This window comes from Arthrobacter sp. StoSoilB19 (assembly GCF_019977275.1).
Lineage (GTDB): Bacteria > Actinomycetota > Actinomycetes > Actinomycetales > Micrococcaceae > Arthrobacter.
On sequence record NZ_AP024650.1, the window covers coordinates 3935017 to 4048813 of the forward strand.

The 113797-nt window shown below is 66.9% G+C and carries 103 protein-coding genes, 1 tRNA gene and 2 riboswitches (1 of these 106 cut by a window edge); of the genes, 51 read left to right on the plus strand and 53 right to left on the minus strand.

Going from position 1 to position 113797, the window contains the following annotated elements:
- Positions 1-32: 32 nt before the first annotated feature.
- Positions 33-614 carry a hypothetical protein gene (locus tag LDO86_RS18225; protein ID WP_224084138.1) on the minus strand — a complete coding sequence of 194 codons (582 nt, stop codon included), beginning with the start codon at positions 612-614 and terminating at the stop codon, positions 33-35.
- A 213-nt stretch (positions 615-827) separates the two neighbouring features.
- Here LDO86_RS18225 and LDO86_RS18230 point away from each other — a divergent pair, with 213 nt between their 5' ends.
- Together LDO86_RS18230 and LDO86_RS18235 are read left to right on the plus strand one after the other, a co-directional pair.
- Positions 828-4328 carry a DEAD/DEAH box helicase gene (locus LDO86_RS18230; RefSeq protein WP_134165055.1) on the plus strand — a complete coding sequence of 1167 codons (3501 nt, stop codon included), beginning with the start codon at positions 828-830 and terminating at the stop codon, positions 4326-4328.
- Positions 4329-4452: 124 nt separating this feature from the next.
- On the plus strand, positions 4453-5499 hold the full coding sequence (locus LDO86_RS18235; protein ID WP_224084139.1) for a family 43 glycosylhydrolase: 1047 nt from the start codon (positions 4453-4455) through the stop codon (positions 5497-5499).
- A gap of 150 nt (positions 5500-5649) precedes the next feature.
- Here the strand turns inward: LDO86_RS18235 and LDO86_RS18240 are convergent, their stop codons facing one another.
- From LDO86_RS18240 to glnT, 8 genes are all read right to left on the minus strand, one after another.
- Entirely contained in the window at positions 5650-6942 is a 1293-nt protein-coding gene (locus tag LDO86_RS18240) for an ammonium transporter (RefSeq protein ID WP_018770060.1), read from the minus strand.
- 246 nt (positions 6943-7188) lie between these two features.
- The gene (locus LDO86_RS18245; protein ID WP_224084140.1) at positions 7189-7812 is read right to left on the minus strand and encodes an XRE family transcriptional regulator; all 624 of its coding nucleotides are present in this window, start codon (positions 7810-7812) and stop codon (positions 7189-7191) included.
- A 38-nt stretch (positions 7813-7850) separates the two neighbouring features.
- The gene (locus tag LDO86_RS18250; RefSeq protein ID WP_224084141.1) at positions 7851-9137 is read right to left on the minus strand and encodes an allantoate amidohydrolase; all 1287 of its coding nucleotides are present in this window, start codon (positions 9135-9137) and stop codon (positions 7851-7853) included.
- 10 nt (positions 9138-9147) lie between these two features.
- Entirely contained in the window at positions 9148-10308 is a 1161-nt protein-coding gene (locus tag LDO86_RS18255; RefSeq protein ID WP_018770057.1) for an FAD-dependent oxidoreductase, read from the minus strand.
- The gene (locus tag LDO86_RS18260; protein ID WP_018770056.1) at positions 10308-11678 is read right to left on the minus strand and encodes an FMN-binding glutamate synthase family protein; all 1371 of its coding nucleotides are present in this window, start codon (positions 11676-11678) and stop codon (positions 10308-10310) included. The genes LDO86_RS18255 and LDO86_RS18260 overlap by 1 nt, the downstream gene beginning before the upstream one ends.
- Positions 11679-11687: 9 nt before the next feature.
- Positions 11688-12419, minus strand: coding sequence for a protein glxC (locus tag LDO86_RS18265; RefSeq protein ID WP_018770055.1), 732 nt, complete (start codon positions 12417-12419; stop codon positions 11688-11690).
- Positions 12407-13315, minus strand: coding sequence for a glutamine amidotransferase (locus LDO86_RS18270; protein WP_223992856.1), 909 nt, complete (start codon positions 13313-13315; stop codon positions 12407-12409). The genes LDO86_RS18265 and LDO86_RS18270 overlap by 13 nt, the downstream gene beginning before the upstream one ends.
- 30 nt (positions 13316-13345) lie before the next feature.
- Positions 13346-14746, minus strand: a complete 1401-nt coding sequence (gene glnT / locus LDO86_RS18275; RefSeq protein ID WP_224084142.1) for a type III glutamate--ammonia ligase — start codon at positions 14744-14746, stop codon at positions 13346-13348.
- Positions 14747-14987: 241 nt separating this feature from the next.
- Here glnT and LDO86_RS18280 point away from each other — a divergent pair, with 241 nt between their 5' ends.
- The 5 genes from LDO86_RS18280 to LDO86_RS18300 all read left to right on the plus strand — a co-directional run bounded on the left by LDO86_RS18280 (position 14988) and on the right by LDO86_RS18300 (position 19619).
- Entirely contained in the window at positions 14988-15983 is a 996-nt protein-coding gene (locus tag LDO86_RS18280; protein ID WP_224084143.1) for a LacI family DNA-binding transcriptional regulator, read from the plus strand.
- Positions 15984-16079: 96 nt separating this feature from the next.
- Positions 16080-17249, plus strand: a complete 1170-nt coding sequence (locus LDO86_RS18285; RefSeq protein ID WP_224084144.1) for a Gfo/Idh/MocA family oxidoreductase — start codon at positions 16080-16082, stop codon at positions 17247-17249.
- Positions 17249-17995: a ThuA domain-containing protein gene (locus tag LDO86_RS18290; protein ID WP_223992865.1), complete on the plus strand. Its 747-nt coding sequence runs from the start codon at positions 17249-17251 to the stop codon at positions 17993-17995. Before LDO86_RS18285 ends, LDO86_RS18290 begins: the two co-directional genes overlap by 1 nt.
- A 158-nt stretch (positions 17996-18153) precedes the next feature.
- Complete coding sequence (locus LDO86_RS18295; protein WP_018770049.1) at positions 18154-18528, plus strand: cupin domain-containing protein; 375 nt, start codon at positions 18154-18156, stop codon at positions 18526-18528.
- 104 nt (positions 18529-18632) lie between these two features.
- A complete protein-coding gene (locus LDO86_RS18300) occupies positions 18633-19619 on the plus strand; it encodes an NAD(P)-dependent oxidoreductase (protein ID WP_018770048.1) in 987 nt (328 codons plus the stop codon).
- Positions 19620-19639: 20 nt separating this feature from the next.
- Here the strand turns inward: LDO86_RS18300 and LDO86_RS18305 are convergent, their stop codons facing one another.
- Both LDO86_RS18305 and LDO86_RS18310 read right to left on the minus strand, forming a co-directional pair.
- Positions 19640-20104: a hypothetical protein gene (locus LDO86_RS18305; RefSeq protein WP_144600135.1), complete on the minus strand. Its 465-nt coding sequence runs from the start codon at positions 20102-20104 to the stop codon at positions 19640-19642.
- On the minus strand, positions 20088-22031 hold the full coding sequence (locus tag LDO86_RS18310) for a primary-amine oxidase (protein ID WP_018770046.1): 1944 nt from the start codon (positions 22029-22031) through the stop codon (positions 20088-20090). The genes LDO86_RS18305 and LDO86_RS18310 overlap by 17 nt, the downstream gene beginning before the upstream one ends.
- Before the next feature lie 124 nt (positions 22032-22155).
- On the opposite strand from LDO86_RS18310, the gene LDO86_RS18315 reads away from it, so the two are divergent.
- Both LDO86_RS18315 and LDO86_RS18320 read left to right on the plus strand, forming a co-directional pair.
- On the plus strand, positions 22156-22761 hold the full coding sequence (locus LDO86_RS18315) for a TetR/AcrR family transcriptional regulator (protein WP_224084145.1): 606 nt from the start codon (positions 22156-22158) through the stop codon (positions 22759-22761).
- A gap of 85 nt (positions 22762-22846) precedes the next feature.
- Complete coding sequence (locus tag LDO86_RS18320; RefSeq protein WP_018770044.1) at positions 22847-23023, plus strand: CsbD family protein; 177 nt, start codon at positions 22847-22849, stop codon at positions 23021-23023.
- 54 nt (positions 23024-23077) lie between these two features.
- Here LDO86_RS18320 and LDO86_RS18325 read toward each other — a convergent pair whose 3' ends face one another.
- Positions 23078-23515: a DUF1003 domain-containing protein gene (locus LDO86_RS18325; RefSeq protein ID WP_018770043.1), complete on the minus strand. Its 438-nt coding sequence runs from the start codon at positions 23513-23515 to the stop codon at positions 23078-23080.
- A gap of 36 nt (positions 23516-23551) precedes the next feature.
- Positions 23552-24226, minus strand: a complete 675-nt coding sequence (locus LDO86_RS18330; protein WP_018770042.1) for a DUF1345 domain-containing protein — start codon at positions 24224-24226, stop codon at positions 23552-23554.
- A gap of 185 nt (positions 24227-24411) precedes the next feature.
- Here LDO86_RS18330 and LDO86_RS18335 point away from each other — a divergent pair, with 185 nt between their 5' ends.
- The gene (locus LDO86_RS18335) at positions 24412-25383 is read left to right on the plus strand and encodes a helix-turn-helix domain-containing protein (RefSeq protein WP_026265895.1); all 972 of its coding nucleotides are present in this window, start codon (positions 24412-24414) and stop codon (positions 25381-25383) included.
- Between the two features lie 41 nt (positions 25384-25424).
- Here the strand turns inward: LDO86_RS18335 and gdhA are convergent, their stop codons facing one another.
- A complete protein-coding gene (gene gdhA, locus LDO86_RS18340) occupies positions 25425-26762 on the minus strand; it encodes an NADP-specific glutamate dehydrogenase (protein ID WP_018770040.1) in 1338 nt (445 codons plus the stop codon).
- Positions 26763-26965: 203 nt separating this feature from the next.
- Between gdhA and LDO86_RS18345 the strand changes: the two genes are divergently transcribed.
- The gene (locus LDO86_RS18345) at positions 26966-27595 is read left to right on the plus strand and encodes an AmiS/UreI family transporter (RefSeq protein WP_224084146.1); all 630 of its coding nucleotides are present in this window, start codon (positions 26966-26968) and stop codon (positions 27593-27595) included.
- Here the strand turns inward: LDO86_RS18345 and LDO86_RS18350 are convergent.
- From LDO86_RS18350 to LDO86_RS18360, 3 genes are read right to left on the minus strand one after another with little or no spacing between them, the layout of a single operon-like run.
- Positions 27588-29063 (minus strand): APC family permease, encoded by a 1476-nt coding sequence (locus tag LDO86_RS18350; protein ID WP_018770038.1) that lies wholly within the window; start codon positions 29061-29063, stop codon positions 27588-27590. The genes LDO86_RS18345 and LDO86_RS18350 overlap by 8 nt on opposite strands.
- Before the next feature lie 17 nt (positions 29064-29080).
- The gene (locus LDO86_RS18355) at positions 29081-30502 is read right to left on the minus strand and encodes an NAD(P)/FAD-dependent oxidoreductase (protein ID WP_018770037.1); all 1422 of its coding nucleotides are present in this window, start codon (positions 30500-30502) and stop codon (positions 29081-29083) included.
- A gap of 8 nt (positions 30503-30510) precedes the next feature.
- Entirely contained in the window at positions 30511-30855 is a 345-nt protein-coding gene (locus tag LDO86_RS18360; RefSeq protein ID WP_018770036.1) for a cupin domain-containing protein, read from the minus strand.
- Between the two features lie 168 nt (positions 30856-31023).
- Between LDO86_RS18360 and LDO86_RS18365 the strand changes: the two genes are divergently transcribed.
- Complete coding sequence (locus LDO86_RS18365; protein WP_051081385.1) at positions 31024-31605, plus strand: TetR/AcrR family transcriptional regulator; 582 nt, start codon at positions 31024-31026, stop codon at positions 31603-31605.
- A gap of 87 nt (positions 31606-31692) precedes the next feature.
- Here the strand turns inward: LDO86_RS18365 and purU are convergent, their stop codons facing one another.
- From purU to glyA, 7 genes are read right to left on the minus strand one after another with little or no spacing between them, the layout of a single operon-like run.
- On the minus strand, positions 31693-32589 hold the full coding sequence (gene purU, locus LDO86_RS18370; protein ID WP_018770034.1) for a formyltetrahydrofolate deformylase: 897 nt from the start codon (positions 32587-32589) through the stop codon (positions 31693-31695).
- 3 nt (positions 32590-32592) lie between these two features.
- Positions 32593-34020 (minus strand): L-serine ammonia-lyase, encoded by a 1428-nt coding sequence (locus tag LDO86_RS18375; RefSeq protein WP_224084147.1) that lies wholly within the window; start codon positions 34018-34020, stop codon positions 32593-32595.
- Positions 34020-34658: a sarcosine oxidase subunit gamma family protein gene (soxG, locus tag LDO86_RS18380; RefSeq protein WP_018770032.1), complete on the minus strand. Its 639-nt coding sequence runs from the start codon at positions 34656-34658 to the stop codon at positions 34020-34022. Before soxG ends, LDO86_RS18375 begins: the two co-directional genes overlap by 1 nt.
- Positions 34651-37593 carry a sarcosine oxidase subunit alpha family protein gene (locus LDO86_RS18385; protein ID WP_018770031.1) on the minus strand — a complete coding sequence of 981 codons (2943 nt, stop codon included), beginning with the start codon at positions 37591-37593 and terminating at the stop codon, positions 34651-34653. Before LDO86_RS18385 ends, soxG begins: the two co-directional genes overlap by 8 nt.
- Positions 37590-37961: a sarcosine oxidase subunit delta gene (locus LDO86_RS18390; protein WP_018770030.1), complete on the minus strand. Its 372-nt coding sequence runs from the start codon at positions 37959-37961 to the stop codon at positions 37590-37592. Before LDO86_RS18390 ends, LDO86_RS18385 begins: the two co-directional genes overlap by 4 nt.
- 29 nt (positions 37962-37990) lie before the next feature.
- Positions 37991-39211 (minus strand): sarcosine oxidase subunit beta family protein, encoded by a 1221-nt coding sequence (locus LDO86_RS18395; RefSeq protein WP_018770029.1) that lies wholly within the window; start codon positions 39209-39211, stop codon positions 37991-37993.
- Complete coding sequence (gene glyA / locus LDO86_RS18400) at positions 39208-40548, minus strand: serine hydroxymethyltransferase (RefSeq protein WP_018770028.1); 1341 nt, start codon at positions 40546-40548, stop codon at positions 39208-39210. Before glyA ends, LDO86_RS18395 begins: the two co-directional genes overlap by 4 nt.
- A 135-nt stretch (positions 40549-40683) precedes the next feature.
- On the opposite strand from glyA, the gene LDO86_RS18405 reads away from it, so the two are divergent.
- On the plus strand, positions 40684-41343 hold the full coding sequence (locus tag LDO86_RS18405) for a GntR family transcriptional regulator (protein WP_018770027.1): 660 nt from the start codon (positions 40684-40686) through the stop codon (positions 41341-41343).
- Positions 41344-41363: 20 nt separating this feature from the next.
- Here LDO86_RS18405 and LDO86_RS18410 read toward each other — a convergent pair whose 3' ends face one another.
- Complete coding sequence (locus LDO86_RS18410) at positions 41364-42569, minus strand: ROK family protein (protein ID WP_026265893.1); 1206 nt, start codon at positions 42567-42569, stop codon at positions 41364-41366.
- Positions 42570-42658: 89 nt separating this feature from the next.
- Between LDO86_RS18410 and LDO86_RS18415 the strand changes: the two genes are divergently transcribed.
- The 7 genes from LDO86_RS18415 to LDO86_RS18445 all read left to right on the plus strand — a co-directional run bounded on the left by LDO86_RS18415 (position 42659) and on the right by LDO86_RS18445 (position 51254).
- Positions 42659-43936, plus strand: a complete 1278-nt coding sequence (locus tag LDO86_RS18415) for an extracellular solute-binding protein (RefSeq protein ID WP_196804766.1) — start codon at positions 42659-42661, stop codon at positions 43934-43936.
- Positions 43937-43988: 52 nt separating this feature from the next.
- Positions 43989-44918: a sugar ABC transporter permease gene (locus LDO86_RS18420; protein ID WP_144600126.1), complete on the plus strand. Its 930-nt coding sequence runs from the start codon at positions 43989-43991 to the stop codon at positions 44916-44918.
- Positions 44915-45805 carry a carbohydrate ABC transporter permease gene (locus tag LDO86_RS18425; RefSeq protein WP_018770023.1) on the plus strand — a complete coding sequence of 297 codons (891 nt, stop codon included), beginning with the start codon at positions 44915-44917 and terminating at the stop codon, positions 45803-45805. Before LDO86_RS18420 ends, LDO86_RS18425 begins: the two co-directional genes overlap by 4 nt.
- Before the next feature lie 46 nt (positions 45806-45851).
- On the plus strand, positions 45852-47567 hold the full coding sequence (locus tag LDO86_RS18430; RefSeq protein WP_018770022.1) for a glycoside hydrolase family 13 protein: 1716 nt from the start codon (positions 45852-45854) through the stop codon (positions 47565-47567).
- Complete coding sequence (locus LDO86_RS18435; RefSeq protein ID WP_026265891.1) at positions 47564-48370, plus strand: polyphosphate--glucose phosphotransferase; 807 nt, start codon at positions 47564-47566, stop codon at positions 48368-48370. Before LDO86_RS18430 ends, LDO86_RS18435 begins: the two co-directional genes overlap by 4 nt.
- Before the next feature lie 62 nt (positions 48371-48432).
- Complete coding sequence (locus LDO86_RS18440) at positions 48433-50346, plus strand: amylosucrase (RefSeq protein ID WP_018770020.1); 1914 nt, start codon at positions 48433-48435, stop codon at positions 50344-50346.
- Between the two features lie 53 nt (positions 50347-50399).
- The gene (locus tag LDO86_RS18445; protein WP_018770019.1) at positions 50400-51254 is read left to right on the plus strand and encodes a prephenate dehydratase; all 855 of its coding nucleotides are present in this window, start codon (positions 50400-50402) and stop codon (positions 51252-51254) included.
- Here LDO86_RS18445 and LDO86_RS18450 read toward each other — a convergent pair.
- The gene (locus tag LDO86_RS18450) at positions 51227-53149 is read right to left on the minus strand and encodes an FAD-binding monooxygenase (RefSeq protein ID WP_018770018.1); all 1923 of its coding nucleotides are present in this window, start codon (positions 53147-53149) and stop codon (positions 51227-51229) included. The genes LDO86_RS18445 and LDO86_RS18450 overlap by 28 nt on opposite strands.
- Positions 53150-53380: 231 nt before the next feature.
- Here LDO86_RS18450 and LDO86_RS18455 point away from each other — a divergent pair, with 231 nt between their 5' ends.
- From LDO86_RS18455 to LDO86_RS18485, 7 genes are all read left to right on the plus strand, one after another.
- Complete coding sequence (locus tag LDO86_RS18455; RefSeq protein ID WP_224084148.1) at positions 53381-54844, plus strand: fumarylacetoacetate hydrolase family protein; 1464 nt, start codon at positions 53381-53383, stop codon at positions 54842-54844.
- Entirely contained in the window at positions 54837-55511 is a 675-nt protein-coding gene (locus LDO86_RS18460; protein WP_018770016.1) for a GntR family transcriptional regulator, read from the plus strand. Before LDO86_RS18455 ends, LDO86_RS18460 begins: the two co-directional genes overlap by 8 nt.
- A gap of 64 nt (positions 55512-55575) precedes the next feature.
- Complete coding sequence (gene hpaE / locus LDO86_RS18465) at positions 55576-57087, plus strand: 5-carboxymethyl-2-hydroxymuconate semialdehyde dehydrogenase (RefSeq protein WP_018770015.1); 1512 nt, start codon at positions 55576-55578, stop codon at positions 57085-57087.
- A gap of 100 nt (positions 57088-57187) precedes the next feature.
- Positions 57188-58273, plus strand: a complete 1086-nt coding sequence (hpaD, locus tag LDO86_RS18470) for a 3,4-dihydroxyphenylacetate 2,3-dioxygenase (RefSeq protein ID WP_018770014.1) — start codon at positions 57188-57190, stop codon at positions 58271-58273.
- A gap of 2 nt (positions 58274-58275) precedes the next feature.
- Positions 58276-59061, plus strand: coding sequence for a 2-oxo-hept-4-ene-1,7-dioate hydratase (gene hpaH, locus LDO86_RS18475; protein ID WP_018770013.1), 786 nt, complete (start codon positions 58276-58278; stop codon positions 59059-59061).
- Entirely contained in the window at positions 59046-59867 is an 822-nt protein-coding gene (locus tag LDO86_RS18480; protein WP_026265890.1) for an HpcH/HpaI aldolase/citrate lyase family protein, read from the plus strand. The genes hpaH and LDO86_RS18480 overlap by 16 nt, the downstream gene beginning before the upstream one ends.
- Before the next feature lie 23 nt (positions 59868-59890).
- A complete protein-coding gene (locus tag LDO86_RS18485; protein ID WP_018770011.1) occupies positions 59891-61393 on the plus strand; it encodes an NAD-dependent succinate-semialdehyde dehydrogenase in 1503 nt (500 codons plus the stop codon).
- 61 nt (positions 61394-61454) lie between these two features.
- Here LDO86_RS18485 and LDO86_RS18490 read toward each other — a convergent pair whose 3' ends face one another.
- Complete coding sequence (locus LDO86_RS18490) at positions 61455-61691, minus strand: hypothetical protein (protein ID WP_018770010.1); 237 nt, start codon at positions 61689-61691, stop codon at positions 61455-61457.
- 344 nt (positions 61692-62035) lie between these two features.
- Between LDO86_RS18490 and LDO86_RS18495 the strand changes: the two genes are divergently transcribed.
- Positions 62036-63445: an aldehyde dehydrogenase family protein gene (locus tag LDO86_RS18495; protein WP_018770009.1), complete on the plus strand. Its 1410-nt coding sequence runs from the start codon at positions 62036-62038 to the stop codon at positions 63443-63445.
- Positions 63446-63506: 61 nt separating this feature from the next.
- On the opposite strand, the gene LDO86_RS18500 is transcribed toward LDO86_RS18495, so the two are convergent.
- The 7 genes from LDO86_RS18500 to LDO86_RS18530 form a co-directional block, all read right to left on the minus strand.
- The gene (locus tag LDO86_RS18500) at positions 63507-63905 is read right to left on the minus strand and encodes a hypothetical protein (RefSeq protein WP_223992900.1); all 399 of its coding nucleotides are present in this window, start codon (positions 63903-63905) and stop codon (positions 63507-63509) included.
- Between the two features lie 187 nt (positions 63906-64092).
- Positions 64093-64518, minus strand: coding sequence for a helix-turn-helix transcriptional regulator (locus tag LDO86_RS18505; RefSeq protein WP_018770007.1), 426 nt, complete (start codon positions 64516-64518; stop codon positions 64093-64095).
- A 15-nt stretch (positions 64519-64533) separates the two neighbouring features.
- Positions 64534-65505 carry a DnaJ C-terminal domain-containing protein gene (locus LDO86_RS18510; RefSeq protein ID WP_026265889.1) on the minus strand — a complete coding sequence of 324 codons (972 nt, stop codon included), beginning with the start codon at positions 65503-65505 and terminating at the stop codon, positions 64534-64536.
- A 109-nt stretch (positions 65506-65614) separates the two neighbouring features.
- Positions 65615-66313: a nucleotide exchange factor GrpE gene (locus tag LDO86_RS18515; RefSeq protein WP_018770005.1), complete on the minus strand. Its 699-nt coding sequence runs from the start codon at positions 66311-66313 to the stop codon at positions 65615-65617.
- A 3-nt stretch (positions 66314-66316) separates the two neighbouring features.
- Positions 66317-68194, minus strand: coding sequence for a molecular chaperone DnaK (gene dnaK, locus LDO86_RS18520; protein ID WP_018770004.1), 1878 nt, complete (start codon positions 68192-68194; stop codon positions 66317-66319).
- 233 nt (positions 68195-68427) lie between these two features.
- Complete coding sequence (locus tag LDO86_RS18525) at positions 68428-68862, minus strand: hypothetical protein (protein ID WP_026265888.1); 435 nt, start codon at positions 68860-68862, stop codon at positions 68428-68430.
- Between the two features lie 90 nt (positions 68863-68952).
- Positions 68953-69705: a TetR/AcrR family transcriptional regulator gene (locus LDO86_RS18530; protein WP_018770003.1), complete on the minus strand. Its 753-nt coding sequence runs from the start codon at positions 69703-69705 to the stop codon at positions 68953-68955.
- 126 nt (positions 69706-69831) lie between these two features.
- On the opposite strand from LDO86_RS18530, the gene LDO86_RS18535 reads away from it, so the two are divergent.
- Positions 69832-70761 carry an NAD-dependent epimerase/dehydratase family protein gene (locus tag LDO86_RS18535; protein ID WP_018770002.1) on the plus strand — a complete coding sequence of 310 codons (930 nt, stop codon included), beginning with the start codon at positions 69832-69834 and terminating at the stop codon, positions 70759-70761.
- A 30-nt stretch (positions 70762-70791) separates the two neighbouring features.
- Here LDO86_RS18535 and LDO86_RS18540 read toward each other — a convergent pair whose 3' ends face one another.
- Positions 70792-72993 carry an MMPL family transporter gene (locus LDO86_RS18540; protein ID WP_018770001.1) on the minus strand — a complete coding sequence of 734 codons (2202 nt, stop codon included), beginning with the start codon at positions 72991-72993 and terminating at the stop codon, positions 70792-70794.
- 185 nt (positions 72994-73178) lie between these two features.
- On the opposite strand from LDO86_RS18540, the gene LDO86_RS18545 reads away from it, so the two are divergent.
- Positions 73179-73691, plus strand: a complete 513-nt coding sequence (locus LDO86_RS18545) for a MarR family transcriptional regulator (RefSeq protein WP_051081386.1) — start codon at positions 73179-73181, stop codon at positions 73689-73691.
- A gap of 90 nt (positions 73692-73781) precedes the next feature.
- Here LDO86_RS18545 and LDO86_RS18550 read toward each other — a convergent pair whose 3' ends face one another.
- Positions 73782-75815 (minus strand): phytase, encoded by a 2034-nt coding sequence (locus tag LDO86_RS18550; protein WP_196804765.1) that lies wholly within the window; start codon positions 75813-75815, stop codon positions 73782-73784.
- 228 nt (positions 75816-76043) lie between these two features.
- On the opposite strand from LDO86_RS18550, the gene LDO86_RS18555 reads away from it, so the two are divergent.
- The 4 genes from LDO86_RS18555 to pabB all read left to right on the plus strand — a co-directional run bounded on the left by LDO86_RS18555 (position 76044) and on the right by pabB (position 80635).
- Positions 76044-76862, plus strand: a complete 819-nt coding sequence (locus LDO86_RS18555) for a methyltransferase domain-containing protein (RefSeq protein WP_018769998.1) — start codon at positions 76044-76046, stop codon at positions 76860-76862.
- 70 nt (positions 76863-76932) lie between these two features.
- Positions 76933-77556 carry a LysE family transporter gene (locus LDO86_RS18560; protein ID WP_018769997.1) on the plus strand — a complete coding sequence of 208 codons (624 nt, stop codon included), beginning with the start codon at positions 76933-76935 and terminating at the stop codon, positions 77554-77556.
- A gap of 134 nt (positions 77557-77690) precedes the next feature.
- Positions 77691-78224, plus strand: coding sequence for a low molecular weight protein-tyrosine-phosphatase (locus tag LDO86_RS18565; RefSeq protein WP_134165020.1), 534 nt, complete (start codon positions 77691-77693; stop codon positions 78222-78224).
- Between the two features lie 341 nt (positions 78225-78565).
- Positions 78566-80635, plus strand: a complete 2070-nt coding sequence (pabB, locus tag LDO86_RS18570) for an aminodeoxychorismate synthase component I (protein WP_018769995.1) — start codon at positions 78566-78568, stop codon at positions 80633-80635.
- Between the two features lie 26 nt (positions 80636-80661).
- On the opposite strand, the gene cls is transcribed toward pabB, so the two are convergent.
- A complete protein-coding gene (gene cls / locus LDO86_RS18575; RefSeq protein ID WP_018769994.1) occupies positions 80662-82134 on the minus strand; it encodes a cardiolipin synthase in 1473 nt (490 codons plus the stop codon).
- A gap of 97 nt (positions 82135-82231) precedes the next feature.
- Here cls and LDO86_RS18580 point away from each other — a divergent pair, with 97 nt between their 5' ends.
- The gene (locus LDO86_RS18580) at positions 82232-83161 is read left to right on the plus strand and encodes an aminodeoxychorismate lyase (RefSeq protein WP_026265884.1); all 930 of its coding nucleotides are present in this window, start codon (positions 82232-82234) and stop codon (positions 83159-83161) included.
- A gap of 59 nt (positions 83162-83220) precedes the next feature.
- Positions 83221-83685: a pyridoxamine 5'-phosphate oxidase family protein gene (locus LDO86_RS18585; RefSeq protein ID WP_018769992.1), complete on the plus strand. Its 465-nt coding sequence runs from the start codon at positions 83221-83223 to the stop codon at positions 83683-83685.
- Between the two features lie 38 nt (positions 83686-83723).
- Here the strand turns inward: LDO86_RS18585 and LDO86_RS18590 are convergent, their stop codons facing one another.
- Positions 83724-84428: a TetR/AcrR family transcriptional regulator C-terminal domain-containing protein gene (locus LDO86_RS18590; RefSeq protein WP_018769991.1), complete on the minus strand. Its 705-nt coding sequence runs from the start codon at positions 84426-84428 to the stop codon at positions 83724-83726.
- Positions 84429-84652: 224 nt separating this feature from the next.
- Here LDO86_RS18590 and LDO86_RS18595 point away from each other — a divergent pair, with 224 nt between their 5' ends.
- On the plus strand, positions 84653-84907 hold the full coding sequence (locus LDO86_RS18595) for a hypothetical protein (protein ID WP_018769990.1): 255 nt from the start codon (positions 84653-84655) through the stop codon (positions 84905-84907).
- A 94-nt stretch (positions 84908-85001) separates the two neighbouring features.
- Here LDO86_RS18595 and opgC read toward each other — a convergent pair whose 3' ends face one another.
- Positions 85002-87467: an OpgC domain-containing protein gene (gene opgC, locus LDO86_RS18600; protein WP_018769989.1), complete on the minus strand. Its 2466-nt coding sequence runs from the start codon at positions 87465-87467 to the stop codon at positions 85002-85004.
- A gap of 225 nt (positions 87468-87692) precedes the next feature.
- Positions 87693-87808: riboswitch (SAM riboswitch) on the plus strand.
- A 13-nt stretch (positions 87809-87821) separates the two neighbouring features.
- Between opgC and LDO86_RS18605 the strand changes: the two genes are divergently transcribed.
- Genes LDO86_RS18605 through LDO86_RS18615 form a run of 3 tightly spaced genes read left to right on the plus strand, consistent with a single transcriptional unit; the run spans position 87822 to position 89713 of the window.
- Positions 87822-88097, plus strand: a complete 276-nt coding sequence (locus tag LDO86_RS18605) for a DUF1737 domain-containing protein (protein ID WP_018769988.1) — start codon at positions 87822-87824, stop codon at positions 88095-88097.
- Positions 88094-88504: a rhodanese-like domain-containing protein gene (locus LDO86_RS18610; RefSeq protein WP_018769987.1), complete on the plus strand. Its 411-nt coding sequence runs from the start codon at positions 88094-88096 to the stop codon at positions 88502-88504. The genes LDO86_RS18605 and LDO86_RS18610 overlap by 4 nt, the downstream gene beginning before the upstream one ends.
- Positions 88505-89713 (plus strand): O-succinylhomoserine sulfhydrylase, encoded by a 1209-nt coding sequence (locus tag LDO86_RS18615; protein WP_056391915.1) that lies wholly within the window; start codon positions 88505-88507, stop codon positions 89711-89713.
- 135 nt (positions 89714-89848) lie between these two features.
- On the opposite strand, the gene LDO86_RS18620 is transcribed toward LDO86_RS18615, so the two are convergent.
- From LDO86_RS18620 to LDO86_RS18640, 5 genes are all read right to left on the minus strand, one after another.
- Positions 89849-91075 (minus strand): glutamate--cysteine ligase, encoded by a 1227-nt coding sequence (locus LDO86_RS18620; RefSeq protein WP_018769985.1) that lies wholly within the window; start codon positions 91073-91075, stop codon positions 89849-89851.
- Positions 91076-91141: 66 nt separating this feature from the next.
- Complete coding sequence (locus tag LDO86_RS18625) at positions 91142-92665, minus strand: UDP-N-acetylglucosamine 1-carboxyvinyltransferase (protein ID WP_018769984.1); 1524 nt, start codon at positions 92663-92665, stop codon at positions 91142-91144.
- A 117-nt stretch (positions 92666-92782) separates the two neighbouring features.
- Positions 92783-93583: an energy-coupling factor transporter transmembrane component T gene (locus tag LDO86_RS18630; protein ID WP_018769983.1), complete on the minus strand. Its 801-nt coding sequence runs from the start codon at positions 93581-93583 to the stop codon at positions 92783-92785.
- On the minus strand, positions 93580-95130 hold the full coding sequence (locus LDO86_RS18635; RefSeq protein ID WP_018769982.1) for an ATP-binding cassette domain-containing protein: 1551 nt from the start codon (positions 95128-95130) through the stop codon (positions 93580-93582). Before LDO86_RS18635 ends, LDO86_RS18630 begins: the two co-directional genes overlap by 4 nt.
- A complete protein-coding gene (locus LDO86_RS18640) occupies positions 95130-95753 on the minus strand; it encodes an ECF transporter S component (protein ID WP_018769981.1) in 624 nt (207 codons plus the stop codon). The genes LDO86_RS18635 and LDO86_RS18640 overlap by 1 nt, the downstream gene beginning before the upstream one ends.
- A 66-nt stretch (positions 95754-95819) precedes the next feature.
- Positions 95820-95960, minus strand: a riboswitch (TPP riboswitch).
- Positions 95961-96045: 85 nt separating this feature from the next.
- Here LDO86_RS18640 and LDO86_RS18645 point away from each other — a divergent pair.
- The 4 genes from LDO86_RS18645 (at position 96046) to LDO86_RS18660 (ending at position 98455) form a co-directional block, all read left to right on the plus strand.
- Positions 96046-96588 (plus strand): heme-degrading domain-containing protein, encoded by a 543-nt coding sequence (locus tag LDO86_RS18645; protein ID WP_018769980.1) that lies wholly within the window; start codon positions 96046-96048, stop codon positions 96586-96588.
- A 160-nt stretch (positions 96589-96748) separates the two neighbouring features.
- Positions 96749-97801, plus strand: coding sequence for an iron-containing redox enzyme family protein (locus LDO86_RS18650; RefSeq protein WP_018769979.1), 1053 nt, complete (start codon positions 96749-96751; stop codon positions 97799-97801).
- Positions 97802-97856: 55 nt separating this feature from the next.
- On the plus strand, positions 97857-98072 hold the full coding sequence (locus LDO86_RS18655; RefSeq protein ID WP_018769978.1) for a CDGSH iron-sulfur domain-containing protein: 216 nt from the start codon (positions 97857-97859) through the stop codon (positions 98070-98072).
- 119 nt (positions 98073-98191) lie between these two features.
- Positions 98192-98455, plus strand: a complete 264-nt coding sequence (locus LDO86_RS18660) for a DUF4235 domain-containing protein (RefSeq protein WP_018769977.1) — start codon at positions 98192-98194, stop codon at positions 98453-98455.
- Positions 98456-98464: 9 nt separating this feature from the next.
- On the opposite strand, the gene mnhG is transcribed toward LDO86_RS18660, so the two are convergent.
- From mnhG to LDO86_RS18690, 6 genes are read right to left on the minus strand one after another with little or no spacing between them, the layout of a single operon-like run.
- The gene (gene mnhG / locus LDO86_RS18665; protein ID WP_018769976.1) at positions 98465-98869 is read right to left on the minus strand and encodes a monovalent cation/H(+) antiporter subunit G; all 405 of its coding nucleotides are present in this window, start codon (positions 98867-98869) and stop codon (positions 98465-98467) included.
- Positions 98859-99137, minus strand: coding sequence for a monovalent cation/H+ antiporter complex subunit F (locus LDO86_RS18670; RefSeq protein WP_026265883.1), 279 nt, complete (start codon positions 99135-99137; stop codon positions 98859-98861). Before LDO86_RS18670 ends, mnhG begins: the two co-directional genes overlap by 11 nt.
- A complete protein-coding gene (locus LDO86_RS18675) occupies positions 99134-99679 on the minus strand; it encodes a Na+/H+ antiporter subunit E (protein WP_018769974.1) in 546 nt (181 codons plus the stop codon). The genes LDO86_RS18670 and LDO86_RS18675 overlap by 4 nt, the downstream gene beginning before the upstream one ends.
- Positions 99676-101277 carry a Na+/H+ antiporter subunit D gene (locus LDO86_RS18680; protein ID WP_018769973.1) on the minus strand — a complete coding sequence of 534 codons (1602 nt, stop codon included), beginning with the start codon at positions 101275-101277 and terminating at the stop codon, positions 99676-99678. Before LDO86_RS18680 ends, LDO86_RS18675 begins: the two co-directional genes overlap by 4 nt.
- Positions 101274-101879, minus strand: a complete 606-nt coding sequence (locus tag LDO86_RS18685) for a Na(+)/H(+) antiporter subunit C (protein WP_018769972.1) — start codon at positions 101877-101879, stop codon at positions 101274-101276. The genes LDO86_RS18680 and LDO86_RS18685 overlap by 4 nt, the downstream gene beginning before the upstream one ends.
- Complete coding sequence (locus LDO86_RS18690) at positions 101876-104962, minus strand: Na+/H+ antiporter subunit A (protein ID WP_018769971.1); 3087 nt, start codon at positions 104960-104962, stop codon at positions 101876-101878. Before LDO86_RS18690 ends, LDO86_RS18685 begins: the two co-directional genes overlap by 4 nt.
- Before the next feature lie 194 nt (positions 104963-105156).
- Here LDO86_RS18690 and LDO86_RS18695 point away from each other — a divergent pair, with 194 nt between their 5' ends.
- The 3 genes from LDO86_RS18695 to LDO86_RS18705 all read left to right on the plus strand — a co-directional run bounded on the left by LDO86_RS18695 (position 105157) and on the right by LDO86_RS18705 (position 108294).
- The gene (locus LDO86_RS18695; protein ID WP_026265882.1) at positions 105157-106560 is read left to right on the plus strand and encodes an MFS transporter; all 1404 of its coding nucleotides are present in this window, start codon (positions 105157-105159) and stop codon (positions 106558-106560) included.
- Positions 106561-106624: 64 nt separating this feature from the next.
- On the plus strand, positions 106625-107107 hold the full coding sequence (locus tag LDO86_RS18700; RefSeq protein ID WP_018769969.1) for a TrkA C-terminal domain-containing protein: 483 nt from the start codon (positions 106625-106627) through the stop codon (positions 107105-107107).
- Between the two features lie 5 nt (positions 107108-107112).
- Entirely contained in the window at positions 107113-108294 is a 1182-nt protein-coding gene (locus tag LDO86_RS18705; protein ID WP_026265881.1) for a cation:proton antiporter, read from the plus strand.
- 67 nt (positions 108295-108361) lie between these two features.
- On the opposite strand, the gene dcd is transcribed toward LDO86_RS18705, so the two are convergent.
- Positions 108362-108937 carry a dCTP deaminase gene (dcd, locus tag LDO86_RS18710; protein ID WP_018769967.1) on the minus strand — a complete coding sequence of 192 codons (576 nt, stop codon included), beginning with the start codon at positions 108935-108937 and terminating at the stop codon, positions 108362-108364.
- 143 nt (positions 108938-109080) lie between these two features.
- On the opposite strand from dcd, the gene LDO86_RS18715 reads away from it, so the two are divergent.
- Entirely contained in the window at positions 109081-110793 is a 1713-nt protein-coding gene (locus LDO86_RS18715; RefSeq protein WP_224084149.1) for a CAP domain-containing protein, read from the plus strand.
- 21 nt (positions 110794-110814) lie between these two features.
- Here the strand turns inward: LDO86_RS18715 and LDO86_RS18720 are convergent, their stop codons facing one another.
- Positions 110815-111276, minus strand: coding sequence for an SRPBCC family protein (locus LDO86_RS18720; protein WP_018769965.1), 462 nt, complete (start codon positions 111274-111276; stop codon positions 110815-110817).
- A 239-nt stretch (positions 111277-111515) separates the two neighbouring features.
- On the opposite strand from LDO86_RS18720, the gene LDO86_RS18725 reads away from it, so the two are divergent.
- The 3 genes from LDO86_RS18725 (at position 111516) to LDO86_RS18735 (ending at position 113009) form a co-directional block, all read left to right on the plus strand.
- A tRNA-Gly gene (locus LDO86_RS18725) sits at positions 111516-111586 on the plus strand.
- Between the two features lie 104 nt (positions 111587-111690).
- The gene (locus LDO86_RS18730; protein ID WP_018769964.1) at positions 111691-111831 is read left to right on the plus strand and encodes a hypothetical protein; all 141 of its coding nucleotides are present in this window, start codon (positions 111691-111693) and stop codon (positions 111829-111831) included.
- Positions 111828-113009 (plus strand): N(5)-(carboxyethyl)ornithine synthase, encoded by a 1182-nt coding sequence (locus LDO86_RS18735; protein WP_018769963.1) that lies wholly within the window; start codon positions 111828-111830, stop codon positions 113007-113009. Before LDO86_RS18730 ends, LDO86_RS18735 begins: the two co-directional genes overlap by 4 nt.
- On the opposite strand, the gene LDO86_RS18740 is transcribed toward LDO86_RS18735, so the two are convergent.
- Positions 113006-113797 carry the 3' portion of an MFS transporter gene (locus LDO86_RS18740; RefSeq protein WP_018769962.1) on the minus strand. 588 nt of this gene lie beyond the right edge of the window, so the window shows 792 of its 1380 coding nt (coding positions 589-1380); its start codon lies off the right edge, out of view; the stop codon is at positions 113006-113008. The two genes, LDO86_RS18735 and LDO86_RS18740, sit on opposite strands and share 4 nt — an antisense overlap.

Sequence of the window (113797 nt, forward strand, 5' to 3'; positions counted from 1 at the left end):
CACGGACTACATCGCCTCCGGTTGCGGAAAGGTTACGGGCGCCTCGAATTTTCTTTCTCCCTGGGAACCAGGGTTGCCGCGAGGCGCTGGATATACGGGCCCACTTCCTCATCGTCCAGCACCAGAAGGTCCGCCTGGCCGCGCAGCCAGCGGGCATTGAGGGCAGTGATGTTTTCGCGTTCCAGCAGCTCTTCAAACTCGCCGTCGAGCTCCTCCATCCGGAAGACGCCGTCGGGCACGGCACCGATGCCATCAATGCCGTCCAGGTAGGCGGCAGCTGTTTCGGCGGTCAGTGCGTCGTAGGCGTCCACGGCGCGGTTGAACAGGTCCAGGTGCGCGCCGGCGCCCATTCCGGCCATCCCCTCCCGGACCAGCGTGTCCATGGCGGACCGTGCGGCCGCCATGACGGCGTATTGCGCGAACCCGCCCTCCAGGGCCTGGCAAAGGTAGAAGTCCACAAAATAGCTGCGGACGGCCACGGGAGACATGTCCTCCGTGGCCAGCAGGGCGTTGTGCATTGCATCGATGATGGCCACGTTGGCCTCCACCACCTCCTCGTCCCTGCCTTCGATGCTGCTGCTGGTCAGGACGACGGGCTGCTGGCTGGTGGTCATGGCACTCCTTGCTGGGGTGGTGGTACGCCGGACGCCTTCACGCTACGGCGGCCAGGCCACGGCAGGATCGGCGGACAAATGAACGTCAAGCGAAGTTTTCGGGGCCGGCCGGGAAGGCGCCCGGCATGGGCGTGCCGCCGGGCGAACTAAGATGGATCAGATAACCACCCACCGGACCCGGCCCCGCCGTGACCTGCCGAAAGTAGCGCGTACATGCCATCCCAACCGGACGAAAGTGCGGAACTGGCAATACAGACACCCGCCATCAACGACCGCTCGCTGGCGGCCGGGCTGGCCTATGCCATGGCGAGCAGGGTCTCGGGAATATCGTTCGACGGCGGCACCGGCCTCATGCTGGGAAAGGTCCGGGGCGGTGCGGAGGTCCCTTATTCCACCACGGCCAAGCTGGTCCGGAAGGCGGGCGGCTGGAGCTGCACCGTGGGAGTGTGCAGCTGCCCGGTCCGCAAGGACTGCAAGCACGTGGCGGCCTTGCTGTTCGCGGCTGAGGACAACCCGTCCATCCGGGTGCAGCTGCTGGCGCCGTCCACCTCCACGCAGGTATCCCGCGCACCCTCGGCGGTCCTGTCCGACTGGGAACAGGCCCTCAGCCCGCTGATTTCCCAGCCCGGTTCAGCCCCTTCCACCAGCGGCGTTCCCCTGGCCCTGCAGTTCGAGATCGAGGAACCGCCGCCGCACTTCTCCTACACGGGGCGCCGGGACCCGGTGCGCGGGGTGCGGCAGCTCAAGGCGCGGCCCGTCATCATGGGGGCCAAGGGCAAGTGGATCCGCGGCGACGTTTCCTGGAACACCCTGAACTACCTGAACTTCCGGCGCGAATCCAACCAGGCGCACGTGGAATGGCTGCAGGAGTTCCTCGCCGGCCACTCCTCTACCGCCAGCCGGATGCACAACTCCGCGGGACTGTGGCTGAGCCTGAACTCCTACTCGGGGAAGAACCTGTGGAGCCTGCTGTCCGAGGCCGGGAAGATCGGGCTCGCCCTCGTCCACTCGCGCGGCACCGGGCCGGTCCGGCTGGCCGAGGCCCCTGCCGCCGTCGGGCTTTCCCTGAGCCGGTACGGCACTCCGGTGGCGGACGCCGCTGAGGCCGGCACCACCGCCGGGACCTCCGACGGCGGGCTGGAGCTGTCACCCACCATCACCGTGGAGGGCGCTGAGGTTGATCCGGCGTCGGTGGGCACCATCGGACGGCCGGCGCACGGGCTGTTCTTCACATCCGGCGAGGCCGCGCTGCCCGGCGTCCCCGACCCCGACGGAACCATCACCCTGGCGCCGCTGGAGAACGGGCTCAGCGAGGAACTGCTGGCGTTCGTCACGACCGCAAGCACCCTGCACATACCTGCCAGGGACGAGTCACGCTTCCTCACGGGCTTTTATCCAAAGCTCAAGCAGGCGGCCCGGGTGACGGCCCGCGACGAGTCGGTGGAACTGCCCGAACTGGCCGTCCCCACCCTGTCGCTGCTGGCCAATTACGGGGCGGACCACCGGGTGCGGCTGCACTGGGAGTGGCACTACAAGACCGGCAAGCTGGTCACCGCGCAACCTCTGTGGCGGCACCCCGGCGATGCGGGCTACCGCGATGACACGGCGGAGTCCCGCATCCTTGAGGGCATTGGCCGTCCGTGGGACGTGGTGCCCGCGCTGGGCGAGTCCGCCACGGGCGGCTGGGGCACTCCCCGGCTGGCCGCGTCGGCCGAACTGACGGGCCTGGACACGCTGGCCTTCACCGAGGAAGTGCTGCCGCGGCTGCGGGAGGCGCCGGACGTTGACGTGGAGACGGTGGGCGACATCGCCGACTACCGCGAGGCTGAAGAAGCCCCGGTGGTGTCCATCTCCACCAAGGCAACTGAGCAGCGCGACTGGTTCGACCTGGGCATCCAGATTTCCCTGGAAGGCCAGCCTGTTTCCTTCGCCGCCGTGTTCTCCGCCCTGGCCGCGGGACAGACCAAGATGCTGCTGCCCAGCGGCGCCTACTTCTCCCTTGACCTCCCGGAACTGCACCAGCTGCGGGCCCTGATCGAGGAAGCCAGGGCGCTGCAGGACAACAAGGATGCGCCGCTGCAGATCAGCCGGTTCCAGGCGGGGCTCTGGGATGAACTGGCACAGTTGGGAATCGTGGACGAACAGGCCGCGGCCTGGCGGTCCGCCGTGGGCGGTCTCTTGGAGGGCGGCACGGACGGGCTGCCGCTGCCCCCCACCTTGAACGCGGAGCTGCGGCCGTACCAGCTGGAGGGCTACAACTGGCTCAGCTTCCTGTACAAGCACGGGTTGGGCGGCATCCTGGCTGACGACATGGGCCTGGGCAAGACCGTGCAGGCCCTGGCCTTGATGTGCGCCGCCAAGGAGCTGGCCGCCGCGGCTGCTTCGTCCCTTGGGAATACCGACGGCGGGAACACCGACGACGGGAATACCAACGCCGGTGCTGCCGCTGCCGCTGAAAGCCGGCCCGCCGCCGTCGCGCCTTTCCTGGTGGTGGCGCCCACCAGCGTGGTGGGCAACTGGGCCCTCGAAGCGGCCCGGTTTGCGCCGGGGCTGACCGTTCGGACGGTCGGCGAGACCTTTGCCAAGAGCGGCCAGGAGGTGGCGGAGGCCCTTGACGGTGCCGACATCGTCATCACCTCCTATGCCTTGTTCCGCATCGATTACGAGGCCTACGCCTCCCGCACCTGGAACGGGCTGGTGCTGGATGAGGCGCAGTTCGTCAAGAACCACCAGTCCAAGGCGTACCAGTGTGCACGGAAGCTGCCGGCCGCGTTCAAGCTCGCCATCACGGGCACTCCGCTGGAGAACAACCTCATGGAATTCTGGGCGCTGACCTCCATCGTGGCCCCCGGCCTGTTCTCCAGCCCCAAGCGCTTCGCGGAGTACTACCAGAAGCCGGTGGAAAAGAACGGCGACAAGGGGCAGCTGGAAAAACTCCGCCGCCGGGTCCGCCCGCTGATGATGCGCCGAACCAAGGACCAGGTGATCAAGGACCTGCCGCCCAAGCAGGAACAGATCCTTGAAGTGGTGCTGAACCCGCGGCACCAGAAGGTGTACCAGACGCACCTGCAGCGCGAGCGGCAGAAGATCCTGGGACTGATCGAGGACGTCAACAAGAACCGGTTCACCATCTTCCAGTCGCTGACCCTGCTGCGGCAGTTGAGCCTGGACGTGTCGCTGGTGGACCCGGCGTTGTCAGCGGTGCGGTCCAGCAAGCTGGATGTGTTGTTCGAACAGCTCGAGGACCTCGTGGCCGAGGGGCACCGCGCGCTGATCTTCAGCCAGTTCACCGGGTTCCTGGGCAAGGTCCGGGAGCGCCTGGACGAGGAGGACATCGAGTACTGCTACCTCGACGGCAGCACGCGGAACCGCGCCGACGTGGTCAGTGAGTTCAAGAACGGCAGCGCGCCGGTGTTCCTGATTTCGCTGAAGGCCGGCGGTTTTGGGCTCAACCTCACGGAGGCCGACTACGTGTTCCTGCTCGATCCGTGGTGGAACCCGGCGTCCGAGGCGCAGGCTGTTGACCGGACGCACCGGATCGGCCAGGCCCGGAACGTGATGGTGTACCGGCTGGTGGCCAAGGACACTATCGAGGAGAAGGTCATGGCGCTGAAGACCCGGAAGTCGCAGCTGTTTGCCGACGTCATGGAGGGCGATGCCCTGGCCGGCGGGGCCATCACGGCCGAGGACCTGGCGGGCCTGTTCAAGGACTAGGGCCCGTCGTTATCGACGCGCATTCTGGTTTTCGACGCGCATCTTCACTGTCGCGGCCCACATCTTGGTAGCGCCAGCGAATCCGCGCAGCGCAAGTGCGTTTCCGCGTCGACAATCGCAGCCTATGCTGGTGCCCAACGCAAACTACAACGTTGGAGAAATTGTGTCCCAGCACATGACTGCACCGCCGACCCTCCCCCACCTGCGTCCTGACGCCTTTGCCAACCCGTACCGGGACCCGGTGTGGGACGGCCCCACAGATCCCGTCCTGGTGGCGGACCACCTGCGGGACGAGTGGGTCCTCTTCTACACGCAGCGCCGCGCCACCGCTCCGGGGCTGACGGGGGTTGAATGGGTGCACGGCACCGGGATCGGCGTCGCAAGGTCGTCCGACGGCGGCGCCACCTGGCGCTACGAAGGCACCGCCGGGGGACTTATCCCGCCCGGAACGGACCTTCCGGCAACCCTCTGGGCGCCCGACGTCGTACGCATCGGCGACCGGTGGATCATGTACCTCTCGGTCCTCGGCGGCAGGCGCACCGACTGGACCGGGACGGCCGGAATCGTCCAGCTCGCCAGCCGCGACTTGGAGCACTGGGAGTACCTGGGCGCCGTGGACCTGGCCTCACCGCGGGTCATCGACGCCGCCGTGGCACGGTGCGGGGACGGCCGGTACCGGCTCTGGTACAAGGACGAAACCCGAGGCTCAAATACTTACAGCGCCGTGACGGAGACCCCGGCGGATCCAGCATCCTGGGTCCGCGAGGGCGTCGCGATCCCTGGCCGGCCGCACGAAGGGCCCAAGGTCTTCCGGCTGGGCGGCTGGTACTGGATGATCGTGGACGAATGGCGAGGCCAGGGCGTCTACCGCTCCCGCGACGCTACCGGAAACTGGACCCGGCAGGAGCACCTGGACGGGCTGATCCTCACGGCGCCGGAATCGGTGGACGGGCGGGCCGTCGTCGGACGCCACGCGGACGTGGTCTCGCTTGAGGGTGGGGACTCTGGCGACGGCGGCGCGGAGCGGGCACTGCTGGTCTACTTCACGCACCCGCACTGGAACGGCGAGGACATCGGCACCATGACGCCGGACCCGCGCACCCGGCTGAGCCACATACGGGCCGCGGTGCTTGAGGTGCGCGACGGCATCCTGGTCTGCACGGAACACTGAACACAGAAGGGCCAAACCCCGGAACTATAAGCCGGCGGCTGCCGGCACCGGTCCAAGGTTTGGCCCTGACTCGTGCGCTGGGGCGCGTGGGACACTCCGCGTGAACACTGCACCGGGCGCCGCCCCCAGCAGGCGGGCGCCCGGCAGCTTTTACGAGACGCGCTGCGGCGAGCCCAGTTCCACCGGGTCCTCGTCCGTCAGGTACGCCAGCTCGGAGTGGGCTGCGAGGTCGATGCCGCGCAGTTCGTCCTCGGGCTTGATGCGCAGGCCGATGGTCTTGTCCAGGATCTTTGCCAGGACCCAGGTGATGCCGAAGGAGTAGACCAGGACCGTGACGGTGGCAAGGGCCTGGACGCCCAGCAGTTCAACCCCGCCGCCGTAGAACAGGCCGCTGACGGCGTTGGGTGCTGCGTCGGTGGCGAAGAGGCCGATGAGCAGGGTGCCCAGGATGCCGCCCACCAGGTGGACGCCGACGACGTCGAGGGAATCGTCGAAGCCGAGCCGGAACTTCAGCTCGATGGCCAGGGAGCAGACAGCCCCGGCGATGGCGCCGATGGCCACGGCGCCCAACGGGCTGACGGCACCACAGGCGGGGGTGATGGCCACGAGAGCGGAGATCAGGCCGGAGGCGGCGCCCATGCTGGTGGCGGCACCGTGGCGGACGCGCTCCACCAGGGCCCAGGCGAGCAGGCCGGCGGATGCGGCCACAGCGGTGTTGAGGAAGACCACCGACGCCGACTGGCCGGCGGAGAGGGCGGAACCGGCGTTGAAGCCGAACCAGCCCACCCACAGCAAGCCTGCGCCCACCAGGACCAGCGGCCGGCTGTGCGGCTTGGCGTGTTCCACCTTGGGCCAGCCGGAGCTCTTGCCGAGGACCAGGGCCAGGGCCAGGGCGGCCGCACCGGCGTTCATGTGGACCGCGGTGCCGCCTGCGAAGTCGATGGCCTTGATGCCGTTGGCGATCCAGCCGCCAGCCGTGCTGCCGTCCGCCGAGTCGAATGCGAACACCCAGTGCGCGATGGGGAAGTAGACCACGGTGGCCCAGATGCCTGCGAACAGCATCCAGGCGCCGAACTTCATGCGCCCGGCCGCCGCGCCGGCAACCAGTGCCGTGGTGACGCAGGCGAAGAACAGCTGGAATGCGGCGAACAGGATGACCGGGATGGACGCTGCGTCATCCTTTGCCAGCATCTGCCCCATGCCGGGGAACTCGGTGACGTCACCGATCAGCCCCAGCCCCCCAACCGAGTTGCCGAACGCCATCGAGTACCCGAACAATGCCCAGAGCACGGCCACCAGGCTGGCGCCGCCAAAGCACATCATCATCATGTTGAGGATGCGCCGCGACCCCACCATGCCCCCGTAAAACAGGGCCAGGGCGGGGATCATCATGCAAACCAGCGCCGAGCTGGCCAAAATCCAAGCGACATTTCCCGAATCCATGGGAAACCCCTTTCAAGATGCGAAGAGAGAACGGTAAGTTGCCGTCAGAGCCGCTCCGTGGAGGGACGCGGATGGAGAGACCACGTTCAGCGGAGGGGCGGCTGTTGCCGTCTGGTTCCAACTGTATGGCGGCTGTTTCTGGGTGGGTTTCCGGCGTGTTAAATGATCGTTTCGGTCATCCGCCACCGAGTTTCAGGCGTCCCGCCGCACGCAGGAGTTGCTGCAGAAACAGCCGGCAACAGGAAGCTATTTGGCGGAAATCGCCAGGAACTGGATGGGCAGGTCCAGCAGCTCCAGCGGTCCGTGGGGGCCTTCGCCGTCCAGCAGCAGCGAGTCGCCCGCTTCCATGGCGTATCCGTAGGAGCCGTGGCCGTACACCATCCTGCCGGAGAGCATGTAGATGAACTCGGTGCCCGGGTGCTGGAAGAGGGGAAACACGTCGGAGGCGTCGGTGAGGGTGACCAGCGTGGGTTCGATGGCGTCGGTGCGCCCTTTCAGCGTGCCCAGGACACGGTATTCGTGGCCATGCTGGGTTCCGCTGCGGACGGTGAGGCTCCCCTGGCCGCTCTTGGTAAAGGTGGCGGCCCGGTCCGTGTCCGCGCCGCGGAACAGCGCGGTCACGGGAACCTTCAGCCCGTCCGCCAGCCGCTGCAAAGTGGTGAGCGAGCAGGATGTGGTGGCTGTTTCCACCCGCGAGATCATGGCTTTGGACAGGCCGGTGCGGGCGGCAAGCTCAGCGGACGACAGGCCTGCGGCCGTGCGGTAGTGCCGCACCTGCGCCGCGATGACCTGTTCCAGGCGCCCGGCTACCTCGGCAGATCCGTCGCCGGCGTGCTGGTCTTCTGCGCGGTCCCCGGCCTGTTCGGTCATGTCAGCCATCTTAGGCGGGTGGACGGACGACGGCGGCGCTAGCCGATCGCCCGTGCCTCACCCAGCAGGCCGGAGAGTGAGTCCGCCAGGGCGAGCGCGCCGGCTTCGGCGTCCCAGTCCTCCACCAGTTCGTCCGGTGAATGCGAGACGCCCGTGGGATTCCGGACGAACAGCATGGCGGTGGGCAGGTGCGCGGCCAGCACGCCGGCGTCGTGGCCGGCGCCGGTGTCCAGCACCGGCGCGGACGGCAGCAGTTCCCGCAGCCGGTCCCGCAGCCCGCCGTCGAAATGCACTGTGGGGCTCAGGGACTCCGTGCCCAGGCTCGCCGTGCAGTTTTCCTCGGCGGCAAGGACCTGGGCGTTGAGCCCGATGGCCTCCACCAGGGCCGCGGTGACCGAGTCCTCCGGGTGCCGGACGTCGATCCACAGGTCCACGCGGGAGGCGATGGCGTTGGTGCCGCCGGGAACAGGCTGCAGCCGGCCCACGGTGGCACGGGCGTCACGGTATTTGCGGGCAGTGTCCCGGATGGAAACCATCACCTTGGCCGCGGCGATCATCGGGTCCCGGCGGTCCTTCATCAGCGTGGTGCCGGCGTGGTTCCCCTCCCCCGTGATGCTCAGCTTCCAGCGGCCGTGGCCCAGGATCGACGAGCCGATGGCCACCGGCTGGTTGAGGTCGATCAGCCCCCGCCCCTGCTCGACGTGCAGCTCCACGAACATCCCCAGCTGCTGCAGGGTCTTGTAGTCGGCTCCGATCAGCCGCGGGTCCTGGCCGTTTGCCGCGGCGACATCCGCATACGTGTTGCCGTCCGGGTCTTTGAGGTTGCGCGCCTTGTTGGCGTCCAGTTCCCCGGTGAGGAGCCGTGAGCCCAGGCAGGCCACGCCGAACCGTGACCCCTCCTCTTCCGGGAAGACGGCGATCGCCAGCGGCCGCCGGGGCCGCAAGTTCCGGGCCTTGAGGAGGTCGACGGCGACCAGCGCCGAGGCGACCCCCAGCGGGCCGTCGTACGCCCCGCCGCCGGGGACGGAATCGAGGTGGCTTCCGGTGGCGACGGCGTCTTTCCGCACTCCCGTTGCTGTGTCCCACCAGGCCCAGATAATCCCGTTGGCATCCGTGTGCACGTCCAGCCCGCGCCGGGCCGCCTGCTCAATGAACCAACTGCGGAGGTCCGTCTCGGCGGTGGAGAATACCGGGCGGGAGTAGCCGCCGCGGGAGGCATCCCTGCCGACGGTGGAGATGTCCTGCAGGAGGCCGGTAACAGTGGATGCGCTGGCTGCGGCGGAGGGCAGGGCCTCCGACGCCGGTGCTGTCTGGGAAATGCTCACGGTGTCCGTTCTAGGTGGTGAATGCTGTGGAAGAGGCGCTCCGGAACCGGTCCGGAACATTCCCGCTGCCGGTGGCCAGGTCCGCTGCCCACCGGCCGATCAGGGGTGCGAACTTTGCCCCGTGCCCGGAGCACGGCGAGACGACGGTGAGGTTGTCCACGCGGTCGATGAGGAAGTCCTCGTTTGGAGTGTTGGTGAACAGGCAGGTGGTTTCGGCGTACGGTTCCGGGTCCAGGCCGGGCAGGCAGCGGCGCACGTAGTCCACCACCCGTGCGCGGTTGGCCGGGTCCACCCGGCCCGTCTGGCCTGCCGCGGAAGGAATGAGCCTGCCGCCGTTGTATTCGGCGACTTTCTGGCCCGCGAACCCGGCGTCCCGGCCCCCGGGCAGACCGTAGGCCTGGATGTCCGCCGCCTTGTGGATGAACGTCGGCCAGGGGCCCGCACCCGGGGCTGCGCCGCCGTCGTGGTCCCTGTACCGGAAGTGGAACGCCTGCTCCTGCCGGACGGTGATCGCCGGGAGCGCGGCCAGGAAGCCCGCCGGAAGTGACAGGGAGCCCAGCAGCTCCGGCAGCCAGCCGCCCGCGCTGACCACCACGTGGCCCGCGTCGAACGTTTCCCCGGTGGAGGAGAAGAGGCGGTAGCCGGTGCCGTCCCGCTCAATGCTCTCCAGGTGCCAGCCCGTCAGTAGCCGCGCCCCCTTCCTGACGGCGAGGGACACCATGGCGTTGACCGCGGTTTCGGCGTCGATCACGCCGGCAGCGGGGTGCCAGAGGACCTCCGTGTCGAAGGCGATCTGCGGCCACCGCTTCCGGGCGTCCGCGGCGGAGAGGAGTTCGTGGTCAATTCCGACGTCGGCGAGCACCTTGGCGAGCAGGTCCGGTTGCCGCCTGGACCCGTGGTCCACCGCCCCGAAAGGTGTGATCAGCTCCGTGCCGGCATCCAGGGCGAGCCTGTCCCACAGGACTTTCGAGTCCAGCACCGCCTGCGTGTAGAACGGGTCCGGGTAGGCGTAGCGGAAGATCCGGGCGGATCCGTGGGAACTGCCGTCGTGCGCGGCGGGGATGTCGCGTTCCAGCAGGGTGACCTGGTGGCCGCGGGATGCCAGTTGCCAGGCGGTGGCGGCGCCGGCCAGGCCGGCACCCACAACCACATAGTCGGAAGCCTCGGTCATCAGAAGCCCCCTTGGCCTGCCCCCGGGATCCAGCTGGTCCCGGCCAGCGGCACCCGGGCCATGGCGGCCGCCTCGATGGTCAGTGCCACCAGGTCCTCCGGTTCCAGGTTGTGCAGGTGCGACTTTCCGCAGGCCCGGGCGATGGTCTGGGCCTCCATGGTCAGGACGCGCAGGTAGTTGGCCAGGCGCTTGCCGGCAACCACTGGGTCGAGCCGGGAGGACAATTCGGGGTCCTGGGTGGTGATGCCGGCGGGGTCGCGGCCGTCCTGGAAGTCGTCGTAGAAGCCGGCGGCGGAACCCAGCGCGGAGTATTCGGCAGCGTAGCGGGGATCGTTGTCGCCCAGCGCGATCAGCGCCGCGGTGCCGATGGCCACGGCGTCGGCACCCAGGGCCATGGCCTTGGCGACGTCGGCCCCCGTCCGGATTCCGCCGGAGACGATGAGCTGGACCTTGCGGTGGACGCCGAGTTCCTGGAGGGCCTGGACGGCCTGCGGGATGGCGGCCAGGGTGGGGATGCCCACGTTCTCGATGAACACCTGCTGCGTGGCGGCGGTCCCGCCCTGCATCCCGTCCACCACCACCACATCCGCGCCGGACTTCACTGCCAGGGCGGTGTCGTAGTACGGCCGGGAGGCGCCGATCTTGACGTAGATGGGGGTTTTCCAGTCGGTGATTTCACGCAGCTCGCCGATCTTGATTTCCAGGTCGTCCGGGCCGGTCCAGTCCGGGTGGCGGCTGGCGGAGCGCTGGTCGATGCCCACCGGCAGGGTGCGCATCCCGGCGACGCGTTCGGTGATTTTCTGGCCCAGGAGCATGCCCCCGCCGCCGGGCTTGGCGCCCTGGCCGAGCACGATCTCGATGGCGTCCGCCTTGCGGAGGTCGTCAGGGTTCATGCCGTACCGGGACGGCAGGTACTGGTACACCAGGTGCCTGGACTGGCCGCGCTCCTCGGGCGTCATGCCGCCGTCGCCCGTGGTTGTGGAGGTTCCCACCTCGGATGCGCCGCGCCCCAGCGCTTCCTTGGCGTTGGCGGAGAGGGCGCCAAAGCTCATGCCGGCGATGGTCACCGGGGTCTGCAGGTGCAGCGGGCGGCTGGCGTACCGGTCACCGAGGACGACGTCGGTATCGCACTTTTCGCGGTAGCCCTCCAGCGGGTAGCGGGACATGGAGGCGCCGAGGAACAGCAGGTCGTCAAAGTGCGGGACCTTGCGCTTGGCGCCCCAGCCGCGGATGTCGTACACGCCGGTGGCGGCCGCGCGCTGGATGTCGGCGATGGTGGCGCGGTCAAAGGTGGCGGACTCGCGGAGGCCCAGTTCAGAAATGTCCTGGATAGGTGCTGCGCCCGCGGCAGGAACGGAGGTGATGGTCATGGGGGCCTCCTAGTAGGCAGTCGAGTTGTCGACGTGGAAGTGGTAGAGGTTCCGGGCTGAGCCGTAGCGCTTGAAGTCGGCCGGGTTGTCGGTACGCCCGGCGGCGGCGAGCAGTTCTGCCAGTTCGGCAAGGTGCTCTTCGCGCAGCGGCTTTTCGACGCAGTCCGCGCCGAGGGAGGCCACCGTGCCTTTGACGTAGATCCGTGCCTCGTAGATGGAGTCGCCCAGGGCGTCACCGGCGTCGCCGCAGACCACCAGCCGGCCGGCCTGGGCCATGAAGGCGGACATGTGGCCGATGTTGCCGCCCACCACGATGTCCACGCCTTTCATGGAGATCCCGCAGCGGGCTCCGGCGTTGCCGTCGATGACCACCAGTCCGCCGTGCCCGGTGGCCGCGGCGGACTGGGACGCATCCCCCGTCACATGGACATTCCCGGACATGATGTTTTCCGCCAGCCCGACGCCGGCATTGCCGTTGATGGCCACGCTCCCCTTTTGGTGCATCCCGGCTGCGTAGTAGCCGGCATGGCCGTCGATGGCCACCGCGATGTCCGCGTCGATGCCAACGGCCAGGCTGTGCTTCCCGCCGGGGTTGGTGACGGTCCAGGACTGGCCGTCTTCGGCGTCGTGGATGGCCTGGTTCAGTTCCCGGACAGAGCTGATGGCCAGGTCAACCACTGCCTGCCCGGCATCGGGGGCGGCCGTCGGGGCGAAAGTTTCGGGGGCCGTCAGAGTGACCATGTGTAGACCTTTCCGGGTTCCGGTTCAAAGATGCGGGCGTTGTCGATGCCGGGCAGCCCGGCCAGGGCACGGTATTCGGAGGCCATGGCCACGTAGTCGTCCGTTTCGGCGATGATGGCCGGCTTGCAGGCGATGGGGTCGCGGACCACGGCCATGCTGTCCGCCGTGGTGACCACCAGCGTGTAGAAGCCGTCCAGGACCTTACCCAGGTTCACCAGGGCTTCCTCGAGGGTGTCGCCCTGCTGCAGGCGGGAGGCTACGTATCGGGCGCCCACCTCGGTGTCATTCTCGGAATCGAACACCACGCCTTCGCGCTTGAGTTCCCGGCGGACGGTGGCGTGGTTGGAGAAGGAGCCGTTGTGCACCAGGCAGAGGTCGTCGGCCACGGAAAAGGGGTGCGAGCCCCCGGCGGTGACGGCTGACTCGGTGGCCATCCGGGTGTGGGACAGGCCCTGGCTGCCGGCCATCGCCTCAAGTCCGTGCTCGGCGGCGATCTCCATGGGATGGCCCACGCTCTTCATCACGGCCACGTGTTCGCCACGGCCAATGATGGTGGCGGCGGGCAGGGTTTCGCCGACGGCCTTCACCAGGAGGTCCGTCCCGACGCCGGCACTCACCAGGGTGGTGTCACCCACCACGCGGACGGCTGCTGCCGCGTCCAGCGGGAGGAGGCCGGCCACGCCGGCGGTGATGGCCGCCGGCGTCATTCCCTGGTCCTTGCCCAGGAGGCTGAGGGTGGAGGTTCCGGGGGAAACCAGGCCCGGGGTGTTGTAGACGGCCAGGCCGGCCGAGTCCGGTCCGCGGTCCACGATCTGGCAGAGCATGGAGGACAGCAGGGCGCCCATTTGGGGGTGCAGCGAGGGATTGCGCAGCTGCAGCGCGGCGATTCCGCACATGGAAAGTCCTTTTCTTGGATGTGTGGGTTGCTAAATCGAGGTCAGGTACATGCGGATTTCCCAGTCGCTGACCTGGTTGTGCCAGCTGAGGAATTCCTCTTCCTTGGCGTCCGCGTAGTAGCCGCCGACGGCAGGATCCCCGCTGAGGCTGGCCAGGATCACGGGGTCCTTCCGCAGTGCTTCCACGGCGTGGAGCAGCGTGGCCGGAAGGAGATGCGCGTCGGGTTTGGACTCTCCCGGCCCGGACGGCGGGCCCGGATCCAGGGACTTCTCCACGCCGTCCAGCCCGGCGGCAAGGGCGGTGGCGATGGCCAGGTACGGGTTGGCGGAGCCGTCGCCGGAGCGGAGTTCGATCCGTTTGTTGTCCGGCACCCGGATCATGTGGGTGCGGTCGTTCCCGCCGAAGGATGCCTTCCGCGGCGACCAGGTGGCACCCGAGGAGCTGGTGGTGGCGCCGGTCCGCTTGTAGGAGTTCACGGTGGGGGCGAGGAAGGCCTGCAGCGCAGGAGCATGTTCCAGGATCCCGGCGATGAACGAACAAGCCAGGCCGGAAAGCCCGAGGCCGCGGCCGCCGTCGTCCGTTCCCTCACTGGGGAACAGCGGATCGGAACCTGCCCACAGCGAAAAGTGGAAGTGCAGGCCGGTGCCGGTGCGGTCGGTGAACGGCTTGGGCATGAAGGTGGCGGTCATGCCGCGCTGCCCGGCCAGGATATTCAGGATGTAGCGGAGGGACACCACGCGGTCCGCCGTGGTCAGCGCGTCCGTGAAGTTGAAGTTCTGCTCGAACTGGCCGGCGGCGTCCTCGTGATCGTTCGCATAGTTGCCCCAGCCCAGGGAGTTCATCGCCTCCGAAATGGAGGTGAGGTGGTCGTACATCCGGGTGACGCCGCGGGCGTCGTAGCAGGGGCGGGGCGAATCGTCCCTGTCGTCGGCGGTACTCAGCGTCCCGTCGTCGTTTTTCTTCACCAGGAAGTACTCCACCTCGGCGCCCACCTTGGCCTGCATGCCTTTCTCCGCCAGGCCGGCCAACGTGTTCTTCAGGATGACGCGCGGGGCGTAGGGCCAGGGCTTCCCGCCCACATGCGGGTCGCAGTGGATGATGGCCAGGCCTTCCTTGATGAAGGGGACCGGGGTGAAGGACGCCAGATCGGGAACAGCGATCAGGTCCGGGTCCTGCGGCTTCTGCCCCATCAGGCCCGCGGCATAGCCCGCGAACCCCATGGCGCCGTCCTCGAGTTCAGCCGCGGCCTCCACCGGGACCAGCTTGGCGCAGGGCTTCCCGGTCATGTCCACGAACGTGGCCAGCAGGAAGCGGACGTTGTGGGCACGCGCAATATCGGCCAGGGAGATGGTTGGTTCTTCGGCCGGCGCGGGCGCCTTCAGCCCGCCTTCTGGCATTGGGGTCACAGCAGGGGTTGCGACACTCGTCATCGAAACATTCCTGTCAGGGTTGGCGTTAGCTATCAGTAAACCTTGTTGCATCAGATTAGCCAAGGAGTGATTTCGTGCGTCGGACAAGAAGGTTAAATGCATGTTTCAGCCGACGGGAAGGGATGGGCGTGATGGGGCCGCAGCAGCCGGCCCGCCGCACCCGCAACGGCGGCTAAGCTGAAAATCGCAACCACGGGGTGGAGGGCGGCTTCGGCCAGTGGCCGCGGAAGGACGAATCGGAATGGCTCGAGCAACTGTGCAGGACGTCGCCAAAACGGCGGGAGTGTCCGTCGGCACGGTATCGCGCGTGCTGAATGGAAGCCCGGCCGTGAGCGCGTCAAGCAGGGAAAAGGTGGCCGGTGCCATCCGGCAGCTCAACTACCGCCCGCTCGCCTCCGCACGCGACCTGCGCCGCGACCGCACCATGCGCATCCTGGCGCTCTCGAAAAACCTCGAGTCCCCCGTCATCAGTGAAGCGTTCCGTGGCTTCGGTGACGCCGCGGCCTTGTCCGGCTATGTCAGCCTGATCGCCCCGACGTCCGGCGACCTCGAGCGGGAACAGCAGCTCGTGGACATGCTGCGCAACGGGTCCGTGGACGGATTGATCCTGTTTTCCCCCACCATGCCGGACGGCGACATTGAAGCGCTGGCTGAGCAGCTGAGCGTTGTCCAGGTCTGCGAGATCGTCGATTCCGAGGCAGCGTTCGGCGTATCCATTGACGACCGCCAGGCCGCCTACGACATTACGCGGCACCTCATCGGGACAGGCGCCCGGCGGCTTGCCATCATCGGCAACCGGGCTGCCCGCTCCGGCAGGCTGCGCGAACAGGGGTTCCGGGAGGCCCTGTCCGAGGCGGGCCTGGCCGCGGAACAGGGCCTGTTCGCCAACGGTGACTTCGATTTCCACGCCGGCCGCCGCCTCACCAGGGAACTGCTGGCCATGGACCGCCTGCCCGATGCCGTGTTCTGCGGCAGCGACACGGTGGCGGCGGGCTGCGTCCGGGAAATCATCGACGCCGGTCTGCGGGTGCCGGACGATGTGGCGGTTGCCGGCTTCGATGATTCCATCCAGGCGGAGATGTGCATCCCGGAGCTCACCACCATCCGGCAACCGGCCTACGACCTGGGCCGCGTGGCCTTCGAAGCACTCCTCGAACGGATGACCGGCCCGGCCCACCGCCGCGGCCGGACATTCCTCCCGCACGAGCTCGTCATCCGGGATTCCACAAAGAACTGACAGGGGTTGACTCCCCGGGGCAGTTCCTGAAAGGATTTTGGAATCGATTCCAAAAGCTCTCCGGATCACCATTCCGACCATTTTGGAATCGATTCCATGACCCTCACCCCAGCGCCGCCCGGAAAAGGAAAGAACCTCGTGAACAACCAGCAAACCCCCGCCCAGCAGCCGTCTACGCCAGGAGAAAATCCGGAGCTGCGGGTGGGTGTGGTGGGTATTGGCTGGGCCGGCCAGCAGCACCTCAAGGCCTATTCCGAGCTGGACGGTGTCCGCATCGTGTCGCTGGCCGGGATGGAGCAGGAGCTCCGTGACTCCCTGCAGGCCGAATACGCCATCCCCAACGCCTTCGCGGACTGGCAGGACATGCTGGACCACGGCGGCCTGGACGCCATCAGTGTGGCAGTGCCCACCTTCCTCCACGCACCCATCGCCATCGCCGCCCTGGAGCGGGGAATCCACGTGCTGAGCGAAAAGCCCATCGCGCGCAACGCCGTCGAGGGCCAGGCCATGGTGGACGCCGCCCGCAAGGCAGGCCGTGTCCTGGACGTCGCCTTCAACCACCGCCGGCGCGGCGACATCCAGGCGTTGAAGGAAGTGATCGACGACGGCGGGCTGGGCCGGCCCTACTACGCCAAGGCTTCCTGGCTGCGCCGCTCCGGCATCCCGACGCTGGGAAGCTGGTTCACCAACCCCGAGCTTGCCGGCGGCGGACCGCTGGCGGACATCGGCGTGCACTCGCTGGATTACGGCCTCCACCTCCTGGGCGAACCGAAGGTGCTGGCTGTCTCCGCCGCCACCCACTCGGAGCTTGGCCCGCAGGGCAGGGGTGGCGGCAGCCGGTATACGGCCCTGGCCACCAGCCACGCGTTCGAGGTGGAAGACTTCGCGTCAGCGTTCCTCCGGCTTGAGGGCGGCGGCACACTGCTGATCGAGGCGGGCTGGGCCACCTACCGGGAACAGGACGACCTGCTCGATTTCACGGTTTACGGCACCGACGGCGGCGCGGAGCTCAAGGTGCACGGCGCACCCTTCCCGCCGGTCGGCCAGCTCCGGGTGTTTACCGACAAGGACGGCGAATCCGCAGACTACGTGCCAGCTGTGCTCCCGGGCCGCGCGCATGACGCAGTGGTGGAAGACTTCGTTACGGCAGTGCGCGGCGGCGACGCCGTTTGGGCCGGGCATGACGGCTCCCTCGCGCTCTACCGTGCACAGATCATCGACGCGTGCTACCAGTCCGCACTTGAGCAGAGGGAGGTTCGTCTCTAATGAACGGCAAACTGAGGATCCGGGTGTGGAACGAGGGCGTCCACGAGGCCATCAACGAGCCGTCGCACATCGGGGAGATCTATCCTGACGGCATCCACGGTGCCATTGCGGCAGGACTTCGTTCCTACTTCCCGGACGCTGACATCACGACGGCGGTCCTGGCTACCGACGACCAGCACGGCCTTGACGAGGAGGTGCTTGCGGAGACGGACGTCCTGCTCTGGTGGGGCCATATGGCCCACGCCGAGGTGGGCGACGCCGTCGTCGAACGCGTCCACCGGCACGTGCTTGGCGGCATGGGACTGATTGTGCTCCATTCGGGGCACTTCGCGAAGATCTTCACCAAACTCCTGGGCACCAGCTGCTCCCTCGCCTGGCGCAACGACGGCGGGCGCGAACTGGTCTGGACCGTCAAGCCGTCCCATCCCATCGCCGAAGGCGTGGACAGTCCCATCGTCATCCCCGAACAGGAGATGTACGGCGAGCTGTTCGATATCCCGGAGCCGGACGACCTCATCTTCATCAGCTCCTTCGCGGGCGGCGAGGTGTTCCGTTCCGGCGTCACCTTCACCCGGGGCAAGGGCCGCATCTTCTACTTCAGCCCCGGCGACCAGGAGTACCCGGTGTACCACCACCCGCAGATCCAGCGGGTCCTGGCCAACGGCGTGAAGTGGGCCGCCCAGCCGGAGCTGGCCCGTTCAGCCCCGGCGGTGACCAACCCTGCCCGGGAGTGGTTCCAGGAGTAAAAGCGTCATTGACATCGGGTCCGTCCGGGAGCACATTGGGAGCGTCGCACACGGGACCGGCAGGTTCTGGACGGGCACATCCCGCCCTGCCGGTCCCCTTTCCCGGCGCACACAGCCCCGGACGAAATCAATAACCACTCCTTATGAAGGAGCCAGAAATGCCCGCAGTAACGGTCACGGACCTTGCAACCAAATCTTTCGACGAGCCCGATGAGAAGCGCCGCCCACCCAAGACCCAGGTGGATGTGGTCAGCATTGGCGGCGCCACCCTTGGCCGGTTCACCTTCGAGCCCGGCTGGCGCTGGTCTGAAACCGTGAAGACGGTGGTCAAGACGGACAGCTGCCAGAACAACCATCTGGGCTTCTGCACCGGCGGCACCTTGACGGTGCAGCTCAACGATGGAACGCAGAAGACCATCCACGCCGGTGACGCCTATTCCATCCCGGCCGGGCACGACGCCTGGGTGGAGGGCGGCGAGACGTTCGTTGGGTATGAAGTCATCAGCGCGGCCGAGTACGCCAAACCCGCCTGATTCTGCGGAAGCACGGCGAACCGGCAGGAAAGGGAGGTCCCCCAGACCTCCCTTTCCTGCCGCCGGGGCCCTACCGTTGAGGGGAACACGACGATCGGAGAGCAATGAAAGTCACCGTCATCGGCGGCAGCGGCCACATCGGCTCGTTCCTGGTCCCCCGGCTGGTCCGCGCAGGCCACGAAGTCACCAACATCAGCCGCGGCACCAGCGCCCCCTACACGGACACGCCCGAATGGCAACAGGTCCACCAGGTCACCGCGGACCGGCAGGAGGAAGACCGGGACGGAACGTTCGCCGGGCGGGTGTCCGCGCTCAAGCCGGATGCCGTGGTGGACCTGGTCTGCTTCACCCTCGAATCTGCGGCGGCGCTGGTGCACCGGTTGCGCGGCGAGGTGGGGCACCTGCTGCACTGTGGCTCCATCTGGCGCTACGGGCAAAGCCTGAAGCTGCCCATCCGGGAAGGTTCGGATTCCGCCGCAGCACCCTTTGGCGACTACGGCATCCAGAAGAACCGGATCGCATTGATGCTCAAGGAAGAGACCGCCAGCGGAGGCCTGGCAACCACATCGCTGCACCCCGGCCACATCGTCGGTCCGGGGTGGCACCCCGTTGGCCCGCTCGGAAACCTGGATCCGTCCGTCTGGCAGACGCTCTCCGCCGGCCAACCCCTCCGGATCCCCGGCAGCGGCGCGGAACTGATGCACCACGTGCATGCCGACGACGTCGCCCAGGCTTTCGAAAAGGCCATCGCGCAGCGGGAGGCGGCCGCCGGCGAGGACTTCAACATCGTGGCCCCCACAGCCCTGACCGTGCGTGGCTACGCGGACATCGCGGCTGCCTGGTTCGGGCACGCCGCCGTGCTGGAGACGGTGACGTGGGACCGCTTCCGCGAAAACACCTCCCGGGACTACGCCGAGTCCAGCTGGGGCCACCTCTACCGCAGCCACTGCTTCAGCATTGAAAAGGCCGCGTCCGTGCTGGGTTATGCGCCCCGGTACGAGCCGGAGCAGGCCGTCTTCGAATCCATCCAATGGCTGGTGGAGCATGAGCGGCTGCACGTCGCCCGGCCCCTGGGCGTCCCCGCGGGCTGACTCCGGCCGGGCGGCACCCGCTAAACGGGCACCCGCCGGAGCCGTGCCACCAGCGCGGCGGCCAGCAGGGCTGTCGCCAATTCCAGTGCGATGACCAGCAGCAGTTCCGCCGCGCCGTCCGCAGGGGCAACGGACGACGGCGGGGCGCCGGCATGGGCGTGCCCCGCACCGCCGGCGGCCAGCAGCAGGAAGGCGTGCACGGCGGCCATGGCCACTGCAGCGGCGGTGACCTGGTGCAGGGCGCCCACGCGGCTGTGCCGCCAGATGTGGACCGCGCATGGCATGCAGATGGCGGCGAGTGCCAGCATGAGTACACTCAGCCACACCCCATGACGGCCGGCAGCGGCCAGCCACAGGTGTGCCGCGCAGCAGACGGCGGTGACCACGGACACCAGCCGCGGATGCAGGACCGGACCCCTGGCACCGGCCCGTCCTGCCGCCGTCGTGCTCCCTGCCGGCGCAAGGAGGTCAGTGGCAGGAGCCACCACTGCCGCCCTCGGTGTGGCAGGCCGCAGCCTGCATGTTCGGATTGGCCGGGACATCCAGCACCGGGCTGCGGTCGAAGAAGCCCTCGGGACGGAGCTTGAAGCCCACGGTGTCCACGGGCATGATGGGCCAGTCCTCCACGCGGGGGAAGTGGGTGAGGCCAAAGGTGTGCCACACCACGATGTCCTGCCCGTCGATATCGCGGTCCTGCGCCACGTAGGCCGGCAGGCCCGCTCCCCCGGCGTGCTGGTTCACGAAGTCGCCCGTGGGGTAGCGCTCGTCCTCGGCGTAGCGGGTGACCCACAGGTCCTTGGTGGCGAACGCGGCCCGGCGGGCGATGGAGGAACCGGGATCCGCCAGCAGGGTGGGCTGGTTGTGGGAATGCAGCTTGTAGCCCACGGGTTCGCCCAGCCGGTTCCGGGAGTCCGGGTTGGAGATGATCCAGGTCCGGCCGGTGCGCGCGTCGGCCTCCCGGACACCCTGTGATTCACGGGCCAGGACGGTGCGCCTGCGGGAGAAGGCATTGCCTCGCTCATTGCCGGGTCCCATGGCCTGGCGGACCACATCCTCCTCCTCCACGCGGTTGGTGAACCCGTCGATGGCCATGTCCAGCCGGGCACTGAAGAGGTGCTGATGGAAGGGCGCGCCCAGCCCGGGTGCCAGCTGCGAAATGTTATCCGAGCCGCCCTCGGGGAAGGCGGACGTGAAGACAATGCCGGTGGCCTTGGCCTCGAATTCGATGGTGCCGTCCAGGTAGAGGTACCAGTAGAAGCCGTAGTCGTAGTTGCCGATGGTGGTGAAGAAGGAAATGACCAGGCGCCGGTTGCGGCGGGTGTAGGTGACGCCGCTCCAGAGGTCCGAGTGCTTGGAGAGGATGCTCCAGTCCTCCTCGTGCATGCAGATGCCGTTGCGGATTTCCCGGGGGTTGCCAAAGGCATCGGAGATGACGGGGCTCAGGTAGGTGATCTCGCCCAGGCAGTCGCAGCCCAGTTCCAGGGAGTTGGCGTACTGGCCCACCAGGTATTCGCCGGTGTCGAAGTAGTTCTGCCAGGACCGGACCGGTGACGGGTCACCGTACGGGACCACCATCTCGGCGATGGACGCCCGGTTGATGATGGGCCGCTTCCGGCCGCCGTCCTGGAAGGCAAGGTTGTGCAGGACCACGCCTTCGCGGACATCGAACCCCACATCCACGCTCCACTTTTCCCACTCCACGTGGTTGCCGCCCGTCACCGTGAAGCTGGGCCCCTCCGGCTGGGTAATGCTGATGGGTTTCTGGGTGGTCCGCAGCGGCCCGGTCAGTTCCGGGTCCGTGTAGTTGCCGTGCTCGGCCGGGATGGGCATCACGCCGAGGTCGATCACCTGGGTGACCTCCTTGCTGACCACGTCCACATAGGCCACCAGGCCGTCCACGGGGTGCGCCCAGGCGCTGTCCTCCGGGAACTCCTGGACGAATGCCAGCCCGCGCAGAATGCGCCGGCCCTTCTCCCCGGCATATTCGAAGACACCGGCGGACAGCGGAGCCACGCGGACTTTCTCCACGGCGAGACCGCGGTCCGCCAGCGCCTTGAGCCACCGTTCATCGGTGGCCAGCAGGGACTCCACCACTTCGAATTCCTCCTCCAGGACCGGCAGTTCGCCGGTCACCGCGGTGTCGAGTTCGACGGCGGAGGCCACCTTTTGGTGCGTGGCGGAGACAATGACGTCGCGTGGGGCCGCGCCGGAGACGTCGTGGATGAACACACGGAAGCGGCGGTCCGCGGTTTCCGGAGCCGCGCCGCGGGCGGGATCGAGCAGGCCAAGGTAGGCGATCCTGTGCTGCGGGCCCAGGTGGCCTTCCGCCTGCAGGATGGCCCGAACCTGCAGGATTTCGGCGGCGGTTGCCAGGCCAAAGGCGGAGACAGTTTCGGTTGGGGCAAGCGTCATGGGGGTGAACCTTTGTCCGGGCCGTTTCCGGCCACTGGGTTTATTTTCTATAGTTGTAGAGAATAAAGGTCCGTAACATGGCTCACAAGAGGCTGGACCAATATTTTTTCGGGGAGTGGCCGCAGTGCCCAAGATTGTTGACCATGACGAGCGGCGCCTGGAACTGGTGGATGCCACCTGGCGGATCATTGCCCGGCAGGGTCTCGAAGGCGCCACCATGCGGGAGATTGCCATGGAGGCAGGATTCGCCAACGGCGCACTGAAACCCTACTTCCCCACCAAGGACACACTGCTGGAGTTCGCATTCAGCCATGTGTTCAACCGCACCAACCAGCGGATTGCAGAGGTCACGCAGGGCAAGTCCGGCCTCGCCGCACTCCGGGCCTTTTGCCTTGAAGTGCTCCCCCTGGATGAGGAGCGCGTCAACGAGGCACGGATTGTTATCCCGTTCTGGCAGAGGGCGGTCAACGATGCCGAAAAAGCCGGGATCCACCAGCGCTCCATGGACGAATGGCTGGCCACCATCCGGCGCTACCTGGCGGAGGCGAGGGACAGCAGGGACGTGACCGCCGCCGTCGACGACCACATCCTGGCCGGCCAACTTTTGAACATGCTTCTTGGCGCGCAGATTGAGGCTGCCCTTGCGCCGGAGGGCAGGACGGACTTCGGACACGCCGCCCAGCTTGAGGGCTACCTTGCGCTGCTCGGCAAAAATCCCGCGGGCAAATGAGCGCCATACTCGAAAGTATGCTTACTATTGAGGGGTCAGGTTCTGGTTCACACCGGAGCGAGCACGAACTGTAAGGAGCATCTCCATGGGTTTGGATGACAAGATTGGCAACGCAGCAGAGAAGCTCGGCGGCAAGGGCAAGGAAGCTGCCGGAAACGCCACAGGCGATGAAAGCCTGAAGGCCGAAGGCCAGACAGACCAGGCAAAGTCGGACCTCAAGCAGGCCGGCGAGCACGTCAAGGATGCGTTCAAGAAGGATTAATCGACGCTCGCGTAATGGGTGCAGCTCCAGCAGGAGCTGCACCCATTGTCGTTTTCAGGGGAATTCGGCTCCGGCGCCTTCGGCGGGCGGCCCGTTCCTCATGTCCCGCAGTTCCTGCAGCAGCTTCAACTGTTCGGCATTGATGTTCATGAGCATTTCTATCTGCGCCGCCGCCCTCACGTCCGTCTCATAGTCATGCTGCGCCATCGCCGAGGCAATGGCATCCTGGCGCTTGGCCGCGATCAGCAGGATGGCCCCCTGCAGGCCGGCCAGCATGGACAGGAAAAGGTTCAGGAGGATGTAGGGATAGGGGTCCCACGCACTGGTAGCCAGGACGTAGGAGTTCAGGGCAGCCCACAGCATCATGAAAGCCAAAAAGATGCCCACGAAGGGCCAGCTGCCCATCCCGTTCCGGAGGGTGTCCGCGGCCCTTTCGCCGGGGGTGAGCCCTTCCTTGTGCCGCCGGTGCCAGTTGACTCTGATGTCCGCCATGGACCCAGACTATGTCCCGCCAGCCCGGCGGCGCGGCTAGTGGATAAGACCCGACACGAGGTTGATGGTGGTGGCCAGCACGATCGCACCAAGGAGGTAGGACAGCAGTGCCTGCCGCAGGACGGTGGAACGGATGGCGTTGGTTTTGAGGTCGGTATCGGACACCTGGAACGTCATCCCCACAGTGAAGGCCAGGTAGGCGAAGTCCGCGTACCGGGGAGGGGTCTCCTCGTTGAAATCAATGCCGGTCCCGTCCCGGTAGTAAATGGCCGCATACCTCAGGGTGAACAGGGTGTGGACCAGGAACCAGGACAAGGCAATGCTGCCCAGGGCCATGGCCACGGTTGCGTCCTTGGTGTAGCCCTGGGCATTGGAAGCATCCACCAGGATCAGCCCCACGCCCGCAAAGCTGGCCACCGTGGCCGTGAGCACCAGCGCATCCGAAAAGACCCGGCCCGGGTCCTCACGCAACGCATGGGCCGCGGTGGCGGCGGGCCCCAGGCGCCCAATGACGATCCACACCCACAGCAGGTACGTCACGGACGCAGCAGCCCAGCCAAGAGCGGGTGCGTATGCCCAATTGCCCCAAAAGCCCACCAGCAGGGCGGCAGCCAGGCCCACGCCCAGCATCACCAGCATCCTGAGCCGCGAGTGGTGCGCAGGGGAATTAAAGTTCCGCTTGATGCCCCCGGGGGCAGCTGCTCCGTCCATGGCTCGATCCTGCCACGGGAGGCTGCAGCCCACCTGTGAAGCGCGCGCCGGATTTACCCAGCGCGGAGCCGCAGTTTTATTTTCGCCAACTGTTGAAAAAAGACGGAGCCGGGGTTAATCTGGACTCACTGTGTCCCACGACACAGCCGGGGGAACGTCACGCTGCATACGTAACGAGGAACACCATGCCAGCAACAGCTCCAACCCGGGCAACGTCCGGACATGCACCGCAGGACCTTGTTTCCAGGGTGGCCGGCTCGTTCGACCACTGGAAGCACCTGGTGGCCGAATCCTTCGTGCCCCTCACAGCGCGGACCGACGACGTGGACGGCTTCCGGGGACAGATGCGTTCGCGGGTGCTGGACCGGATGTCCATCGTTGAAGTCACCGCCAGCTCCCACGAGGTCCACCGCACGCCGGCGTTGATCGCCCAGGCCCACGAGCGCTACTTCAAGCTGAACCTGCAGCTGGAGGGAACGGGCCTGCTGATCCAGGACAACCGGGAAGCGGTGCTTCACCCCGGGGACCTTGCCATCTACGACACCAACCGGCCCTATACCCTCGCCTTCGAGGAACATACCCGGATCATGGTGCTCATGTTTCCCTGCGACGCGCTGTCCCTGCCCACGGATTACGTCGGCCAGCTTGCGGCGGTACGGATGGGCAGCAGCGGCCTCAGCGGCATTGTGGGCCAGTTCATCCGGCAGCTGTCGTCGAACCTGGATGTCCTGAACGGGCCCAGTGGATCCAGGCTGGCCACGAATGCCCTGGACCTGGTGTCCACCATGCTGCATGCGGAAATGGACATCTCCCCGGACAGGATGAAGCCGCAGGCACTCCTGGCCGTGTCGATCCGGGAGTACATCGAGGCCAACCTCTCCGAGCCGCTGCTGTCACCGGCGGGAATCGCCGCGGCGCACTTCATCTCCACCCGGCACCTGCACAACGTCTTCCACGAGTCCGGCAGCACAGTTGCCGGCTTCATCCGGAGCCAGCGCCTGGACGGTGCCCGGCGGGACCTTCGGGACCCGCTGCACGCCGGAAAGTCCGTGGGCGCCGTGGCCGCCGCCTGGGGATTCCTGGACGCCGCCCACTTCAGCCGCACGTTCCGGGACGCGTTCGGGGTCTCCCCCACCCAGTGGCGCCGCGGCGGCTAAATCAAGCCCTGCTGGAAAAAGCCCTCCCGGATCAAGCCCTGCTAGATCAAGCCCTGCGCCAACATGGCGTCGGCCACCTTGATGAAGCCGCCGATGTTCGCGCCGAGCACGTAGTTGCCCGGTTCGCCGTATTCCTCGGCGGTTGCCGCGCACCGGTCGTGGATGCCCACCATGATGTCCGTCAGCCGCGCCTCGGTATGCTCGAAGGACCACGCGTCCCGGCTGGCGTTCTGCTGCATTTCCAGGGCCGACGTGGCTACCCCTCCCGCATTCGCCGCTTTGCCGGGACCGAAGAGCACCCCGGCGTCCTGGAACACCGCCACGGCGTCGCGCGTGGACGGCATGTTGGCACCTTCCCCGACGGCCATCAGGCCGCCGCGCACCAGCCGGGCGGCAGCACCGCCGTCGAGCTCATTCTGGGTGGCGCACGGCAGCGCCACCGAAGCGTCCACGTCCCAGACCGAGCCGCCGTCCACGTAGGCAACGCCCGCCCGCCGCTCGGCGTAGTCCTTGAGCCGCGCCCGCTGCACTTCCTTCACCTCGCGGAGCAGTCCGACGTCGATGCCCGCCTCATCCACCACATAACCGGAGGAATCGGAGCAGGCCACCACGGTGGCGCCGAGCGACTGCGCCTTGGCGATGGCGTTGATGGCCACGTTGCCGGATCCGGAGACAACCACGCGCTGGCCATCAAAGGACGTCCCGCGGGTCCGGAGCATCTGCTCTGTGAAGATCACAGTGCCAAATCCGGTGGCCTCCGGCCGCACCAGTGATCCGCCCCAGGAGATGCCCTTGCCGGTGAGAACGCCGGACTCATACCGGTTGGTGATCCGCTTGTACTGGCCGAAGAGGTAGCCAATTTCGCGGCCGCCCACACCGATGTCGCCGGCGGGGACGTCGGTGTATTCGCCGATATGGCGGTAGAGCTCGGTCATGAAGGACTGGCAGAACCTCATGACTTCGGCGTCGCTGCGGCCGCGGGGATCGAAGTCGGAACCGCCCTTGCCGCCGCCGATGGGCATTCCCGTCAGGGCGTTCTTGAAAATCTGCTCAAAGCCGAGGAACTTGACGATCCCGAGGTATACGGAGGGGTGGAAGCGCAGGCCTCCCTTGTACGGGCCCAGGGCGGAGTTGAACTCCACCCGGAAGCCGCGGTTGATCCGCACGCGGCCGGAGTCGTCCGTCCAGGGGACCCGGAAGATGATCTGGCGCTCGGGCTCGCAGAGGCGCTCCAGGATCGCGGCTTCCAGGAATTCGGGGTGGCGGTCGTGCACCGGGCCCAGGCTTTCAAAGACCTCCACCACCGCCTGGTGGAATTCTGTTTCCCCCGGGTTCCGTGCCAGGACGGTGTCCCTAATGGCTTCCAGCCGTGCGTCCATGAACTTTTTCCTTACCGTTGCGCCGGGGCAGGAGCGGCCGCCAGGCAGGCAACATCGCCCCGATAGGTTTACGCTTCAACCTATCGGATTGCGACCGGACGCCGTTAGCCGGGCGCCCCCACGTGCGATAATCTCCACATTGTGACAGCAACTTTCCGCTATATGAGATTCCATCAGCCGCGTGGCCGGGACAGGATGCCCTGATGCCGTACGTCTGCCTCCTCCTTTCGGGCGCCGCCCTGCTGGTCAACGGCCTCGCCACCCTTGGGCACCTCCCCCGCCGCGACGCCGCCGTCCTCAGCCTCGTCGTCGGGGGCACCCAACTGGCGCTCGGCGTCGTCCAGCTTTCCTCGTCCGGGGACGCTCCGGCGATGCTCATGACGGCCGCCGGCATGTTCCTGTTCGCGGTGACCTACCTGTACTCGGGACTGGACCTGCTGCTGGCACTCGGGGGCCGTGGCCTGGGCTGGTTCTGCGGGATGGTGGCATTCTGCGGGCTGGTGCTGGCGGCCGCCTGGCTGACCGTTGACCCGCTGCTCGCGGTTCTTTGGCTGTGCTGGTCCGCGCTGTGGGCACTGCTGTTCGCCCGCATGGCCCTCGACGCAGTGCGGCTCGAACCCTTCACGGGCTGGGCCCTGGTGCTCACCAGCCAGGCGTCGGCCACGGTTCCGGCGCTTCTTGGCCTGGCCAGCCTCTGGCCGGGATCGGACGCCGTAGCGTGGCTGGCCGCGTTGCTCCTGGCGGGCCTGTTCGTGGCAGCACGCACACTGGCCCGGCGCGGACAGAATGTTCCGCGCCGGGCCAGTGCCGGGAAGTCCCTGCCGGCTAAGTGAGCGCGTGGCCCAGGGTGGCAATGTGGTGGCGGCGCTGGATGGCCGATTCCACCAGGACGCCGGCCAGGAAGACCACCGGGACCGCCACCAGCAGGGCCGTCGCAGTCTCGGCGCTGCCACCGATGAGGGCGGTGAAGTTGCTGACCACCAGGGACAAAACCCAGGCCAGCAGGACCGCCGCCAGGACGGGAGCGACGCGGGTCTGCCACAGTTGGGCGCCGGCGCTTTCCCGGCGGAAGAACGCGACGACGGCCGCGGAGCACAGCATGTACAGCACCAGCAGTGCCGCCACGGCCAGGCCACTGAACCAGGAAAACAGCGTCAGGACAGGATCCAGGGCCAGGATGGCGAAGGGCACCACCAGCACGACGGCGGTGGCGGACTGGACCCAGGCTGCCACGGCAGGTGCCCGGTGCCGGTTGGTCCGGGCGAGGACGGCGGGCATGGAACCACGCAGCGCCAGGGAGTGGAGGTAGCGGTTGATGCCGTTATGGAAGGCGATAATGCCGGCGAGCAGCGAGGTGACCAGCAGGATGCCGGCCACGATGCCCGCCCAGGGGCCGAACAGTTCCACGAGCGGGCCCAGGACGAAGGACGTGGCATCCCCTGATTCGAGCGCGGCGCCCGCGGCGTCCATCACCTGCGAGGGGCCGTAATAGCTCACCAGCATCCAGGAAATAAAGGCGAAGAACACCGAGATCACGCCGACGGACAGGTAGGTTGCCCGGGCCACGGTGCGGTGCGGATCCTTGGCCTCGGCGGAGTAGATGGCCGTGGACTCGAAGCCGAACATGGAGGCCACCGCGAACATGATGGCAACACCGGGAGCTCCTGCCCCGATGGCTTCCGGGGAGAAGGACGCGGCCACGCTGATGCCTTCCGGGCCGCCGCCATGGAACAGCACGGTGAAGCCGAACATCAGGAGGATGGCCACCTCCAGCCCCACCAGCACGGCCAGCACGCGGGCGCCGAGTTCGATGTTGAGGGAGCCCAGTACCTGGACGCCGGCCATGGTGGCCAGGGCCAGCAACCACCAGGGAATGTCCAGCCCGGCAGAGGCAAGGAGCCCGGAGAACGCCGCACCGTAGAGCCCGTACATGGCAGCCTGGACGGTGCTGTAGGCCAGCAGTGCCAGCCAGGCCGCGCCGGCTCCGGTCCGCCTGCCGAATGCCGCCGTCACGTAGGCGTAGAAGGCTCCGTTGGCCTGGATCTTCCGGCTCATCGCCACAAAACCCACGGCGAAGATCACGATGACGATGCCCACGATCAGGTAGGCGCCCGGGGCGCCGGCGCCGTTGCCCAGCGCTGCCGCGAGCGGCGCTGCGCCGACGATCCCCGTCAGTGGTGCCTGGGCGGACAGGACGAAGAACAGGATGCCCAGCACGCCGATGCTGCCGGCGCGGAGGGCCGTGGAATGCTCCTTTGCCGGAGCGTCAGTGGTCCTGGCCTCGGAATTCGAAATACTCATTGGATCCTTCTTAACGGTCATGAGTTCGGGAAAATTGCTGTGGGATCCAGCTTGGCAGCGGCGCCCGCTGCTGCTTTGTCCACCAGCGATGAGTTGTTGTCCGTCAGCGCAGTGCCGGTCCGTCCGCTGACAATCGATGCTGCTTCAAGCGCGGCCTCCATGCCGCTCTCGATGGCACCGTCAATGAAGCCGCCCCAGCCGTTGGCGATGTCAGAGCCGGCAAAGAGGACGTTTCCGTGCCCAGCCTGCAGGGCGGCCAGGTGGTTGGCCAGGAAGCCTGTCCTGTGCATCGGCCATGTCTCCCCTGCCAGCGGATCCGCCACCCAGTCGTGGGTGGCCACCTCCAGCACCTCAACGCCGGGCACCAGCCGGGCCAGCTGAGCCTGCACTGCGGCCCTGTCAGCGGCGTCGAGCTTCGACGCGTCCGGGCCGAAGCCGACGACGATCGTGTCGCCGTCGAGCGTGTATTCAGCCTGGAAGAAGTTCAACGGCCAGTCGGCGTTCCCCAGTGCGACAAAGGGTGCACGTTCGCCCCGGAGCCGGATCCATACCTTGACGCCTTTGGAGATCTGCCCGCGCCGGGCGCCGTCCGTTTTTGCCGGTGGCAGCGGGGGCTCGAACACGATTCCCGGGAGGACATGCATAGGCACCGTCACAATGGCCGTCTTTGCGGTCACCGTCCGGCCGCCGGTGCTGCGGACGGTCACGGAATGTCCGTCGTCGACGATCCCCGCTGCCGTGAAGCCGAAGTCCATGCCCGCCTGTGTGTCCTGGAGGATGGCGTTGGCCAGGGCCGCGGTTCCACCCTGGATCTTGTAGGTGGCGCAGGCTTCGAAGTTGACGGCCCAGTCACCGTTGGTCAGGGCCACCCAACGCAGCGCCTGGGTCAGGGCGGCGTCCTCCAGCGGACCATTGAAGTTCAATGCCCAGAACGATTCCAGGATGTCCCGCGCAGTCCCCGCGGGGAACTGCTCCCGGATCCGGTCCTGGACCGCGATGTGGTCGATCTCTTTGAAGTCATCGCTGGCCAACGGACTGAAGGGCTCGGGGAAGTAGCGGCGCGAGTCCTGGACGAACTGCGCATTGCAGGTGCCGATCAGTTCCAGAAGGTCGGCGGGGGCACCTGCCCGGCGGGCGCCGTCGGCCCACCAGAAGGCCTGCTGCGGCGCCGGGCTCGGAACCGTGCCGATGCCGTAGCGCTTCAGTTCGGCCCAAACGTAAGGCTGGGTCCAGTGCACCCACGTTCCGCCGATCTCAAGGTCCCGGCCCAGCCGGTGGTCCAGCCAGGTCCTGCCTCCTATGCGGGCCCGGGCTTCCACGATGTGCACGGACAACCCCTGCCGGTTCAGTTCCCGGGCAGCGGTCAGGCCGGCGAACCCGGCCCCCACGATAATGACGTCCAGGCCGTCGTTTTCCGCGGCGCTGCGTTCCTGATCCATGGGGCGGCCTAGGAGTAGACGAAGAATTCGACGGTGGGCGCCAGCACGGCCCAGCGTGTGCGTGCCCCTTTGTTGAAGGATGCGGCACCGCCGGCGGTGAGCTCATGCACATCCCCGCCCTCCACTTCGATGCGGAGGTGGCCCTCGATGATGTGGATGGTCTCGTCCGCCTCCATAACGAGATCGAAAGGCTCGGGCGCCTCTGTGGGGTCGACGTGCCAGTAGCCGCAGGCGAGGGCAGGCCGGCCGCCCTCGCCAAAGCGGCGGATCCACTGGATGCGGCCAAGTTCAAAGGGCTCATTCCTGGCGGGGTCAAAGGAGGACGAGGTGGTGAATGCAGTCGTTGTGGTCATAAGTGCTCCAAGGGAAGGGCCGGCTTGTTGCCGGGGCGGTCACCGGAAAACGGGACGGAAGAGGTTCGCCTGTGATGGGCATCACCCGATGGAAGCAATCTAAGCAATTGCTTAGTTTTAAGTCAATAGGGGATTTGAACCGGCCTGGTGCTGGCTAGACTCGTCGTCATGACTGCTTCAACTGCTCCCGCGGCGACTCCTGGGTACGGCAAAGGGCGTGAAGCCCTGCTGCGCGCCGCGGTGGACGTGGTGGCGCAAAAGGGCCTGCGCGGGCTTACCTACCGGGCAGTGGCGGAGGCCGCGGGCGTGAACAATTCCCTGGTGGCACACCACTTCGGGTCCCGGGATGCGCTGATTGCCGCCGCGCTGCAATGGGCTTCGGAGCAATCCATCGCCGCGTCCAGGTTGCGGGAGGCAGCGGAGCAGGAGGGAAGCTTCACCGAAGCACTGCTGGAGCTGCTGCTGGAGGATCCCGGACTGCAGGTATTCCAGTACGAGATGATCCTGGAAGCACGCCGGCGCCCCGAGTTGGCCGGCCCGGTGGCGGAACTGTACGAAAACTACGTCAACGCACTTGCCGAGGGGCTGCAGGCTTTTGGCGTCCAGGGCGACGTCCGCATCGTTGCCCGCACGCTCTTCGCGGCCCTGGACGGACTGGTGCTGCAGTACCTGGCCGGGGTTGGGCGGGACCAGATTGCCGCGGCCCTTGAGGAGGTACACCGGGTTGTGCTTTCGCGGCGGGAGGCGTGAGCGGCCGCCACCGCCCGGGCACGCCAAAGCGCGGCCGGGCGCCCTTGGGGGCAGCCGGCCGCGCCGGTGATGTTTAGTTGTACCGGCCTACCGCAGCACCACGGTCCGGTTGCCCTGCAGCAGGACCCTGCCCTCGCAGTGCCATTTCACCGCGTTGGAGAGGGCCTTGCATTCCGTGTCGCGGCCGGCGGCCACCAGGTCCTCGGGCCCGTAGGTGTGGTCCACCTCCACCACCTGCTGGGCGATGATGGGTCCCTCGTCCAGTTCGGCGTTGACGTAGTGGGCGGTGGCGCCCACGGTCTTGACGCCGCGTGCATAGGCCTGGTGGTACGGCTTGGCGCCCTTGAAGCTGGGCAGGAACGAGTGGTGGATGTTGATGGCGCGGCCGTCCAGCTTCCGGGTCAGGTCGTCACTGAGCACCTGCATGTAGCGGGCCAGCACCACCAGTTCCACCTCCAGCCCATCAACCAGTTCCATGAGCCTGGCCTCGGCGTCGGGCTTGGTGTCAGCCGTGACCGGGATGTGGTGGAACGGGATGCCGTGCCACTCCACCAGGGCCTGGTGGTCACGGTGGTTGGACACCACCGCCACCACGTCAACGGGAAGTTCGCCGATGCGGGCCCGGAACAGCAGGTCGTTGAGGCAGTGCCCAAACTTGGACACCATGATCAGCACCCTGCGCTTTGAACCGTGGCGTTCAAGCTGCCACCGCATGCCGAACTTGTCCGCCACGGGAGCAAACGATTTCCGCAGGGTATCCAGCGTGGACTCGTCCCCCTCGGACACGAAGTGGACGCGCATGAAGAAGTGGCCCTCGGAGCGCTCACCGAACTGCTTGTTGTCGATGATGTCGCAGCCGTGTTCCAGCAGGAAGCCGGAGACGGCATGCACAATGCCGGGGCCCTCGGCGCAGTCGAGGGTCAGGACGTGTTCCACGGTGGTGGGCGCCTTCGGGGCGGGCATCCGGGTCTCAGTAACAGTCATGGCTCAGCACTCGATCACATTCACGGCGAGTCCTCCTCTGGAGGTTTCCTTGTACTTGGTTTTCATGTCGGCTCCGGTGTCGCGCATGGTCTTGATGGCCTTGTCCAGCGAGACCTTGTGGCTGCCGTCCCCGTGCAGGGCCAGGCGGGCTGCGTTGATCGCCTTCACGCTGGCGATCGCGTTCCGCTCGATGCAGGGGATCTGCACCAGGCCGCCCACCGGATCGCAGGTGAGGCCCAGGTTGTGCTCGATCCCCACCTCCGCGGCGTTCTCAACCTGGGCGGGCGTTCCGCCGAGCACTTCGCAGAGCCCGGCCGCCGCCATCGAACAGGCGGAGCCCACCTCCCCCTGGCAGCCCACTTCGGCACCGGAGATGGAGGCGTTCGTCTTGAACAGGATTCCGACGGCGGCAGCCGCCAGCAGGAAGCGGACCACGCCGTCGTCGTCTGCTCCCGGAACAAATTTCACGTAGTAGTGCAGCACGGCAGGCACGATCCCGGCAGCGCCATTGGTGGGCGCGGTGACGATCCGCCCGCCGGCCGCATTCTCCTCATTGACGGCGAGCGCGAACAGGTTGACCCATTCCATCGCCAGCAGCGGGTCCGCCGGCGCCTGGACGGGCGACGGCGTTGCTGCCGCCGCCTTTGCGGACGCCTCCGCCGATGCTGCGGAGGCAGTCAGCCTGCGGAACAGCGCAGGTGCGCGCCGGGGTACCTTGAGGCCGCCCGGCAGGATGCCCTCGGCGTTGCAGCCGTTCTCCACGCATTCGCGCATCACGGCCCACAGGCCCAGCAGCTTATCCCGCAGTTCGGCTTCGCTGTGCCAGGTGAGCTCATTGGCCAGCATGACGTCGGAGATGGACATGCCTTCGCGGCTGCAGATCTGCAGGAGCTCGTCCGCCGTGGAGAACGGGTAGGGCAGGACGGTGTCGTCCGCCACCACCTTGTCCGCGCCTTCCGCGTCGCCGTCCACCACGAACCCGCCGCCGATCGAGTAGAAGCTCCGCTCGCTCAGCACGGCTCCGGTGTGGTCGAAAGCCCGGAAGGTCATGCCGTTGGGGTGCGCGGGAAGGGACTTGCGGCGGTGGAGCACCACGTCCTCTTCCCAGTTGAAGTCCACGCGGTGCGAGCCGGCGACGTGCAGTTCAGCGTTGAGGGCCGCGGCCGCCACCTGGTCGTCCGCGGTGAACGTATCCACCGTTTCGGGTTCCAGGCCCTGCAGTCCCAGGACCACCGCCTTGTCGGAGCCGTGGCCGCGCCCCGTGGCGCCCAGGGAACCGAACAGTTCCGACTGGACGCGCACGGTGGATGCCAGCTGGCCGTCGCCCTTCAGGCCATCGGCGAAGAGCTTGGCCGCCCGCATCGGGCCCACCGTGTGTGATGACGAGGGCCCGATGCCAACAGAGAACAGGTCCAGGACGCTGAGCGCCATCAGGGGACCTCTGGCGAGGCGTACTCCCGCATGGCGTCCAGCAGCCACCGGCCCAGGAACTCGGCGAACGATGCCCGCGGGAAGATCCGGAAGGAGTCCTCACCGGTCTTCCACAGGATGGCGGGGATGTTGGCGATCTCCGTGGAGTAGGCGGTGCCCGCCTTGAACACCCGGGGGTGCAGGTCCAGCGAGCAGCCCTTTTCCAGGACCGCCCGGGCACGGGGGCCGGACAGTTCGAACGTGGTCCGGTTGGCGGACAGGTCCACCACCTGGCCCGCGCCGTCGCCCAGCGCGTCCCGGAGGGCGGGGATCAGGCCGCCGCCCAGGGACTCGTGTGCCTCGGTGGGTGCCACCACCAGGAATTCACCGGGTCCCAGCCAGAGGACCGAGGTGTCGCCGGAGCTGTCCACGGCGCCGACGCCGGCCGGCAGTCCGCCGGTGACGGCGGCCAGGCGCTGCGCGGTGTCCGATCCTGCCTGGGCCCGGAGACCCACCATGGTGAGGAAGGGCAGCTCCCTAAGTTCGACGGTGCCGGCCAGGGAGCCTGCCGCGAAGGCCTCCGCGAGCTGCCTGGCTGGGCTGACGCGGGCTGCGAGATTCTTGTCTGCGGCGGTGGGGGATGCTGCTGTTTCAGCCATCTTTACGGGTCCCTTCTGGGTCAAAAAGCACTGTTTCTGCAACAACTACGTCAACCAGCTGGTCGCCGGCGGCGGCCACCAGTGTTTCGCCGATGCGGTTGCGGCCGTTCTTGATCAGGGCCAGGCCGAACGACCTGCCCAGCGCTGCGCTGTGGTAGCTGGAGGTGACGAAGCCTTCCATGGGCACCGGCCCGTAGGCCGGGTTGGTGGAGCGTCCCTTTTCCACCAACTGGGCGCCTTCGGGCAGCCGGAGCGTTCCGTCGACGGGCAGGACGCTCACCAGGTGCTTGCGGTCCTCGCGCTGGGCATCGGCCCGGGAGTAGGAGCGCTTGCCGATGAAGTCCTTGGCCTTGGAGACAATCCACTCCATCCCGGCATCCTGCGGCGTGACGGTGCCGTCCGTGTCCTGGCCGACGATCGGGTAACCCTTTTCGGCGCGCAGCACGTGCATGGTTTCCGTGCCGTAGGGGGTGATGTTGAATTCAGCACCTGCGGCGGCCACGGCTTCCCAGGTGTTCAGTCCGTACCAGGCCGGCACGTTGATTTCGTAGGCCAGTTCGCCGGAGAACGAAATCCGGCAGATCCGGGCCCGCACGCCGGAGGCAAGGATGGTTTCGCGGAAGGTCATGAACGGGAACGCCTCGGCCTCCAGGCCACCGTTGGCTGCCAGTTCCGGAGCCACCTTCGCGATGACTTCGCGGGACTTGGGTCCCACGACGGCGATGGTGCTCCACTGTTCCGTCACCGAGGTGCAGTGCACGTCCAGTTCGGGCCACTCGGTCTGCAGCCACTCCTCCAGCCAGTCCAGGACCTTCGCGGCGCCGCCGGTGGTGGTGGTCATGAAGTAGGTGTCGTCGTCCACGCGGAGGGTCACGCCGTCGTCGAAGATCATCCCGTCCGGCGTGCACATGACGCCGTAACGCGCCGAACCCGGGGCGAGCTTCTTGAACGCGTTGGTGTAAACCCGGTTCAGGAACTCCCCCGCGTCCTTGCCGCGGATCTCGATCTTGCCCAGGGTGGTGGCGTCCATGAAGCCCACGGATTCGCGGACGGCGGCGCACTCGCGGAGCACGGCAGCGTCCATGTCCTCCCCGCCCTGGGGGTAGTACCAGGGCCGCTTCCACTGTCCAACGTCCTCGAACAGTGCGCCCTTGGCGACGTGCCAGGGGTGGATGGAGGTGATGCGGGCGGGGTCGAACAGTTCACCGCGCTGGCGTCCGGCCAGTGCCGCGAAGGCCACCGGGGTGAACGGTGCACGGTAGGTGGTGGTGCCGATGTCGCCGATGCCGCGCGAGGCCTCGCCGGCCGTGCGGAGGGCCGCCGCGATCACGCCGATGGCGTTGACGCCGGAGGTCTTGCCCTGGTCGTTGGCGGTGCTGATGGAGGTGTACCGCTTGATGTGCTCCACGGAACGCATGCCGGCCCCGGTGGAGCGCAGCACATCAGCCACGGACTGGTCGCGCTGGAAGTCCACGAAGTGGTGGTGCCAGTCGTCGGGGGTGCCGTTCTCCCCCGGCACCAGCCAGAGCTGGCGGGTGGGGGCGGCGGCCTTGGGCTCAGCGAAAACGGAAGGCTCGACGGCGGATTCGAAGCCCGCGGCGATGGCGGCCCGCGCGCCGGCGGAGACGCCCTCGGCAAGGCAGTCGGCGGTGGCGAAGGAGCCGCGGCCGGAGCCGATGGTCTGCTGGTTGGGCACTTCGGTGCTGGGCACGAAGGCTGCCAGCTCGTCGTCCCAGCGCAGCTTGCCCTGCCGCTGCGAGTGCAGGTGGACCAGCGGGCTCCAGCCGCCGGACACCGCCAGCAGGTCGCAGGCGATCTGCTCGATGCCGGAGGTGAGCTCGCCGTCGTCGTTGATGCTGCGGACGGTGACGCCGTCCAGCCGGCCGGATGCGTCGGCAGAGGTGTTGGCCACCGCGCTGCCGATCAGCACCCGGATTCCGGATTCGACGGCGGCAGTTGCCACGGCGGTCAGCGCAGGGCGGGCGTCCACCACCGCGGCAACCTTGACGCCGGCGGCGGCGAGATCGGCTGCGGCGGCGTAGGCACTGTCGTTGGTGGTGCTGATGACCACGCGCTTCCCGGCGGCCACGCCGTACCGGTTGAGGTAGGTGCGGACGGCCGATGCCAGCATGATGCCGGGGCGGTCGTTGTTCTCGAACACCAGGGGACGTTCGTGGGCGCCGGGCGCCAGGACCACCTGGTTGGCACGGATGTGCCAAATCCGCTGGCGTGACACACCGGGAGCCGCGGGGCTGCCCAGGTGGTCGGTGCGGTTCTGGACGGCGATGACGTAGTTGGCGTCGTAGGCGCCGAACGCGGTGGTGCGGTTCAGCACGGTGGATTCCGCGCCGGACACCAGCTCGGCTTCGACGTCGGCCACCCATTCCAGGGCGGGCTTGCCCTCGATGGTCTCTGCCACGCCCGGGGCCGTGGAGCCGGAGAGCAGGGAGCCGCCGAGCTCGGGCTGGTCGTCCAGGAGCATCACGCGGGCACCGCTGCGGACTGCCTCGCGGGCCGCGGCCAGGCCGGCAGGGCCGCCGCCGATGACCAGGATGTCGGTGTGGACGTACTTCTTGTCGTACTCGGCGCGGTCATCTTCCGGATCCAGCTTGCCCAGGCCGTTCAGCAGGGTGGCCTGCAGCCCGTCCACCAGCGAGACGGTGGTGGCAGGGAGCATGGACTCGGCGACGTGGCCGGGGAACCGGGCCTCCACGCGGACCAGGGCGTTGGCTTCCTCGACGCCGGCGGACATGATGCCGCGGGGGCGGTCCTCGTAGAGCGAGTTGCCTGCGGCGATGTGGCCGTTGGCCAGCAGTGCCGAGGCCAGGGTGTCGCCGGGGTGCCCGGTGAACTCCTCGCCGTCAACGGTGAAGCGCCAGGAAATGGTGCGGTCGATGCGGCCGCCGGTTGCCAGGCGGGCGTTCTGGGAAGTCACTTGGTCGCTCCTTCCGGGGCGGTGCTGGGGCTGAGAGGGGTGGTGCTCGCCGGGCCGGTGCTTGCGGTGCCGGTATCGGCTGCAGGCGGGACGGGCGCGGCCGGCCGCGGCACGCCCATCGGGTACACGGCCTGGATGTCGTAGCTCACGGTGTCGCGGAGCATGTTGAACCACTGGCGGCAGCCTGTGCTGTGGACCCAGCGTTCGGCGAAGATGCCCTTGGGGTTCTCGCGGTAGAAGAGGTAGCGGGACCATTCGGTGTCGCTCAGCTCGTACGGGTTCTCCGGATACGGAACGTGGGCCTGGCCACCGTAGTGGAATTCGGTTTCGTCCCGCGGGCCGCAGTTGGGGCATGGGATCAGCAGCATGTGCGTTAGTCCTTTTCTGGTGGCGGCGGCTAGTGGGCCACGGCGGCGGCGCCGTGTTCGTCGATGAGGGCGCCGGTTTCGAAGCGCTCCAGCGAGAACGGCTTGTTCAGTGCGTGCGGGGCGCCGGTGGCGATGGTGTGCGCGAAGGTCAGGCCGGCGGCGGGCGTGCCCTTGAACCCGCCGGTACCCCAGCCGCAGTTCACGAACATGTTCTCCACCGGGGTCAGGCCCACGATCGGGGAAGCGTCCAGGGTGGTGTCCACGATCCCGCCCCAGGTCCGGAGCACGTGGGCCCGGGCGAAGATGGGGAAGAGCTCGACGGCGGCCGCCATCTGCTGCTCGATCACGTGGAAGGAGCCGCGCTGGCCGTAGCCGTTGTAGGAGTCGACGCCGGCGCCCATGACCAGTTCGCCCTTGTGGGCCTGGGAGACGTAGACGTGGACGTGGTTGGACATGACCACCGTGGGGTGGACGGGCTCGTGCAGTTCGGACACCAGCGCCTGCAGCGGGTGGGACTGGATGGGCAGCTGGAAGCCGGCCATTTCGGCCAGGACCGAGCTGTGGCCTGCGGCGCAGAGGCCCACCTTTTCGGTGTTGATGGTGCCGCGGTTGGTCTTGACGCCCACCACGCGGTCCCCCTCCTTCAGGAAGCCGGTCACCTCGCAGTTCTGGATGATGTCAACGCCCATTTCGTCGCATTTGCGGGCGAAGGCCCAGGCCACGTGGTCGTGCTTGGCGATGCCGGCGCGCGGCTGGTAGGTGGCGCCCATGACGGGGTAGCGGATGTTGTCGCGGATGTTCAGGATGGGGCAGAGTTCCTTGACCTGCTGCGGGTCCAGCCATTCGGCGTCCACGCCGTTGAGCTTGTTGGCGCCCACGCGGCGGATGCTTTCGCGGACGTCGCCCAGGGTGTGGGCCAGGTTCATCACGCCGCGCTGGCTGAACAGGAAGTCGTACTCGAGTTCCTCGGGCAGGATCTCCCAGAGCTTGAGGGCGTGCTCGTAGATGGCCGCACTCTCATCCCAGAGGTAGTTGGAGCGGATGATGGTGGTGTTGCGGGCCATGTTGCCGCCGGCCAGCCAGCCTTTTTCCAGGACGGCAATGTTGGTCATCCCGTGGTTCTTGGCCAGGAAGTAGGCGGTGGCCAGGCCGTGCCCGCCGCCGCCCACGATCACGGCGTCATAGGAGGACTTGGGTTCCGGGTTCCGCCAGAGGAAGTCCGGGTGCTCCGGAAGGTGCTGGGTGCTCACTGGGCGGCTCCAATCAGATCTGCTTCAGCGTCGGCCAGGCCGGCGTCGGCGGTGAGGTGCGGGTAAAGGGGGAACTTTTCGGCCAGGGCCGTCACGCGTTCGCGGAGTTCGACGGCGGTGTCCCCGGGCAGGGTGCCCGTGCCGGCCGATGCGATCAGCGCGGAGGCGATGATGTCGGCCACTTCGGTGAACTCGGCGGCGCCGAATCCGCGGGCGGCCAGGGCGGGGGTGCCGATCCGGAGGCCGGAGGAAACCATCGGCGGGCGGGGATCGAACGGGACGGCGTTGCGGTTGACGGTGATGCCGATCTTGTGGAGGGCGTCTTCACCCTGCTGGCCGTCCAGTTCGGAGTGGCGCAGGTCCACCAGGACCAGGTGGACGTCGGTGCCGCCGTTGACCACGGAGATGCCTGCGGCCTGGACGTCCGGCTGGAGGAGTCGCTCTGCCAGCAGCTTTGCTCCCTGCAGGACGCGCTCCTGGCGTTCCTTGAATTCAGGAGCAGCGGCAAGTTTGAAGGCCACCGCCTTGGCGGCAACCACGTGCTCCAGCGGTCCGCCCTGCTGGCCGGGAAACACGGCGCTGTTGATCTTCTTGGCGTATTCCTCCTTGGCGAGGATGACGCCGCCGCGGGGTCCGCCAAGGGTCTTGTGGGTGGTGGTGGTGACCACGTCGGCGTACGGGACGGGGTTGGGATGCAGGCCTGCAGCCACCAGGCCGGCGAAGTGGGCCATGTCCACCATGAGGTAGGCGCCCACGAGGTCGGCGATACGGCGGAATTCGGCGAAGTCCAGCTGGCGGGAGTAGGCGGACCAGCCGGCCACGATCAGTTTGGGCTTGTGTTCCAGGGCCAGCGCTTCCACCTCGGCCATGTCCACGCGGAGGTCTGATTCGCGGACGTGGTAGGGGACCACGTTGTAGAGCTTGCCGGAGAAGTTGATCTTCATCCCGTGGGTCAGGTGGCCGCCGTGGGCCAGGGAGAGGCCAAGGATGGTGTCACCCGGGTTCAGCAGGGCGAACATGGCGGCGGCGTTGGCCTGCGCGCCGGAGTGCGGCTGGACGTTGGCGAATTCGGCGCCGAAGAGGGCTTTGACGCGGTCGATGGCGAGCTGTTCAATGACGTCCACGTGCTCGCAGCCGCCGTAGTAGCGCTTGCCCGGGTAGCCTTCGGCGTACTTGTTGGTCAGGACCGAGCCCTGGGCTTCCATCACGGCTGACGGAGCGAAGTTCTCCGACGCGATCATTTCAAGGGTGGACTGCTGGCGGTGCAGTTCCCGTGCCACAGCGGCGGCGACGTCGGCGTCAACCGTGGCGAGCGAGGCGTTCAGTACATCCTGCATGGTTCTCCTTCTGGGGCCCTTCGAAGTTACTGATCCATAACTGATCTGTAACTGATATATTAGAACTGACGTAATAGTATGTTGTAGATCACGCGGCAGTCAATAGCTACCTTGGGAGAGCTCGGAATGAGCGTAATGACAGAGAACCAGCTGGCCGGAGAAGGCGACCTCTCGCTCGCCGAGCAGGCCTACCGGCACCTCCGGGACCGGCTCATCATGCTCGACATCCGGCCGGGTGAGGCCATCAACGACGGCAAGCTCGCCGCCGAGCTCGGGATCGGCCGCACGCCGGTCCGGGAAGCGCTCAAGCGCCTGGAAGGTGACCACCTCGTCGTGTCGTACCCCCGCCGTGGAACGTTCGCCACCGTCGTCGACATCACCGAACTCGCGGACGTCTCCGAACTCCGGGAGTCATTGGAACCCCTGGCAGCCCGCCGGGCCGCCAAGCTGGCAACCCCTGCCCTGCGCAAGGAAATACGGGAAACCGCGGCGGCAATTGCCAGGATGGGGGCGGATGACGATCCCTATGACCTCATGCGGTATGACATCAAGGTCCACCGCCTCATCTACCGGGCAGCCGCCAACACCCACCTCGAGGACGTGCTGATCCGTTACGACAACCTGGCCACCCGCATTTGGTGCATGGTGCTGGAAAAGGTGCCGTCAGTGGCGGAGCACATCGCCGAACACGTGGAACTGCTGGAGGCAGTGGCCGACGGCGACTCGGACCGGGCGGCCAAGCTGGCCCTTGAGCACGTGACCAGTTTCGAGCAGGCCATCCGCAGCGTGCTTTAGGCTGTCCGCCCGCCCGCCTTTCAGGAACGGGGCGCCCGCGGAATGAACGCTGAGGGTTCACGCCTGATCCGCATCAGCGCCGACTCAATGGCACCCCGGACTACGGATTCCGCCCCGAGAGTGCTCGCAACCAGATCCGGCAGCGGCAGGCCGGAATCCGTGGGCAGCAGGCTGCGGGCGTGCTCCAGGACCGGTTCGATGGCGCGTGAGATCGCGCCGGCGATGACCACCCGCTCAATGTCAAGAAGGCTGGAGAGCACCACAGCGATTCGCGCCAGCCGCACCCCGAGCCTGGCGATGATGTCCTGTGCCAGCGGGTCTCCCGCGCGGGCCGCCTGGAAGACATCTTCGGCGTTGATGTCCCCCTCGGGTATGTGCCGCAGCACCGTCTCGCCATCGTAGGAATGGATGCGGGCACGCGCCCACTTCCGCGCAAGTGCTCCGAACCCGTCCGAGCTCCCCTCATCCGGCACGAACTTGCTGTCCAGCTCATCCAGGAACCGCATCTCCCCCGCGCCCCCCTGGCGACCCCGCAGCAGGCGCCCATCGACAATCAGGCCGGCACCAAACCGCTCACCCGACAGCAAGGTGGCCACGTTGGCTGACGGCTCCTGTGCCTGCTCCGCGATGGCGGCGAGATTGGCGTCATTTTCGACGATGACAGTGCCCCAAAGGTGCCCTGCGAAGCCGGAATTCATCAACTGCCAGAATTCTCCTCCGGCGGGAGACGCGCCGTTCGCGTCAATGGGCGCCGGGACGCCGACGGCCGTGAGCAGGACATCCTCCGGGGTGCATGAAACATCCTCAAGGGTCAGGCGGATCAGCTCCCGTGCATTCGCCACGCGGCCGGCGCGTCCCAGCGCGTGCGAATCAATGCTTTGGCGGCGCTTGCCCAGCTCGCGGCCGCGCAGGTCGGCAACGATGGTTGTGAAGTAGCCCTCCCCGGCATCCAGGCCCACAACCACACCCGCAGCTTCGCGCAGCTGGTACTGCCGCGCCGGCCTGCCCTTGAGCCTGCCGGCCTCGGTACGGGCGTCAGTCAATTCCTCCAGCCAGCCCGCATCAACCAGGCCGTCACAAACCCCGAGCACCGTGGCGCGGGTAAGCCCGGTGGCAGCCATGGCTTCTCCGGCAGTAAACACCTGTTCCTGGAGGGCGAAACGCAACAGCGCCTCCGAGTTGATCTGCCGTAACAGTTGTGTCGAGCTCGCCGTATTTCCGTCCACCCCTTGACGATAGCCCCTGCGTCCCCCATCCTCATATAGGTCCTAAATATAAGACCCATATAAATTATCCGAGAGTCCAAGAGGAGCCGATGTTGCCACCTTTGACGTCCGCCGGGAGACACGTTTCCCGGCGCACTTTCCTTGCCGCTGCGGGAGGTGCGCTCACCGCTTTCGGGTTGGCCGGCTGCGCCCCGGCCAGTGCCAGGCCCACCATCACGTTCCACCAGTCAAAGCCGGAGGCAGTTCCATACTTCCGGGACCTGGCTGCGAAGTTCACCGACTCGCAGGACCGGGTGCGCGTCCTGCATGACATGGCCACAAATCTCTCTGCCAGCTTCGTCCGCAGCAGTCCCCCGGACCTCGGATGCCTCAACTACAACCTGGAGATGGCGCGGTTCATGGAGCGCGGGGCGCTCTCGGATCTTTCCGACCTCCCGGCAGCGGCCTCCATCCGGGACGACGTGCTGGACCTCACCAACTGGTATCCAACCTATGCCGGCCGCACCAGCGTCATCCCCTACTCGGTCATGGCGGCCTCGGTCATCTACAACCGCCGCATCTTCGAAGAGAACGGGGTGGCCGTCCCAACAACCTGGGATGAACTGATCGAGGTGTGCGAGGTGCTCAAGGCAGCAGGCATCACGCCGATCTACGGCACTTTCCGCGACCCCTGGACCGTGGCACAGGGATTGTTCGACTACACGGTGGGCGGCATGGTCAACGTGCGCGACTTCTATCAGAAAATGCATGGGATTGGCGAAAACGTCGGACCGGATTCGGAAGTTTCGTTCCAGAAAACGATGCTCGAGCCGGTGAAGCGCATGGTCCAACTGACCAAATACGTCAATCCCGATGCGGCAAGCCGCGGCTACGGAGACGGCAACACGGCAATGGCCCAGGGCCAGGCCGCCATGTACTTCCAGGGACCCTGGGCCTTTGGCGAGATCGAAAAGGCCGGCAAAGACCTGGATCTGGGAACTTTCCCGCTGCCCATGACCGGTGATCCCGCAGATCTCAAAGTCCGCGTCAACATCGACCTCTCGCTCTGGGTTCCCGAGGTCGCCAACGGGCAGCAGGGTGCCCGCGATTTCCTGCAGTACCTGATGCGGCCGGAGATCCAGAACCCTTACAACGCCAAATTCCTGGGTTTCGGGACGACCAAGGACGCGCCACCGGTGACCGACCCACGAATCGTCGAGATGCAGAAGTACTACGACGAGGGCCGCTTCTACATGGGCGCCTCACAGTTCATTCCGAACTCGATTCCGGCCGCCAACTACATCCAGTCGATCATCGGCGGCGCCGATGCCGAGAGCACGCTGCGCAGGATGGACGCCGACTGGGCCCGCCTGGCTTTCCGCGCTTAGACCCACACTTTCGATCTCTCAAAGCACGAAACGAGGACCATCCATGTCATCAATGACGAGACCTTCCACCAGGGTGGAGGTGACGGCCCCGGCAGCGGCTGGAACCACACGCGTGCGCAAAAGCCGCGTTGATCCGCTCTACTATGTTTTCCTCCTGCCCTCGCTGGTGATCTTCACGCTGGCCGTCACGCTGCCCGCCGTTCTCGGGTTCATCTACAGCTTCACGAACTCCGTGGGCTTCGGTGACTTTGATTTCATCGGCATCCGGAACTTCATTGCGGTGTTCCGTGATGAAGGAGTCCTCGGCGCCTACGGCTTCACCCTCGTTTTCTCGCTGGTCACCGTCATCGTCGTGAATGCCGTGGCCTTCCTCCTGGCCCTGGGCCTCACGTCCCGCGTCCGCTTCCGTGCCGCGCTTCGCACCGTCTTCGTCATCCCCATGGTGATCTCCGGCATCGTCATCGCGTTCGTGTTCCAGTACCTTTTCTCGAACTCGCTGCCCCTTGCCGGCAAAAGCATGGGAATCGAGCCGCTGGCCACCAGCCTTCTCGCAAACCCCCAGCTCGCGTGGCTTGCGATCGTCTTCGTCACGGCGTGGCAGTCCATCCCGAGTGCCATGCTGATCTACATCGCGGGGCTCCTCACGGTCCCCGCCGAGGTCTACGAGGCGAGTTCCATCGACGGGGCATCGCCCTGGCAGAACCTGCGGCACATCACCCTGCCGCTCATTGCGGGGTACGCCGTGATCAACACGGTCCTCGGCTTCAAGAACTACCTCAACGCCTACGACATCATCATCGGCCTCACCGACGGCGGGCCCGGCGTGGCCACACGAAGCGTCGCGATGTCGATCTTCCGCGGCTTCGAAGGCGGCGACTATGCCTACCAGATGGCCAACGCCGTGATCTTCTTCCTCATCAGCATCGTCATCGCACTCGTCCAACTTCGCTTCACACGTGGCAAGGGAGGGATCGCAGCATGAGCAGCGCACCCAGCATCATCCAGGTAGAACCCACGGCGGCCGCCAAGGGCCGCCGGATACCCGCCGGGCCCGAACGCATCCAGTGGCCCGCCACCATCATCCTCATTGTCTGCACGCTCAGCGTGCTCGTCCCGCTCTACGTCACGGTCAGCATGGCCTTCAAAACCACTGGCCAGGCAGTGGACGGCAACGCCTTCTCCCTGCCAAGCCCCCTGACCTTCGACAGCTTTGCCCAGGCCTGGACGCTCACAAACTTCCCCCGCGGCTTTGGAATTTCCGTGTTCGTGTCGGTGATCGCCGTTGCAGGGGAGATCATCGTTTCGGCCCTGGCCGCCTACGCCATCGTCCGCAACTGGGACCGTCCGCTCTTCCGCTGGTCCTTCTTTTACCTGCTCGCGGCAATGTTCATCCCGTTCCCCGTGGTGGCGCTGCCGCAGATCCAGCTCACGGGACTCGTCGGACTCGACAACCCGCTCGGGGTGGCCATCCTGCACATCGTTTTCGCCCTGGCCTTCAACACCATGCTCTTCACCGCCTTCCTCCGCTCGATCCCCCTGGAGTTGGAGGAAAGTATGCGGATGGACGGCGCGGGAACGTGGCAGGTGTTTTGGAAGCTCATCTTCCCCCTGCTGGGGCCCATGAGCGCAACCGTGGGCATCTTCGCCTTCATCGCGTCATGGAACGACTTCATGATGCCGTCACTCATCATTTCCGATCCTGAACTGCAGACCATCCCCGTGCTGCAAAAGATCTTCCAGACGCAGTTCAGCAACAGCTACAACGTGGCCTTCGCCTCCTACCTGATGGCAATGGCCCCCGCCATCATCGTCTACCTGTTTACCCAGCGCTGGGTCATGTCCGGCCTCACCCAGGGCGCCGTCAAGTAACTCCGGACCCACACACCTGATACAGCTGAAACTGAAGGAAGCAATCTTGCCCACCACCGCCACCCAGGCAACCCAAAGCCATCCCGCCCCCACGGCCGACCCCAACTGGTGGCGCCAGGCCTCCGTGTACCAGATCTACCCCCGCAGCTTTGCGGACTCGAACGGCGACGGCATCGGCGACATCAACGGCATCACCGCCAAGGTTCCGTACCTGAAAAACCTGGGCATCGATGCCGTCTGGCTGAGCCCCTTCTACCCCTCCGCACTCGCCGATGGGGGCTACGACGTGGACGACTACCGCAACGTGGACCCGCTGCTGGGCACGCTGGAGGACTTCGACGCGATGGCCAACGCCCTGCACGCCGCCGGCCTCAAGCTGATCGTGGACATCGTGCCCAACCACTCGTCGGACCGGCACCAGTGGTTCCGGGAAGCCCTCGCCTCGCCCAAGGGGTCCGCGGCGCGCAACCGGTACATCTTCCGCGACGGGCTGGGCGAAAAAGGCGAGCTGCCGCCGTCGGACTGGGACTCGGTGTTCGGCGGCCCCGCCTGGGAGCGCATCACCGAACCCGACGGCAGCCCCGGGCAGTGGTACATGCACATCTTTGCCAAGGAACAGCCCGACTTCAACTGGGACAACCCCGAAGTCCGCGAAGACTTCCTGAAAACCCTGCGCTTCTGGTCGGACCGGGGCGTGGACGGCTTCCGCATCGACGTCGCCCACGCCCTGACGAAGAACCTGGAAGAAACCCTGCCCACCAAGGCGGACCTCGAGGCCCAGGGCGAGGCGCTGTACCTCACGGGGCAGCACCCGTACTGGGACCGCGACGAGGTCCACGAAATCTACGCCGAGTGGCGCCGCGTGTTCAATGAATACAACCCGCCGCGCACCGCCGTCGCCGAAGCCTGGGTCCATACCGACCGCCGCGCCCGCTACGCCAGCCCGGAGGGACTGGGCCAGGCCTTCAACTTCGACCTGCTGCAGGCGGACTTCGACGCCGCCCAGTTCCGGAAGACGATCATCAAGAACCTGGCAGAGGCCGAAGCATCCGGCGCGTCGTCCACCTGGGTGTTCTCAAACCACGATGTGGTCCGGCATGCCACGCGCTACGGCCTCCCCGCGTCCGAGCCTTCGGCCGGAGGTGACATCATGGCCGGGCAGGCGGGCAAGCGGTGGCTTCTGGCCGGCGGCAGGCAGGAAGATGTCGACGCCGAACTCGGCCTGCGCCGCGCCCGAGCCGCGTCCCTGCTGATGTTCGCCCTTCCGGGTTCTGCGTACCTGTACCAAGGCGAGGAACTGGGACTGCAGGAAGTCGGCAGTGAAATCCCGGACTCCGCCCGGCAGGATCCGGCCTTCTTCCGGAACAAGGGCGTGGAGATCGGCCGCGACGGCTGCCGCGTCCCCTTGCCGTGGACCTCGGCGGGCAGCTCATTCGGTTTCGGCCCCGGCGGCTCCCACCTGCCGCAGCCGGAATGGTTCGCGGGCAGCTCAGTGGAGGCCCAGGAGGGCAAGGGGGATTCAACCCTGTCCCTCTACCGCCGGGCGCTCGCCCTGCGGTCGCAGCTGCAAACAACAGAAGCGCTGGAGCTGCTGGAAACCGGCCGGGATGACGTCCTGGCCTTCCGGCGCCCCAACGGCTGGACCTCCATAACGAACTTCGGTACGGAACCCTTCGAGCTGCCCGCGGGCCAGCTGCTGGTCTCCAGCTCGCCACTCGAAGCCGGCCGGCTGCCCGGCGCTGCCACGGCGTGGCTGCGGTGAGCGCCCCTGCCGCCGGCTCCGGACTGGATTTCGGAATAGGAATCGATGTTGGCGGGACCTGGATTAAGGGTGCACTCGTCAACCTGGGCAGCGGCACCCCGGCCGGCGGTGTCCGCCGCCTGCGGACCCCGTCCAGCGGCAGGGTGGATGACGTGGCCGACACCCTGGACCAGCTCATCAGTGAGCTCCAATCCGAAAGCCCCGGGCACGGGAACCTGGCTGCCGGCGTCGCCATCCCCTCGATTGTCCAGCGCGGAGTGGCGCTGTCGGCAGCAAACATGGACGGCAGCTGGGTGGGACTTGATGTCCAGTCCTACCTGGAGTCCCGGCTTGGACGATCCGTTTGCGTCGTGAATGACGCAGACGCTGCCGGTACGGCGGAAGCCCTGTACGGCGCCGGGAAAGGCCAGCGCGGCGTTGTCCTGGTCCTGACCCTGGGGACGGGCATCGGATCCGCACTGCTGGTGGACGGCAGGCTCGTTCCCAATTTCGAGCTGGGCCACCTGGAAATCGGCGGCTGCAAGGCAGAGTCCCGGGCATCGGCCGTCGTCAGGGAGAACCAAGGCCTCACCTGGGTGGAGTACGCCGACCGGCTGCAGCAGTACCTGTCGCACGTGGAGTTCCTCTTCTCGCCCGACCTCATCATCATCGGTGGGGGCATTTCAGCGTGCAGTACCGAATACCTCCCTCGCCTCTCACTGCGCACCCCGGTCATTCCGGCCAGCCTCGAGAACGCCGCGGGCGTTGTGGGCGCCGCCCTTGCCGGCAGGCGGCTCAAGGATGGACAGGCTCAGTATGTGTGACATGGAATACTTCAGTACATGTGCGGCCGGACATCTCGGCGGCGGCTGGAAGGGGCAGTGGCATGCAGGAAACCGTTAACGAGGACGAAGAGGCGCGCCAGGCCGTCATCGCTTCACTCGCCCGGCAACGGGACCTCGGCCTCCCTGCGGATCCGGACTTTGACCGGCGGCTGGATGAGCACTTCCCCACCCTCCGCAGCCTGTTCCACTCGCTTTACGGCGCCCGGCAGGACTGGCTGGAGCAGCTGTCCGCCCTGGTGGTGCAGAGCGCGCGGTCGTGGCAGGAGCGCTCCCCGGAGCTGAAGGCGCTGGACGCCGAACGCGAGGAGGCGCCGGACTGGTTCCAGTCCAACGGCATGCTGGGCGGCGTCTGCTATGTGGACCGCTACGCCGAAAGCCTGGAGGGAGTGCGCAGCCGCATTCCCTATTTCAAGGAGCTGGGCCTCACCTACCTGCACCTGATGCCGCTGTTCCTGGCGCCCGAACCGCATTCGGACGGCGGCTACGCCGTGTCGAGCTACCGGGAGGTCAACCCCAAGCTGGGCACCATGGAACAGCTGCGCTCCCTCGCGGCCGAACTGCGCGCCAACGGGATCAGCCTGGTGGTGGACTTCATCTTCAACCACACCTCGGACGAGCACGAATGGGCCCGGAAGGCAGCCGCGGGCGATCCCGAGTACAGCGACTACTACTGGATCTTCCCGGACCGGACCATGCCGGACGCCTTTGAGGCGAATGTCCGCGAGATCTTCCCGGAGAACCATCCGGGGTCCTTCATCCAGATGGCGGACGGCCGGTGGGTGTGGGCCACGTTCCACACCTACCAGTGGGACCTGAACTACTCCAACCCCGGCGTTTTCCGGGCCATGGCCGCCGAGATGCTGTTCCTGGCCAACCAGGGGGTGGATATCCTGCGCATGGACGCTGTCGCCTTCATCTGGAAGCAGCTGGGGACGCCCTGCGAAAACCTCCCCCAGGCGCACACGCTGCTCCGGGCGTTCAACGCGGTCTGCCGCCTGGCGGCACCGTCGCTGCTGTTCAAGTCGGAGGCCATCGTGCACCCCGACGAGGTGGCACTGTACATCGACCCCGCGGAATGCCAGCTTTCCTACAACCCGCTGCAGATGGCCCTGATCTGGGAGTCCCTGGCCACCAGGGACGTGTCCCTGCTGTCACAGGCGCTGGAGCGCAGGCACAACATCCCCGACGGTACGGCATGGGTGAACTACGTCCGCAGCCATGACGACATCGGCTGGACCTTCGCCGATGAGGACGCGGCCGAGCTGGGCATCAACGGCTTTGACCACCGCCGCTTCCTGAACTCCTTCTACGTCAACCGGTTCCCGGGCAGCTTCGCCCGCGGCGTCCCCTTCCAGGACAACCCCAAGACGGGTGACTGCCGGATTTCCGGCACGACGGCGTCCCTGTGCGGGATGGAGGTTGACCCGGCGGAGGCGGTGGAACGGATCCTCCTGGCCCATTCGGTGCCCTTCAGCACCGGCGGCATCCCGCTGCTGTACCTGGGCGACGAAGTGGGGCAGGTCAACGACTACTCCTACGCGTCCGAGCCCGGCCACGAGGAGGACAGCCGCTGGGTGCACCGGCCGCACTTTCCCGCCGAACAATACGCCCGCCGTGACGATCCCTCCACCCCCGAGGGGGCCGTCTACGCCGGATTGAAGCGCATGATCGAGGTCCGGGCGGGCACTCCTGAATTTGCCGGAACCACGCTGGTGGATTTCCGTACGAACAACCGCTCGGTGCTCGGCTACCAGCGCCCGGGCGGTCCGGACGGTGGCAGCACCGTCCTGGCCCTCGCCAATTTCAGCGACTCCGCCCAGACCCTCCCGGCGGAAACCTTTAGCGGGTACTCCCCTGCCGCCGTCGACCTTCTCTCCGAAGCCACCCTGCAACTGGACGACGGCATCACCCTCCTCCCCCGGCAGTACCTCTGGCTGCGCGTCACCCCCGCGTAGCACTCGCGGGCCCGTTTTCGCAACGGGCCCGCGCGCGTGAAAGCATACGGACCATGGCCTCCAAGATTGCGTACCAGGGTGAGCCCGGCGCCAACTCCAATATCGCGTGTCAGCAGATGTTCCCGGACATGGAAAGCGTCCCGTGCGCCAGCTTCGAGGACGCCTTCGAACTGGTGGCCGGCGGCGAAGCGGACCTGGCCATGATCCCCATCGAGAATTCCATCGCGGGCCGGGTGGCGGACATCCACATCCTGCTGCCGCAGTCCAACCTGCAGATCGTGGGCGAATACTTCCTGCCCATCCATTTCGACCTGCTGGGCATTCCGGGCAGCACCATTGAGGGCGCCACCGAGGTGCACAGCCACATCCACGCCCTGGGCCAGTGCCGGAAGCTGATCCGCGACCACGGCCTCAAGCCGGTCATCGCCGGTGACACCGCCGGGTCCGCCCGGGAGGTGGCCGAGTGGAATGACCCCCGCAAGCTCTCGCTGGCTCCTCCGCTGGCCGCGGAGATCTACGGCCTCCAGGTGCTGGCCTCGCGCGTGGAGGACGACCCCTCCAACACCACCCGCTTCGTGGTCCTTGCCCGGGAAACGGCACTGCCGGCCCGGCAGGATCTTCCCGGACCGGCAGTCACCAGTTTCGTGTTCCGCGTCCGCAACGTCCCCTCCGCCCTGTACAAGGCGCTGGGCGGGTTTGCCACGAACGGCGTGAACATGACGCGGCTGGAGAGTTACATGGTGGGCAACGAGTTTGCCGCCACCATGTTCATGGCCGACGTCGAGGGCCACCCCGAGGACCTGCCGCTGAAGCTGGCCCTCGAGGAACTGGCCTTCTTCACCACCGAGGTGCGGATCCTCGGCGTGTACCCCGCGGCTGACTACCGGGCGGCGGCAGCCACCGCCTGACGTGGCTGTGCGGGCGCGGCCTTGAGCAGCGGCGCGAAGAACGCGCCGAGCTCGGCGGTTGCCGTCAGCGGCAGGACGTTGGCCACGTACTGGTCCGGGCGGACCACCACGACGACGCCGTTGCGGTCCAGTCCGCGCAGGTCGAAGATGTCCGCCGTGGGATCGGTTGCGTACACCTTCTCGTAGTCGGTGAGCTTGAACGGGCCCACCTGCGGCTTGAAGACGGAGGGGACGGCATTGATGTCGACGGCGGTGTGCGGCTGCTGGTAAATGACCTTCAGATCGAACCACGCGTCCGGGTCGGCGTCCGCGGGTGTTACTGCCAGGGGTGATTCCGGCGAGTGCGCGAACCACTCGGCAAGCTTGTCCGTGGTGGAGTCCGTTCCGGGCTGGGCCGCATCCGCGAAGACATAGATCCGCCAGCGGCCGTCAGCCGTGGCGTGGTGGCCCAGGTGGATGGGGTTGGTGTCGCCCACGCGGACTACCGGTGCCGACTTGAAACGCTTGCCCACGGGGAAGCCGGCGGCCAGGTCCTGGTGGTCGGTGCCGCCAACAATCAGGGACGGCGCGTACTGGGTCATGAAACCTGCCGGGAACTCGGCGGTCCGCACGTAGAAGTCCTCAAGGTCCGAAGGGTGCTCGAACTCCTCGGGCTTCTTGGCCATCATGGTGGACCACTCCTTGTCGAAGTCGATCAGGTTCCTGGCCACCACCTGCCGCTCCTCCGAGTAGGTGGTCAGCAGGCTCTCGGGGCTGCGGCCCTCCAGCACATGCCCCAGCTTCCAGGCGATGTTGAACCCGTCCTGCATGGAGACGTTCATGCCCTGGCCGGCCTTGGCACTGTGGGTGTGGCAGGCATCGCCGGTGATGAACACCCGCGGGGTGCGGGTGCCGCGGTCCGCGGGCAGGACGTCGTCGAACCTGTCCGTGAGGCGGTGGCCCACCTCGTACACGCTGTGCCATGCCACGTTGCGTACATCCAGGGTGTAGGGGTGCAGGATCTCGTTTGCCTTGTGGATGATCTGCTCGATGCTCGTGTTGCGGACGGCGTGGTGGGTGGCAGGATCCACTTCGCCCAGGTCCACGTACATGCGGAACAGGTAGCCGCCTTCCCGCGGAATCAGCAGGATGCTGCCCTTCTCGGCCTGGATGGCGCACTTGGTGCGGATGTCAGGGAAGTCGGTGACGGCCAGGACGTCCATGACGCCCCAGGCGTGGTTGGCCTGGTCCCCTGCCAGCGTACAGCCGATCGCCTGGCGAACCTTGCTGCGCGCGCCGTCGGCCCCCACCACGTACTTTGCACGGACAATCCGCTCCTGGCCCTCGTTGGGTCCGGCGGTGTGAAGCAGCGTCACAGTGACCGGGTAGTCGCCCTCGGTGGAGACGGTGAGGCCCTGGAAGTCATAGCCATAGTCGGGCTTGAGGCGGGTGGGTGAGTTCGCCGCAAACTCGGCAAAGTAGTCCAGCACGCGGGCCTGGTTGACGATCAGGTGCGGGAACTCGCTGATCCCTGTTTCGTCGTCGACGGCGCGTGCGGCGCGGATGATGTTGGCGTTGTTGGCAGGGTCCGGCTTCCAGAACGCCATCTCCGTGATCCGGTACGCCTCGGCGATGATCCGCTCTGCGAACCCGAAGGCCTGGAAGGTTTCGACGCTGCGCGCCTGGATCCCGTCAGCCTGCCCAATAGCGAGGCGGCCCGGCCGGCGGTCAATGATCCGCGTGGTGACATTGGGGAACATGGACAGCTGCGCGGCGGCGAGCATTCCGGCCGGGCCGGTGCCGACGATGAGCACGTCCACTTCCTCCGGGAGCTCCTCGGGGCGGTTCAGTCCGACGCCGGCTGCCGGCTTGATGCGCGGGTCACCGGATACGTATCCGTGGTGGTGGAACTGCACGGGCTTTCCTCACTTCGTTGTGGATGATTCACATCAGTTCGTGTTCTATATCAGAACAGTAGATTCGATAATCGAAAACTCTAAACTTGTTTTCCACTGTACGCCGGTTGTGACGCGGGCGACAAGTGGCTCCGGAAGTGCCGCAAAAACAGCCGAAACAAGGGGGTTGACGGAAGCTGCAAATCTATGGATAGTGATCGTATACGATTTCGTACCTGATGAGGAGACGTTTTGGAGCAGGTCAACGGCGACACCCTGGCAGCAGCACGCAAGGTGGTCGCGGTGCACATCAACTACCCCAGCCGGGCCGCCCAGCGTGGCCGCACCCCGGCCCAACCGTCCTACTTCCTCAAGCCTTCCAGCTCGCTGGCGCTCAGCGGAAGCCCCGTGGAGCGCCCGGCCGGCTGCGAACTGCTCGGCTACGAAGGCGAGATTGCGCTCACCATCGGCAAGGCCGCCCGCCGCGTCACGGTCGAGGAGGCCTGGAGCCACGTTGCCGCCGTCACCGCCAGCAACGACCTCGGAGTGTACGACCTGCGCTACGCGGACAAGGGCTCCAACCTCCGGTCCAAGGGCGGGGACGGGTTCACCCCTGTGGGCCCGGCACTTCTTCCGGCAGACGCCGTCGACCCTTCCAAACTTCGCATCCGCACCTGGCACAACGGTGAACTGGTCCAGGACGACACAACCGCTGACCTGCTCTTCCCCTTCGCCCGGCTGGTGGCGGACCTGTCCCAGCTCCTCACCCTCGAGGAGGGCGACATCATCCTCACCGGCACCCCTGCCGGCGCCTCCGTGGCCGCACCGGGCGACGTCCTGGAGGTTGAGGCGGGCACGATTGATGGCACCCTCACCACCGGACGCCTGGTCACCACCGTTGAGCAAGGCACGACGGCGTTCGCGGACTTTGGCGCCCAGCCCAAGGTTGACGACCTGCAGCGGGAGGAGGCCTACGGATCCCGCGAAGCCGCAGGGCTCCCTGCTCCTGCCAGCGCCCTCACCCCGGAACTGAAAGCCAAGCTCGAGTCGGTCGCCACCGCCACCCTGTCATCCCAGATGCGCAAGCGCGGCCTTAACAACGTCAGCATCGACGGCCTCCAGGCCACCCGCCCGGACCGGCGCGTGGTGGGCCTGGCCCGGACCCTGCGCTACGTGCCCAACCGGGAAGACCTCTTCAAGACCCATGGCGGCGGCTTCAACGCCCAGAAACGCGCCATCGATTCCGTCAACGAAGGCGAAATCCTGGTCATGGAAGCCCGCGGCGAAAAAGGCACCGGCACCGTGGGCGACATCCTGGCCCTGCGCGCCCAGGTCCGCGGCGCGGCAGCGATCATCACCGACGGCGGCGTCCGCGACTATACCGCGGTGGCCGGCCTGGAAATGCCCACGTACTTCGCCAACCCGCACCCCGCCGTGCTGGGCCGCCGGCACATCCCGTGGGACACGGACATCACCATCGCCTGCGGCGGAGCCACCGTCCAGCCCGGCGACATCATCGTGGCCGACTCCGACGGCATCCTGGTCATCCCGCCCGCCATCGCCGAAGAACTCGTTGAGGACTGCATCCAGCAGGAAAAGGAGGAAACCTTCATCTTCGAGATGGTCAAGCAGGGCAACAGCGTGGACGGCCTCTACCCGATGAACGCCGAATGGCAGGCCCGGTACAAGGAATGGGCAGGCAACCGCCATGACTGAAACCGCCGTGGCCGGCGTGGCAGCCACTCCCGGCAGCAAGTCCCAACAGGCGTACCAGGCCGTCAAGGCACGGATCGTGGAAGGCACCTACACTCCCGGCTACCGACTGGTCCTGGGTGCCATAGCGAAGGACCTGGGCTTCAGCGTGGTTCCGGTCCGGGAAGCGATCCGCAGGCTTGAAGCCGAGGGACTGGTGACGTTTGAACGGAACGTCGGCGCCACGGTGGCAGGCATCGACCCCACCGAATACCTCTACACCATGCAGACCCTCAGCATCGTGGAAGGTGCCGCCACGGCACTCTCCGCACCGCTGATCGACGGCCAGGCCATTGCCCGGGCCCGTGCCGTGAACCAGGAAATGCGCCAGTGCCTGGAGCACTTCGATCCGGTGCGCTTCACCCAGCTCAACCAGGACTTCCACAGCGTCCTGTTCGAACACTGCCCCAACCCGCACATCCTGGACCTGGTACACCGCGGCTGGAACCGGCTGGCCGCACTCAGGTCCTCCACCTTCCGCTTCGTCCCCGGCCGGGCCCGCGACTCGGTGGAGGAACATGAGGAACTCCTGAAGCTGATCGAGTCCGGTGCCGATGCCGACGACATCGAGAAGGCAGCCCGCCGGCACCGCACGGCGACCCTGGACGCTTACCTCGCCCAAACCAATTAGTACGAAAAGACCAGTTGTACGACGCGACCACTTGTACGAAGAGACCACAGTTAGGACTTCAACGATGACGACCTCAGTAGAAACCACCAAGCACTACGTTCCGGATGACCTGCCCAGCCACATCCAGCACTACATCAACGGCCAGTTCGTGGACTCAATCTCCGGCAAGACCTTCGATGTCCTGGACCCGGTGTCCAACCGCAACTACGCCACCGCCGCGGCCGGCCAGAAGGAAGACATCGACCTCGCCGTCGCGGCCGCCCGTGAAGCATTCGTGAACGGCCCGTGGCCCCGGATGAAGCCCCGTGAACGCGCCCGTGTCCTGAACCGGATTGCCGACGCCGTCGAGGCCCAGGAAGCCCGGCTCGCCGAACTCGAAACGTTCGACACCGGCCTGCCGATCACCCAGGCCAAGGGCCAGGCCCTCCGCGCTGCGGAGAACTTCCGGTTCTTCGCCGACCTGATCGTGGCCCAGTTCGACGACGCCATGAAGGTCCCCGGCTCCCAGATCAACTACGTCAACCGCAAGCCCATCGGCGTCGCCGGCCTGATTACGCCGTGGAACACCCCGTTCATGCTGGAGTCGTGGAAGCTCGCCCCGGCGCTGGCCACCGGCAACACCGTGGTCCTCAAGCCCGCCGAATTCACCCCGCTGTCCGCCTCCCTGTGGGCCACCATCTTCAAGGATGCAGGGCTGCCGGACGGCGTCTTCAACCTGGTCAACGGCCTGGGCGAGGAGGCCGGCGACGCCCTGGTCAAGCACCCGGACGTCCCGCTGATCTCCTTCACCGGCGAGACCACCACCGGCCAGACGATCTTCCGCAACGCCGCGGCCAACCTCAAGGGCCTGTCCATGGAGCTCGGCGGCAAATCCCCCTGCGTCGTGTTCGCCGACGCCGACGTGGACGCCGCCATCGACTCCGCCCTGTTCGGGGTCTTCTCCCTCAACGGGGAGCGCTGCACCGCCGGCTCACGCATCCTGGTGGAGCGCGCCATCTACGACGAATTCTGCGAAAAGTACGCCGCCCGGGCAAAGAACATCGTGGTGGGTGACCCCCATGACCCCAAGACCGAAGTGGGGGCCCTGGTCCACCCCGAGCACTACGACAAGGTGGCCTCCTACGTGGAGATTGGAAAGTCCGAAGGCCGGCTCCTGGCCGGCGGCGGCCGCCCCGGCCACCTGCCCGAAGGCAACTACATCGCACCCACGGTGTTCGCCGACGTCGCGCCCGATGCCCGGATCTTCCAGGAGGAAATCTTCGGACCCGTCGTGGCCATCACCCCGTTCGAGAACGACGACGAGGCCCTCGCCCTGGCGAACAACACCAAGTACGGCCTGGCCGCCTACATCTGGACCCAGAACCTGACCCGGGCCCACAACTTCTCGCAGAACGTCGAAGCCGGCATGGTGTGGCTGAACAGCCACAACGTCCGCGACCTGCGCACCCCGTTCGGCGGCGTCAAGGCCTCCGGCCTGGGCCACGAGGGCGGCTACCGCTCCATCGACTTCTACACCGACCAGCAGGCCGTGCACATCACGCTCGGCACCGTCCACACCCCCAAATTCGGCGCCTGAACCCAACCAGCTCGCATTTGTTGTCGTTTTGAGGCCTCAAAACGACAACTACTGCCAGTCAGTTGGGGAAGAAGCCCCCTTTCAAAGAAGAGAGACCATCATGACCAACTTCGTTCCCACCCCCACCGTCCCGGCACCGGACATCGTCCGCTGCGCCTACATGGAGATCGTGGTCACCGACCTCGCCAGGTCCCGCGAGTTCTACGTCGACGTCCTGGGCCTGCACGTCACCGAGGAAGACGAGAACGCGATCTACCTGCGCTCCCTGGAGGAATTCATCCACCACAACCTGGTGCTCCGCAAGGGACCCATCGCCGCCGTCGCCGCCTTCGCCTACCGGGTGAAGTCCCCTGCGGAGGTGGATGCCGCCGAGGCCTACTACAAGGAGCTCGGCTGCCGGGTGGAGCGCCGCAAGGAAGGCTTCACCAAAGGCATCGGCGACTCCGTCCGCGTGGAGGACCCGCTGGGCTTCCCGTACGAGTTCTTCTACGACGTGGAGCACGTGGAGCGGCTCACCCAGCGCTATGACCTCTACTCCGCCGGTGAACTGGTCCGCCTGGACCACTTCAACCAGGTCACCCCGGACGTCCCGCGCGGCCGCAAGTACCTGGAGGACCTGGGCTTCCGCGTCTCCGAGGACATCAAGGATGCCGACGGCGTCACCTACGCCGCCTGGATGCACCGCAAGCAGACCGTCCATGACACCGCCCTGACCGGCGGCAACGGCCCCCGCATGCACCACGTCGCGTTCGCCACGCACGAGAAGCACAACATCATCCAGATCTGCGACAAGATGGGCGCCCTGCGCATCAGCGACCGGATCGAACGCGGCCCCGGCCGCCACGGCGTGTCCAACGCGTTCTACCTCTACATCCTGGACCCGGACGGCCACCGCATTGAGATCTACACCCAGGACTACTACACCGGCGACCCGGACAACCCCACCATCACCTGGGACGTCCACGACAACCAGCGCCGCGACTGGTGGGGCAACCCCGTGGTCCCCTCCTGGTACACCGAGGCCTCCCTGGTCCTGGACCTGGACGGCAACCCGCAGCCGGTCATCGTCCGCGAGGAAAAGTCCGAGATGGCGGTCACGGTGGGCGCCGACGGCTTCTCCTACACCCGCAAGGACGGCTCGCCCGAAGGCGACCGGACGGGCTTCAAGCTGGGAGTCCAGGTCTAGCCATGCTGGAGCCCAAGACGATTGAGGCCATCGCGGACGAGCTGGTGGAAGCCGGCCGGACCCGCACCCCTGTCCCCCGCCTGACCGCCCGGTACCCGGAGATGACGGTGGAGGATTCCTACGCGGTGCAGCAGCTGTGGCGGCGCCGCAACGAGGACGCCGGCCGGACCCTGGTGGGGCGCAAGATCGGCCTCACGTCCAAGGCCATGCAGGCCGCCACCGGCATCACCGAACCGGACTACGGCGCCATCTTCGATGACATGGTGCTGGAGACCGGCTGCTCCGTTCGGTGGGACCAGTACACCCACCCGCGCGTGGAGGTGGAGCTGGCGTTCGTCCTCAGGGACGGACTTAAGGGCCCGGGCGTGACCATCTTCGATGTCCTGAAGGCCACCGACTACGTGGTTCCGGCCCTCGAAATCCTGGACTCCCGGATCGAGATGGAGGGCCGGACCATCGTGGACACCATCTCGGACAACGCCGCCATGGGCGCCATGGTGATCGGCGGCAACCCGGTCAAGCCGGACGCCGTTGACCTGCGCTGGGTCTCCGCCATCCTCTACAAGAACCAGACCGTGGAGGAAACCGGCGTGGCCGCGGGCGTGCTGGACCATCCCGCCAACGGCGTGCACTGGCTGGCCAACAAGATCGCCGCCCACGGCGACGCGCTCAAGGCAGGCGACATCATCCTGGCCGGCTCGTTCACCCGCCCACTGTGGGTGTACAAGGGCGACACCGTCCACGCCGACTACGGACCCCTGGGAGCTGTGACATGCCGTTTCGAATAGAAGACACCTTCCGCTCCGCCCTGGCTGCGCAAAAGCAAAAGGGAAAGGCAGGCCGCCCGCTCGCCGGGATGTGGGTGTGCTCCGGCAGCCCGCTGGTCGCCGAACTCTGCGCGGGGGCAGGGCTGGACTGGCTGCTGGTGGACGCGGAGCACAGCCCCAACGGCCTCGAGTCCATCCTCGCCCAGCTCCAGGCCATCCATGGCTACCCGGTCCACACCGTGGTCCGGCCGCCGGTGAATGACACGGTGGTGATCAAGCAGTACCTGGACCTGGGGGTTCAGAACCTGCTGATCCCCATGGTGAATTCGGTGGCGGAAGCGGAGGCGGCGGTTGCTGCCACCCGCTATCCGCCCCACGGCACCCGCGGCGTGGGCTCGGCCCTGGCCCGCGCCGCACGCTGGAACCGGGTCCCGGACTACCTCGCCCGGGCCAGCGAGACCATCAGCGTCACCGTCCAGATTGAATCGACGGCGGCCGTCGAGGCTGTGGAGGACATCCTCAAAGTGGACGGTGTGGACGCCATCTTCGTGGGCCCCTCCGACCTCGCCGCTTCCATGGGCCTGCTGGGACAGCAGGAACACCCCGAGGTGCGCGCCGCCGTCGAACACTGCCTGTCCGTTGCCAAGGCGGCCGGGAAACCCGGGGGCGTCAACGCCTTCGCTCCCGCCACGGCCGAGCACTACCTCGCCAACGGCGCGGACTTCATCCTGGTGGGCGCCGACGTCGCACTCCTCGCCCGCGGTTCCGAGGCCCTCGCAGCAAAGTACATTCCCCACGCCGACGGCGACACCCCCGCCAGCTACTGACCTTCCCTTCCTAAGGACTTGCCATGACACTTTCTGCGATCTCCCCTGCCTTTTCGCCGGAGCATGAAGCCTCGCTCCTGGCTTCCGTCCCTACCGGCCTGCTCATCAACGGTCAGTGGCGCGAGGCGTCCGACGGCGGCACGTTCGATGTGCACGACCCCGCCACCGGGGAGGTGCTCGCCACCCTCGCCTCCGCCACCAGCGAAGACGCCATTGCCGCACTCGATGCAGCCGACGCCGTGCAGGCGTCCTGGGCGCGCACCGCACCTAGGACCCGGGCCGAGATCCTCCGGCGGGCCTTCGACCTGGTGACCGAGCGGGCCGAGGACTTCGCCCTGCTGATGACCCTGGAAATGGGCAAACCGCTGGCCGAGGCCCGCGGTGAGGTCACCTACGGGGCGGAGTTCCTGCGCTGGTTCGCGGAGGAAACCGTCCGCGATTACGGCCGCTACCTCACCACCCCGGAGGGCAGGAACAAGATCCTGGTCCAGCACAAACCCGTGGGCCCCTGCCTGCTCATCACCCCCTGGAACTTCCCGCTCGCGATGGCCACCCGCAAGGTCGCCCCCGCCATCGCCGCCGGCTGCACCATGGTCCTCAAACCCGCCAAGCTCACCCCGCTTACGGCGCAGTACTTCGCCCAGACCATGCTCGACGCCGGCCTTCCCGCCGGGGTCGTCAACGTCGTCGCATCCTCCTCCGCGTCCGGGATCTCCGGCCCGCTCCTGAAGGACTCAAGGCTGCGGAAGGTCTCCTTCACCGGCTCCACCCCCGTCGGCAAGCGCCTCATGGCAGACGCCGCGCAGAACGTGCTGCGCACCTCGATGGAGCTCGGCGGGAACGCGCCGTTCATCGTCTTCGAAGACGCCGACCTGGACAAGGCCGTCGAAGGGGCCATGGCAGCCAAGATGCGGAACATGGGCGAAGCCTGCACCGCGGCCAACCGGTTCCTGGTCCACGAATCCGTGGCGCAGGAGTTCACCCGGAAGTTCGCCGCCGCCATGGGCGCCCTGCACACCGGGCGCGGCACCGAGGCGGCCACCCAGGTGGGACCCCTCATCGACGCGGGCGCCCGTGATGAGGTGCATGCACTGGTGAGCGCCGCCGTCGACGCCGGAGCAGTGGCCGTGACCGGCGGCGCACCGGTGGACGGAGCGGGCTACTTCTACCAGCCCACCGTCCTGGCCAACGTGCCCAACCACGCGGCGATCCTTGGCCAGGAAATCTTCGGCCCCGTAGCCCCGGTGACCACCTTCAGCACCGAGGAAGACGCCATCCGGCTCGCCAACAACACCGAATACGGTCTGGCGTCCTACCTCTTCAGCCGCGACTTCAACCGCCTCCTGCGCGTCGCGGAACAGATCGAATTCGGCATGGTCGGGTTCAACGCCGGCGTCATCTCCAACGCCGCCGCACCCTTCGGCGGCGTCAAGCAATCCGGCCTGGGCCGCGAAGGCGGCTCCGAAGGCATCGCCGAATACACCACCACCCAATACATCGGCATCGCCGACCCCTACGCCGGGTAACCGCGGGGAAGAAGCACCTGCCGCCCTGGTCGAAAGGGTGGCAGGTGCTTCTTGACGCGGGTCAGCCGACGCGGGTGTAGCTGATCTCGGTCGCCCCCGCCGGCGCCGCGGGAAGTGTCACGTACGTGCCCTGGGCCCTGTTGCCATGTCCGGGAAGGGCTCCGGGCACCGTGACGTAGCTGCCCTCAAGCTTCGGCGATACCTCCGATCCGGGTGGCAACGTAACGTAGCGGCCCCCTCGGGAGATGTCGGTAGGTGCTGTTGCGGGCGCTTCAGTGAGCTCGGACTCTACGGTCATGGTGTTCTCCTGCTTGTCGGGGGCGTCGACGACGCAAAACCCAGCACCTGTGCGCCGTGGAGAAATAAGGGCCGCGGTACCGCTGGTGGGCGTTTGACGGGGTCGTTTGCCTGGATCCGGGGAGGAGTTACCCGGCGGTTCTCGAGGGCTTCGCCGGCCTGATCCCCACCCTAAGGTTTAATCTGACAAGTTCACAATAAGGCGGGCTGATTTTTACGCCGTTCCCTCTCCGCCAACAGTCCTGCGCACAAACACAAGAGCGGGGGCGGGCACTCACCCAAACTGGGGAGTAACCCGCTACGCCGACCGGCTGGCGTCCTCGCCTACTCGATGTGGAGTATCCCTTGGAAACGTACGATGCACTTCTTGCCTCCATTGCCCCCGCTGCCGGCACTGGCCGGACCATCCTCAATCCGGCCACGGGCGAACCGGTAGGCGAAGCCCCCGTCCACAGCCTCGATTACCTGGAAAGCGCCGTGGCCGCAGCCGTGGCCGCGCAGCCAGCCTGGGCTGCCCTGGGCCACGACGCAAGGTCCGCCGCGCTGCTCAAGGCAGCCGACGCCGTCGAACGCTCCGCCGAGGAACTCGCCCAGCTGCTCTCCCGCGAGCAGGGCAAACCGCTGAACGGCCCCAACGCCCGCTTCGAAGTGGGCGCCTGCGTCGCCTGGCTCCGCGCCACGGCCGGCCTGCCGCTGGAACCGGAAACCATCGTGGACGACGGTGAGACCCGCGCTGAGCTGCATTACCGGCCCATCGGCGTGGTCGGGGCGATCGGCCCGTGGAACTGGCCCATGATGATCGCCGTCTGGCAGCTGGCGCCGGCCCTGCGCATGGGCAACACCGTCGTCGTCAAGCCCTCCGGCAACACCCCGCTCTCCGTGCTGGCGCTGGTCAAGGTCCTCAACGAAGAACTCCCCGAAGGCATCCTGTCCGTGGTGTCCTGCGGCCGCGAGGTGGGCGCCCGCCTCACCGACCACCCGGCGATCGGTAAGATCATGTTCACCGGCTCCACCGCCGGCGGCCGCGCCATCATCAAGTCCTCCGCCGACACCGTCAAGCGGCTCACCCTGGAACTTGGGGGCAACGACGCCGGCATTGTCCTGCCCGACGCCGACCCCAAGGCCATTGCCACGGACATCTTCTGGGGCGCCTTCCTCAACACCGGCCAGACCTGCGCCGCGCTCAAGCGCCTCTACGTCCACGACGACATCTACGACGCCGTTTGTGACGAGCTCGTGGCGGTCGCCAAGCAGATGCCCATGGGCAACGGCCTGGACGAGAACAACGTGCTGGGACCGCTGCAGAACAAGGCGCAGTACGACGTCGTGGCCACCCTCGTGGAGGCGGCCAAGGCTTCCGGGGCACGCGTCCTGCTGGGCGGGAACCCGGATACCAGCCAGCCCGGCTACTTCTACCCCACCACCCTGGTGGCGGACATCGACAACGACAACCCGCTGGTGGCCGAGGAACAGTTCGGCCCCGCCCTGCCGATCATCCGCTACAGCAGCATCGACGAGGCGGTGGAAAAGGCGAACGGGCTCGACGTCGGCCTGGGCGCCTCCGTCTGGTCCCCCAACCTGGAAGCAGCCCGGGAGGTCGCGGCCCGCATCCAGGCCGGAACCGTGTGGATCAACCGGCACGGCGCCGTGGACCCGCGCATCCCGTTCGGCGGCGCCAAGCAGTCCGGCTACGGCGTGGAATTCGGCGTGGAGGGCCTCAAGGCCCTGGGCGTACCGCAGGTGATCAACGGCTGATGTTGACGCGGGAGCCCGGCACGCAAGGTTGCCGGCGCCGGGCTCCCGGGGCTTCGCGGCGCTACCCCATGGCCGGGGCCGTGGACGTCCGGCCGGCGAACTGCCGGCGGGCCCACCGGGCAAGTTTCTTGCCCTTGCCCTTCCACCAGTTGTCCTCGTCCTGGTTGTGGTGGAACCGGAAAACAATGGCCACCAGGACAAACATGCCCATCACCACGTCCACCCAGGAGGACACCACCAGGGCGATGAAGACGGTCATGGCATTGGCCACGATCGACGGGATCGCCAGGGTACGGAAGACGGTGCTGGCCACGTAACGCCGGTGGGACCGCGGGACGGACAATTCACGGACCATGTCAAAGCAGACGCAGACCACAACAATGGTCTGCCCGATGGCCAGCAGGATCTGCCCCGGCAAGGAGCTGCTGAACGCGGCCACGGATTCCATCCCCGGGCTCATGGCCGGACCCGGGTTGAAGCAGCTTCGCTGAGAACCTTAAACACGAAAACCCCCAGAAATTGCGGAACCATCGCCGCTGATCCGGCGATGGTTCCATTCAAATTCCAGGGGGCTTTTCCGTCACGAGTAGCGGGTACTCATATTTGTCCGGGGCACCGGGAAACGCTACCTGCTCTCCGGCATCCCGTTATTGTCCGATCGCCCGGGGCCGCCACAACATGACCGCCTGTGACCGGGGCCGGGGGCGCTGGCCACGGGCCAGGCTCACCACATCGCCCGCGGCGCCGGCGGCGAAGATGCGCGAATCCACGGAACGCGGCCGCCGCCCGAGTTCCTCGGTGAGTTCAGCGATCCGGCTCTGGAGGGCTGCCACCTGGTTTTCGAGTTCCAGGATGCGCTTGATCCCCTCCAGCGACACACCTTCGTGCGACAGCCGCTGCACTTCCCGCAGCATGTTCACGTCACGCTGCGAATAGCGCCGGGACTTTCCGGGGGCACGGCTGGGCTTGACGATGCCAAGCCTGTCGTACTGCCGCAGGGTCTGGGGGTGCATGTCCGCCAGCTCTGCCGCCACCGAAATCACAAAGATCGGCTGGTCAGCATTGATGTCCACGGCTCACCTCCGCGCCTAGAGCCGGGCCTTGGCTGCCAGGCCCTCGCGAACGTCCGCCGACGACGTGGCCTCGGCGAACGCCTTGACCGCAGCTTCGGCATCCTTGTTGAGATTCTTGGGAACCGCGACGTCGATCGTCACCAGCAGGTCGCCGGTGGCCTTGGGCGTCTTGACGCCTTTGCCCTTGACCCGCAGGGTACGGCCGGACGGCGTGCCTGCCGGGACGCGGACCTTGACCTTGTCGCCGTCGATGGTGGGAACTTCGATGTCCGCGCCCAAAGCAGCCTCCGGGAAGGTGACGGGGACGTGGATCCGGAGGTTGTCGCCGTCGCGCGTGTAAAACGCATGTGGCTGGACCGACACGGAGACCACCAGGTCACCATTGCCGGCGGGACCGGGCTGGCCCTTGCCACGCACGCGGACCTTCTGGCCGTCCTTGATACCCGCGGGAACCCGGACATCGATGACCTCGCCGCTGGGTTCACGCAGGCCGATGGTGGTGCCGCGGATGGAGCCGGCAAAGGAGATGCTGGTCGACGCGGTCCGGTCGGCGCCCTTCTGCGGGGCGCGCTGGAATCCGGGGGCGCCGCCGAAGCCGCCGAAGAGGTCGGCGAACTCGGGCGGGATGCCGCCGGCGGAGGGATTGAAACCACCGGCGTGCCGTCCGGTATTGCCGGTGAACAGGCCGCCGAACATGTCCTCAAACCCGCCGTTGGGGGCGCCGGCGCCGCCGGGAGCAAAGCGGGCCCCGCTGCCCATGGCCCGGATGGCGTCATACTGCTGGCGCTCATCCGGATCCGAAAGCACCGAATAAGCCTCGGAGATGTCCTTGAACTTCCTCTCGGAAGCGGCGTTCCCCGCATTCGTATCAGGGTGGTGCTGCCGCGCAAGCTTCCGGTAGGCCTTCTTGATGTCGGCGTCGGAAGCGTCCTTGGCAACACCAAGGATCTTGTAAAAGTCCTTGTCCACCCAATCCTGGCTAGCCAATGGCGTTTCCTTTCAAAGTACAAAAGCGTTAGGGCGAGATTACCGCTGAACGCCGGAGCGGATGAGGGGGCCCGGGCGGGACCCCCTCATCCGCGGAGGCGATGGGCAACTAAGCCGGGACGGCCACGATCACCTGGGCTGCGCGGAGGACACGGTCGCCTGACTTGTAGCCGGAGCGGAGGACCTGGCTGACGGTGTCAACCTCGATGTCCTCGCCGGGCTGCTGGATCAGGGCTTCGTGGATCGTGGGATCGAACTCCACGCCGGTTTCGTCGATGCGGACCAGGCCGTAGGTCTTCAGCGCGTTCTCCAGTTTGGTGGCGATCGCGGCGAATGGGCCGTCGGTGAGGTCACCGTGCTGCCGTGCGGCGTCGACGTCGTCCAGGACCGGGAGCAGGGAATTCAGGACGCCGATGACGGCCATTTCCCCTGCCACGGCACGGTCGCGTTCAACGCGCTTGCGGTAGTTGACGTACTCAGCCTGAAGACGGAGCAGGTCGTTGCGCAGTTCGGCTGCCTCGGCGCCGGCGGACCCTGCGGGGGCACCCTGGGCCACGGATTCCTCGGCCGGCACGTCCACGCCGTTGAGAATCTCCTCGGCCTGGGCCAGCGCGTCGCCGTCGGAATCTGCTGCCCCGGCCCGGGAACCGGCCCCCGGAGCGGACTGGCCGCCCTCGGGGTGCCGGGCCTGCCCGGTCACCGGGTCAACCTTGCGGTTGTCCCGGATGACGGGCTCCTGGCCGTTGCCCTGCGTGTTCTGCTGGCTTGCGGATGTGTTGTGCTCTTCCTCGTTACCGTGGTGCGGCATGGGTTACTTCTTCGCTTCGTCTTCGTCGATGATTTCGGCGTCGACGATGTCCTCGTCCTTGGAACCTGCCGAAGCTCCGGCGGCACCTTCAGCACCTGCAGCACCTGCAGCGCCTGCGCCGTCCGGCGAACCGGCCTGGGCGTAGATGGCCTCGCCCAGCTTGGTCTGGGAAGCCTGCAGCTTCTCGAACGCGGACTTCACAGCGGCGTCGTCGGTGCCCTCAAGGGCCTTCTTGAGGCTGTCGACGTCGGCCTGGACCTCGGTCTTGACCTCTTCGGGCAGCTTGTCCGCGTTGTCGGCGATCAGCTTGTCCACGGAGTAGGCAAGCTGCTCGGCCGTGTTGCGGGTGTCGGTTGCCTCGCGGCGCGCCTTGTCCTCGGCTGCGTGCTCCTCGGCGTCGCGGACCATCCGGTCGATGTCTTCCTTGGAGAGGCTGGAGCCACCGGTGATGGTCATGGACTGCTCCTTGCCGGTGCCCTTGTCCTTGGCGGAGACGTGCACAATGCCGTTCGCGTCGATGTCGAAGGTGACCTCGATCTGCGGAATACCGCGCGGTGCCGGGGCGATGCCGGTGAGTTCGAACGTGCCCAGCGGCTTGTTGTCGCGGGTGAACTCGCGCTCGCCCTGGAAGACCTGGATCGCCACGGACGGCTGGTTGTCATCCGCCGTGGTGAAGGTCTCGGACCGCTTGGTGGGGATGGCGGTGTTGCGCTCGATCAGGTGCGTCATCACGCCACCCTTGGTTTCGATGCCGAGGGACAGCGGGGTGACGTCGATCAGGAGGACGTCCTTGCGCTCACCCTTCAGCACGCCGGCCTGCAGGGCTGCGCCGACTGCGACGACCTCGTCCGGGTTCACGCCCTTGTTGGGCTCCTTGCCGCCGGCCAGTTCCTTCACCAGGTCGTAGACGGCGGGCATACGGGTTGAACCGCCCACCAGCACGATGTGGTTGATGTCGGAGAGCTTGATGCCGGCTTCCTTGATGACGTCGTGGAACGGCTTCTTGGTGCGCTCCAGCAGGTCCTTGGTGAGGTCCTGGAACTTGGCGCGGGTCAGCTGCTCGTCCAGGTGGACCGGGCCGTCGGGGGTGACGGAGAGGTACTGGAGCGAGACGTTGGTGCTGGTGGAGGAGGAGAGTTCCTTCTTGGCCTGCTCAGCTGCTTCGCGGAGGCGCTGAAGGGCGATCTTGTCCTTGGAGAGGTCGATGCCCTTCACCTTGAGCTGGTTCAGCAGGTAGTCAACGACGCGCTGGTCCCAGTCGTCGCCGCCCAGGCGGTTGTCACCGGCGGTGGCGCGGACCTGGATGGTGGAGAAGTTGTCTTCGTCCTTGCCGACTTCCAGCAGGGAGACGTCGAAGGTGCCGCCACCGAGGTCGAAGACCAGGATTAGTTCGTCTTCCTTGCCCTTGTCCAGGCCGTAGGCCAGTGCCGCGGCGGTGGGCTCGTTGACGATGCGCAGGACGTTCAGGCCTGCGATTTCGCCGGCTTCCTTGGTGGCCTGGCGCTCGGCGTCGTTGAAGTAGGCCGGGACGGTGATGACGGCGTCGGTGACCTTTTCACCCAGGTAGGACTCGGCGTCGTTCTTCAGCTTCATGAGGATACGCGCGGAAATTTCCTGCGGGGTGTACTTCTTGGCGTCGATGTCCACCTTCCAGTCGGTGCCCATGTGGCGCTTGACTGAAGCGATGGTGCGCTCGATGTTGTTGACGGCCTGGCGCTTGGCGATTTCGCCAACCAGGACCTCGCCGGACTTGGAGAATGCAACGACCGACGGCGTGGTGCGGCCACCCTCGGCGTTGGCAATAACGGTGGGCTCGCCACCTTCGAGAACGGAGACGACGGAGTTGGTGGTTCCGAGGTCGATACCTACTGCACGTGACATGTGTTGCTTCCTTCTTTCCTTGGAAACTGGTTGGCGCCCTAAGCATTGAGCGTTCTGCACTCAACTTTACTCAGGGCGCCACCGATGTCAATCCAAAGTTGAGTGCAGTCCGCTCAACTTTGGATGCCGCGCCGGATAACAGCCGCGGTATTCCTTGGATTTCCGGGCTTTTGCGCGCAGAATTACGACGCCGGAAGGCGGGTTCGCTTTAGGAGAACGCGGCGCCGGGCTACTCAGCGCTCCGTGTCCCGGTCGCCGTGCAGCGGGCCGCGCTCTTCCGCCGTCGCCTGGACCTGGCGGTCGGTAAGCCCTTCACGCGCGGCCTCCTCTGTTCGGGCGCCGCCGGCTGTGCCGGCCTCCCCGTAGTCGCCTTCCTCGTATTCGCCGTCGGCAAGGTCCCGCCCGGGCCCGTTGACGGTACCGCCGGCGCCATGGTCCGCGTCCACGTATTGCCCGCCTTCGCCCGCACCTCCGGCAGGGGCCCCAACCGTTCCGGCATCGCCGTAGTTGCCTTCCGGATACTGGTCGTCCCGTTCGCCCGCCGGCCTTTCCACGGCTCCGGCATCGCCATAGTCACCATCCACGTACTGCCCGCCTTCACCCTCCAGCCCGGGTGCGCTGCTTCCCTTGCGGGGCTCCTCGGCTGCAACTTCAGGGTTCTCGGTCATGGTGCATCTCTCCTTCGAGGCTCCGCGTCCATGCGGGCGCACTGGCAGTCTATCGACGGCCCGCGCGCACCAACAGGGCTTCGCCGGCACCTATCGGGAGGCCCCTGCCGGCAGGCCGGCGATGCCTGCCAGGACGGCGAGGTGATGGTCGAAGAGGTCAGCGGGCGCATGGAAGGTATCCGGCCCGTACTGGTTGAACACCTCGAAGCTGACCGCACCAAAGAGGGAGCTCCACACCAGGACACCCCTCGCCACCAGTTCCTCCGGAAGGTCCAGGCCAAACTCGGAACGGATGGCGGCAAGGTCCCTGCCCAGGGTTGGCGGCAGTTGCGGTGCGCCTTCGGCCGGAACTGCCAGCTGCCCTGCCCGGGAAGCTGCGTCCAGGATGCCGATGAGGCTGACGATGACCCTGGTGCCCGGGCCCGTCGTGCGCTCCGCCGGGGCGCTGTAGCCGGGCACGGGGCTGCCAAAAAGGAGCGCGTAGCTGGAAGGCTCGCGCAGGGCCCATTCCCGGACCGCGCGGCCCAGCGCCCGGAAGCGGGCAGTGTGGTCATCCTCCGGCGCTTGGGCGACGGCGGCGTCCACCGCGTCCCCAAGCTCGCCGAAGGCGTCTATCAGCAACAAGGTCAGGAGCTCGTCCCGGCTCTCCACATAGCGGTAGACCGCGGAGGACACCACCCCGAGGTCCCTCGCCACCGCCCGCAGGGAGAGAGCGGCCGCACCGTGCGTTGCCAGGTGCTGCCGCCCCAGGCGGACGATATCCGCCACGGTTTGCGCCCTTGCCCGTTGCCGCGGGGTGAGGGGGCGGACAACAGTGCCGGCTGTTTTTTCGACGTCAGTCACGGGTCCAGCATGCCATAAACGAGAGCGCCGGAATCAAAAGAGAGCACCGCTCTTGACTTAGTCGGCGTATGGGGTCATGCTGTTTCCCGAGAGCGGTGCTCTCGGAAAAGGAACAAGGAGGCCACAATGGCAGATGTGTACGTAGTAACCGGAGCGGGACCGGTGGGGTGGACGGTGGCCGAACAGTTGGCAGACCTGGGACGGCAGGTGCGCGTCCTCACGCGGTCGGGCAGCGGACCACAGCACCCGCTGATCGAGCTCATGGCCGGTGATGCGAAGGATCCCGAGGTTCTGCGATCAGCCCTGGCCGGCGCCCGGGCAGTCTTCCACTGCATTCACGGCTCGGCGTACACCGCCGCGGCATGGCGGGCGGAGCTTCCCGCCGCCGAGCAGGCGGTCCTCACTGCGGCGCACCAAGCGGGTGCCGTCGTCGTATTCCCGGAAAGCCTCTACTCCTACAGCGAGCCGGACAGCGTGATGACGGAGGGCAGCCCGCGCCACGCTGCGGGCGGCAAACGCGGGGTGCGGACGGAGCTGCTCCGGGCCCGCGAGGCCGCCACAACGCCAACGGTGAGCGTGGTGGCAGGCGACTTTTTTGGTCCCCGCGTCCGGATGGCGCACGGCGGGGAGCGCATGGTGGTGCCCATCCTGGCGGGGAAGAACGTCAGCGTGGTGGGCAGCTCACGGCAGCCGCACTCGTTCACGTACGTCCCGGACCTGGCCACGGCGATGATCGCGGCGGCGGACAGGCCCTCCGCCTGGAATGCCGTATGGCACGCCCCCACGGGTCCGGCCCTTACCCAGATGGAGCTGGCCCACGCCTTCGCCGCCGCGGCAGGACGGCCGGCGCCCAAGGTGCGCGCCCTGCCCGGCTGGACCCTCCGCACCGCCGGGATGCTCTCAACCGACGCCCGCGAGCTGGCCGAGATGCTGTACCAGTTTGAGCGGCCGTTCATCATGGACTCGGCCGCGTCCCAGGCTGCCCTGGAAGTCGGTCCGACTCCGCTGGAAACGGCTGCTGCCGCCACCGTGGACTGGTGGCGGCAGCAGGGTTAGTGCTCCGAGGTTTAGCGCTTTGGCGCAGGGTCAGCGGCTGGGCACTTCTTCCAGCGGCTCGACGCCGGGCTCCCGCGGCCGGGCTGCATTCCCGCCGTCCGCGCGCCCCAGCTTGCTGGGCCACCAGATCTTCGGTCCGATGTCGTAGGCCAGGGCCGGCACCAGCAGCGAGCGCACCAGGACGGTGTCCAGCAGCACACCGAACGCCACTATGAACGCCAGCTGCACCAGGAACATGATGGGAATGACGCCAAGCGCTGCAAATGTGGCCGCGAGCACCACGCCCGCGGAGGTGATGACCCCTCCGGTCACCACCAGGCCACGGAGGATGCCGGGCCGGGTGCCGTGCTTGAGCGACTCTTCACGGACCCGGCTCATCAGGAAGATGTTGTAGTCCACGCCCAGGGCCACCAGGAACACGAAGCCAAACAGCGGAACCGTCGCATCCGCGCCCGGGAAGCCAAGGATGTTGTTGAAGACAAAGGCCGACACACCGAGCGCCGCCGCGTAGGAAAGCACCACGGAGAGCACCAGCAGGACCGGGGCCACGATCGAGCGCAGCAGCAGCATCAGGATGAAGAGGATCACCACCAGGACCACCGGAATGATGACCACCAGGTCGTGCTGGGCGGTGGTGTTGGTGTCCAGCGCCGTAGCGGTGACGCCGCCCACCAGGGCGCCGGGATCGACGGCCTTCACCCCGGCCCGCAGCGCCTTGACGGTTTCCTCCGCTTCCAGCGAGTCCGCCGCGTCGTTGAGGGTGGCGTTGATGATCACCTTTCCTTCGCGGACGTCCGGGGCGCTGGGAGCCCCGGGGGCTCCGGTGATGGGGACGCTGCCCGGGCCCAGCAGGTAGGCCTCGCCCACGCCGTCGTCCGCTTTCACGCGGTCCAGCACCTCGGCGGCCTTGGCCTGGTCAGCAATCACGACGGCGGGGCTGCCGCTGCCGGCGTCGAAATGGCGGGCCAGTGCGTCCTGGCCGTCGACGGCGTTGGAGGCGGTGAGGATGACGTCGGTCTGCGGTACGCCGTTGGCCTTCAGCTGGAACAGGCCGCCTGCCGCAACCAGCAGCAGGAGGACCGAAGCCACCCAGACGGTCCTGGGCCGCCGCGCTACCAGCGAACCGGTGGCACGCCACAGCCCCTTCTGGCCTTCCAGGCCCGTAACCAGTTCGGGTTCACGCTGGTCTGCAGGGAGGAGCTTGGGACGGAACGGCCAGAAGGCTGCCCGGCCCAGCAGGGCCATCAGCGCGGGCAGCAGGGTCAGCGCTGCGAACAGGGCACACAGGATGCCTGCGGCCGCCACCGGTCCCAGCGCCTTGTTGGAGTTCAGGTCGGAGAAGAGCAGGCACAGCAGCGCGATGATCACGGTGGCGCCGGACGCCAGGATGGGCTCGAAGGACGCCTTCCAGGCGTTCAGGACAGCCGCGGTGCGGTTGGTGGTGTGGGTGAGCGCTTCCCGGAAGCGTGCCACGAACAGCAGGGCGTAGTCCGTGGCCGCACCGATTACCAGGATGGAGAGGATGCCCTGGCTTTGGCCGTTGAGCTGGATCCAGCCGGCTTTGGCCATGCCGAACACCAGCAGGATTGCTGCGCACAGGGCAAACACGGAGGTCAGCAGCACCATGATGGGCAGCAGCAGGGACCGGTAAACGATGAGGAGGATGACGAACACCGCGGACAAGGCCACCAGCAGGAGGATGCCGTCAATGCCGCCGAAGGCTGCGGTGAGGTCGGCGGCAAGGCCGGCGGGGCCGGTCACGAAGGTCTGGGCACCTGCCGGGGCCGCTTCTGTGACAGTCCCGCGGAGTTCCTTGACCGCATCCTTGAGCTCAACCGAGGACCCCACCGGGACCACGAACTGCACCGCCTTGGCGTCCTTGGAGGGAATCGGGCCGATCACCGTGCTGCCCAGTTTGAGGTCTTCAAGGCTGGTCTTGAGCGTGGCCAGCTCCCCCAGCTGGGCGGGAGTGAAAGCCTCGCTTTTCTCGATGACGATGATCCCCGGGACCTCATCCGAGTCCCGGAACTTTGCCTGCCAGTCCTGCGCCTCGGTGGCCTCGGCGCTGGCGGGCAGGAATGACGCCTGGTCGTTGGAGGAGACCTCCTCCAACCGGCCGAAGGTGGGGCCGCCGACCCCGGCGAGACCCAGCCAGATCAGCACCAGGACGACAGGGACCAGCCAGCGCAGCCAGAAAGGGACTCGCTCCTTGGCAACTTTATTGCGGTTCATGGCGCCTTCCATCGATAAGCGGGCGGAGTAGTATTTGTTCCAGCATAGATTATCTCCACCATAGAGATAAGTGGCTGCCAAGCTTTTTTCGGCAGGTAGGGGACGAATGCCGGGCCTGCAGTAATATCCGTCAGTACGGCCGGACGGAAGTGTGGGCGTGGAACCAGGAAGGCAGGGAGGTGGGCATGGCACGCAAGACGTCAGCTGGCGCGGCACCAGGACCATCCGGCGGCCCTCCCGGTGGTCCGCCACACCCGCTGATCCGCCTCCTGCAGGAGTTCACCATGGAGGCCAACCGCTATGTGGATGTCGCCGGCGGCAGGAAGGACATGCACCGCACGGACATGAATGCCCTCGCCGTCATCATGCGGCACACGGCCGCCGGGAGCGTGGTGACGCCCGGGGTCCTGCGCAAAGAGCTGAACCTGAGCTCGCCTGCCACCACCGCCCTCATCGACCGACTGGACCACTCGGGGCATATCGTGCGCGAGCGGAACAGCACGGACCGGCGCCAGGTCCAGCTGAAGATGACCCCCAAGGCCTTCCAGGACGGGGGCGCTGTCTTCGCTCCCCTGGCCCAGCACATGGGCAGCGCCATGGCGGACTTCTCGCAAGACGAGCTGGAAACAGTCACACGCTTCATGACCGCAATGGTGGAGGCCACGGTGGCTGCCCGGAGCGAGTCCGCCGATAGCTAGGTGACATTCCCGGAAGGCTCAGGAAAGGGCCGTTTCGGATGTCCGAAGACGGCCCTTCCTGCTTCCCCCAACCAGGGCGGCGCCCGGGGACTAAGGCGCCTTGGGTCGAAGCGCCACCAGCCACCCGGCCCACTCGCGGGCCGCACTGAAGTTCCACGTCTTCGCCCCGCTTGGCCCCGCTGCCGCCTGGATGCCATCCGCAACTTCGAAGCGGCGCGCACCGGTTTCCACTGCCTGGGACATCCCGGCCGGCGAAGTCAGGGTCACGGAGCTTGAGTTGACGCTCATGCATCCCACAAGCATCGCGTTCGCGGCCGTGGTGGCCACCGCTGGAATGGTTCCCGACGATGCCGCCGCGCCCGAGCCGGACGTGGCAGCGGTGTCGGGCCCTGAGGCGCCGGAATACCTGGCGATGCCTCCCCCGCTCGTCGTCGAAGAGGTGGTCCAGGCATAATCCGCCGGCTCGGTCCCGGTGGCGACTTTGTAGTAGCCGTAGACCTTGGGGTTCGCGATATTGGTCACCGATGCCAGCACTGTCCACCCGGCGGGGACACCTGACGTTGCGATGGTACCGCCCGTGAGGGACACGCAGCTGACCAGCAGGTCGCCCTGGGCGACATTGGCCGGCTTGGGGATCCTGAGGGTGGTGGTTGCCGTGGTGTTCACGGCCTGGCTCACTGACTCGCGGACGATGGTGCCGCCGCCGCCGGTGTTGCCGGAGGTGACGCTCCAGGCCTGCGTGGCCGCCGTGGCGTCCGTATTGCCGGCGGCGTCGGTGGCCCACACGCTGAAGTTATGCGATGCAACCGCCAGTCCTGAGTACGTCTGTGGCGAGGTGCACGCTGTCCGCGCCGCCCCGTCCAGGCTGCACTGGAAGGTTGAATTGGCCTCACTCGAGGTGAATGCGAAGGAGGCACTGGTCGACGTCGTTGTCGCGGGCGGTCCGGAAGTGATGGTTGTCTCGGGCGGCGTGGTGTCCCCCGGCGGAGGCGGAGTGGAGGTGCCGGCCCCGATCTTCCGGGGGTCGTAGGCCGCATCGACGAGCAGGGCAGGTACGTAGGCGGCTGCGATGGACTGCCATGGTACGAGCTTGAAGTTCTGCTTGCCGGTGTCGTTGCTGGTGTCCTGGGTGACAAAGAAACCCTGGGGGAACGGGCCCCCAACCCCGAAGTTGGTGACGTCTATGCCGTCCATGCCCGTGACAGCATCGATTCCGTTACCGGCCGGGATGGCGAAGGCCCCCAATGGCCGGTTGTCGTCGCGGGAGTAGACGTGGAACCGGTTGGAGCCCTGGCTTGCTGCCAGCAGGTAGCCGGCGCCCCCGCTGCCGTAGTAGATGCTGATGCCCTTGATGTCCTGGACGATGTCCCCGCCGTTCTCGGTGGTGCTGACAACCTTCGTCCCCGCGGTTGAATCCCCGGGTTCAGCCCCGTACCGCCAGATTCCGCCGATATCCTCCTGCGCAATGTAGAGCCGCTTCATCTCGTCGTCGGCCACCAGGCCCTCGGTGTGGGCGGGGCCGCTTACAGTCCAGCTGCGCACGAGCTTGCCGGTGACCGATCCGGTGGAGCCGTCAAGCTCCCACTGCTCGACCTTGCCAACGTCAGTAACGTAGGCAAAGTACTTGCCGGTGTCCGGCGAGTGATAGAAGGAGAACCCGCGGGGTGTGGCGATGTTGGAGGTCGGCGCAAAGCTGCCCACCTTGGTGAGCGAACGGTCGGCCTCGTTGACCTTGTAGAAGTCAAGGCTCCGGACCCGGTTGCTGACACCCACCAGGCCCACTCGGCTGCTGCCGAGGGGAAAGTTGTAGCGGACGTCCACATTGTTCATCCGCCCATCGGGGTAATAGAACAGTTCCCGGCCCGACAGGTCATAGACCACCAGACCGTGGCCATCCGTGCTCTTGTCCGTGCCGATGATGGTGCTCTTCGACGGGTCGGTGGGATGGATCCAGATCGCTGCGTCGTCCGCAGCGTCCCCCGTTCCGTGCATTGGGGCAGTTTCCACCGTCGCATTCACCTGTGCCACGGCCGCTTTTGCCGCCGGGGCACCCAGTCCCGCGAGCAGTCCGGACAGCAGTCCGCCTACCGTCAATGCGGCAGCCAACCTCGATTTGAGCGTCACTCTTGCCTCCCCAATACTGGTTGCCGCACCTATTCGGCGGCAACGGCGGTGTCATGGAACGTCCAGCGAGGTCAGGAGCCCGGCGCCGGCTGGAGGGCCATCGTATTCCCGGCCGCAGGCAGGGGGGTACGGGGATAGCACCCATACCTTCGGGCCCGCCTTCCGGGGGCTGCATGACGCGGACCGGGCGTCCGCTCATGCAATGCAGGTTGGGGGTAGCGTTTGGTTATGAGTGCGCAGCAGCCTGAAGACGACGTTTACACGCACGGCCACCACGAATCGGTGGTCCGCGCCCATGCCGCCCGTACCGCCGAAAACTCCGCGGCGTTTGTCCTCCCGCACCTCACGCCTGGTAAGTCGCTGCTCGATGTGGGCTGCGGCCCCGGCACCATCACCTGCGACTTCGCCGCCCTGGTCAGCCCCGGCAAGGTCACGGGCCTGGACCGCTCACCTGACATCATCGCCCAGGCGCAGGCCCTCGCCACCGAGCGGGAAGTACCCAACGTTGAATTCGTTGCCGGCAACATCTACGACCTCGACTTCGCCGACGAAACGTTCGACGTCGTCCACGCCCACCAGGTGCTCCAGCACCTGACCGATCCCGTTGAGGCCCTCAGGGAGATGCGGAGGGTGGCCAAGCCCGGCGGCATCGTGGCAGTGCGCGACGCCGACTTCCACGGCATGAGCTGGTACCCCGCCATTCCGGAACTGGACGAGTGGATGGACCTGTACCAGCGGATTGCCCGCCGGAACGGTGCAGAACCCGACGCCGGGCGGCGGCTGGTCAGCTGGGCACAGGCTGCGGGATTCACCGACGTCGCCCCCACCAGCAGCAACTGGCTTTACGCCACCTCGCAGCAGCGGCGCTGGCAGGCGCGCGTCTGGGGTGAGCGGGTGCTCCACTCAGCCTTCGCCGAGCAGGCGCTGGAGTACGGGTTTGCCAACCCGGCCGACCTTGCCCGTATCTCTGCAGGCTGGCACCGCTGGGGCTCCACGGACGACGGATGGTTCCTGATCCCAAACGGTGAGGTCATCGCCCGGGCCTGATCCCTGGTTGCCCAGACAGCAGCACAGGGACTGAAAAAGGGGCAGCCAATTGCCACCGTAGGATTGTTGAGTGCAATTTTCCCTCTGGCTGGCCCTGGCAGGTGCCGGCGCCCTGATCAGCTTCACCCCGGGCGCCGGGGCCATCAACACCATGAGCAACTCGCTGAACGCGGGGTTCCGCCGGTCCATCTGGGGAATCCTGGGCCAGCAGGCTGCGCTGATGGTGCACGTCCTGATCGTGGCCCTGGGCGTCGGGGTGCTGGTGGCCAGTTCCCCCCTTGCCTTCAACGTGATCCGTTACGCGGGCGCGGCCTATCTGGTGTACCTGGGCATCCGCCAGTTCCTGAGCAAGCCCACGGTGGCCCAGGAGCAGGCAGCTGCCCTTCGTAACGAACCCGCGTGGTCCATTTTCCGGCGCGGCTTCTGGGTCAATCTGTTGAACCCGAAGGCGATCGTGTTCTTCCTCGCCTTCACTCCCCAGTTCATCCGGCCCGACCTGCCCCTGTTCACCCAGTACGCCGTGTTGACGGCAACAATCGTTGTCATCGACATCCTGGTGATGTGGTTCTTCTTTGCGGCGGCTGCCAGGTCATTCCAGCGCTTCACCAACACGGAACAGGGCCAAATGGTCCTCAGCAGGGTGTTCGGTGTCCTGTTCGTGGGTGTGGGTATCCTGCTGGCCCTGATCCACTGAACCAGGTACCCACCAAACTCGGCACCAGCGTGTGACGTACCCATTCGGGCGTTAGTCATGCATCTTTACAAACCCGTAAAACTTTGTGAACAGGCGGCTAGCCAAGAGCGTTCGGAAGCGCGCATGCTTAGGGCATGAACTCAGCGTCGAGCGCATATCGCGTCATCACCGTCTGCACGGGCAATATCTGCCGGTCCCCCATGGCCGAGCTCATGCTCAAGGCAGCGCTTGAACGCGAGGGCCTTGACGGCCTGGTGGAGGTGGACTCCGCCGGCACCACCGGTTACGAAGCGGGCCGGCCCATTGATCCCCGCGCCGCCCGCCGGCTCGCCGCAACCCAGCTGGCCTCGGACCACCACGTGGCCCGCGAGTGGGAACCCGGGTGGTTCCGCGAGCGCGACCTGATCCTGGCCCTGGACATCGACCACTACGCGTGGCTCACCGAGGCGGCGCCGGACCAGGAATCCCTGGACAAGATCCGGATGCTCCGCAGCTTCGATCCCACCATGGCGGAGCGGGACCGCCTGGATCAGGGCATCGAGGACCCCTGGTACGGCGGCCACGCGGATTTCGACGCCGTCTGGCACCAGATCCATGCAGCCCTGCCCGGCCTGGTCCAGCACATCAGGTCCGCGGTCCTTCGGAACACCCAGCTGCAGCCGCACTAGGCACCAAAAACTCTTCAAGCGACGGTGCAATCCAGCGGCACCAGGAGTATTTTCTTGCTGCCTGGACGGCCTTCCCAGCACATCCGGCAAGTACGCGCGGCTCCTCGCCACACTGGAAGAGGCAGAGTCTCCGGCTGGGCGACATGGTCCGACAAGGACCGCGCCCTGAAGCGTGCAGGCATCGTGCATGCCGGCGCCAACGCAGGCTGGCGAGGGCAGGGGCTGTCCTGCTGCTGGTGAGCGGGTTCCTGGGCGGCCACCTGAGCAGCGGCCGTCACGCATCGGCGCAGCAACTGCCCCGCGGGTGAAAGGGTGCAACGGAAAACGGTACGCTCTAGTCCATGAGCCCACCCCCCGTCATCATCGCCATCGACGGGCGCTCCGGCGCAGGCAAGACCACCCTCGCCGTCGAGCTCGCGGCCCGGCTCCGGGCGCACCACAAGGTCTCGCTGTTCCACCTTGAGGACATCTACCCGGGCTGGGACGGACTGGCGGCGGGCATTGAACGCTACGTCTCCACGGTCCTCACCCCGCTGAGCCGGGGGCAGGCGGCCTCCTGGACCAGCTGGGACTGGGCTAACCACTACGACGGCGGCGCCCGGGTGACGCTGCCTGCGGAGATCGTCATCGTTGAGGGAGTGGGGGCCGCCGCCGAGGCCGCCCGCCCCATGCTGGGCGCGGTGATCTGGGCGGAATCCCCGGACGACGTCCGGCGGACCCGGGCACTGGAGCGCGACGGCGCAACATATGAACCGTACTGGGACCTGTGGGCAGCCCAGGAGGAAGAGTGGCTGGGCCGCGACGACGTCCCCGGCCACGCGGACCTCCGCGTCCGGAACCTCGCCGACGGCTCAGCCCCCGCGGACCTCCTCCAGCTCCTCCCCTACCTGCCCGCCCTGGCTCCGGTCCTCGCCCCCGAGTTGTCAGCCCGCCGCGGCCTTCGCCTTCATGCCGAGCGCATTGAAGCCGCCCCGGACGCACCCACCCTGTTCCACTCACTGTATGGCGGCTCTGGCAACGCCGTCTGGCTGGACTCCTCCAACACAGGCAGCGGACCGGACAGCACGGATCCTGTACAGCGGACTGCCGCAGAGCGCAGCCGGTTCAGCATCATGGCGGACGACGGCGGCACATTCGGCCAGTGCGTCACGCACCGTGGCGGTGTGAGCCGGATCAGCGCCGGCTCGTCCACTGCCAACGTTCCCGGCCCCTTCTTCCGCTGGCTCGACACCGTCTGGGGCCGCCGGGCGGTGCGGACCCCCGAGGGCTACCCCGGCGAATTCACCCTGGGCTGGCTGGGCTGCCTGGGGTATGAGCTGAAACGCGAAACCGGCGGCAGCGATCTTTCCGCGCCCACGCCGGACGCAGCCCTGATCTTCGCGGGCCGAGCGGTGGTCCTGGACCACGCCGAAGGCACGGCCTGGCTCCTGGCCCTGGAGGCACCGGACGCCGGCGGGTGGCTGGTGGAGGCGCGGGCAGCCGTGGAAACCGCCGCGGACCCAACGCAGGAAGCCGGCGGCAGCACCGGCGTCGTGCGTCCCACCACACCGCCCACTTTCCGCAGCCGGGACACCGGGGAACGGTACCGGGAGAAGATTGCCGCCGCACAGCATCAGATCGCCCAGGGAAACACCTACGAAGTGTGCCTGACCACCACCCTCGAAGCCACTGTCCCGGCCGGCTCGCTGGATCCATGGGCCACCTACCTGTCGCTCCGCAGCAGGAACCCGGCCCCGTTCGCCAGTTACCTCCGGCTGGGAAACGTTGCCGTGGCCAGCACCTCGCCCGAGCGGTTCCTGAAGATAGGGTCCGACGGCGGAATGCGCGCCGAACCGATCAAGGGCACCCGGCGCCGGGCTGCCGACCCGCAGGAGGACAGCCGCCTGCGGACGGACCTGGCCACCTCCGTCAAGGACAGGGCCGAGAACATCATGATCGTGGACCTGCTGCGCAACGACCTCAGCCACTTTGCCATGCCTGGCTCCGTTACGGTCAGCAGGCTTTGCGCCATCGAGAGCTACGCCACCGTCCACCAGATGGTCAGCACCATCGACGCCCACCTCCTGCCCGGAGCACCACGGGCAGAGGCGGTGGCGGCCTGCTTCCCGGCCGGCTCCATGACGGGGGCTCCGAAGATCAGCACCATGGCCATCCTTGACGACCTGGAGGCAGGGCCGCGGGGGCTCTATTCAGGTGCCATCGGCTACTTCTCGCTCAACGCGGCGGCGGATCTCGCCGTCGCCATCAGGACCCTGGTGGTCAGCACGGCTGGCGACGGAACCGCGGAACTGTCGCTCGGCGTCGGCGGTGCCATCACCTCGGACTCCGACCCGGACGACGAATATGAGGAGATCCGCACCAAGGCCTACGGGGTGCTCTCCACCCTGGGGGCGGAGTTTCCCGAAGACTGACCCGGGTTTAGGGAGGCACGGCCGTCCTACTGCACCGTGGCCGTCAGCCGTGCCACGTTGTCCACATAGCGCGCGGCGAGCGGCCGGTTCAGCCAGTCTGCCAGCTTCAGCTCATGGGAGATGTCCCGGTAGGTGTCCTCCACCGCCCGCATCTTGTTCACGATGTCCTCGCCCAGGAGCATCACGGAGACCTCGAGGTTCAGCGAGAAGGACCTCATGTCCATGTTGCTGGAACCCAGGACGGCCACCTCGTCGTCGATGGTGAAGTGCTTGGCGTGCAGCACGAACGGCGCCTTGTAGAGGTAGATCCGCACACCGGCCTCAAGGAGCGCCTCATAGTAGGAGCGCTGGGCGTGGTGGACCAGGAACTGGTCGCCCTTCTCGGACACGAACAGCTCCACGTCGACGCCGCGCTGCGCTGCCGTGGTGATGGCGTACAGCAGTGAATCGTCCGGAACGAAATAGGGGCTGCAAATGGAGATCCGGTGCTGCGCGGAGTAGATGAGCGTGTTGAAGAGCCGGAGGTTGTTTTCCGTGATGAACCCGGGACCGCTGGGCACCACCTGGGCCGTGACGTGGCCGGGCTCCGGATTCGCGGGGAGCTGCAACTGGTGTTCCAGGGATTCGTCGGTCTCGCTCAGCCAGTCGGTGGCGAAGACGACGTTCAGGGTGGTCACGATGGGCCCGCGCAGGCACGCCATCAGCTCCACCCACTCGCGGCCGGCCTTGCGGTGGCGCGGGTTGTTGTAGGACGGCTCGATCAGGTTCTGCGACCCCGTGAAGGCGATTTCGCCGTCGATCACCATGATCTTGCGGTGGTTGCGCAGGTCCGGCCGGCGCCACTGGCCATGGATGGGCAGGAGGGGAAGCATCCGCTTCCACTGGATCTTGCCGGCCCTCAGGCGCTTCAGCAGCTTCCGGTAGCCCTTGATGCGCAGCGTGCCGATGTGGTCGAACAGGAGCCGCACTTCCACGCCCCGCTCGGCGGCCTCTTCCATGGCCGTGAGCAGGTCGTTGGTGACGTGGTCGGAGCTCATGATGTAGAACTCGGCGTTGACGAACTTCTTCGCCTTCCGCACCGCGTGGGTCATGGCCAGGATGGAATCCGGGTAGCCGGGGATGAGGTCAACGGAGTTGTTGTCCACCATGGGCAGCGAACCCAGGGTGCGGTTGAGCTCGGCGGCGGACTTGACCCACTCGGGGCCGGGGTAGTCGCTGTCCACGTCCGAGAGGGCGGTGATGCCGGCCCGCACCCGGTCGTTGACCTGCTCCTGCTGGGCGCGGCGGCGGCTGGACAGCTGGAAGTTTCCAAACAGCAGGAACAGCGCGATGCCCACGAATGGGATAAAGAAGATGCCCAGGAGCCAGGCCATCGCCGTGGTGGGCCGCCTGTTGCCGGGAATGATGCCCAGTGCCAGGACCCTGATGACAAGGTCGGCGAAGCCCAGGAGCACCACAACCCACGTCGGCGCGGTGCCGGCAAGCGAAAAAGGCCACAACACGTCAATAACTCCCGGGGAGGTTGGGCCCCGGGGAACGGTTTCCGGCCGGGGCGCTCTGCCCAGCTTATCCGCGGTGCCGCACTAAGCTGGTGCCATGAGCTCTCCAGCCCCCGTGGTTCTCGTTTTCCTTGACCCCGCCTTCCCCGACGGCAGGGTGGCGGATGCCTCCCAGCCCCAGCTGCTGGTCACGGACCTTGGCGTCACGCGCGGTGACGGCGTGTTCGAAACCATGCTGGCCGTTGGGGGAACGGTGCGGAAGATGCAGGCCCACCTGGACCGGCTTGCCGGATCCGCCGCGGCGCTGGACCTGGACATCCCGGACCAGGATGTGTGGCGGCGCGCCATTGCCGCTGCCGTTGCCCGGCACCGTTCGGAGAACCCGCCGGCAGACCCGGCGGCAGATGAACTGGTGGTCAAACTGGTGGTGACCCGCGGCGTGGAAGGCGCGCCCGCCCCCACGGCCTGGGTCCAGGCCTCACCGGCCGGAGCTGCCGCCCGCCGCCAGCGGGAAACGGGCGTCGACGTCATCCTCCTTGACCGCGGCTACGACAGTGAGGTGGCCGAACGGGCACCCTGGCTGCTTCTGGGCGCCAAGACGCTCTCCTACGCCGTCAACATGGCAGCGCTGCGCCACGCGCATAAACAGGGCGCCGACGACGTCATCTTCACGTCCTCCGATGGCCGGGTCCTGGAAGGGCCCACCTCCACGGTGCTGCTGGCGCATGTGGAGAAGTCCGACGACGGCACAACAGTGAAGCGCCTCATCACACCACAGCTGGACAGCGGCATCCTGCCTGGAACGTCACAGGGGGCTCTCTTTGCTGCCGCCAAGGCGGCGGGCTGGGAACTGGGCTACGGGCCGCTGGTGCCACAGGACCTCCTGGACGCAGACGCGGTCTGGCTGATCTCCAGTGTCCGCCTGCTGGCGCCCGTGAACCGGATTGACGGCAGGGAGATCGGCACCCCGTCTGTGCAAAAGGAACTGACCACCGAACTGAGCGGACTTTTCGCCGGCATCCATTAGCCCGCAACAGGCAGGGCCGGCCCTTTTCCCGCCCCGGCATCACCCGTAAGGTGTGCACCATGGACTCGCACAAGCTGCCGATCGAAAAACTGTCCTTTGACGACTGCTGGGAACTCCTTGACACCGACACGGTGGGCAGGCTGGCCATCGTGGTGGACGGACATCCGGAAATCTTCCCCGTGAATTACGTTGTCCACCTGCGCAGCATCGTCTTCCGCACGGCACCCGGCTCAAAACTGTGGGACGCGAAAATGGAACGCCCTGCCGCGCTGGAGATCGACGGCTACGACCCCACCACCGAACTGGCCTGGAGCGTGGTGGCGCGGGGCAATACCGGGATCATCGAAGACCAGGCCGTCAAAGATGCGGTGGACAGCCTTGGCCTGGAGCCGTGGCAGCCCGGCGAAAAGGCAAACTACGTCAGGCTGAACGCCAAGGCGCTGACCGGACGCAGGTTCCAGGTGAACCGGCCGGACGTCTGGAACACCCGCCTCCAGGACCGGCGCCGGGCGTCATTCGAATAGCGGCCGCTCAACGACCACGCCTTTACACGGCCGCTCCGTCAGGCGCTGGAGCCTGACGCCTGCCGTGAAAGCTGGGCTTCCAGCCCGGACAGCAGGATGGTGAGCCCTTGGTCAAGCTCCTTGGCGCCGTCGTAGTCAGCCAACGCCGGCGCCAGCGCACGCAGCCGGGGGAATTCCTTCGCGGGCAGCCGGTGGAGCCCCAGCCGCAGCAGCACCTCGTTCTCTTCCGGGTCCACCACGTACTCCTGCAGTTCGTTCAGGAGGTGCCCGTAGAGGAAGCCGTAGTAGGCGCGGTAGACGTGCAGCGCATCAGCCGGCTCGAATCCTGCCGCCACCAGCAGGGTCAGGATCTGCTCCAATGGCCGCAACGTGCCCAGCGGACGCATGCCCAGCGGCGTGGAGAGGGGCCGCGTCACCAGCAGGGGGACAACGTTGGGATGCTTGAGCGCCAGCATCCGCAGGTTGTGGGCGATGCTCCGAAGCTGCGCTTTCCAATCCGGGTCCTCCGGATGAATCGGAAGCTGGTTGAGCACCAGCTCAGAAACCCCGTCCAGCAGCGCCGCGCGGTTCTCGGCGTAGCGGTACAGGCTCATCGGGTCCCGGCCAAGCTCCTGCCCCAGGCGGCGCATGGTCAGTGCATCCAGTCCTTCGGCATCAACCAGTTCCAGGGCCTTGGCCAGCACGACCTCCCTGCTCAGCCTGGCCTTGGCGGGGGTGCGGCCGGAAGCGTGCGGGGGATTCATGGTGTTGTCCTAGCGGTGGAAGTGGCGGCCCGGATTAATCGAGACGGTTGCCTTACTTGTAGTCTACGGGTAAAGTCTACATCGTAGACAGGCGCTGACGACGCTGAGGCCCCGGATGCTTTTCACGGGACCCAACCTATAGATTCGATGGCCATGTGCAGGGCATCAAATCTTGCTGCTGTAGCCGAACGGCGGCGCCGAGCACTTAGCGAAGGGAAGCCATCATGGCACATTCGCAGTTCGATACTTTTCTCCACGAAGCCACCTACCCCGACCACGCCGCTGGTTCCAGCATGGACCGCGACCGCCTCTACGGCCTGTACACCAGCTGGTGCTTCCTCAACCAGCAGCCGGCCGGCACCGAGTCCACCTTCTGGGCAGCCATGAAGCACCGGATCCCGCCGCGCCGCAACGGGCTGCGCATGAAGGGTCCTGCCGCTGCGGACTACATCATGACCAGCTACCCGGGCCTGGTCTGAGACCCCCGGATTCGTAAGAGGCCACCGGGCAGCCGGGTGGTACATGATCAAATGCTGTGGCACGCCCGTGCCGCAGCATTTTTCATGCCCCGGGCTAGGCAGGGATGATCCGGAAGAGGAACCTGGTGCGGACCATCACCCAGAGCATCCCAAGGACCACGGCGTAGGCCACGGTGTTGAGGAGGATGCTTTGCTGCTGCAGGGCCGGGATGTTGGCCACGACGGCGATCAGCACCACGTGCATGATGAAGACGTACAGCGTGGCCCGTCCCAGCGGGACCAGGAACCAGCCCAGGGCCCGGTCCACCGGTTTCCAGTAAGCACTGAGGAATGCGTACGCAGCCACCACCAGGACCAGGACGTTGAGCAGCCGGCCCGGGGCCAGGTATGTCCGGCCGAAGAAGGCGTCATACATTGCCCGGTAGGACGCATCCGGCAGCAGCGCCAGTCGGACGTCATAGGCGTTGGCCAGGTAGGGGTTGCCCCAGGACAGGAAGGCCAAAGCGAATGCTGCCGTGGTGCAGGCAACCACCACCCACGTGTGGCGCGACAGCCACGCTGTGATGCTGCGCCGATGGTAGCCCGCAACCAGCCCAAGCACGAAAAGCACCTGCCACACCAGCAGCGGGAAGGAGTCCTCAAACTGCGAGGGCAGGATCCGGAACCTGGTCATGGCACCTGCCGCATACACGGCAACCGACACCGCCACGACCCAGATGGCCTTTCCGCGGTTCAGCGCCGCGAGGATCAGCGGGCTGACCAGCAACAGCACCACATAGAGCCCCATGACATTGAACTGCCAGGGACCGAACTGCAGCAGCACGATGGCCGGAAGCACCTGGGGCGGGACGGGGAACTGGAACAGCGATGACATGCCCGCATAGAGGTCGTAGGTCCGGCCGGCCCCGTTGTGCCCGGCGCCACCGGTCCCCTGGTCCACGAACGTGGTCAGGGCCTCGGTGTGGAAGAACGGGAGCAGGGACAGAAGGAAGACGCCGATCAGCACGGCCAGCGCCGTCAGGTAGAGCTTGCCGGCGCGGCGGGTCGTGAGGTCGACCACCTGCCCGAAGTCCTCCCTGGCCTTGGGTCCGTACACCATGCCCACCACCAGTCCGGAGAACAGGACGAACAGTTCCGCACCCGACACGAAGCCCACGGCCTCCTGGGTGAGCAGCTGGAACAGCGATGCCATGCCCAGGTGGTTCACCACCACAAAGACGATGGCCATCCCGCGCAGCAGATCGATGCGCGAGTCCCTGGCGGAGGGATCCTGGTAGCCCCAGGCCGTGGCTGCGTTGATCCGGCGGGGTATCTGCCACAGGGCCACCAGGAGGATGGCCATGGCGGCGGCAACAGTCCAGGCGGCAGCCCCGGAGAGCGTGTTGGCCCGGACGTAGGTGCTCCCGGATGCCACGTCGGTGACCGGCCCGGTGACCATTGGCGATGCCTTCAGCCTGTCCAGGGCCGCTTTGGCGATGCCCGCCTGTCCCGTGAGCAGCCAGCTGATGCTCGCCACGCCGGTATCCCTGGTGCTGGTGCGCTCGTCCCAGACAACGGCGGCCGTCCCGGCAAAAGCTGGGGAAGTGGCAGTTCCCACCACCTGGTCCCACCAGCCCGCCTTGATGTCCGCCTCCTGCGCGCCGCCGGACGCGGGGCTGTAGAAAGCAGAGGTCTGGAGGAGGAACGGCTTGTTGCGCCCCTCGGAATAGGTGCCGTAGAAGTTTTCGCCGCCGGAGGCCGTCAGCATGTCCTGGAGCTCGCCGGCCCTCGGCTGGGAGTTGACGGCGGGGCCGCCGGCCGTGTCGTCGTGATAGGCGGCCAGCCCCGCCCAGTCCACTGCGTCGTCGCCCGGGTAGTAAGGGGCGTAGGCGCTGTCGCTTGAGTTCCAGGCCCCGTCGCCGTTCGTGTCCAGGAGGGAAAAGCCTTCGGTTCCGGGCTGCGGGGCATCCCGGTTGCGGTCAAAGGGGTAGTCCTTGCCCAGGTAAGGCGCCCACACCAAGGTGGCCCGGCCGCCGTCGTACTTCTTGAACGCTGCCGCCACAGCCCTGAAGGCCTGCCGGTACGCGGCGGGCTGCTGGCCCCAGGCCACCCAGCTTGCATTCATGTCCGGGGCGAACCGGATCAGCAACTGCCCCTTGAACCCGGACGTAAGGTCGCGCACCTGCGCTGCGAATGCTTCCGCTTCCGCGGTGCCGAGCTGGTCCAGGGGCACTGACGGCTTCACCGTGAGCAGGGCGTGGGCGCCTAGGGACGCGGCCTGCTGAAGGAAGCCGTCAAGGTCGTTCCGTTCCGCATCGCGGTAGGGGATGGTGATGTCGTGGCCGAAGACGGCCGGACTGGCACCAAGCCGGCCGCTGAAACCTGCGGCGGTGTCCTCGCCCCACTCGAGCACCGCGCCCAGCCAGGGCTTTCCCTTTTCCGGCGCAACGTCCGCCGCATGCGCCGGCGCAGCCGCCAGCAGGGCCAGGAGGCTGACGAGGGCCGCGGCCAGGAACGCCCCGATGGACGGCCGGCGGGTCCCCCGGATGGCGGCCTGGTGGCGCGATGTGTTTGCCCGCATGCTGACAGGACCCCCGGTGCTCATTGCTGTGACGACGGGGCGGCGCCCCGGTAAGAACTTTATCGGCCCTGCGGCCCCGGGCGGCACGTGGCCGGCCGCCCACCTGCGGCGATGTCCGCCGTCGCGCTTTCCTTCAACCCCGCGCCTCCCTTCAGCGCTGCTCAATTACGGAACATGACGACGGCGGCGGTGCGGCTTGGCGCGGCAGATGTTACGTTTTTGGGGAGTAATGAGTACCGGTGTGAAGCCCTGACTGGCCGGTCGGCAACCCTCCCTTTCGCGGCGGGGTGCCTCAGGTGAATACTCGGCATATCGACCGATTCGAGCTGCAAGCGTGAAAGAAGGAGATCCGTCGTGTCTGACGCACCTGCCCCTGACGAAAAATTGTCCTACCGCCTGATCACCGGCCCGGATGACCGTTCATTCTGCGAGCGGATCTCCACGGCCCTGGCCGACGGCTATGTGCTGCACGGCAGCCCGGCAGCCACCTTCAACGGCACCAGCGTGATCGTGGCGCAGGCAGTGGTCCTTCCGGCGGCAATCGCCTCGGCCGATGCCGCGGTTGCCACCGCAGTGGATGAACTGGACGCCGAATTTGAAGGCGAGTTCGACGGCGAGGGCCACGCATGAGCTACGCGGGAGACCTCACGCCCCAGGAAGCATGGGAGAAGCTGGAACAGGGCGCCATCCTGGTGGACGTCCGCACCGAGGGCGAATGGGCCCACATCGGCATTCCGGACACCAAGGCCACGGACAACGACCCCCTCTTCATCCAGTGGACCTTCCCCGGCGGCATCCCCAACCCCGACTTCATCAACGACCTCAGCCAGCAGGCGCCCGAGGACCGTTCAACCGAACTGGTGTTCCTGTGCCGCTCCGGCCAGCGGTCCATCGCGGCAGCCATCGCGGCCACCCGGGCCGGCTTCACCTCCTACAACGTGCTGGAGGGCTTTGAAGGCGAGCCGGACCGCTATGGCGAACGCACCGTCAACGGCTGGAAAAACCGCGGCCTTCCCACCAACCTCGGAAAGAACTAAGTGACCTTCAACCAAGACGCCCCCGGCTGGAACCCCGACACCCAGGCTGTCCGTGGCGGGCTGGACCGCACCAACTTCCAGGAAACGTCCGAGGCCATCTTCCTGAACTCCGGCTTCGTCTACGAATCCGCGGCAGCAGCTGAACGCGCCTTCACCGGCGAGGACGAACGCTTTGTCTACTCCCGCTACGGAAACCCGTCCGTGGCCACCTTCCAGGAGCGGCTCCGGCTGCTGGAAGGCACCGAAGCCTGCTTCGCGACGGCGTCGGGCATGTCCGCGGTGTTCACCGCGCTTGGTGCCCTGCTGGCTGCCGGCGACCGGGTGGTGGCCGCCCGGTCGCTGTTCGGTTCGTGCTTCGTGATTTTGAACGAGATCCTTCCCCGGTGGGGCGTGGAGACCGTCTTCGTGGACGGGCCGGACCTGGACCAGTGGCGCGAGGCCCTCTCCAAGCCCACCACCGCCGTCTTCTTCGAATCCCCGTCCAACCCGATGCAGGAGATCGTGGACATCGCCGCGGTCAGCGAACTTGCGCATGCCGCCGGCGCCAAGGTGGTGGCGGACAACGTCTTCGCCACTCCCCTGCTGCAGCGCTGCGGTGACCTGGGCGCCGACGTCATCGTCTACTCCGGCACCAAGCACATCGACGGCCAGGGCAGGGTCATGGGCGGCGCCATCCTGGGCACCAAGGAGTTCATCGACGGTCCCGTAAAACAGCTCATGCGCCACACCGGGCCCGCACTCTCGGCGTTCAACGCCTGGGTCCTGACCAAGGGCCTGGAGACCATGAGTCTGCGCGTGAACCATTCCTCCGCCACGGCGCTCCGGCTCGCAGAGTGGCTGGAAGAACAGCCCGCCGTGAGCTGGGTGAAGTACCCGCTGCTCAAGTCCCACCCGCAGTACGACCTGGCGGCACGGCAGATGAGCGCCGGCGGTACGGTCCTCACGCTTGAGCTGGCTCCCTCCGGCGGGCGCTCCGGCAAGGAAGCGGCCTTCGCACTGCTGGACGGGCTGCGCATCATCGACATCTCCAACAACCTTGGTGATTCGAAGTCCCTGATCACGCACCCCGCCACCACCACGCACCGCGCCATGGGGCCGGAAGGGCGCGCCGCCATTGGGCTCAGTGACGGCGTGGTGCGGCTCTCGGTAGGGCTCGAGGACCCGGAGGACCTCCTCCGCGACCTGGAACAGGCACTCAAGCAGATCTAGCCGCGCGGGAAGCCCTAGCTCCTCTGGGTCCGGGCGACGCGCTTCCTCCTTTCGATGCGCAGATTCCCTGGCGCGCACCAAATATGGGCCGCGAGGAGGAATCTGCGCGTCGGGAATGGATATGCGCGTCGAAGGTCAGCTCTGGCGGACCCGCAGCAGTTCGGGCGTGCCCTCCACGTCAGCAAGGTCCAGGGCATCCCGCATGGTCACGTTGACGGCCTGCCGCACCACGGCGCCGAACCCCATGTCCTCCGGGGGCGGTCCCGCCACCGCCTTGTCCCGGGCGCGGCGCTGTTCGGCGGCTCCCGTTCCGCGGGCGATGATGTCCTCCACCCCCTGCCGTGCCAGTGCCAGCTCCCCCTGTTCGGACAGGACGGGAGCCAGGTAATCCACCAGGGACCGGACCACGTCCGCGGCCGGTGCGGGCCGGAAATTCCCAAAATCCAGGAGTTCACCGCTTAGCCCGGCGCTGCTGGCCTGCCACGAGGCCATCCGGAGGAGGACGGTGGGAACCGGCGCAGGATCCACGTCGGCCTGCCATTCCCTGCTGGCGGATTCCACCAGCGCCCGAACCAGCACGGCAATGAGCGCTGCATCCTCGGCACGAAGGCAGACGTCCGCCACGCGAACCTCGACGGTGGGGTGGTTGCGGGACAGCCGGGCGTCGAAGTACAGCATGCCCTCATCGAGCATGACGCCGCTTTCCAGCAGCCGCGTCACCACGCGCCGGTAGGCAGGGTACGTCCCGTAAATACCGGCCGGGCCCGCCGTGGGCCACCGGTTCCAGGCCTGGGTGCGGTAGCTTTCAAACCCGGTCGGAACGCCGTTCCAGAAGGGTGAATTGGCGCTCAGGGCCGTCAGCACTGCCAGCTTGTCGCGGATCCGGTCCAGGACCGCCACGCCCTCTTCGGGCGATTCGATGAACGTGTGCACATGGAAGCCGCAGGTCAGCTGCTCCTGGGCGGTGAGGCCGAAGCGCTCCAGCATTTTGGCGTACCGGGGGTCGGGCGTCGTGTGGGTGGTGGAGGCCAAGGGCGAGGTGGCGAGGGCCGCCACCCTGGCGCCATGCTTCCTGGCGGCCTGGTCCGCCAGGGCGCGGCCCGCGCGGATCTGTTCGAGCAGGCTCCCGTATTCGAGGCACGGACGGGTCTGGGTCTCGATCTGCTCAAGCTTCAGCTCGGCACTCAAGCCCATCTCGTCGTCGTAATCCGCCTGTTTTCCGGAGTGGTGGACCTCCGGGTCCACGGGAAGATCGTCAGCCGCAACGCGGTGGCCGGCCAGGAGGGCGTCGGCCAGGGCAAGGGGTTCCCCGGACTCCGGATCAACGATCAGGAGTTCCTCCTCTACGCCAAAAGTACGCATACGAACATTCTGCGATACTTGTCCGGCATTCGAGGGGCCCCGGCGATTCATGACGAACCGTGAATGCTAGTCCTGGAAGTACTCCACCTTGGCGCCGATGGTGTTCAGGCGTTCCGCCAGGTCCTCGTAGCCACGCTCGATCACGTAGATGTTCCGCAGTTCGGATACGCCCCGGGCGGCGAGCATGGCCAGCAGCAGGCAGGCGGCCGGACGAAGTGCAGGCGGGCAGCCCACCTCGGCGGCGCGCCACTTGGTGGGCCCGTTGACGTAGATCCGGTGCGGATCCAGCAACTGCACCTGCGCCCCAAGCCTGTTCAGCTCTGTCAGGTAAATGGCCCGGTTCTCGTAGACCCAGTCGTGGATCATGGTCTGGCCATCGGCGTTCGCGGCAATGACGGCAAAGAACGGCAGGTTGTCGATGTTCAGCCCGGGGAACGGCATCGGATGGATCTTGTCCTCCGGGGCATGCAGCTCGGAGGGCTTGGTGGTCACGTCCACCAGCCGGGTGCGGCCGTTGCGGGCCATGTACTCGCCCGAAATTTCCAGCTTCTGCCCCATCTGGCCCAAGGTGGCCAACTCGATTTCCATGAACTCGATGGGCACCCGCCGCACCGTGACCTCGGAATTGGTGACGATGCCGGCCGTGATGAGGCTCATCGCCTCGATGGGATCCTCGGAGGGGAAGTACTCGATCTCCGCGTCAATGTCGGCCCGGCCCGTGATCTTCAGGGTGGTGGTGCCCACGCCCTCGATGGTGACGCCCAGCATCTGCAGGTAGAAGCACAGGTCCTGCACCATGTAATTGGGGCTGGCGTTGCGGATCACGGTGGTTCCCGGCCGGTGCGCCGCGGCCATGATGGCGTTCTCGGTGACGGTGTCCCCGCGTTCGGTGAGGACGAAGGAGCGGTCCTGCGCGTCCGCCGGCGGAGCCTGGACCGTGTAGAAACCGGCCGTGGCTTCCACGGCAAGGCCAAACTGGCGCAACGCCTGCATGTGCGGTTCCACGGTGCGGGTGCCGAGGTCGCAGCCGCCGGCGTAGGGCAGCCGGTACTCCCGCGACTCATCCAGAAGGGGACCCAGCAGCATGATGACGCTGCGGGTCCTGCGCGCCGCGTCAACGTCCATGGCTTCCAGGTCCAGGACGGCGGGACGGCGAAGACGCAGGTCAGTGTCGTTGAGCCAGGTGCACTCGACGCCGATGCTGGTCAGCACTTCGACAATGCGGTTGACTTCCTCGATCCGTGCCAGCCGGCGGAGCACGGTGGTGCCACGGTTGATCAGGCTGGCGCACAGCAGGGCGACGCCGGCGTTCTTGCTGCTGTTGACATCCACGGCACCGGAGAGGGTACGGCCGCCCTCCACCCGCAGGTGCGTCATCTGCGGCTTGCCGACGTTGACGATGCTGCGGTCGAAGATCTTTTCCAGCCTCTGGATCATCTTCAGGCTCAGGTTCTGCTTGCCCTGCTCCATCCGGGCAACGGCGCTCTGGCTGGTGCCGAGCTCGGCGGCCAACTGGCCCTGGGTCCAGCCCTTCTCGCTCCGGGCATCCCTCAACATGGCGGCAACGTGCTCAGCGGTCTCCTGCGTCATATCCGCAAATATATCATAGATGAGTTACGCGGGCCCTGATCGGCCACTGGTATGGGGCATCGGGAAAGCCTCTACCCACTGCATGCGATAGGAATCACCTGGGCCGGACCGCCAACATCAACTGCCCAGCCACACCATGTTCCAGGTCCCGGCGGCCAGGGCAGCAAATAGCGCGAGGCCGGCCACCAGGACACCGCCGGCCACCACCCCAAGGTCCAGCGCGCTGAACGTGGATTCCCGGGCCCAGGTCCGGTTGCCGCCGCCGAAACCGCGGGCTTCCATGGTCACAGCAAGCCGGGACGCGCGGCGGATGGCCTGTACCAGCAGCCCGAAACTCTGGCCCAGCGTGGCCTTCACCCGCTGGGCCACGCTGCCGCGCGAACCCACGCCACGCGCACGCCGGGCCATCCCGATGGTCTGCCATTCTTCAGCCATGAGCCCCACCAGGCGCATCGCGGCGAGCGTTCCCAGGACAAAGCGGTGCGGCAGGCGCGCCTTCTGCGCCAGCGCGTCGGCAAGGTCCGTGGGATCGGTGCAGCTCATCAGGAGCACGGCCGGAAGGGCGATCGCAAAGCCGCGCAGGAGGAAGCCGATGCCCAGCTGCAGGGAACCTTCGCTCATGGACCAGATCCCGGCGTCGAGCAGGATCCGGCCGCTGTCCGGGGCCAGGATGGAGGTGCTCCAGCCACCCACGGCAGCGGCAAGGATCAGCGGCCAGCCGCGCTGCCACAGCAGGGACAGGGTGAGCCCGGCCAGGGGAAAGAGCAGAAGCTCAAAGACCAGGGCCACGGACGCCGAAACCCAGTCGATGGACAGCGCCAGGACGGCGGTGATCAGCAGGACGGCAGCGAACTTGCTTAGTGGATTGGCGCGGACCAGGAGGGCATGGTTGCCGCCCAGGGTGAGTTGCTGCCTCATGGCGCCACCGCTTCCGCCGCGGCCATCCGCAGTTCGGCCCCGCCCAAGGCCTGGGTGAATTCGGCGTCATGGGTCACGGACACCACGGCAGTGCCGGCATCCAGGAGCTCGGACAGGAAGGACGCCAGCTCGGCCCATGTGTTGGCGTCCTGCCCGAACGTGGGTTCATCCAGGACCAGGACCTGCGGGCTGGCGGCAAGGACGGTGGCCACGGACAGCCGCCGCTTCTCGCCACCGGAGAGCGTGTAGGGGTTGGCGTCCACCAGCGCGGTGAGCCGCAGCCGCTCCAGCAGTTCGTCCACCCGATCCCCGCCGTGGCCCAGGTGCCGGGGGCCGAACAGCAGTTCGTCAAGCACCCTGCCGGTCACGAACTGGTGCTCCGGCTCCTGGAACACCGTCCCCACTCGGGAAATCAGCTGATCCGCCTTCCACCGGTACGGGTCAATGCCGGCACCGCGGCTCAGGTCCATGGTGGCGGAGACCTTTCCGGACACCGGTTCCAGCAGCCCTGCCAGGGTCAGGGCGAAAGTGGACTTACCGGCGCCGTTGGGACCCGTCACGGCGAGCGCCTGCCCGGCGCGCACCTGCGCGGCCAGGCCTTCCTGGACCGGTGACGGCGGAATCTTCCTTAAGCCCTTGCGTCGGGGACGTTCGCGGGCGACTGCCAACTGTTCGGCTGCGAGCAGGAGGTTTCCCGTGCCGGGGGCCGGGACCACCGCCCGGGCACGGGTTGCCGGGACGTAGCCGGGGACCCACACACCGGCGGCGGCCAGCATGGCCCGCGCCTCCGTGAGCACCTGGTCCGGCGGCCCGTCCAGGAGTACGGCAGGATCCGCGGCGGAGCCCGGCTGCAGGACCACGATCCGGTCCACCAGGTCCTTCCACACGGACACCCGGTGCTCCACCACCACCAGCGTGGCCCCGGTCTTGTCCAGGCACCGCGCCACGGCATCGCGGACCTCCAACACGCCGTCCGGGTCCAGGTTGGCGGTTGGCTCATCCAGGAGGATCAGGCCCGGGCGCATGGCCAGGATGCCGGCCAGCGCCAGGCGCTGCTTTTGCCCGCCGGACAGGGCCGACGTCGGGTGGTCCAGCGGCAGGTGGGACAGTCCGACGTCGGCAAGCGCCTCGTGCACGCGCGCCCAGATTGCTTCCCGTGGGACGGCAAGGTTTTCGGCACCGAAGGCGACGTCGTCCCCCACCCGCGACAGGACCACCTGCGTCTCGGGGTCCTGCTGCATAAGTCCGGCGCGCCCGCGCTGGGCGCGGGGCACGGCGCCGTCAACCAGCAGCGAACCCGACTCGTCGGCGTCCCCCGCCTCGCCGCCGTCGTCGTTGATGTCCCCCAGCACCCCTGCGAGCGCGTGCAGGAGCGTGGACTTCCCGGCGCCCGAGGGGCCGAGCAGGAGCACCCGCTCCCCCGGGCTGATGTCCAGGTCAAGCGCATGGACGGCAGGCTTGGCCCTGCCGGCGTGCCGCCATCCCCAGCCCCGGGCTGTGACGGCGGCAGGGCGGACGGTGCCGCCGTCACGCTGGGCTGGTGCCATCAGGAGAAGACAGGCTCCGTGGCGGCCTTGCGCGAAGCGAAGGAGCTCAGCACGCCGGTACGCGCCAGGCCGCGGGTGGCCAGCCAGGACAGGGCGCCGGCGAGAATGGCGCCGGAGAGGGTGGTCAGCACGATGTACGCCAGCTTGTCCGCACCGGAGTAGGCGATGTTCCAGCCCCACGGTGCGAATGAGTCATTCAGTCCGCAGAAGAATCCAGCCGCGGCGCCTGCCAGCAGGGAGACGGGCAGGTTGAACTTGCGGTAGACGAAGATGGCGAAGATGATTTCCGCGCCGAGGCCCTGGATGAAGCCGGAGAAGAGGACCGAGGCACCGTACTGGGAACCCATGAGGAGTTCCCCGGTGGCGGCCACGGTTTCACAGAACAGGGCGGCCCCGGGCTTGCGGATGATCAGCATTCCCAGCACGCCGGGAATCATCCAGCCGCCCGCCAGCAGCCCGGTCAGGGGCGGGTAGGCGGCATTCATGGGGGCAGAAAGCGCGGCTGCTCCCTGGTCCCACGCCCAGAAAATGACGCCGCCCGCGATGGCCACCAGCGCGGCGACCACGATGTCCACGACGCGCCAGGACTTACTGGTGGTCTTCTTGATTGCTGCAGTACTCATGTGATCCTCCTGGGAAACAGGAGGGGAAAGTGGACCCGGCTGACGGCTGTTGCCGTGCAGCCGCGGCACTTTGAGAACTCGACTCCCTTGCGCCGGTACTAACCGGATCAGGTTCGAGGGTCTGCGGCTGTCCGCACTCTCAGCGCCCACCTGCGGTGCCCGGCTTGTGCCAGGATGTCCGACGGCGGCGCTCCCCTGTCGTTATTAGTGGTGCTTTTGGATGGGTAAGGCTTTTTGAACTGCCCTTCCGGGCGTGGTCAAGTTTACACCTGGCGGGGGTAGATTGAGGGCCATGAGCGCCATTCCACCGGATGTGACCGGATTCGATCCTGATTCCGCCGACGCCCAGCTGGAGGGGTCACTGGAAGCGTCGATCGCCCGCATCGAGGCGGAGGTCCGGGAGCTCCAGTTCCCCGGCTTTTCGCTGGATGACGCGTTGAACCTGGGCCTGCTCCTGGTGGAGCTGGGCAAGGAGCGGTCCCTTCCCATCGCCATCGACATCACCAAGGGCGAGCAGGTCCTGTTCCACGTCGCGCTCCCGGGCGCCACGCCGGACAACGGGCACTGGATCCGCGCCAAGCAGCGCACTGCCGCCCGGTACGAGGTGCCGTCACTTTTGGTGGGGCTTCGCGGCCGGCTGGGCGGCGGCCGGATCGAGGACAACGCCTGGTTCGACCAATCCCGGTATGCAGCCCATGGCGGCGCCTTTCCGATCTACGTCACCGGCGTGGGCGCCGTGGCCACGCTGACCGTCTCCGGGTTGCCGCAGCTGCAGGACCATGACCTGGTGGTTGAGGCGCTGCGCGACATCCTGGGGTCGTCGCTGCGGGATTAGGCGCCGGTTGACCTGCCGCCAACAGGAAGCCTGCTTAGCTTTTATTAGTAATCATGCTTACTATATTGGTTCCCGGGTTTCGAGGAGGACAGGGCATGGGAGTCACCATGGGCGGTCCCGCGTTCGTTCCCGTCACCAGCGCGGCAGACCAAGGAGCACCATGAGAATCCCGGAATCCAGAGGCCCCCTCAGCAACGCCCTGTTCGCACTCCTTGCGCAGGCTCCGGCCGAAGCCGGGACGGGGCTGGACGGGCTGTACCACCTCGCGGCACGGCAGGTGGCCGGCACTAGTGACATCATCGGCGACGAGGACATCCAGCTGGCCCTCTTCTGCCTCTACGAGCTCCACTATTCCGGCCTGGCCGGCGTCTCCGACGACTGGGAGTGGGAGCCGGCGTTAATCCGGGTCCGGCAGCTGGTCGAGGCACCGTTTGAGGCAGCCCTCCGTACCGCCGCGCACCAGGCCGCCGCAGACTTCGAACTGCCTGCCGGTGCCCTGACCAGCGACCAGGTAGCCGACGTCCTGTTCGGCCTCGCAGCCACGGACACCGGGCCCAGCGTCTCCCGCTACGTCGCCAGGAAGGCGGGCCTGGACCAGCTCCGGGAGTTCCTGATCCACAAGTCGATGTACCAGCTGAAGGAAGCCGACCCGCATACATGGGCCATTCCGCGGCTCAGCGGACGGCCCAAGGCGGCCCTGGTGGAAATCCAGGCGGATGAATACGGCGGCGGCCGCCCCGAGCGCATGCACAGCGCGCTGTTCGCCCGGACCATGCGCGGTTTGGGCCTCGACGTCAGCTACGGCGCGTACGTGGATGCCGTCCCCGCCGTCTCCCTCGCGTCCGTCAACCTCATGTCGCTGTGCGGCCTGAACCGGCGGCTCCGGGGTGCCATCACCGGCCACCTGGCGATCTACGAGATGACCTCCTCCCAGCCCAACCGGTTCTACGGCAACGGATTCCGCCGGCACGGTTTCGGCGCGGACGTCACCCACTACTTCGATGAGCATGTGGAGGCCGACGCCGTCCACGAGCAGATCGCAGGCCGGGACCTCGCCGGCGGCCTCGTCGAAGCCGAACCGGAACTCCTCGCGGACGTCCTGTTTGGGGCCACTGCCGCCATGGCCCTCGACGGCCGGCTGTCCGCCCATCTGATGTCCTCATGGGAAGCCGGCGCATCATCGCTGCGGGCGGCCGTGCCGGCCGCAGCATGACTACGACGAAAGCGGTGCAGGCATGAAACCCGGACAGCATGGAACAGGATCGGACATGGACCAGGAATCCGCCGCGGGCTCCATCGTGGTCTGCCCGGACGGGCCCCTGATCGTCAGGGGTGATTTCGAGATCGTCACCCCATCCGGGGACGCGGTGCCCTGCGACCGCAGGACCGTTGCCTTGTGCCGCTGCGGCGCCTCGGCCATCAAGCCCTACTGCGACGGCACGCACAAGATGATCAAGTTCCGCACCGAGCCGCCCGCGAAGTAGTCCAACAAGCCATTTAGTCCAACAACCCGCCTGCAGCACGCCACGGCCTTGCCCGGACCGGCACGGGCGTACGGCTAGGCTGGAGGCAGTCCGTTTTCCGCCCGCAAGGAGTAATAGGAATGAACCTTTTCATCAAGCTGCTCGGAACCGGGGTGAGCCTCGGCGCAGGCCTGGCCGGCACCAAGCTGGTCAACACCATCTGGGAGAAGACCACCGGGCAGAAAGCCCCCACCGGCAAGAACGAGGATGTCCCCACCAGCCTGCGTTCGGCGTTGACCTTCGCGCTGATCTCGGCGTCCGTCAGCGCCATCATCCAGGTGCTGGCCAACCGCGGCACCCAGCGCGCCATCACCCGCTTCGCCAAGTCGCAGGACATCGTCTAGCTCCCGGCGTTACCCGCCGCCGTCGGGGCTGTCTTTCCGGGCAGCCTCGGCGGCGGCTTTTTGCACCACGGCCTCCAGCTCGTCGGCCGTGAGCAGCTCCCGGTGCAGGTGCTTGGTGCGGTACCCCGCGCGGCCCACCATGTGCGCGGACACCGGTACGGTGAGCAGCTGGAAGATCCAGGCAACCACCAGGACGGGCCATACCCACCACGTCCGCATCTGCAGTCCAATAGCCGCCAGCAGCAGGAACAGGCCCAGGACCTGCGGTTTGGTGGCCGCGTGCATGCGGCTCAGCAGGTCGGGGAAGCGGAGCAGGCCGATGGCGGCGCCCAGGGACATGAGCGCCCCCACCACCATGAATACTGCCGAGACGGCGTCGATCCAGCCGTCGGGACCGGACAAGTCAGGATTCATCGGGCTTCACCCTTCGGTCCGCCACAAAACGGGCCACGGTGACGGACCCGATGAAGCCGATGATGGAAATGGCCACCACCAGCATGAGGTTGTTCAGGTGCCGGTTCACGGCCATGTCGATGCACAGGGCTCCGGCCAGGATGGCCAGGAGGACGTCGGCCGCCAGCACCCGGTCCAGCAATGACGGGCCGCGGGCGATCCGCATGATGGCACCGGCCGCAGCAAGCGAGAAGATGACGGCTGTAACAGCCAGGACAACATGCATCACGTGGCGGCCTCCATTCGGACGGCTTCGAGTTCCTCCGGGCTGCCCATGATGCGGATCAGGCCGGCCTCGATGGACCGGACTTCGTTCCGCAGGCCCTCCACGTCCTGCTTGGAGGCGATGTTGAGCGCGTGCAGGTAGAGGGTGGATGTGGAGCGGTCCACCTCGACCACCAGGGACCCCGGGATCAGGGAGATCACGTGGCCGGTGGCGGTGACGATCAGGTCCTGGTGGCTGCGCAGCCTCACAGCAACGACGGCGTTGGTCACCTTGGGGCCGCGGACCGTGGCCAGGTACAGCACCTGGGCGCTCGCCACCACCACTTTGCCCACGAAGGCAAGCGCGAAGGGAACCGCGTAAAGGATGTTGAACCGGCCGCTGAGCTCCACCGGCGGAAGGTAGAACAACCGGGCCACGCCCACTGCCAGCAGGGCACCGAAGAGGAGGTTCCCGGGGCTGAAGTCCTGCCACAGGGCGCCCCAGACAATCACCAGCCAGACCAGGAGAGGCAGTTCCTGGCGCAGGGAGATGCGTTTGCGGCTCATCGCATACCTCCCACGGCAGGCGTGGCGGGAACCGGGACATCAGGGCCCAGGACTGACTGGATGTACGGGGTCCGGTCCAGCATGTCCCGCGCTGCCCGGTCCGAGAGCCCGAACAGCGGCCCGGCAAAGACGGTCAGGGCAACGCCCAGCGCCACCAGGCCCAATGTGGGGCCCACCATGGTGCGCGGCAGGAGGGTCACGGTGTTCAGTTTGGCGCCCGGTCCCGACACCCGGGCCGGGCTGGCAAGGAGCACCGGATCCGGATGCTCAGCGTCGGTGGGCCTGCGCCAGAACGCGCGGTTCCAGACCCTGGCAACGGCCAGCAGGGTCAGGAGGCTCGTCACCACCCCGCCGATCACCAGGGCGTAGGCCAGTGGCGTGCCCAGCTCAACGCCGGCCTGCATCAGGCCCACCTTGCCGAGGAACCCCGAGAAGGGCGGGATGCCAGCGAGGTTCATGGCCGGAACGAAGAACAGCATCGCCAGCATGGGCGACAGTTTGGCCAGGCCGGCCAGCCGGTCCACGGAGGAACTCCCGCCCCGCCGTTCGATCAGGCCGGTGACCAGGAAGAGGCTGGTCTGGATGGTGATGTGGTGGGCCACGTAGAAAACCGCTGCGGCCAGCCCGGCAACGGAGGACATGGCCAGGCCGAACACCATGTACCCGATGTGGCTGACCAGGGTGAACGACAGGAGCCGCTTGATGTCGCTTTGGGCCAGGGCACCAAGGATGCCCACCACCATGGTCAGCAGCGCCGCCACCATCAGGGGCGTGTTGAGGGTGTCCCCGGGGAACAGCAGGGTCTCGGTCCGGACCATCGCGTACACACCCACCTTGGTGAGCAGCCCGGCGAACACGGCGGTGACGGGGGCCGGCGCCGTGGGGTAGGAGTCGGGGAGCCAGAAGGACAGGGGGAAGACGGCGGCCTTGATGCCGAAGGCCACCAGCAGCATGACGTGCAGCAGGGTCCTGGTGCCCTGGTCCAGGTCCCCGAGCTTGATGGCCAGATCCGCCATGTTCACCGTTCCGGTGGCGCCGTAGACCATGGCTATGGAGATCAGGAACAGCACCGAGGACACCACGGACACCACCACGTAGGTGACGCCGGCGCGGATGCGCGGCCCGGTGCCGCCCAGCGTCATCAGGACGTAGCTTGCCGTGAGCAGGATCTCGAAGCCCACGTACAGGTTGAAAAGGTCCCCGGACAGGAACGCGTTGGACACCCCCGCCACCAGGATCAGGTAGGTGGGGTGGAAGATCGAGACCGGGGCGTCCTGGTCGCCGTCGGCCATGCCCTGCCCGGTGGCATACACCAGCACGGCCAGGCTCACGGCGGAGGACACCACCAGCATCAGGGACGAGAACTGGTCCACCACCATCACGATGCCCCACGGCGGCAGCCAGCCGCCGATGGCCACGGCAGCGGTCCCGCCGTTCCACGCCGATGCCAGCAGGAGGCATTCGAGCGCCAGCGTCAGCGAGAGCAGGGCGATGCTCACCGCGCGCTGGGCCCGGGTATGCCGGATCAGCAGGAAGGTCAGGGCAGCGCCCAGGATGGGAAGTACGACGGCGAGCGGGGCAAAGCTTGCGATGTTCACTTTCCGCCTCCTTCCGGGCCGGAGTCGACGTTGAGTGAGCCGGGCTTTTCCTCCGCGGCAGCGTGTTCGGCGGGCATCTCCCGGCCGCCGGCCACAAGCGTGGCCACCGGCTGGTCCGTTTGCAGATCTGCGTTGTTGTTGGACGCTGCATGGTTTGAGACGTCCCGGCCGTCCGATCCCAGCATGGTGAGCGGGAACTCGGAGGTTTCCGCCGGAACTTCGGCGTCGTCCTCCGCGTCGAAGCTGGGGGTCGCCGCCACGCGGCGGTCTTCCAGGTCGTCCTGGATGTCGTCCTGGCGCGCCAGCAGCCAGGTGCGGTAGATGATGCCGAGCATGAACGCCGTGACGGCGAAGGAGATGACGATCGAGGTCAGGATCAGGGCCTGCGGGAGCGGGTCGCTGTAGTCCTGTGCCGGGGTGTCCTTGGCGAACAGCGGCGCCAGTCCTGCATAGCCCCCGGTGGCCAGGATCAGCAGGTTGGTGGCGTTGGCCAGGAGCATCAGCCCCAGCAGCACCCGGGTGAGGCTGCGTTCCAGGATGAGGTAGATGCCGCAGGCATACAGGGCGCCCATGACGATCAGCAGGGTCAGGTTGACGCTCATGCGTGGCCCTTTGCGGTGGTCTCGGCGGGGACGGTGTCGGGCTCCAGCGGGGGTTCCAGGTCCCGTTCAGCCTCCAGTTCCGGCTGCCCGGGACGGTCGATGTCCGGCTCGTCCTGGTGTGGGGCGGCCGCCGACCGTTCCTCCATGTGCTCGTCAATTTCGGCCCCGAGGCTGCGCAGCACGTCAAGCACCAGCCCCACCACCACGATGTACACCCCGATATCGAAGATCGTGGAGGTGACGAATTTGATGTCCCCGAAGACGGGCAGCCACACCTGGATGATGGCGGACTGGAACACCTGGCCGCCCAGCAGCAGGGGCACCACGCCGGACACGGCGGCCAGGGCCAGGCCGGTGCCCAGCAGCGCGCCGGCGCTCAGTGGCGCCGCCTCCCGCAGTTCGAAGCGTCCGCCGGCCAGGTAGCGGATGGTCAGCGCCAGGCCGGCGGTGAGGCCGCCGGCGAAACCGCCGCCCGGCAGGTTGTGGCCGGCCAGCAGCAGGTAGAGCGAGAAGATGATCATCGAGTGGAAGAGCAGCCGGGTGACCACTTCGAAGATGATGGAGCGCCGTTCGGGGGCCAGGGTGCGGCCCGCGACGATCCAGGGATCCCGGGCTGCGGCTGCGAACCTGCGGCTGATGGCCAGTGCCGCGCCGTCGCGGGAACCGGGATCCACGCCGTGGGACCGTCCCACCGTGCCCTCGGCAACGGATGCGGACCGCTGCAGCCGGTCGCCGCGCCCGCGTACGAAGATCAGGCTGGCGACGCCGGTGGCGGCAAGCGCAAGGACGCTGATCTCGCCGAAGGTGTCCCAGGCGCGGATGTCCACCAGGGTCACGTTGACCACGTTCAGGCCGCCGCCGCCCTCGTAGGCAAGCTGCGGGAACTGCAGTGATACGGGCAGGGCGGTCCGGGCGCCCATGGCGAAAATGGCCGCGAACACCATGGTGGCGCCGAAACCCAAACCGATGATGACACGCACCACCCGGTATTTGCCGCCGGTGCGGTCCCGCAGTTCCGGCGGGAGGCTGCGCATGGCAAGGACGAACGCCACCAGGATGATGGTCTCCACCAGCATCTGGGTCAGCGCCAGGTCCGGAGCGCCCTGCAGGGCGAACACCAAGGCGATGCCGTACCCGGTCACGGAGACCATCAGCACAGCGAGGAAGCGTTTGTTCGCCTTAACGGCGGCCAGGGCGCCGATCACGATGCCCACCCCGGCCACAAGCTGCAGCGGGGAGTTGGGATCCACCAGGTAGACGTTCTGCGGCAGGGGGTTGCCACCCAGGAGGATGACCGTGAGCGGCAGGACGAACGCCACGCTGAGGATCACGGCAAGGTAGAAGTACAGTGAGCCGCGCTGGGTCCGGCCGGTGATCCAGACGGCCACGTCGTCCAGGGCGCCGATGGTCAGCTGGTAGGCACGGTCGCCGTCCACCCAGGCCGGGACCAGGGACTGGACGCGGGCCACCGCGTTGCGGCCAAGATACATGGCCGCGCCAAGCACGAAGGTGACGGCCGTCAGCCCAAGCGCCGGGGTCAGTCCGTGCCACAGCGCAAGGTGGCCCGCCTGCGCGGCCGGAGTGCCGGCGTCGGGCGCTGTGGAAGCGAACAGCGCCGCGTACGGCTGGATCCAGGCGTCCACCGGCACGGGCCAGAGCCCGTACACGATGGTCAGGACGCTGAGGACGGCGGGGGCGGCGAGGAAGGAGGGCCGGATGGCTTTGAAGGGGATGGGGTCCACGCCGGGTTTGACCGCGAAGGCACCCCACATGAAGCGGGCGCTGTAGGCGAACGTGAGGATTGACCCCACCACCAGCCCAGCCAGGACCACCGTGCCCCACGGTCCGGAGTGCGGGTCCGCGGCGTGGTGCACGAACGCCTCCAGCACGGATTCCTTGGCGACGAAGCCGGCCAGCAGCGGAACGCCCGCCATGGACGCGGCACCGATGCCGGCCACGATGCCCAGCGCACGGGAGGAACGGAAGACCCCTGACAGCTTGCGCACGTCGCGGGTTCCGGACTGGTGATCGATGATGCCCACCACCAGGAAGAGCGTGGCCTTGAAGAGGCCGTGGGCCAGCAGCATGGCAAGGCCCGCCAGCGCGGCGTCGGGCGTTCCCAGGCCCACCGCCATGGTGAGGAAGCCCAGCTGGCTGACGGTGCCGTACGCGAGGATCAGCTTGATGTCGGTCTGCCGCAGTGCCCGGTAGCCGCCCACCAGCATGGTGGCCAGGCCCAGGCCCAGGACCACGGGCTGCCAGTAGGCCGTCGCGGAGAATCCCGGAGCGAGGCGCGCCACCAGGTAGATGCCGGCCTTCACCATGGCGGCGGCATGCAGGTAGGCGCTGACGGGGGTGGGCGCGGCCATGGCGCCGGGGAGCCATAAGTGGAACGGGACCAGCGCGGACTTGGTGATGGCACCCACCAGGATGAGCACGACGGCGGCACCCACCACGGCGCCGGACGGTCCGGACGCCAGTGTGGAAGCCTGCTCCAGGATGCTGGAGATACGGTACGTGCCCGCGGTGTAGCCCAGCATGATCAGGCCCACCAGCATGGCCAGGCCGCCGGCAGTGGTGACCATCAGCGCCTGGAGGGCGGACCGGCGGGCGGCAAGCCTGGTCCGGGCGAAGCCGATCAGCAGGTAGGACAGGATGGTGGTCAGTTCCCAGAAGATGAACAGCAGCAGCAGGTCATCGGCGGTGACCAGCCCGAACATGGCACCGGCGAAGGCCAGCAGCTGGGCGCCGAACGGGCCGAGGTCCTGGTCTTTCCGTTTGAAGTACCGGGCGCAATAAACCAGCACCAGGGCGCCGACGCCAAGCACCAGCAGTGACATCACCCAAGCCAGTGCGTCCATGCGGAAGGCGAATTCCAGGTGGAGGCTGGGGATCCAGTCCAAGGCCTCGGTGACGGCTCCTGACCCTGACCCTGAGTAGACGGGACCGTGCTGGAACACCAGCCAGCCGAAGGAAGCAGCCGGAACGGCAGCCAGCGCGTAAAAGGCGTTGCGGCCCCAGAGCCTGAAGAGGAAGGGCGCGAGGACAGCCACCGAAAAGTGCACGGCAAGGACTGTGATCACTGTATTCTCCGCAACGTCAGGAATTCGATTGTCAAAAGTTGGAGCAGGCGGCAAAAAGTAAGGTCCGGGAGGGCTCAGTTTATCAAGGCCCGTCGGGTGTCTTCCCCCGTCAGCGGCGCCGCCGCCGGCGGAACCCCGCCGTCAAAGGCCCGTGGTCCCAAGGGTGTTCGCCACCGGCGGATACGATGCATCGTATGAACAGCGCCAGCGCTCCGGGAGCAATGCAGCCTGCCTCGGAACTCGAAGCCGGAACCCGGAACTCCAGCAAGGGCCGCGTACTGGCCTGGGCTTCCTGGGACTGGGGCTCGGCGGCCTTCAACGCAGTGATGACCACCTTTGTCTTCACCGTCTACCTGACGTCCAACGCTTTCGGCAGCGAGGACAGTGCCTCTGCGGTCCTGGGCGCCGCACTTGCCGTTGCCGGGTTCGCCATCGCCCTGCTGGCGCCCGTCACGGGCCAGCGTTCGGACGCGGGGGGCCGGCGGAAGCTGTGGCTGGGAGTCAACTCGGCCGCCGTCGCCATCCTGACGGCCCTGTGCTTCTTCGTATTCCCCCGCCCGGAATTCCTGCTCCTCGGGGTATCGCTGATCGCCCTGGGCAACGTGTTCTTTGAATTTGCCGGCGTGAACTACAACGCCATGCTGGCCCAGGTCTCCACGCCGCAAAACATCGGAAAGGTCAGCGGCCTGGGTTGGGCAGCCGGCTACCTTGGCGGCATCGTGGCACTCCTGATCGTCCTGCAGCTGTTCGTCCAGCCGGCCTTTGACTGGTTCGGCGCGTCCACCCGGGACAGCCTCAACATCAGGCTCGTTGCCGTCTTCTCCGCCCTGTGGTTCTTCGTCTTCGCCCTCCCCGTCCTGTTTGCCGTCCCCGAACTGCCCCGGTCCGCCCAGGCGGGCCGCCTGGGCTTTTTTGCCAGCTACGGACTGCTGTTCCGGCGCATCAAGGCCATCTATGCCACCAGCCCGCACACCATCTACTTCCTGCTGGCCAGTGCCGTGTTCCGTGACGGACTGGCCGCCGTCTTCACGTTTGGCGGCATCATCGCCGCCGGCACCTTCGGCTTTGCCCTGTCCCAGGTGATTTTCTTCGCCATTTTCGGAAACGTGGTGGCTGCTGTCGGGGCGGTCATTGGCGGATTCCTGGACGACAAGGTGGGCCCCAAAGCTGTCATCACCGGGTCCCTGGCGGGCCTCCTGGTCGCCGGGTCGGCGATCCTGGCCCTGGGCAACGGGGACTATGTCTTCTTCGGCATGCAGTGGGCCGGGACCACCACGTTCTGGGTATTCGGGCTCTTCCTCTGCCTGTTCGTCGGGCCTGCCCAGTCCTCCTCCCGCGCATACCTGGCCCGGCTCGCGCCGCACGGCGAATCCGGGGAGCTGTTCGGCCTTTACGCCACCACCGGACGGGCCGTCAGCTTCCTGGCGCCGGCGCTGTTCACCCTCTGCATCACCGTGGCCACCCCCCTGGTGCCGGCCGGGCAGGCACAGCGGTGGGGGATCCTGGGCATCATGGTGGTCCTCCTGGCAGGGCTCGTGGTGCTGCTGCCGGTGAAGTCGCCGGCCAAGGCACCCATCGCCGTGGTCCCCGCCGCCTGAAAACACCTTCCGGGCCACGTTCCAGGCCCCGGCCAAGTGTTGCCAGGCAGACTAGGCTTGACCTATGAACGTGGACGAAACCAACCTTCCCGGCCTGGGCCGCCGGAAGGATTTCATGACCGCCTCCGGACGCCGCATCGGTGTCGTGGAGCGGCGGGAAGGCCAGACGGAACTCATCGTTTCCACCTGGGACGACCCCGACACCTGCCAGGCTTCCATTCCGCTCACCAGCGACGAAGCCGCCACCCTGGGCAACCTCCTCGGCGGCACGCACCTGGCAATGAAGCTCGCGGAAGAGCACAAGGACGTTCCCGGGATTGTCACCCGGCAGTTCTCCATCGCCGCGGACTCCCCGTTCCAGAACCAGCCCATGGGCAAGGCCTGCATCCGCACCCGCTGCGGCGTGTCGATCGTGGCCATCATGCGCGAGGGCGAGGTGCTGCCGTCGCCCGGCCCCGACGTCGTGCTGCACCCCGGCGACCTGCTGGTGGCTGTGGGTACCCAGGAAGGCCTCGACTCAGCGGCCGATATCCTGCGCCACGGCTAAGCCCTATGGACCCGTTGGCCCTGACCCTCATTGAACTGGGGGCCGTTGTGTTCTGCCTGGGGCTGCTGGCCAGGCTGGCCGGACGGATCGGAATGTCGCCCATCCCGCTCTACCTGCTGGGCGGATTGGCTTTTGGTGCGGGCGGCATCGTCAAGCTGGAAGGCATGCACGAGTTCGCACATCTCTCCGGCGAGATCGGCGTCATCCTGCTGCTGCTTATGCTCGGACTGGAATATACGGCGTCTGAGCTCTTCACCGGCCTGCGGCGCTCGTGGCAGGCCGGCGTCCTGGACCTGGTCCTTAACTTCCTGCCCGGCGCGGGACTGGCCCTGCTCCTGGGCTGGGGCGGCGTGGGTGCCATGGTCATGGGCGGCGTCACGTACATATCCTCGTCCGGCATCGCCGCCAAGGTCATCACCGACCTCGGCCGGCTGGGAAACCGGGAGACACCAGTGGTGCTGTCCATCCTGGTGTTCGAGGACCTGGCCATGGCCGTCTACCTGCCCATCCTCACGGCAACGCTCGCGGGAGTAAGTTTCCTGGGCGGGCTCACCGCGGTGGGCATCGCCCTGGCGGTGGTCACCATGGTCCTCATGGTGGCGCTGCGGCACGGGCACCATGTTTCCAAGGCGGTGCACAGCGAGAATTCCGAGGTCTTCCTGCTCAACGTCCTGGGGGCCGCCCTGCTGGTGGCGGGGGCGGCATCGGCAATGCAGGTCTCCGCCGCCGTGGGGGCCTTCATGCTGGGCATCGCGATCTCGGGTTCCACGGCCCACAACGCCACCCGGATCCTTGAACCCCTGCGCGACCTGTTTGCCGCCATCTTCTTTGTGGCGTTCGGACTCAACACGGACCCGTCATCCATTCCCCCGGTCCTTGGCTGGGCCCTGGTCCTTGCTGCGGCCACCACCGCCACCAAGATGGCCACCGGGATTTGGGCCGCCAAACGCGCCGGCATCGCCAGGCCCGGCCGGTTCCGCGCCGGCGCCGCGCTCGTGGCCCGCGGCGAATTCTCCATCGTGATCGCCGGCCTGGCCGTTGCATCGGGAGTGGTCCCGCGCGAGCTGGCGGCGCTGGCTACGGCCTACGTGCTGCTGATGGCGGTGCTGGGCCCGCTGGCCGCACGTTACGTGGAACCGCTGGCCAGGCCGTTTATCCGGAGGCCGGCCGTCGCCCCGCAGCTCTAGGCGCTGGAGGCGCGCCGGCGGCCGTGCCGGTTCTGCCGGACACTGCCGCAGCTGAACGCTGGTGCGGCTAAATGCTGGTGCGGTGGAAGTTGAGGTGGCTGCGGCTTGCGGTCGGGCCGCGCTGGCCCTGGTACCGGTTGCCGTATTCGCCCTGGCCGTAGGGGTATTCCGCGGCCGAGCTGAGCCGGAAGAAGCACAGCTGCCCGATCTTCATCCCCGGCCACAGCTTGATGGGCAGCGTGGCCATGTTGGACAGCTCCAGGGTGACGTGGCCGGAAAATCCGGGGTCGATGAAACCTGCGGTGGAGTGCGTGAGCAGGCCCAGGCGGCCCAGGGATGATTTGCCTTCCAGGCGGGCCGCGATGTCGTCGGGCAGCGTCACGGTTTCATAGGTGGAACCCAGGACGAACTCCCCCGGGTGCAGGATAAAGGCCTCGTCCTGCTCCACTTCCACCAACCTCGTCAGCTCAGGCTGCTCCTGCGCGGGATCGATGTGCGCGTACTTGTGGTTATCGAACAGGCGGAAGAACTTGTCGATCCGGACATCCACGGACGACGGCTGGACCATCGCAGGATCGAACGGTTCCAGCACGATCCGCTGGGAATCAATTTCGGCACGAATGTCGCGGTCAGAGATCAGCACCGTCCCAAATTACCGTATCGGTTATCCACAGCCGCACTTTCCCGTTGTTGCTGTGGCCTCGTGGGGCTAATGTTGCGAATGAAAGCCGCCGGAATGGTCTCCCGGATGGCGTAACAGGGCTGGGGATGTTTGTGAATAAATTGGTGGCACCCTCTTTTATTGGCGTGCTCTGTGCGTGGGCACTGGTCTCGTCGTCGGCAGCAGCGCCTCCCGCGCCGCTGCCGTTCAGCCAGGCGGATTCGGCTGGCATCTCGCTGGCGGCTCCCGTGGTTCGGGGCGGAACATCCGTCGATGGTGACGGTTCCGCAGGACGCCTCACCCCTGCCGTGGACCCGGACATCCGGGTGGCCTCGCCCCTGCCGGCGGCCACAGCCACGCCAACTGCAGCGTCCGCGCCCGTGACAGCCGCTCCTGCAACTACTGCGCTTGTGCCCTCCACGGAAACGTCACCGGTGGCATCACCAACTGCCGTTCCGGCGGAGCCCGCACCCCAGACGGTGTCCGTCCCTCCGTTGTGGGCGCCGGACCAGGAACTGGCTTCGCCGCCGGCCACCCGGCTGGCCACCCCTGAGTCCGGCACCGCGCTTCCCTCCACGGAGGCACTGGTCCCGGACTCGAATGCTGCAGCCATCCTCACCGTGTTCACCAGGATCAACGAATACCGGGTGGCCAACGGCCTGAACAAGGTCAAGTACCACCCCACGGTGGCCGGCATGTCGCAGGAATGGTCGGACAGCATCGCCGGCCGTGACGTGATCGAGCACCGGGCAAGTTTCTGGACCGATCCCCGCGCCCTCAGCCCCAACAACGGCGCCGGCGAGGTGATCGCCATCCGTACCGACCGAGACGCCGCCCAGCTGGTGGAATGGTGGAAGGGATCGCCGGGCCACAACGCCATGCTCCTCGATCCACGGTTCAACGTGATGGGTGCCGGCATTTCCTACACCAACTCCACCTACCAGATCTGGGGCGTGGTGAACTTCTTCGGCTACACCACGCTGCCGGCGGGGACCCTGGATTCCCCGGGCGGCCCGGGATCAGGGGACGCTTTCCCGCCGCCGGCGCCTAGCCTGTGCGATGCACCCGCCAAGCACATGCCGCCCACGCTTAATCTCGCCGCCGCCGCGATCACAGGCCCGGCCGACATCGTGTCCGTCGACTCCGCAGGGCAGCTGCTGGACAGGGCATCCACCGGACCCCGCACCTATGCTCCGGCCAGGGTGATCGGCTCAGGGTTCAGCGGAGCGAAGGAAGTCTTTGTCACGGACTGGGACCGTGACGGCACATATGACGTCCTCACCCAGTGGACCGGCGGCGACCTCACACTGCACCGGGGCATCGCCGGGGGTGGGTTCCAGGCCGCCATCACTCTCGGTAAGGGCGGCTGGAACACGCTGACCCTGGCCGTGGGCGGCTGGTGCGCCAACAACCGGATGCCCCAGATCCTGGCCCTGGACGGGGCCGGGAACCTGTTCCTCTACGCCAACAAGGGCACCGGCGACATCGCGGAGCGGGCCACCGTTGCCACCGGTGTTTACGCTTCCCGGCTTTCGATGGTGGACTACGACGCCGATGGCTTCCAGGACGTGCTGGCGCTGAAAGCGGACGGCAGCGTGCAGCTCTACCGCGGGTGGGGCACCACCGCACTCCGTGCAGAGACGCGGCCCACCGTGGCCACCGGCTGGACGGACGTTACGGGAATCCGGGCGCTGCGCAACGTCACCGGGCTGAACTCCACGGGCGTGGCGCTCCGCCGCGCCAATGACACCGTGCAGTACTGGGACCTGACCGCGGGAAGCCTTGCCTCGCCGTCGAACCTTGCCGGACCCTGGACCGGGCAGCGGCTGGCCCAGTAGGCCGGGACTGCCTGCATGGGCTCAGATGGCCGGTTGGAGCTCCAGCACGTGCTTCAGCCGGTCCAGTTGGGCCACATCCGCGCTGACACGGCGCTGCAGCATACCGTCCAGGAAGCCGAACCTGCTGAAGAAACCGAAGCGCCCCTCGCGTTTGGCTTCCATGGCGAACCGGACGCGGGTTCCCGCGTCTTCGGTGCTCAGGTAATAGCCGCCCCAGCGGGTTGCCGGCCCGGACACAACGTGGAACTGGATTTCTGCGCCGGGGCGCACGTTGGTGATTTCCAGGTCCGCGGGAATGCTCAGGCCCGAACGGCCCGCCACCATTTTCCGGTAGACAGCCCCCGCGGCCTCGGCCGGCCCCTGCACGAGCTTCACGCTGCGGACATCGTTGCGCCAGGAGGGAAGATTGGTGGCGTCGAGGAGGTATTGGTAGACGGCCATGGCGTCGCGTTCTATGAGGACCTCGTACTCTGCGATTGCCATGAAGATAGTTCCTGTGGTTGACGTGGGCTGCCGCAATAGCTGCCTCCCCCAACGCGGCCGCTACCCGGATCAGGTTAGCCAGCGCCCGGCGCCCAGACCCAGCCGACAGCGCCGACGTTATTGAAGAGTTACTGGATGACGTCCCGCGTTCAGGACACGGAACCCGCGCAGCTTCGGGGTTGGCGGGGAGCCCGCAGATCTGCGCTAAGCTAAGTTCTGCCCCGCGCGAGTGGCGGCATGCGGCTGTAGCTCAATGGTAGAGCGCTAGCTTCCCAAGCTTGATACGCGGGTTCGATTCCCGTCAGCCGCTCTGTTTTCCCTCTTCCCACAGCTTTGCAACCCCCGGCGCGTATTAGGTACAGGGGTGTAGGGTCGGTAGTCAGGAACCTTTTCGGTTCCGCTACAGGAGCAATCATGGCTGACAAGTCCCCGCGTCAAACGGCATCAAAAAAGTCCGGCAAGTCCCTCAAGGAAAAGCGCGCAGACAAGAAGGCCGCCGCTGCGCCGGCCAGCTCCCTGGACATCACATCCAGCAAGGCCGCTAAGAAGAAGTGACAGGCCAACAGGCCCAGCTGAGCCTGGGCGTCCTGGCCACTACGCGGAAACCGGACGAGCGCCGGGTTCCCATCCATCCCCTGCATTTTGAGCGGATCGACCCCGAACTCCGCGGACGCATCATCCTGGAACAGGGCTACGGCGAGCACTTCGGTGTTCCGGACAGCCACCTCTCCACCTTGGTGGGAAGAATGGCGGACAGGGAAGAACTGCTGGCCGCGGCCGACGTCGTGCTCCTGCCCAAACCCCAGCCGGAAGACCTTGCCGACATGCGCGATGGGCAGGTCCTCTGGGGGTGGCCGCACTGCGTCCAGGACCGTGCCATCACCCAACTCGCCATTGACAAGAAGCTCACCCTCATCGCCTTTGAGGCGATGAACCACTGGGCCAGCGACGGCGGGTTCGGCCTGCACGTGTTCCACAAGAACAACGAACTTGCCGGCTACTGTTCGGTCCTGCACGCGCTGGCCCTGACCGGTTCCACCGGGGACTACGGGCGCCGCCTCAGTGCCGTGGTGATCGGTTTCGGCGCCACCGCCCGCGGGGCTGTGACGGCACTGAACGCGCACGGCGTCCACGACGTCCAGGTGCTCACCAACCGCGGTGTGGCTGCGGTGGGTGCCCCTATCCATTCGGTGAACATCGTGCAGTTTGACCACGACGCCGAGGCCCCCTTCCTGAGCCAGGTCATCACCGAGCGGGGCCGGGTTCCGCTGGCCCCGTTCCTCGCCGAAAGCGACATCGTGGTCAACTGCACGCTGCAGGACCCCAACAACCCGCTGACGTACCTGCGGGCAGAGGACCTGGCGGGATTCCGCCCGGGCAGCCTCATCATCGATGTCTCCTGTGATGAGGGCATGGGATTCAGCTGGGCCCGCTCCACCACGTTTGCCGATCCGATGTTTACGGTCGGGGACCACATCAACTACTACGCGGTGGACCACAGCCCCTCCTACCTCTGGAACTCCTCCAGCTGGGAGATCAGCCAGGCCCTGCAGCCGTTCCTCGAAACCGTGATGGCCGGTCCTGACGCCTGGGAAGGCAATGACACCATCGCGCGGGCCATCGAGATCCGTGACGGGGTCATCCGCAATGAAGCCGTGCTCCAGTTCCAGGAGCGCTCCCCGGAGTATCCGCACCAGGTTCTTCACATGGCGGACCGGCTGGCGCAGTCCTAGGCACCTGCGTGGCGGCTGACGATCCTCACCGGGTGGCCGCCTTTCAGGTCCATCCGGAGCTTCAATCCACCCTTGCGCGCCAGGACCACCGCCACCGTCATGGCCGCCAGCGCGGGAACACCGCCGGATACCAGCAGGGCAACGTGGGGATCGGCATGTTCGGCGATCCAGCCCAGCATGGGGCCGCCCAGCGCCTGGCCCCCGATCAGCACCATGATGTACAGGCTCATCACGCGGCCGCGGATGGCCATGTTGGAACTGACCTGCACCAGCTGGTTTGAGCCGGTAAGGAACATCAGGCACCAGAACCCGGACAGGACCATCACGGCCCCGAACCACACCATGGACGGGGCGAGGGTTGCGAGGCAGAGCATCAGGCCATACATCCCCGCGCAGAACACCACGGACCGCAGGCGGAGCTGCCGACGGCGGGTGGACGCCACGGCGCCGGACAGGGCACCCAGTGCCACCAGGGCGTTGAGGAGTCCGTACCCGCCGGCGCCCACCTGGAAGATGTGGTCCGCGTAGGCGGCAAGCAGCACCGGCAGGCTCATAGCGAAGACCGAGATGAACCCTGCCATGAGCCATGGCCAGTAGATGGTGGGCTTGCTCAGGGCGTAGCGCAGCCCTTCCCGGAGCATGCCCTTGCTCTTGGGCGTCGGGGCGCTGACGTACAGCTGGTCCTTGCGCAGGAGCAGGAGCATGGTCACCGTTGAGCAGCAGGCCAGGGCGTTCGCCGCGAACGCCCAGCCCGCCCCTACTGCCGTCAGGAGCAGGCCCGCGATCGC

Excerpts from the sequence above, each read along its gene's own strand:
- LDO86_RS18225 (WP_224084138.1), bottom strand. The coding sequence starts at position 614 with ATGACCACCAGCCAGCAGCCCGTCGTCCTGACCAGCAGCAGCATCGAA.
- LDO86_RS18230 (WP_134165055.1), top strand. The coding sequence starts at position 828 with ATGCCATCCCAACCGGACGAAAGTGCGGAACTGGCAATACAGACACCC.
- LDO86_RS18235 (WP_224084139.1), top strand. The coding sequence starts at position 4,453 with ATGCTGGTGCCCAACGCAAACTACAACGTTGGAGAAATTGTGTCCCAG.
- LDO86_RS18240 (WP_018770060.1), bottom strand. The coding sequence starts at position 6,942 with ATGGATTCGGGAAATGTCGCTTGGATTTTGGCCAGCTCGGCGCTGGTT.
- LDO86_RS18245 (WP_224084140.1), bottom strand. The coding sequence starts at position 7,812 with ATGACCGAACAGGCCGGGGACCGCGCAGAAGACCAGCACGCCGGCGAC.
- LDO86_RS18255 (WP_018770057.1), bottom strand. The coding sequence starts at position 10,308 with ATGACCGAGGCTTCCGACTATGTGGTTGTGGGTGCCGGCCTGGCCGGC.
- LDO86_RS18260 (WP_018770056.1), bottom strand. The coding sequence starts at position 11,678 with ATGACCATCACCTCCGTTCCTGCCGCGGGCGCAGCACCTATCCAGGAC.
- LDO86_RS18265 (WP_018770055.1), bottom strand. The coding sequence starts at position 12,419 with ATGGTCACTCTGACGGCCCCCGAAACTTTCGCCCCGACGGCCGCCCCC.
- LDO86_RS18270 (WP_223992856.1), bottom strand. The coding sequence starts at position 13,315 with ATGTGCGGAATCGCCGCGCTGCAGCTGCGCAATCCCTCGCTGCACCCC.
- glnT (WP_224084142.1), bottom strand. The coding sequence starts at position 14,746 with ATGACGAGTGTCGCAACCCCTGCTGTGACCCCAATGCCAGAAGGCGGG.
- LDO86_RS18280 (WP_224084143.1), top strand. The coding sequence starts at position 14,988 with ATGGCTCGAGCAACTGTGCAGGACGTCGCCAAAACGGCGGGAGTGTCC.
- LDO86_RS18285 (WP_224084144.1), top strand. The coding sequence starts at position 16,080 with ATGACCCTCACCCCAGCGCCGCCCGGAAAAGGAAAGAACCTCGTGAAC.
- LDO86_RS18290 (WP_223992865.1), top strand. The coding sequence starts at position 17,249 with ATGAACGGCAAACTGAGGATCCGGGTGTGGAACGAGGGCGTCCACGAG.
- LDO86_RS18295 (WP_018770049.1), top strand. The coding sequence starts at position 18,154 with ATGCCCGCAGTAACGGTCACGGACCTTGCAACCAAATCTTTCGACGAG.
- LDO86_RS18300 (WP_018770048.1), top strand. The coding sequence starts at position 18,633 with ATGAAAGTCACCGTCATCGGCGGCAGCGGCCACATCGGCTCGTTCCTG.
- LDO86_RS18310 (WP_018770046.1), bottom strand. The coding sequence starts at position 22,031 with ATGACGCTTGCCCCAACCGAAACTGTCTCCGCCTTTGGCCTGGCAACC.
- LDO86_RS18320 (WP_018770044.1), top strand. The coding sequence starts at position 22,847 with ATGGGTTTGGATGACAAGATTGGCAACGCAGCAGAGAAGCTCGGCGGC.
- LDO86_RS18325 (WP_018770043.1), bottom strand. The coding sequence starts at position 23,515 with ATGGCGGACATCAGAGTCAACTGGCACCGGCGGCACAAGGAAGGGCTC.
- LDO86_RS18330 (WP_018770042.1), bottom strand. The coding sequence starts at position 24,226 with ATGGACGGAGCAGCTGCCCCCGGGGGCATCAAGCGGAACTTTAATTCC.
- LDO86_RS18335 (WP_026265895.1), top strand. The coding sequence starts at position 24,412 with ATGCCAGCAACAGCTCCAACCCGGGCAACGTCCGGACATGCACCGCAG.
- gdhA (WP_018770040.1), bottom strand. The coding sequence starts at position 26,762 with ATGGACGCACGGCTGGAAGCCATTAGGGACACCGTCCTGGCACGGAAC.
- LDO86_RS18345 (WP_224084146.1), top strand. The coding sequence starts at position 26,966 with ATGCCGTACGTCTGCCTCCTCCTTTCGGGCGCCGCCCTGCTGGTCAAC.
- LDO86_RS18350 (WP_018770038.1), bottom strand. The coding sequence starts at position 29,063 with ATGAGTATTTCGAATTCCGAGGCCAGGACCACTGACGCTCCGGCAAAG.
- LDO86_RS18355 (WP_018770037.1), bottom strand. The coding sequence starts at position 30,502 with ATGGATCAGGAACGCAGCGCCGCGGAAAACGACGGCCTGGACGTCATT.
- LDO86_RS18360 (WP_018770036.1), bottom strand. The coding sequence starts at position 30,855 with ATGACCACAACGACTGCATTCACCACCTCGTCCTCCTTTGACCCCGCC.
- LDO86_RS18365 (WP_051081385.1), top strand. The coding sequence starts at position 31,024 with ATGACTGCTTCAACTGCTCCCGCGGCGACTCCTGGGTACGGCAAAGGG.
- purU (WP_018770034.1), bottom strand. The coding sequence starts at position 32,589 with ATGACTGTTACTGAGACCCGGATGCCCGCCCCGAAGGCGCCCACCACC.
- LDO86_RS18375 (WP_224084147.1), bottom strand. The coding sequence starts at position 34,020 with ATGGCGCTCAGCGTCCTGGACCTGTTCTCTGTTGGCATCGGGCCCTCG.
- soxG (WP_018770032.1), bottom strand. The coding sequence starts at position 34,658 with ATGGCTGAAACAGCAGCATCCCCCACCGCCGCAGACAAGAATCTCGCA.
- LDO86_RS18390 (WP_018770030.1), bottom strand. The coding sequence starts at position 37,961 with ATGCTGCTGATCCCATGCCCCAACTGCGGCCCGCGGGACGAAACCGAA.
- glyA (WP_018770028.1), bottom strand. The coding sequence starts at position 40,548 with ATGCAGGATGTACTGAACGCCTCGCTCGCCACGGTTGACGCCGACGTC.
- LDO86_RS18405 (WP_018770027.1), top strand. The coding sequence starts at position 40,684 with ATGACAGAGAACCAGCTGGCCGGAGAAGGCGACCTCTCGCTCGCCGAG.
- LDO86_RS18415 (WP_196804766.1), top strand. The coding sequence starts at position 42,659 with ATGTTGCCACCTTTGACGTCCGCCGGGAGACACGTTTCCCGGCGCACT.
- LDO86_RS18420 (WP_144600126.1), top strand. The coding sequence starts at position 43,989 with ATGACGAGACCTTCCACCAGGGTGGAGGTGACGGCCCCGGCAGCGGCT.
- LDO86_RS18425 (WP_018770023.1), top strand. The coding sequence starts at position 44,915 with ATGAGCAGCGCACCCAGCATCATCCAGGTAGAACCCACGGCGGCCGCC.
- LDO86_RS18440 (WP_018770020.1), top strand. The coding sequence starts at position 48,433 with ATGCAGGAAACCGTTAACGAGGACGAAGAGGCGCGCCAGGCCGTCATC.
- LDO86_RS18445 (WP_018770019.1), top strand. The coding sequence starts at position 50,400 with ATGGCCTCCAAGATTGCGTACCAGGGTGAGCCCGGCGCCAACTCCAAT.
- LDO86_RS18460 (WP_018770016.1), top strand. The coding sequence starts at position 54,837 with ATGACTGAAACCGCCGTGGCCGGCGTGGCAGCCACTCCCGGCAGCAAG.
- hpaE (WP_018770015.1), top strand. The coding sequence starts at position 55,576 with ATGACGACCTCAGTAGAAACCACCAAGCACTACGTTCCGGATGACCTG.
- hpaD (WP_018770014.1), top strand. The coding sequence starts at position 57,188 with ATGACCAACTTCGTTCCCACCCCCACCGTCCCGGCACCGGACATCGTC.
- hpaH (WP_018770013.1), top strand. The coding sequence starts at position 58,276 with ATGCTGGAGCCCAAGACGATTGAGGCCATCGCGGACGAGCTGGTGGAA.
- LDO86_RS18480 (WP_026265890.1), top strand. The coding sequence starts at position 59,046 with ATGCCGTTTCGAATAGAAGACACCTTCCGCTCCGCCCTGGCTGCGCAA.
- LDO86_RS18485 (WP_018770011.1), top strand. The coding sequence starts at position 59,891 with ATGACACTTTCTGCGATCTCCCCTGCCTTTTCGCCGGAGCATGAAGCC.
- LDO86_RS18490 (WP_018770010.1), bottom strand. The coding sequence starts at position 61,691 with ATGACCGTAGAGTCCGAGCTCACTGAAGCGCCCGCAACAGCACCTACC.
- LDO86_RS18500 (WP_223992900.1), bottom strand. The coding sequence starts at position 63,905 with ATGAGCCCGGGGATGGAATCCGTGGCCGCGTTCAGCAGCTCCTTGCCG.
- LDO86_RS18515 (WP_018770005.1), bottom strand. The coding sequence starts at position 66,313 with ATGCCGCACCACGGTAACGAGGAAGAGCACAACACATCCGCAAGCCAG.
- dnaK (WP_018770004.1), bottom strand. The coding sequence starts at position 68,194 with ATGTCACGTGCAGTAGGTATCGACCTCGGAACCACCAACTCCGTCGTC.
- LDO86_RS18525 (WP_026265888.1), bottom strand. The coding sequence starts at position 68,862 with ATGACCGAGAACCCTGAAGTTGCAGCCGAGGAGCCCCGCAAGGGAAGC.
- LDO86_RS18535 (WP_018770002.1), top strand. The coding sequence starts at position 69,832 with ATGGCAGATGTGTACGTAGTAACCGGAGCGGGACCGGTGGGGTGGACG.
- LDO86_RS18540 (WP_018770001.1), bottom strand. The coding sequence starts at position 72,993 with ATGAACCGCAATAAAGTTGCCAAGGAGCGAGTCCCTTTCTGGCTGCGC.
- LDO86_RS18545 (WP_051081386.1), top strand. The coding sequence starts at position 73,179 with ATGGCACGCAAGACGTCAGCTGGCGCGGCACCAGGACCATCCGGCGGC.
- LDO86_RS18555 (WP_018769998.1), top strand. The coding sequence starts at position 76,044 with ATGAGTGCGCAGCAGCCTGAAGACGACGTTTACACGCACGGCCACCAC.
- LDO86_RS18565 (WP_134165020.1), top strand. The coding sequence starts at position 77,691 with ATGAACTCAGCGTCGAGCGCATATCGCGTCATCACCGTCTGCACGGGC.
- pabB (WP_018769995.1), top strand. The coding sequence starts at position 78,566 with ATGAGCCCACCCCCCGTCATCATCGCCATCGACGGGCGCTCCGGCGCA.
- LDO86_RS18580 (WP_026265884.1), top strand. The coding sequence starts at position 82,232 with ATGAGCTCTCCAGCCCCCGTGGTTCTCGTTTTCCTTGACCCCGCCTTC.
- LDO86_RS18585 (WP_018769992.1), top strand. The coding sequence starts at position 83,221 with ATGGACTCGCACAAGCTGCCGATCGAAAAACTGTCCTTTGACGACTGC.
- LDO86_RS18590 (WP_018769991.1), bottom strand. The coding sequence starts at position 84,428 with ATGAATCCCCCGCACGCTTCCGGCCGCACCCCCGCCAAGGCCAGGCTG.
- LDO86_RS18595 (WP_018769990.1), top strand. The coding sequence starts at position 84,653 with ATGGCACATTCGCAGTTCGATACTTTTCTCCACGAAGCCACCTACCCC.
- opgC (WP_018769989.1), bottom strand. The coding sequence starts at position 87,467 with ATGCGGGCAAACACATCGCGCCACCAGGCCGCCATCCGGGGGACCCGC.
- LDO86_RS18610 (WP_018769987.1), top strand. The coding sequence starts at position 88,094 with ATGAGCTACGCGGGAGACCTCACGCCCCAGGAAGCATGGGAGAAGCTG.
- LDO86_RS18620 (WP_018769985.1), bottom strand. The coding sequence starts at position 91,075 with ATGCGTACTTTTGGCGTAGAGGAGGAACTCCTGATCGTTGATCCGGAG.
- LDO86_RS18625 (WP_018769984.1), bottom strand. The coding sequence starts at position 92,665 with ATGACGCAGGAGACCGCTGAGCACGTTGCCGCCATGTTGAGGGATGCC.
- LDO86_RS18630 (WP_018769983.1), bottom strand. The coding sequence starts at position 93,583 with ATGAGGCAGCAACTCACCCTGGGCGGCAACCATGCCCTCCTGGTCCGC.
- LDO86_RS18635 (WP_018769982.1), bottom strand. The coding sequence starts at position 95,130 with ATGGCACCAGCCCAGCGTGACGGCGGCACCGTCCGCCCTGCCGCCGTC.
- LDO86_RS18640 (WP_018769981.1), bottom strand. The coding sequence starts at position 95,753 with ATGAGTACTGCAGCAATCAAGAAGACCACCAGTAAGTCCTGGCGCGTC.
- LDO86_RS18645 (WP_018769980.1), top strand. The coding sequence starts at position 96,046 with ATGAGCGCCATTCCACCGGATGTGACCGGATTCGATCCTGATTCCGCC.
- LDO86_RS18650 (WP_018769979.1), top strand. The coding sequence starts at position 96,749 with ATGAGAATCCCGGAATCCAGAGGCCCCCTCAGCAACGCCCTGTTCGCA.
- LDO86_RS18655 (WP_018769978.1), top strand. The coding sequence starts at position 97,857 with ATGGACCAGGAATCCGCCGCGGGCTCCATCGTGGTCTGCCCGGACGGG.
- LDO86_RS18660 (WP_018769977.1), top strand. The coding sequence starts at position 98,192 with ATGAACCTTTTCATCAAGCTGCTCGGAACCGGGGTGAGCCTCGGCGCA.
- mnhG (WP_018769976.1), bottom strand. The coding sequence starts at position 98,869 with ATGAATCCTGACTTGTCCGGTCCCGACGGCTGGATCGACGCCGTCTCG.
- LDO86_RS18675 (WP_018769974.1), bottom strand. The coding sequence starts at position 99,679 with ATGAGCCGCAAACGCATCTCCCTGCGCCAGGAACTGCCTCTCCTGGTC.
- LDO86_RS18685 (WP_018769972.1), bottom strand. The coding sequence starts at position 101,879 with ATGAGCGTCAACCTGACCCTGCTGATCGTCATGGGCGCCCTGTATGCC.
- LDO86_RS18695 (WP_026265882.1), top strand. The coding sequence starts at position 105,157 with ATGAACAGCGCCAGCGCTCCGGGAGCAATGCAGCCTGCCTCGGAACTC.
- LDO86_RS18700 (WP_018769969.1), top strand. The coding sequence starts at position 106,625 with ATGAACGTGGACGAAACCAACCTTCCCGGCCTGGGCCGCCGGAAGGAT.
- LDO86_RS18705 (WP_026265881.1), top strand. The coding sequence starts at position 107,113 with ATGGACCCGTTGGCCCTGACCCTCATTGAACTGGGGGCCGTTGTGTTC.
- LDO86_RS18720 (WP_018769965.1), bottom strand. The coding sequence starts at position 111,276 with ATGGCAATCGCAGAGTACGAGGTCCTCATAGAACGCGACGCCATGGCC.
- LDO86_RS18730 (WP_018769964.1), top strand. The coding sequence starts at position 111,691 with ATGGCTGACAAGTCCCCGCGTCAAACGGCATCAAAAAAGTCCGGCAAG.